Source organism: Paenibacillus piscarius (genome assembly GCF_022234545.1).
Lineage (GTDB): Bacteria > Bacillota > Bacilli > Paenibacillales > Paenibacillaceae > Paenibacillus_AQ > Paenibacillus_AQ piscarius.
The window spans coordinates 57672-168399 of sequence record NZ_JAIEUI010000003.1; the positions used below are offsets into that span (position 1 = coordinate 57672).

At 52.9% G+C, this 110728-nt stretch carries 86 protein-coding genes, 1 tRNA gene and 1 pseudogene (1 of these 88 running past the window's edge); 52 read left to right on the plus strand and 36 right to left on the minus strand.

What is annotated here, in order from left to right; all coding sequences use genetic code 11:
- A protein-coding gene (locus K1558_RS06310) for an AraC family transcriptional regulator (RefSeq protein WP_238650548.1) crosses the window boundary here: on the minus strand, positions 1-1502 show its 5' portion. 829 nt of this gene lie to the left of the window's left edge; only the first 1502 of its 2331 coding nucleotides appear in the window; the start codon lies at positions 1500-1502; the stop codon falls past the left edge of the window.
- A gap of 257 nt (positions 1503-1759) precedes the next feature.
- On the opposite strand from K1558_RS06310, the gene K1558_RS06315 reads away from it, so the two are divergent.
- The 9 genes from K1558_RS06315 to K1558_RS06355 all read left to right on the plus strand — a co-directional run bounded on the left by K1558_RS06315 (position 1760) and on the right by K1558_RS06355 (position 14092).
- Positions 1760-2698 carry an ABC transporter permease gene (locus tag K1558_RS06315; RefSeq protein ID WP_238650549.1) on the plus strand — a complete coding sequence of 313 codons (939 nt, stop codon included), beginning with the start codon at positions 1760-1762 and terminating at the stop codon, positions 2696-2698.
- Positions 2699-2708: 10 nt separating this feature from the next.
- Positions 2709-3593 carry a carbohydrate ABC transporter permease gene (locus tag K1558_RS06320; protein WP_238650550.1) on the plus strand — a complete coding sequence of 295 codons (885 nt, stop codon included), beginning with the start codon at positions 2709-2711 and terminating at the stop codon, positions 3591-3593.
- Positions 3594-3631: 38 nt separating this feature from the next.
- Positions 3632-5173 carry a DUF3502 domain-containing protein gene (locus K1558_RS06325; protein ID WP_238650551.1) on the plus strand — a complete coding sequence of 514 codons (1542 nt, stop codon included), beginning with the start codon at positions 3632-3634 and terminating at the stop codon, positions 5171-5173.
- A 32-nt stretch (positions 5174-5205) separates the two neighbouring features.
- Positions 5206-6252 carry a glycoside hydrolase family 130 protein gene (locus K1558_RS06330; protein ID WP_238650552.1) on the plus strand — a complete coding sequence of 349 codons (1047 nt, stop codon included), beginning with the start codon at positions 5206-5208 and terminating at the stop codon, positions 6250-6252.
- Positions 6253-6343: 91 nt separating this feature from the next.
- Positions 6344-10891 carry a polysaccharide lyase family 8 super-sandwich domain-containing protein gene (locus K1558_RS06335; protein WP_238650553.1) on the plus strand — a complete coding sequence of 1516 codons (4548 nt, stop codon included), beginning with the start codon at positions 6344-6346 and terminating at the stop codon, positions 10889-10891.
- 258 nt (positions 10892-11149) lie between these two features.
- Positions 11150-11644 carry an RNA polymerase sigma factor gene (locus tag K1558_RS06340; RefSeq protein ID WP_238650554.1) on the plus strand — a complete coding sequence of 165 codons (495 nt, stop codon included), beginning with the start codon at positions 11150-11152 and terminating at the stop codon, positions 11642-11644.
- The gene (locus K1558_RS06345; RefSeq protein WP_238650555.1) at positions 11641-12306 is read left to right on the plus strand and encodes a zf-HC2 domain-containing protein; all 666 of its coding nucleotides are present in this window, start codon (positions 11641-11643) and stop codon (positions 12304-12306) included. Before K1558_RS06340 ends, K1558_RS06345 begins: the two co-directional genes overlap by 4 nt.
- 96 nt (positions 12307-12402) lie before the next feature.
- Entirely contained in the window at positions 12403-13320 is a 918-nt protein-coding gene (locus tag K1558_RS06350; protein WP_238650556.1) for a VOC family protein, read from the plus strand.
- 385 nt (positions 13321-13705) lie between these two features.
- Complete coding sequence (locus tag K1558_RS06355) at positions 13706-14092, plus strand: retropepsin-like aspartic protease (RefSeq protein ID WP_238650557.1); 387 nt, start codon at positions 13706-13708, stop codon at positions 14090-14092.
- A gap of 143 nt (positions 14093-14235) precedes the next feature.
- On the opposite strand, the gene K1558_RS06360 is transcribed toward K1558_RS06355, so the two are convergent.
- Complete coding sequence (locus K1558_RS06360; protein WP_238650558.1) at positions 14236-15735, minus strand: hypothetical protein; 1500 nt, start codon at positions 15733-15735, stop codon at positions 14236-14238.
- Positions 15736-16016: 281 nt separating this feature from the next.
- Here K1558_RS06360 and K1558_RS06365 point away from each other — a divergent pair, with 281 nt between their 5' ends.
- Genes K1558_RS06365 through K1558_RS06380 form a run of 4 tightly spaced genes read left to right on the plus strand, consistent with a single transcriptional unit; the run spans position 16017 to position 17356 of the window.
- Complete coding sequence (locus K1558_RS06365) at positions 16017-16310, plus strand: AbrB/MazE/SpoVT family DNA-binding domain-containing protein (protein WP_238650559.1); 294 nt, start codon at positions 16017-16019, stop codon at positions 16308-16310.
- Position 16311: 1 nt separating this feature from the next.
- Positions 16312-16704, plus strand: a complete 393-nt coding sequence (locus tag K1558_RS06370; RefSeq protein WP_238650560.1) for a type II toxin-antitoxin system death-on-curing family toxin — start codon at positions 16312-16314, stop codon at positions 16702-16704.
- Between the two features lie 15 nt (positions 16705-16719).
- The gene (locus K1558_RS06375) at positions 16720-16977 is read left to right on the plus strand and encodes a hypothetical protein (protein WP_238650561.1); all 258 of its coding nucleotides are present in this window, start codon (positions 16720-16722) and stop codon (positions 16975-16977) included.
- Between the two features lie 28 nt (positions 16978-17005).
- The gene (locus tag K1558_RS06380; protein ID WP_238650562.1) at positions 17006-17356 is read left to right on the plus strand and encodes a nitrous oxide-stimulated promoter family protein; all 351 of its coding nucleotides are present in this window, start codon (positions 17006-17008) and stop codon (positions 17354-17356) included.
- Positions 17357-17395: 39 nt separating this feature from the next.
- Here K1558_RS06380 and K1558_RS06385 read toward each other — a convergent pair whose 3' ends face one another.
- Genes K1558_RS06385 through K1558_RS06395 form a run of 3 tightly spaced genes read right to left on the minus strand, consistent with a single transcriptional unit; the run spans position 17396 to position 19988 of the window.
- Positions 17396-17938, minus strand: a complete 543-nt coding sequence (locus tag K1558_RS06385) for a GNAT family N-acetyltransferase (protein ID WP_238650563.1) — start codon at positions 17936-17938, stop codon at positions 17396-17398.
- 12 nt (positions 17939-17950) lie between these two features.
- On the minus strand, positions 17951-19291 hold the full coding sequence (locus K1558_RS06390; RefSeq protein WP_238650564.1) for a HAMP domain-containing sensor histidine kinase: 1341 nt from the start codon (positions 19289-19291) through the stop codon (positions 17951-17953).
- Entirely contained in the window at positions 19284-19988 is a 705-nt protein-coding gene (locus K1558_RS06395; protein ID WP_274528442.1) for a response regulator transcription factor, read from the minus strand. Before K1558_RS06395 ends, K1558_RS06390 begins: the two co-directional genes overlap by 8 nt.
- Before the next feature lie 175 nt (positions 19989-20163).
- Between K1558_RS06395 and K1558_RS06400 the strand changes: the two genes are divergently transcribed.
- From K1558_RS06400 to K1558_RS06415, 4 genes are all read left to right on the plus strand, one after another.
- A complete protein-coding gene (locus K1558_RS06400; protein ID WP_238650565.1) occupies positions 20164-20862 on the plus strand; it encodes a TVP38/TMEM64 family protein in 699 nt (232 codons plus the stop codon).
- A gap of 71 nt (positions 20863-20933) precedes the next feature.
- Positions 20934-21323 (plus strand): DUF948 domain-containing protein, encoded by a 390-nt coding sequence (locus tag K1558_RS06405; RefSeq protein WP_238650566.1) that lies wholly within the window; start codon positions 20934-20936, stop codon positions 21321-21323.
- A 202-nt stretch (positions 21324-21525) separates the two neighbouring features.
- The gene (locus tag K1558_RS06410; RefSeq protein WP_238650567.1) at positions 21526-23649 is read left to right on the plus strand and encodes a pectate lyase family protein; all 2124 of its coding nucleotides are present in this window, start codon (positions 21526-21528) and stop codon (positions 23647-23649) included.
- 412 nt (positions 23650-24061) lie between these two features.
- Positions 24062-24841, plus strand: a complete 780-nt coding sequence (locus K1558_RS06415) for a hypothetical protein (RefSeq protein ID WP_238650568.1) — start codon at positions 24062-24064, stop codon at positions 24839-24841.
- Between the two features lie 665 nt (positions 24842-25506).
- Here K1558_RS06415 and K1558_RS06420 read toward each other — a convergent pair.
- Entirely contained in the window at positions 25507-25725 is a 219-nt protein-coding gene (locus K1558_RS06420) for a helix-turn-helix domain-containing protein (RefSeq protein WP_238650569.1), read from the minus strand.
- 126 nt (positions 25726-25851) lie between these two features.
- Here K1558_RS06420 and K1558_RS06425 point away from each other — a divergent pair, with 126 nt between their 5' ends.
- A complete protein-coding gene (locus K1558_RS06425; RefSeq protein ID WP_238650570.1) occupies positions 25852-26118 on the plus strand; it encodes a DUF6809 family protein in 267 nt (88 codons plus the stop codon).
- 9 nt (positions 26119-26127) lie between these two features.
- On the opposite strand, the gene K1558_RS06430 is transcribed toward K1558_RS06425, so the two are convergent.
- Both K1558_RS06430 and K1558_RS06435 read right to left on the minus strand, forming a co-directional pair.
- Positions 26128-26928, minus strand: coding sequence for a WYL domain-containing protein (locus K1558_RS06430; protein ID WP_238650571.1), 801 nt, complete (start codon positions 26926-26928; stop codon positions 26128-26130).
- Positions 26915-28228 carry a helix-turn-helix transcriptional regulator gene (locus K1558_RS06435; RefSeq protein WP_238650572.1) on the minus strand — a complete coding sequence of 438 codons (1314 nt, stop codon included), beginning with the start codon at positions 28226-28228 and terminating at the stop codon, positions 26915-26917. Before K1558_RS06435 ends, K1558_RS06430 begins: the two co-directional genes overlap by 14 nt.
- Positions 28229-28404: 176 nt before the next feature.
- On the opposite strand from K1558_RS06435, the gene K1558_RS06440 reads away from it, so the two are divergent.
- The 4 genes from K1558_RS06440 (at position 28405) to K1558_RS06455 (ending at position 34725) form a co-directional block, all read left to right on the plus strand.
- Positions 28405-29199: a nucleotidyltransferase domain-containing protein gene (locus K1558_RS06440; RefSeq protein WP_238650573.1), complete on the plus strand. Its 795-nt coding sequence runs from the start codon at positions 28405-28407 to the stop codon at positions 29197-29199.
- 15 nt (positions 29200-29214) lie between these two features.
- Positions 29215-30480, plus strand: coding sequence for a class I SAM-dependent methyltransferase (locus tag K1558_RS06445; RefSeq protein WP_238650574.1), 1266 nt, complete (start codon positions 29215-29217; stop codon positions 30478-30480).
- A gap of 3 nt (positions 30481-30483) precedes the next feature.
- Positions 30484-33093, plus strand: a complete 2610-nt coding sequence (locus K1558_RS06450; RefSeq protein ID WP_238650575.1) for a metallophosphoesterase — start codon at positions 30484-30486, stop codon at positions 33091-33093.
- A gap of 399 nt (positions 33094-33492) precedes the next feature.
- Positions 33493-34725: an IS110 family RNA-guided transposase gene (locus K1558_RS06455; RefSeq protein WP_238650576.1), complete on the plus strand. Its 1233-nt coding sequence runs from the start codon at positions 33493-33495 to the stop codon at positions 34723-34725.
- 611 nt (positions 34726-35336) lie between these two features.
- Here the strand turns inward: K1558_RS06455 and K1558_RS06460 are convergent.
- Positions 35337-36278: a hypothetical protein gene (locus K1558_RS06460; protein ID WP_238650577.1), complete on the minus strand. Its 942-nt coding sequence runs from the start codon at positions 36276-36278 to the stop codon at positions 35337-35339.
- A 181-nt stretch (positions 36279-36459) separates the two neighbouring features.
- Between K1558_RS06460 and K1558_RS06465 the strand changes: the two genes are divergently transcribed.
- Entirely contained in the window at positions 36460-36909 is a 450-nt protein-coding gene (locus K1558_RS06465) for a LytTR family DNA-binding domain-containing protein (RefSeq protein WP_238650578.1), read from the plus strand.
- The gene (locus tag K1558_RS06470) at positions 36902-37312 is read left to right on the plus strand and encodes a hypothetical protein (RefSeq protein WP_238650579.1); all 411 of its coding nucleotides are present in this window, start codon (positions 36902-36904) and stop codon (positions 37310-37312) included. The genes K1558_RS06465 and K1558_RS06470 overlap by 8 nt, the downstream gene beginning before the upstream one ends.
- 86 nt (positions 37313-37398) lie before the next feature.
- Here K1558_RS06470 and K1558_RS06475 read toward each other — a convergent pair whose 3' ends face one another.
- Complete coding sequence (locus K1558_RS06475; RefSeq protein WP_238650580.1) at positions 37399-39780, minus strand: glycoside hydrolase family 94 protein; 2382 nt, start codon at positions 39778-39780, stop codon at positions 37399-37401.
- Positions 39781-40268: 488 nt separating this feature from the next.
- On the opposite strand from K1558_RS06475, the gene K1558_RS06480 reads away from it, so the two are divergent.
- The 4 genes from K1558_RS06480 to K1558_RS06495 all read left to right on the plus strand — a co-directional run bounded on the left by K1558_RS06480 (position 40269) and on the right by K1558_RS06495 (position 49557).
- Complete coding sequence (locus K1558_RS06480; RefSeq protein WP_238650581.1) at positions 40269-44828, plus strand: S-layer homology domain-containing protein; 4560 nt, start codon at positions 40269-40271, stop codon at positions 44826-44828.
- A gap of 112 nt (positions 44829-44940) precedes the next feature.
- Complete coding sequence (locus K1558_RS06485) at positions 44941-46083, plus strand: response regulator (RefSeq protein WP_238650582.1); 1143 nt, start codon at positions 44941-44943, stop codon at positions 46081-46083.
- 93 nt (positions 46084-46176) lie between these two features.
- Positions 46177-46899, plus strand: a complete 723-nt coding sequence (locus tag K1558_RS06490) for a GntR family transcriptional regulator (protein ID WP_238650583.1) — start codon at positions 46177-46179, stop codon at positions 46897-46899.
- A 273-nt stretch (positions 46900-47172) separates the two neighbouring features.
- Positions 47173-49557, plus strand: a complete 2385-nt coding sequence (locus tag K1558_RS06495; protein WP_238650584.1) for a phosphoketolase family protein — start codon at positions 47173-47175, stop codon at positions 49555-49557.
- Between the two features lie 38 nt (positions 49558-49595).
- Here the strand turns inward: K1558_RS06495 and K1558_RS06500 are convergent, their stop codons facing one another.
- Both K1558_RS06500 and K1558_RS06505 read right to left on the minus strand, forming a co-directional pair.
- Positions 49596-50471, minus strand: coding sequence for a TIGR03915 family putative DNA repair protein (locus K1558_RS06500; protein ID WP_238650585.1), 876 nt, complete (start codon positions 50469-50471; stop codon positions 49596-49598).
- Entirely contained in the window at positions 50471-51781 is a 1311-nt protein-coding gene (locus K1558_RS06505) for a putative DNA modification/repair radical SAM protein (protein ID WP_238650586.1), read from the minus strand. Before K1558_RS06505 ends, K1558_RS06500 begins: the two co-directional genes overlap by 1 nt.
- A gap of 194 nt (positions 51782-51975) precedes the next feature.
- Between K1558_RS06505 and K1558_RS06510 the strand changes: the two genes are divergently transcribed.
- The 3 genes from K1558_RS06510 to K1558_RS06520 all read left to right on the plus strand — a co-directional run bounded on the left by K1558_RS06510 (position 51976) and on the right by K1558_RS06520 (position 56748).
- Positions 51976-52164, plus strand: coding sequence for a hypothetical protein (locus tag K1558_RS06510; protein ID WP_238650587.1), 189 nt, complete (start codon positions 51976-51978; stop codon positions 52162-52164).
- A gap of 298 nt (positions 52165-52462) precedes the next feature.
- Complete coding sequence (locus tag K1558_RS06515; RefSeq protein ID WP_238650588.1) at positions 52463-55249, plus strand: glycoside hydrolase family 3 C-terminal domain-containing protein; 2787 nt, start codon at positions 52463-52465, stop codon at positions 55247-55249.
- Positions 55250-55461: 212 nt separating this feature from the next.
- Positions 55462-56748: a LysM peptidoglycan-binding domain-containing protein gene (locus K1558_RS06520; RefSeq protein WP_238650589.1), complete on the plus strand. Its 1287-nt coding sequence runs from the start codon at positions 55462-55464 to the stop codon at positions 56746-56748.
- Positions 56749-56812: 64 nt separating this feature from the next.
- Here the strand turns inward: K1558_RS06520 and K1558_RS06525 are convergent, their stop codons facing one another.
- Positions 56813-57196 carry a hypothetical protein gene (locus tag K1558_RS06525; RefSeq protein ID WP_238650590.1) on the minus strand — a complete coding sequence of 128 codons (384 nt, stop codon included), beginning with the start codon at positions 57194-57196 and terminating at the stop codon, positions 56813-56815.
- A 183-nt stretch (positions 57197-57379) separates the two neighbouring features.
- On the opposite strand from K1558_RS06525, the gene K1558_RS32980 reads away from it, so the two are divergent.
- From K1558_RS32980 to K1558_RS06540, 3 genes are all read left to right on the plus strand, one after another.
- A complete protein-coding gene (locus K1558_RS32980) occupies positions 57380-58279 on the plus strand; it encodes a GNAT family N-acetyltransferase (RefSeq protein WP_238650591.1) in 900 nt (299 codons plus the stop codon).
- A 139-nt stretch (positions 58280-58418) separates the two neighbouring features.
- Entirely contained in the window at positions 58419-61475 is a 3057-nt protein-coding gene (locus K1558_RS06535; protein ID WP_238650592.1) for an S-layer homology domain-containing protein, read from the plus strand.
- Between the two features lie 136 nt (positions 61476-61611).
- Entirely contained in the window at positions 61612-62517 is a 906-nt protein-coding gene (locus K1558_RS06540; RefSeq protein WP_238650593.1) for an AraC family transcriptional regulator, read from the plus strand.
- Between the two features lie 84 nt (positions 62518-62601).
- Here the strand turns inward: K1558_RS06540 and K1558_RS06545 are convergent, their stop codons facing one another.
- Complete coding sequence (locus K1558_RS06545) at positions 62602-64392, minus strand: helix-turn-helix domain-containing protein (RefSeq protein ID WP_238650594.1); 1791 nt, start codon at positions 64390-64392, stop codon at positions 62602-62604.
- Between the two features lie 230 nt (positions 64393-64622).
- Between K1558_RS06545 and K1558_RS06550 the strand changes: the two genes are divergently transcribed.
- Positions 64623-64706 (plus strand) — tRNA-Leu (locus K1558_RS06550).
- A 317-nt stretch (positions 64707-65023) separates the two neighbouring features.
- On the opposite strand, the gene K1558_RS06555 is transcribed toward K1558_RS06550, so the two are convergent.
- Positions 65024-66310, minus strand: coding sequence for a Gfo/Idh/MocA family protein (locus K1558_RS06555; RefSeq protein WP_238650595.1), 1287 nt, complete (start codon positions 66308-66310; stop codon positions 65024-65026).
- A 127-nt stretch (positions 66311-66437) separates the two neighbouring features.
- Between K1558_RS06555 and K1558_RS06560 the strand changes: the two genes are divergently transcribed.
- Entirely contained in the window at positions 66438-67253 is an 816-nt protein-coding gene (locus K1558_RS06560) for an AraC family transcriptional regulator (protein ID WP_238650596.1), read from the plus strand.
- Positions 67254-67379: 126 nt separating this feature from the next.
- Positions 67380-68099: a bZIP transcription factor gene (locus K1558_RS06565; protein ID WP_238650597.1), complete on the plus strand. Its 720-nt coding sequence runs from the start codon at positions 67380-67382 to the stop codon at positions 68097-68099.
- A gap of 64 nt (positions 68100-68163) precedes the next feature.
- On the opposite strand, the gene K1558_RS06570 is transcribed toward K1558_RS06565, so the two are convergent.
- From K1558_RS06570 to udk, 7 genes are all read right to left on the minus strand, one after another.
- Positions 68164-69480 (minus strand): 6-phospho-beta-glucosidase, encoded by a 1317-nt coding sequence (locus K1558_RS06570; protein ID WP_238650598.1) that lies wholly within the window; start codon positions 69478-69480, stop codon positions 68164-68166.
- A 6-nt stretch (positions 69481-69486) separates the two neighbouring features.
- The gene (locus K1558_RS06575; protein ID WP_238650599.1) at positions 69487-70485 is read right to left on the minus strand and encodes an N-acetylglucosamine kinase; all 999 of its coding nucleotides are present in this window, start codon (positions 70483-70485) and stop codon (positions 69487-69489) included.
- Between the two features lie 13 nt (positions 70486-70498).
- On the minus strand, positions 70499-71491 hold the full coding sequence (locus K1558_RS06580; RefSeq protein WP_238650600.1) for a LacI family DNA-binding transcriptional regulator: 993 nt from the start codon (positions 71489-71491) through the stop codon (positions 70499-70501).
- A gap of 100 nt (positions 71492-71591) precedes the next feature.
- Positions 71592-72980, minus strand: a complete 1389-nt coding sequence (locus K1558_RS06585; protein WP_238650601.1) for an ABC transporter substrate-binding protein — start codon at positions 72978-72980, stop codon at positions 71592-71594.
- 52 nt (positions 72981-73032) lie between these two features.
- A complete protein-coding gene (locus K1558_RS06590) occupies positions 73033-73911 on the minus strand; it encodes a carbohydrate ABC transporter permease (protein WP_238650602.1) in 879 nt (292 codons plus the stop codon).
- Positions 73908-74801 (minus strand): carbohydrate ABC transporter permease, encoded by an 894-nt coding sequence (locus K1558_RS06595; protein ID WP_238650603.1) that lies wholly within the window; start codon positions 74799-74801, stop codon positions 73908-73910. The genes K1558_RS06590 and K1558_RS06595 overlap by 4 nt, the downstream gene beginning before the upstream one ends.
- Before the next feature lie 510 nt (positions 74802-75311).
- Positions 75312-75941, minus strand: coding sequence for a uridine kinase (gene udk / locus K1558_RS06600; protein WP_238650604.1), 630 nt, complete (start codon positions 75939-75941; stop codon positions 75312-75314).
- 195 nt (positions 75942-76136) lie between these two features.
- Here udk and K1558_RS06605 point away from each other — a divergent pair, with 195 nt between their 5' ends.
- The gene (locus K1558_RS06605) at positions 76137-77228 is read left to right on the plus strand and encodes a threonine aldolase family protein (protein WP_238650605.1); all 1092 of its coding nucleotides are present in this window, start codon (positions 76137-76139) and stop codon (positions 77226-77228) included.
- 55 nt (positions 77229-77283) lie between these two features.
- Here K1558_RS06605 and K1558_RS32985 read toward each other — a convergent pair whose 3' ends face one another.
- The 4 genes from K1558_RS32985 to K1558_RS06625 form a co-directional block, all read right to left on the minus strand.
- Complete coding sequence (locus K1558_RS32985) at positions 77284-78810, minus strand: oligosaccharide flippase family protein (protein WP_238650606.1); 1527 nt, start codon at positions 78808-78810, stop codon at positions 77284-77286.
- 42 nt (positions 78811-78852) lie between these two features.
- Entirely contained in the window at positions 78853-79962 is a 1110-nt protein-coding gene (locus K1558_RS06615) for a polysaccharide pyruvyl transferase family protein (protein WP_238650607.1), read from the minus strand.
- Complete coding sequence (locus K1558_RS06620; protein WP_238650608.1) at positions 79959-80948, minus strand: glycosyltransferase family 2 protein; 990 nt, start codon at positions 80946-80948, stop codon at positions 79959-79961. The genes K1558_RS06615 and K1558_RS06620 overlap by 4 nt, the downstream gene beginning before the upstream one ends.
- Before the next feature lie 249 nt (positions 80949-81197).
- On the minus strand, positions 81198-82073 hold the full coding sequence (locus K1558_RS06625; protein ID WP_238650609.1) for an aldose 1-epimerase family protein: 876 nt from the start codon (positions 82071-82073) through the stop codon (positions 81198-81200).
- 195 nt (positions 82074-82268) lie between these two features.
- Between K1558_RS06625 and K1558_RS06630 the strand changes: the two genes are divergently transcribed.
- The 7 genes from K1558_RS06630 to K1558_RS06660 all read left to right on the plus strand — a co-directional run bounded on the left by K1558_RS06630 (position 82269) and on the right by K1558_RS06660 (position 92229).
- Positions 82269-83498, plus strand: a complete 1230-nt coding sequence (locus K1558_RS06630; protein WP_238650610.1) for a Zn-dependent hydrolase — start codon at positions 82269-82271, stop codon at positions 83496-83498.
- An 871-nt stretch (positions 83499-84369) separates the two neighbouring features.
- A complete protein-coding gene (locus K1558_RS06635; protein ID WP_238650611.1) occupies positions 84370-85956 on the plus strand; it encodes an extracellular solute-binding protein in 1587 nt (528 codons plus the stop codon).
- A gap of 83 nt (positions 85957-86039) precedes the next feature.
- A complete protein-coding gene (locus tag K1558_RS06640; RefSeq protein ID WP_238650612.1) occupies positions 86040-86957 on the plus strand; it encodes an ABC transporter permease in 918 nt (305 codons plus the stop codon).
- A 13-nt stretch (positions 86958-86970) separates the two neighbouring features.
- Positions 86971-87855 carry a carbohydrate ABC transporter permease gene (locus K1558_RS06645; protein ID WP_238650613.1) on the plus strand — a complete coding sequence of 295 codons (885 nt, stop codon included), beginning with the start codon at positions 86971-86973 and terminating at the stop codon, positions 87853-87855.
- Positions 87856-87908: 53 nt separating this feature from the next.
- A complete protein-coding gene (locus K1558_RS06650; RefSeq protein WP_238650614.1) occupies positions 87909-90242 on the plus strand; it encodes a helix-turn-helix domain-containing protein in 2334 nt (777 codons plus the stop codon).
- An 18-nt stretch (positions 90243-90260) separates the two neighbouring features.
- Positions 90261-91397 carry a glycoside hydrolase family 88 protein gene (locus K1558_RS06655; protein ID WP_238650615.1) on the plus strand — a complete coding sequence of 379 codons (1137 nt, stop codon included), beginning with the start codon at positions 90261-90263 and terminating at the stop codon, positions 91395-91397.
- 100 nt (positions 91398-91497) lie between these two features.
- Positions 91498-92229, plus strand: coding sequence for a class I SAM-dependent methyltransferase (locus tag K1558_RS06660; protein ID WP_238650616.1), 732 nt, complete (start codon positions 91498-91500; stop codon positions 92227-92229).
- Positions 92230-92450: 221 nt separating this feature from the next.
- Here the strand turns inward: K1558_RS06660 and K1558_RS06665 are convergent, their stop codons facing one another.
- The 6 genes from K1558_RS06665 to K1558_RS06685 all read right to left on the minus strand — a co-directional run bounded on the left by K1558_RS06665 (position 92451) and on the right by K1558_RS06685 (position 99108).
- Positions 92451-93278 (minus strand): carbohydrate ABC transporter permease, encoded by an 828-nt coding sequence (locus K1558_RS06665; protein ID WP_238650617.1) that lies wholly within the window; start codon positions 93276-93278, stop codon positions 92451-92453.
- A gap of 12 nt (positions 93279-93290) precedes the next feature.
- Positions 93291-94172: a carbohydrate ABC transporter permease gene (locus tag K1558_RS06670; RefSeq protein WP_238650618.1), complete on the minus strand. Its 882-nt coding sequence runs from the start codon at positions 94170-94172 to the stop codon at positions 93291-93293.
- A 217-nt stretch (positions 94173-94389) separates the two neighbouring features.
- On the minus strand, positions 94390-95181 hold the full coding sequence (locus K1558_RS06675) for a response regulator (RefSeq protein ID WP_238650619.1): 792 nt from the start codon (positions 95179-95181) through the stop codon (positions 94390-94392).
- A gap of 27 nt (positions 95182-95208) precedes the next feature.
- Positions 95209-96981: a sensor histidine kinase gene (locus tag K1558_RS06680; RefSeq protein ID WP_238650620.1), complete on the minus strand. Its 1773-nt coding sequence runs from the start codon at positions 96979-96981 to the stop codon at positions 95209-95211.
- A 250-nt stretch (positions 96982-97231) separates the two neighbouring features.
- A complete protein-coding gene (locus tag K1558_RS32710; RefSeq protein ID WP_274528444.1) occupies positions 97232-97360 on the minus strand; it encodes a hypothetical protein in 129 nt (42 codons plus the stop codon).
- A gap of 428 nt (positions 97361-97788) precedes the next feature.
- On the minus strand, positions 97789-99108 hold the full coding sequence (locus K1558_RS06685) for an ABC transporter substrate-binding protein (RefSeq protein ID WP_238650621.1): 1320 nt from the start codon (positions 99106-99108) through the stop codon (positions 97789-97791).
- Positions 99109-99389: 281 nt separating this feature from the next.
- Between K1558_RS06685 and ald the strand changes: the two genes are divergently transcribed.
- The gene (ald, locus tag K1558_RS06690) at positions 99390-100523 is read left to right on the plus strand and encodes an alanine dehydrogenase (RefSeq protein ID WP_238650622.1); all 1134 of its coding nucleotides are present in this window, start codon (positions 99390-99392) and stop codon (positions 100521-100523) included.
- Positions 100524-100542: 19 nt separating this feature from the next.
- Here the strand turns inward: ald and K1558_RS06695 are convergent, their stop codons facing one another.
- On the minus strand, positions 100543-100890 hold the full coding sequence (locus K1558_RS06695; protein WP_238650623.1) for a hypothetical protein: 348 nt from the start codon (positions 100888-100890) through the stop codon (positions 100543-100545).
- A 156-nt stretch (positions 100891-101046) separates the two neighbouring features.
- On the opposite strand from K1558_RS06695, the gene K1558_RS06700 reads away from it, so the two are divergent.
- Complete coding sequence (locus tag K1558_RS06700) at positions 101047-102315, plus strand: PucR family transcriptional regulator (RefSeq protein WP_238650624.1); 1269 nt, start codon at positions 101047-101049, stop codon at positions 102313-102315.
- On the opposite strand, the gene K1558_RS06705 is transcribed toward K1558_RS06700, so the two are convergent.
- From K1558_RS06705 to K1558_RS06715, 3 genes are all read right to left on the minus strand, one after another.
- Positions 102316-102714 (minus strand): GNAT family N-acetyltransferase, encoded by a 399-nt coding sequence (locus K1558_RS06705; RefSeq protein ID WP_238650625.1) that lies wholly within the window; start codon positions 102712-102714, stop codon positions 102316-102318.
- A 311-nt stretch (positions 102715-103025) separates the two neighbouring features.
- Positions 103026-103520, minus strand: a complete 495-nt coding sequence (locus K1558_RS06710) for a hypothetical protein (RefSeq protein ID WP_238650626.1) — start codon at positions 103518-103520, stop codon at positions 103026-103028.
- Between the two features lie 14 nt (positions 103521-103534).
- A complete protein-coding gene (locus K1558_RS06715) occupies positions 103535-104071 on the minus strand; it encodes a hypothetical protein (protein ID WP_238650627.1) in 537 nt (178 codons plus the stop codon).
- A gap of 252 nt (positions 104072-104323) precedes the next feature.
- Between K1558_RS06715 and K1558_RS06720 the strand changes: the two genes are divergently transcribed.
- From K1558_RS06720 to K1558_RS06740, 5 genes and pseudogenes are all read left to right on the plus strand, one after another.
- A complete protein-coding gene (locus K1558_RS06720; RefSeq protein WP_238650628.1) occupies positions 104324-106426 on the plus strand; it encodes a sensor histidine kinase in 2103 nt (700 codons plus the stop codon).
- Positions 106423-107127 (plus strand): response regulator transcription factor, encoded by a 705-nt coding sequence (locus K1558_RS06725; protein ID WP_238650629.1) that lies wholly within the window; start codon positions 106423-106425, stop codon positions 107125-107127. Before K1558_RS06720 ends, K1558_RS06725 begins: the two co-directional genes overlap by 4 nt.
- A gap of 117 nt (positions 107128-107244) precedes the next feature.
- Positions 107245-108945, plus strand: coding sequence for a DUF4127 family protein (locus tag K1558_RS06730; RefSeq protein ID WP_238650630.1), 1701 nt, complete (start codon positions 107245-107247; stop codon positions 108943-108945).
- A gap of 133 nt (positions 108946-109078) precedes the next feature.
- On the plus strand, positions 109079-109807 hold the full coding sequence (locus K1558_RS06735; RefSeq protein ID WP_238650631.1) for a protein-glutamine gamma-glutamyltransferase: 729 nt from the start codon (positions 109079-109081) through the stop codon (positions 109805-109807).
- Positions 109808-110085: 278 nt separating this feature from the next.
- Positions 110086-110728 (plus strand): annotated as a pseudogene (locus K1558_RS06740) (YVTN family beta-propeller repeat-containing protein); the annotation flags it as partial.

Genomic DNA, 110728 nt, shown 5'->3' on the forward strand with positions numbered 1-110728 from the left:
GCCACAGACAAATACTGCTGGATGAGCTGTCCTGCCACCTGCAGCTCCTTCGCAAATTCCTCTGATAAGGCAGCTGATACGATGACGGCCACATGGTCGTCCCCCATATCTACCGTCTGCAGCTTGTGCCGGGATGATTGCAGCGACTCCTGAATGATATTGGACATCGCGAACCGGAGCAGACGCCGGTCCTTCTCCGGGTACCTGCCCGAGAACTCCGCGAAGTGGTCGATCCGGAAGATGGCTACAGATAACTGATCCTCCGGCAGATCAATCCCCCACTCCAGGAACTGCGAACGAATTTCCTCCGCTGAGTGATAGCTCTCCCCCAGGAAATCCCTTAAGAACCGCTCTCTGCCCAGGAATTTATTATGCCGCCATTGCTCGGTCAGCTCGTGAATCTGATTATGCTGGGAAGTGAATACACTCGACAGGTATTCCAGCTCATTGGCATTCGCGCCAAGACCCGGCTTCTCGGCCTGATGCTGCCGCATGACCCGGCTGATCAGCTCCTGTATCGGCGAGTACACCCGTTTGGAGATTAGAATAATCACCGCCAGGGAGGCCGTGAACAAGACGAGGAACAGGATCAGACTGGTATCGCGCAGGACCGTGATTTTACTCAGGATGGCGGACTTCGGGATCATCTCAATGAAGGTCCAGTCCTGAATGCCCTTGACGGAGGAGTCGGCATAGACCACCAGCTTCTCTCCCTGGTCCTGAGGCTGGAACAGCTTCCAGCCGCTGGTACCCTTCACCCCGTTGCTTCTAAGCTCCGCGATCTGTTCCTTCGTCATTGCCATACTGCTAAACACCGTCTCGTCCCGGTCATTCAGCACGGTGATCGACCGGCTCGCGAAGTTCGAATTGTTCTGCAGCAGAGTCATCAGATTCTGAGTATCTACATTCATGACGAATGCGGAGATGGAGCTGCCTTTTTCATAAAACCTGACAATGGTCATCACTTCTCTGGGTGTGTTCCCGGTCAGCGGGAGGGACAAGGTTCTCGGAATGAGTACACTATGATCTACGGTATCCGGGTCACGTAAGCGCTTAATAATATCCTGATCGTAAAAGTCTGCGGTATCATTCAATCCCAGCCGGGAGTCAATGACCGTATTCGTATAATCGTTAATGAGGTAGACGGAATCAATGGAGGGGTTGCCGTTCTTGATGTCCATCAGCTGGCTCCAGACCTCGTAGGTCTCGAAATCGCTGTAATGATCGGAGAGCGCATACACCTTAAGCGCACTGTCATTGCTGGAGGAGAAGCTGAAGTCGAGCGCCCATTCCATCAGCCGCGAGGTATTCCGGGCCCCGTTCACCAGAAGGGATTCTGAATGATCGCCAATCTCCTCCAGAAGTGTCTTGGAAGACTGCCCGTAGAGCAGGACGAAGGATACCCCCAGCACCAGCACGTTCGCACTGACAAAATAAAAAATAAGCTTCATGTAGGTCGGGTGCCGCCTCAGCGATGCGAAGAATGGATGTCTGAATTTCATGGCGCTAAGAACCTCCGTAATCATAACTGTCCGGCTCGTAATAAGTAGATTTATTATAGCACAACGGGTGTTTTCGTCTGCCGAATCGTATGTTTTGGGAAGAGTGTTGTTTTTGGGAAGCCGGTAAATCTGCATTTGCGGGAAGGATTGGCGTTTCTCGGAATTGCCCAGGGCGCAAGGGCTTGATAAGGTGACGGCATAGATTACGGAACGCTCTTGGGGCGGTTACCGGTCTTGAGGAAAGGGGGGATGTACAAATGAACTACCCGCTTAACGCAGGTAAACGTTCAAAATGGAGGCATATCACGCAGAATCCTTTTCTGTATGTGATGGCTGTACCGGGGCTGCTGTTTTTTCTCGTGTTCAGTTATTTTCCCATCTACGGGATTATGATTGCCTTCAAAGATTATGATTTTGCCAAAGGCATTACGGGGAGTGACTGGGTAGGCTTTCGAAATTTCAATTATTTCTTCACCTCAGATGACTTCTGGGTTATTCTGCGGAACACACTGCTGCTCAACGTGCTGTTTATTGTGTTCACGACAGTGGCAGCCGTACTGATTGCGCTCATGTTCAATGAGATCCGCAATAAGTATTTCAAACGGATATCGCAGTCGCTGATTTTCCTGCCTTATTTCATGTCCTGGATTGTCATCGGGATGATTGTGCAGTCCTTGTTCGGCGGGGAAGAGCCTATGCTTAATGTCTGGCTGCAAAATATCGGGTTGGAACCGGTCAACTGGATGTTTGAGTCGAGTCTGTGGCCTTACATTCTGACGGTGATCCGGGTGTGGCAAGGGGCCGGTTATCTCTCGATTATCTTCCTGGCCGCGATTACGGGCATTTCGGAGGATCTGTACGAGGCTGCCCGGATCGACGGGGCTTCTAAACTGCAGATTGTGACGCGCATTACACTGCCGCTGCTGGTGCCGACGATTATGATCATGACGCTGCTGGCCGTGGGCAAAATTTTCAACGGGGACTTTGCGATGATCTATGCCATTATTGGCGACAACTCGATGCTGTATCCGACGACCGACGTCATTGATACCTTCGTCTTCCGCTCGATGCGGCAGCTGCACGATTTCGGCATGTCTTCGGCCGTAGGCCTGTTCCAGTCCGTTATGGGTCTGATCTTCGTCATTGCCGCCAACTGGGTAACCCGGAGGGTATCCAAAGAATCTGCTTTATTCTAGGAGAGGTACTATGATACAGAAACAAAGCGCTGCGGACCGCACCTTTACGGGATTCGCCCATACATTCATTTTGCTGTTCACTTTATTTTGTCTGTTTCCTTTTCTGCTGATGATTGCCGGCTCCTTCACGGATGAGGAGGAACTGATAGCACACGGGTATACCTTATTCCCGCAAAAATTATCGCTGGCCGCCTATAAGGCGGTGCTGCAATCAGATGTGCTCTTCAACGGCTATGGAGTCACGATACTGATCACGGTGGTCGGGGCCTTAAGCGCCCTATGTATCTCCGCGATGCTCGGCTATTCACTGGCGAATAAACGGAATGTTCTGCAAACGCCTTTTCTGTTCTTTTGCTATTTGCCGATGCTCTTCTCTGGAGGGATCATTCCGTTCTATATTGTAGTCAGCCAGTGGCTGCATTTGCAGAATACGATCTGGGTGCTCATCCTGACGATGTTATGCCAGCCGTTCCTCGTCTTCCTGCTGGTCAGCTTCTTCCGTACCATTCCTGAGGAATTGGAGGAAGCCGCCAGAATCGACGGAGCGAATGAGATGAGGGTGTTCTTCCAGATTATGATTCCGATCTCGAAGCCGATTCTGGCTTCCGTCGGCCTCTTCTATGCATTAAGCTACTGGAATGACTGGTTCATGGGACTGATGTTCATCGATAATGAGAAGCTGTTCCCGCTGCAGTTAATCCTGCGCCGGATGGTCTCCAATATGGAAGCGGCCAGGAATCTGATTCCTTCCGGTGCTGCGATTGCAGTGACTCCGCCGACGTACGGGGTGCGGATGGCGACGACGGTACTGACCATCGGCCCGATTGTGCTGCTGTATCCGATGCTTCAGAAGTATTTTGTCAAAGGTCTTACGGTTGGAGCTGTGAAAGGGTAAGCCATTCAGATTGTCTATAGATACAGGAGGGTTATGAGATGACGTTAAAAAGATGGTTCGGTACGGCAACAACAGCAGTATTGGTATCTTCACTGGTGCTGGCGGGCTGCGGGGGAAATACAAAGAATGAAGGCAATGCGGCGAAATCCACCAATGCTCCGTCCAGCTCAGAAGGTGCAGCGCCTGCATCCAAGGAAATCGTAACGCTGAAGGCTTATTTCCCGGGAGATAAACCTGCTGGGTTCGACGATGTGCTGAAGGCGGTCAATGACAAGCTGAAAGCGGATAATATCGGAGCGGCTCTGAATGTCAACTTCATGCCGTGGTCCGATTACGGAAATGCGGTGTCCGTGAAGATGTCTGCCGGGGAAGAGTTCGATATGTATCTGGACGCCCCGTGGTTATCGATGAATCAGATGATCGAGAGTAAATCTCTATTGGAGCTGGATGCGGCAGTGGATGCACGGCCCGAGCTGAAAGCTTCAATTCCTGAGGAGATGTGGCAATATAACAAGTTCGGCGGCAAAATCATGGGGATTCCGCTCGGCACCACCCAAGGCCAGCTCTATGGCCTGCTGATCCGCAAGGACCTGCGCGAGAAATACGGGCTGCCTGAGCTGAAAACGCTGGATGACCTGGAGAAATTCCTGTATGCCGTCAAGGAAAATGAGCAATCCGTCAAGCCGTTTGTCATTAACGGAATCAAGGCGGATAAGCTGCCGTTCATCCTGAGTGACTCTGCAAATCTGGCGAAGGATGAAGTGCTGGAGATCGGGGTCAACATGTTCTCGTATTCGATCAAGGATAAGAAGGTCATCGGCCAATGGGTCAGCCCGACGATCGCCGATGCCTATGAACGTGTCACCAAATACTATAAGGATGGAATCATCTCCAAAAACATTGCTCAAGAGCAAAATGCCGAGACGCTGTTCAAGCAAGGGAAATATGCGGCGACCTACTATGCAGCCGATGGCGTCGAGGGCCTGAAATATTCAGAAATGCTGAAGGATGGCAGCGATAAGCTGGAGATTTTCATACCAAACGGGGACCAGGCTAAGCCTTATACGGCTTATCAGCAATGGAACTTCCTCTGCATCCCGACGACCTCCAAGCATTCTGAAGTCACGATGGATGTTATGAACTGGTTGTCGGTTAAGGAGAACCATGATCTGATGGAATACGGTATTCAAGGCAAGGACTGGGAGCCTGTCGGCGATTCGAGCTATAAGGTGCTGTCCGGCTATACCTTCCCTGGTTATGTGCTGACCTGGCGGCCGACGCTGAACCGTACACCGGACACTATGATGCCAGATGACAAGAAGTGGTTCGACTTCTCGACCCAGACGTCCAATTTCACGCTGAGTCCAATCGCCGGCTTCAACTTCAACGCTGAGAAGGTCAAGACGGAATATGCCAAAATCACTCCGCTGCACGATTCAATCTTCCTGCCGCTTAGCCAGGGCCTGATCCCTGCGGAGGAAGGAAGAAAAACGATGGAGGACAAAATGGCCAGTCTCGGCGGGCAAAAGGTCGTTGATGAAATCCAGGCTCAGATTGATGCCGTTACCGCTGGCAAATAACCGTACTTCAAACACAGAAAGAGGTCACTCCAATGAAAATAACACGCAGCGCGCACAATCCGCTAATTGAGGCGAGGGATGTTGCCCCTTCCCGTCCAGATTTTCAGGTGCTGGGTGCGTTCAATGCAGGCGTTGCGCAGTTACAGGATGAGACGATCCTCTTACTGCGCGTGGCTGAAGCGCCAATATCAGACCGGGCGGACGAGGTGCTCGTTCCCCGGCTGAATGAAGCAGGGACGGAGGTGCAGGTGCAGCGGTACGACAAAAACGATCCGGGCTATGATTTCGCTGACTCGCGCTTCGTCGCCAAGGACGGACAGACGGTGATGCTCACCTCCTTGTCCCACCTCCGGGTAGCGCGGAGCCAAGATGGCATTCATTTCGAGGTGGAGCCGCAGCCGGCTCTGTTCCCGGAGCATCCGCTGGAAGCCTGGGGAATCGAAGATCCGCGGGTGACCCAGATTGGGGACATCTATTACATTACTTACAGTGCGGCCTCCGCGCGCGGTGTAGGAGTAGGGCTGGCGGAGACCAGCGACTTCCGGACCTTCAAGCGGCGCGGGCTGATGCTGCCGCCCGAGAATAAGGATGTCATGATTTTCCCGGAGACAATTGGCGGCAAATACTACGCGCTGCATCGTCCGGTGCCGAAGTCCTTCGGCGCACCCGAGATGTGGATCGCAGAATCACCCGACCTGGACCACTGGGGGAACCACCGCTTCCTGATGGGACTCGGCGAACAGGGCTGGGATTCCGCCCGCATGGGCGGCGGGGCCGTTCCGATCCGCACACCGCAGGGCTGGCTGGCGCTGTACCATGGCGCGGACAGCAGCCACCGCTACTGTATGGGGGCTGTGCTCCTGGATCTGGAGGACCCGTCCCGGGTGATTGCGAGATCGCGTGTCCCTGTGCTGGAGCCGGAAGCTTCCTATGAGGTGAACGGATTCTTCGGCAAGGTCGTGTTCTCCTGCGGCGCACTGCTGCTGGATGAGACGGTCCGCATGTATTACGGCGCGGCGGACGAAGTGATGGCTGTGGCGGACATCCCGCTCCAGGATATTTTAGATACTCTTGTGTAAGAGGAAGGAGGCAGTGTGAGCTGCTTTCTCTAATTCCTAGAATAGAAAGCGCTAACAAAAACCTGATGCAGATAAGCAAAGGAGCGTGTATATGACTGGTAACATGCACAGCAGGATCAAGAGATGGATCTGTCTCGTTATGGTTGGTTTAATGATCTCGACTCTGGGGTTCCAATATCCGGTATCGGCGGCGGATAGCTCGTCGCAGGAGCTGGCGGAAATGAAGCTGATGAAGCAGCGGGCAGTCGATTTCTATATCTCCAAGGACATCATCAATGACGGAACCAACGGCCGGGTCGAATGGACTTTTAAATCACAGGCCGGAACCTATTTATCGAGTCAAAAAGCGGATGGAAGCTGGGCAGATGTGGATTATGCGAATACTACCTCCAGCGCGAACGGCAGAGCCTGGTCGCCTTACCTTGCGCTGGACCGGATGCAATCGATGGCTCAGGCATTCGCAGACCCGAAGGGGCCCTACTATCATGATGAAACCCTGTTAGCCGGTATTCAGAAAGCGCTGGATCACTGGTTCACGGTCAAGCCGACCTCCGTCAACTGGTGGGAGACCGGTATCGGCAAGCAACTGCGGCTTAGCAAAATCGCGTTGCTGTGTGAAGGCTATCTGACTGCGGAGCAGGCTGCAAGTATTGTCGATACATTAGACAGCAAACCGCATGTAATAGATGGGGCTAACTCCTCCTGGTACAACCAGAATTATATGATCCGCGGCTTATTGCTGGAGGATGCCCAGAACGTACGGAGCGCCGTAGAAGCGTTCAACGTGCTCTCGGCTGTGACGGTGACAGTAACGGGGATTCAGTCCGACATGTCCTTTTTCATGCATGGAAAGACGAATTACACCACGGGCTATGGAAGAAGCTTCGCCAGAGATATGTCCTTCTGGGCTTATGTGGTCTCGGGCACAAGCTTCGCTTACAGCCAGGCAGCTATTGACTCGTTGTCCTCTTATGTGCTGGATGGGACCAGGTATCTGGTGAGAGGCGATGTTGCCGATCTGGGCATGGGAATGAATGGGCCGGAGTGGCCGGATTATGAGAGCTCTGCGCTGACCTTCTATGAAGATCCGCTGGAGTGGATGCAGGCAGCCAACCCGAAGCGGGCGGATGAGTTCGCTGTTTTCCTGAATAATATCCGGGGGATTGGCACCGTCTCGGGCAATGGACTGGATGCGAACAATATGACGCAGTGGCAGACCCTCGTCTCCTCTCATATGCGGAAGGATTACGGAATCACCGTCAAGATGTCCTCCAGCACGGTCAAAGGCGGCGAATGGAGAACCATTAACCCCAGCGGATATAACCTGCTCTACTGGACTCCGCAAGGCGCCACGGCGATCCAGAGAACCGGGGATGAGTACAGAACCGTGTACCCGCTGATGGACTGGGCTCATGTTCCTGGAACTACAGCACCCTATGTACTCACGAAGGACGGGAACTTCAACAACCCGAAGACCTTTGTAGGCGGCGTGACCAATGAGCGGTACGGAGCCACGGCGTTTGATTTCAACAAGCTGAGTACCAGCGGGAAAAAGGGCTACTTTTTCTTCGATGACGAAATGGTCGCGCTGGGCGCAGGCATCACTTCAACGAATGCTGCTCCAGTCCATACCACGCTGAACCAGAGTCTGGCTGTAGGCGATGTGCTGGTAGACGGCAAAGCAGTGGCAGACGAAACGTTGCAGGTGAACGGCGGACGCTGGGCCTATAACGATCATACCGGGTACGTGTTCCCGGATAAGACGAATTTCCAGGTGAAGCAGGAGACAAAGACCGGGAAATGGAGTGATGTGGTTACCGGCAGCTCAACAGAGCCGATCACGAAGCCGGTGTTCTCGATGTGGCTGGATCATGGCGTGAAGCCGGTTAATGCCTCCTATCAATACATCGTATTGCCGGGTAAAACCGCCGGGGAGGTTAGCAGCTACGCGGAAGCAAGTCCTATTAGTATTCTGGCGAATACACCGTCCGTCCAGGCGGTCCGGCACCGTTCGCTGGGCATTGCGGAATTGCTGTTCTATCAGCCGGGTACAGTGACGCTAAGAGAAGGCCTCAGCGTAACCGTAGATAAACCGTCGATGGTGATCGCCGATGAATCGGCAGACCCTGTCCGCATCTCGGTGGCGAATCCCGAAACGCCGGGGATTACCGTCAATGTAACGCTGAACCGGAACGGGGAGCAGACCACGACCACATACAGACTCGGTAAAGATACGTTTACCGGCCGGAGTATGACGCTAAGCGAGGGAGCTTCTACCGACGATAGAGGGTATGATCTGGCTTACAGCAAGGGCACGGTTGCTTCGTCCAGCGTGGGCAAGGAATTTGCGTCGGGTGCCACGGATCTGTACAGAACCTCCAAGTGGAGTTCAGAAGCTTCAAACGATGAGTGGATTTATGTGGATCTGCAGGATCAATATATGATCAATAAGGTTAGACTACACTGGGAGAAGGCTTACGGTAAAAGCTACAAAATTCAAGTATCCGATGATGCGGCCATCTGGAAGGACGTGTATGCGACCTCCATGGGAGATGGCGGCATCGACGACATCTCCTTCGGTAAGACCAGCGCCAGGTTCGTCCGGATGCTGGGCGTCCAGCAGGGTACCGGAGACGGATACTCGCTTGCTGAATTTAATGTGTATGAAGCTGTAGCCCCCAACCTTGCAGAAGGCCAGACTGCGATTGCAAGCTCGTCCAAAGCCGCCGATGTGCCGGCGGGGAATGCGGTAGACGGTTCATTGACTTCCCGCTGGGGGTCCAACTATGCCGATCCGCAGTGGATTTATGTCGATCTGGGCTCCATTCAGGCGATTTCCAAGGTGATGCTGCATTGGGAGGACGCCTACGGAAAAGAATACCGGATCGATGTCTCCGATACGCAGGACGATTGGAAGACGGTATATAGTACGTCCAATGGAGACGGGGGTATCGACGAAATCTCTATCGACCCGGTGAATGCCAGATATGTCCGGATGTATGGAACGCAGAGAGGGAGCAAATACGGATACTCACTCTGGGAATTCAAAGTATTCGGACCAGAGACGCAGCAAAGCGTTCCATCCCGGGTACAGCTTGCGGCAACGCCATCTTCAGTGCTGCCTGGAGGCAAAGTATCCGTTACGGGTGCTGTCTATGCCGATGGCGATCTTCCGGTTCCCGGTGTAGAGGTTGAACTCACAGCCGCTGATGGAAGCCTTGAGCTTGCCAAAGTCACTACAGATGTGTACGGCAAGTTCAGTTCGGTCTTTACTGCACCATCTGTTCCTGGAGATGTCTCCATTACGGCCGTCCTGCCGGCAAGTCCAGCTGTGACAGGGGCGCTTACCGTATCCGTAGAGGAAGAGGCTGTGCCTGTAGCAGCCCGGATTGAATTGGAAGCCAACCCGTCCTCCGTATCCGCTGGAGATAAAGTGTCCGTTACGGGAACCGTCTATGACGGTGAGGATCTTCCGTTAGCGGGTGCTGCGGTCCAGGTCATGGCAGCCTCCTGCAGCTTTGAGCCTGCGCTTGCTGTAACGGATGAGCATGGCCGATTCAGCACAGTCTTTACGGCACCGTCTGCGGCCGGAGATGTGGTCATTACGGCTGTGCTGACCGACAACCCTTCTGTGACGAATACTGTAATAGTTTCTGTAAGCAAGGCGATACCGGTACCTGCTCTTATTGAACTCCAGGCATCACCGTCTGCCGTGAACACCGGAGATAGCGTATCCATTACAGGAATTGTTTCGGGTAGCGACAATCTTCCGGTTTCCGGCCTGGAGGTCGGACTCGCAGCTTCTTCAGGCAGCCTGGAGCCTGCTGTTGTCGTAACAGACGCGAACGGCCGGTTCAGTGTGGTCCTTACGGCACCTTCTACACCTGGAGAGGTGACGATTACGGCAGTGTTGAGCGCGTATCCGTCCATTACGGGGACAATCAATGTTTCGGTAAATGAGCGTTCAGGCGGCGGGAACGGCAGCGATCCTGGAGGCGAAGCGCCAGTGACTCCGCCAGTAACAGTACCGGTAACGCCGGTTATTATTGGGACGATTAATAAGCCGGGCGAGAGCCCGCAAACACCGTCTACTCCGGCGCCTGGTCCATCCCTCGCCGATATTGCCGGACATTGGGCCGAAGCCAGTATCCGGGAAGCTGTTCAACTGGGCATCATTACAGGCTATCCAGATGGCTCGTTCCAGCCTAACCGTAACGTGACCCGTGCTGAATTCACAGTGATGCTGGCAAAGGCGCTGAAGCTTCAGAACGCAGAAGCAGCATTGTCCTTCAAGGACAGTGACCGGATCGGATCATGGGCGAAGGCAGCCGTTGCGCAGGCGGTAGCGCTGGGAATCATCCAAGGGGATAACAACAGCAATTTCCGCCCGGATGCGCCTGTAACCAGAGCAGAAATGGCCGTCATGTTGGCGAGAGCACTTCAGCTGGCTCCCGTTGCCCGCTCTGCCGGATTCACGGATGACCGCGACATCCCGGCCTGGGCAGTTGGAGCGGCAGCCGAGATGAAGAAGGCAGGACTGATGCAAGGCAAGGGCAACAACAGCTTCTTCCCGAAAGCTGCCGCAACGCGGGCAGAGACGGTTACGGTTCTGCTGCGGATGCTGGAGGCTAAGAATTAGGCAGAAAGAACCGTCCCGCAAGTAAAATATTGAATCCTAACCCTTGCCAACGTATAATTGGAAACAGTAAAATACGGCAAAGCAGCGATTCCGGTATTAAGGGATCGCTGCTTTGTATTTTTGGTTATGTGCAGGTTGCGGACAAGTCTAAGAATGCGTCAAAGATAGCGTGATGTTTTTCTTTTTTATACAAAAAACTTAAAAGTATTGTAACGTTTTTAGGTTTAGCTAGTCGTATGGATATAAGGTGGTGAACTCTTGGATGGTTTAGATAAATTAGAAGGAGTCTATAATCAGCATTTCCGCGATGTGTACCTGTTTGTGCTGTCTTTGAGCAGAGACGAGCAGATTGCCGAGGAAATCACACAGGAGACCTTTTTTAAAGCGCTAAAGCAAATTGATCATTTTAGAGGGGAGTGCAAAATGAGTGTCTGGCTGTGCCAGATTGCGAAAAACACGTATTTCTCCCATCTGAATGCGCAGCGCAGGCTCGTACGCATGGCTGTTCAGGAAGAAGAAAATGGCGTTAATCTGGAGCAAAGTCTTATTGATCAGACTGAATCTTTGCGCATTCATAAAGTCCTGCACAGTTTAAGTGAGCCGTATAAGGAGGTTTTTATGCTCAGGTTATTTGGAGAATTGTCCTTTGACCACATTAGTCAAATTTTTGGCCGAACGGAAAGCTGGGCAAGAGTGACCTATCACCGGGCCCGGGCAAGGATACAGAATCTGTTGAAGGAGGATAATGGATGACCCGAATCCCATGTGATGTTATTCAAGATCTCCTCCCCTTGTATTATGATGAAATTTGCAGTGAAAGTACCAAGCAGCTGGTGGAAGAACACCTTGCTGTCTGTACAGACTGCCGTTCCGCTCTGGAGCAAATGCAATCCAGCCTGAACCTGACCCTTCAAGAGAGGGAGCTACATACACTGGAGGGAAAGGGGCTACAAAACATTAAAAAATGGTGGAGCCATACCCGGTGGATCGCTTTTATCAGAGGTATGATTGTGGCTGCATCCTTATGCGGAATACTAATTATTGGCTACTGGGTTCTGTTCCGCTGGAATATCCAACCGGTGCCGTCTGACCAAATTATGATATCTGATATAAGAACCAGATCAAATGGAGAGATTGCTTTTCAGATTCAAATCAGGGGTGGTTATACTCAAGTGAAGAACACTCTTAAGGATGATGGCAGTTACTATATAACCCCCGTTCAGCCTCTTATCGTATCCAAAAGGGGTAAGGCAAACACTTCAGTCAGTGGCGGGATGTTCATTAATCCGCTGAGTGTAAGGGCCTATTATAAGAATCAGGGTAAAGATGTGGAAATTACGTCCATCTACTACGGCTCACCGGATCAGCCGATTCTAATTTGGAAAAAAGGAAGGACGCTGCCGGCAGAGGACTGAAGATGATAAAGGTACTATTTTCATTGCTCATTGTTTTAAAGCTAGCAGATGGGATACACTCTTATTATAAATTTGCCAGCAATGGAGGAATGATTAGTGACAAGTGAGAACCAGATCATCGTTCCGCATATTTGGTATGACAAAGAGGCAATAGCTGCTGCCCATTTTTACGCGTCGGTGTTCCCGGAATCCCGGGTTACCAGTGTTACCACCCTTCGTGATACGCCATCAGGTGACTGCGACCAGGTTTCTTTTGAAATTTGGGGGCAGAAGTTTATGGGAATTAGTGCAGGCCCGTATTTTAAGCTGAATCCGTCCATCTCCTTCTTCGCCAATTTTGATCCGTCACGGGATAAGGATGCGGCACAGCAGCTGGATGAGATATGGGACAAGCTATCCGAGGGGGGAACCGCATTAATGCCTCTTGGAGAGTATCCCTTCAGTAAGCGGTATGGCTGGCTTCAAGATCGGTATGGTGTGTCCTGGCAGCTGATTCTTACGAACCCGGAAGGGGAGGAGCGGCCGTCTATCATACCGTCGTTGTTATTTGTCGGTGATCAGTGCGGCAAGGCAGAAGAGGCGATGACCTTCTATCAATCCGTCTTCCATAACACCAGGCAAGGACTTGTGACCCGTTATCCTGCTGGAATGGAGCCTGACCAGGAAGGAACGGTGATGTTCGCCGACTTCATGCTGGAGAATCTGTGGTTTACCGTAATGGATAGTGCACATAATCATCAATTCAGCTTCAATGAAGCGATCTCCTTCATGGTGAAATGCGATACGCAGGAGGAGATTGATCACTACTGGGATAAGCTGTCTGCGGTTCCGGAAGCGGAGCAATGCGGCTGGCTCAAAGACAAGTTCGGGATCTCCTGGCAGATCGTTCCCGCCGGGATGGACGAGATGATGAAGCAGGGTACGCCGGAGCAGCGTGCGCGCGTGACGAAGGCTTTTCTAGCGATGAAGAAGTTCAACCTTGCGGCATTGCGCCAGGCATATGAGGGTGAGTAGGGGCTAACTATAATAGGGGAAAAGCGATGAGAGAACCTCACCGCTTTTTTTGATGTGCGCTGAAGCGGGTGTTAGAAGCTGTCAACCGATATGCTATAATAATAGAAATTATTCAAGCGGAGGTGTCCAAGATGCGATGGGATGAAGTTCAGGAGCGTTTTCCGAATGAATGGGTCGTTCTCGAGGCGACTAAGGCTTACTCTAAGGAGGGCCAACGCTTTATTGAAGAGATGTCCGTTATTGATTCCTATGAGGATTCTACCAAAGCATTGAAACGGTATAGTGAACTCCACCAGCAAGCTCCTCACAGAGAGTATTGTTTTTTTCACACCTCCCGTCCCGAGGTTGTAGCCAGGGAACGCTATGTGGGAATTAGAGGACCAAGATGAAACTAACAGAAATTTATGGGCTTCCTTTCGTAAGCATGACTGTCGTGTTTAGAGGAAGAGAGTTAAAGCTGGAGAAAGTGCTACTTGATACAGGCTCTGCAAGTACACTTCTAAACGCAGACATTGTGCAGGAGATCGGTATGGTCCCTGAAGAAGATGATAACGTTGACATTATAAGGGGGGTAGGCGGTGTGGAGTATGTGTACACCAAGTACCTAGATTCAATTATTGTTGATGAAGCTATACTTAATAATTTTCAAGTGGAAATCGGGAGTATGGATTATGGCATGGAAATCGACGGGATCCTTGGTTTTAACTTTTTGAAACAAACAGGGGCCGTAATTGACACTGGAGAACTGCAATTGAAAACCAACGTTTTCTAACGACATTCATTTGAGTATAATACCCAGTCAAATTCTCTTCGTACACCCCCACGCTCGGATTGTTCTGAAATAAATTAAAAACACCCATTAAGGGTGTCTTTTTTTAATGACTTCGAGTTTCTTGAAACGTGTATTATTTAGTATTAATTGAGGTCAGAAATATTAAGTTTGACATTTTCCTGTTCGGTTAAACCATTATCAGTAAGCCATGATAAATCAATAAAGGCTAATTTTGTTATATCCTTTGAATCTATCCTATTAAAGATGTAAAACTCCGAAGTTGCTTCTGACTGCTCCAAAGTCATTTTGTTCATATTTTGAAATTTGTATGATAATCTTGTAGTAATATTTAAATTGTTTTTTTTAATAATACCGCTATACCATAATTCATTATCCCTATAATAAACATTTACATTAATAGTCCAATTCTCTGATTTACCTGTATACATCGTAAGTTCATTAGGCTTTGCTATTTGTATAGATGCATCTTTACTTACCTCTAGAAGAGTTCTGGAGCTCGTTGAGATATAGAGGTAATTACCATCCTCAGCAATTAACTTACCATCAAGTAAGGTGCCTTTAATACGAATATCCTCACTTTTAGTCAACCCAACAATATTTAAAGCAGAACCGAGGTAGTTCCCTGTTGAGAACATCATATAACATAGTAAGGGAACAAATACAACTATAAAAAGCGATAATACAAATAATATATAAAAACAGAATTCGACGAAAGAATAGGTATATTTAGGAGGCTTTCCTTTTTGTTGTTTGCTTTTCTGCTTTCCTGCTGTAAGCCACCCTTTTTGCTTTATCTTTATCGAAATGATACTTAATCCTATAACTATGACTAAATATAATAGTAACGACAAAATCAGTCCTAGCTGCTTACTTAAGAATAGGGGGAAAGGAGAAGATACAATTATCACAATGCCTATAATCTTATAATATTTTAATATAATATTTGCTATATAACGAGCGGATAGAATTAATATAGAAACAGCAAATGGAAAAAACCAAATAAAGGAAAATCTTCCTAATTCCGAAACTTCAAAAGAAGAATTGGCATTAAATAAAATAAAAAGCAAACTTATAGTTGAGGAACATACAAAATAAATAGAACTGAAAAACAAAAATGATTTTCCTAATCCCTTTAATTTGTATATAGATATAAAGAAGGCAACTATCCCTGAAAAGATGAAGCCAGCGATATAACAAGATGAACGATTAATTGGGATGCTCTTTATTACGATATCTAAAAGCGAATGATCAGTCGCACCAAAAAAATATCCATAAAGAATGAGATACCCCATGAAATAAAATAATGGAAATGACCCTAATAAACCTAAAATTACTTTCAGAGCATATACGAACAAGTTGCCAACCAGGAATTGCTGCCATTGTCGAATAGTAAGGTTTTCTATTATTAAATAGAGCTTTAGATGAGAAAGTACTTCTTTTTCCTTTAGGCCTAACAATAATGCGAGTTCTTTCGTATTATTGTTCAAATCTGTTAGTTTTGATTCTAAAAATTCTTTATAGCCTATTCCAAATATATTAACGAAATTCGATTCAAATTCTTCGTTAATTTCACCATGATAAATATCAAGAAATAGTATCTTATTGAACGTCGTATTCTCCACTTAAAACAACCTTTCAAAAAATAGATGAGTATGGACAAAATTACTTTACCATTTAAACCAAGTAATTGATGTAACAATGATTATATGACAAAGAAGGAAGTCTACTTTTTAGAAATAGAAAAGAACGTTTTACGTTTTATTAGAGACTTTTTTATTTTATTTCTTAGATGGTCTTTTTGATATCCTTTTGATAAAATGTACATACGTTATAACTTTTATTACTGTTATAAGTTATAACTTAAAGCGTAAAGATCATACTATAAGAGGCAGGGTGAAATAAAATGGATGGTGTGATCAAAGTGACGAAGGATCAATCGAAGGTGACCCGTTATTCCCGAAAGATTGGGCGAATGGGGAATAGCTTGGGCGTGAGCTTGCCAAAAGCTCTTGCGGATAAAATGAGTATCTCTCAGGGAGATGAAATCGAGTTTATTGAAAATGAAAGTGGAGAAGTGGTGTTGAGAAAAAGCCGGGCAGCTCTGTTGCCTGAACAGGTTCGTCCTGAGGTGTTGGAGGCGTTCTTCGATGTGTTTGAAGAGGATCTGGGCATTCTTGAAGATCTAAGGGATCGTTAATATGACTATCTTTCTTAGCAGGGAAGAGGTTATTACAGCACACCATTTCATGATGAAAAGAATGAATGACGCAGATCAAGCAGGAGTGAAGGATCACGGCCTGCTGGAGTCTGCGGTACATAGACCGCAACAAAGTATTTTTGGCGAGGATGCTTACCCCTCTGTATTCGATAAGGCAGCCGCATTGCTGGAATCGCTCGTCAAAAACCATTGCTTTCATAATGGCAATAAACGAACAGCCTATCTGGTCACGAAATCAATTTTGATGCTGAACGGGTACCATCTAAAGATGCAACGGGAGTTTGCAGTAGAATTTGTAGTAGACATTGCCAAAGGCGTACATTCATTAGAAATTATGGCTTATACCTTAAAAAAATATTCTGAGGAACAATAAAGGTAAGGTGTACAAATGGCTGATGAATATATCTGGGTTATTTTTGTTGCTGAGCAGACGGGCCGATTTCCTGAATTTTATCCTATTGGAGCGTTTACAGAGCGTGACAAGGCTGTTAAAGAAATAGACAAGCTGCCTAAGGATAAGAATTATCAGCTTCTAAGGCTGCATGTTAACCGGATGTTTCCGTATTATCATAAGAAGAGCGGGGAGTTGGTTGGAATGGATGCGATTCATCATGAGCATTTCCATTTCAAGGAGATGGACGAATAAGTTCAACTAAGTCAAGGAGGCTTCTTATATGAGAGCAGCAGAGCTGCCGCTGAACAATGGCCCTATAATCCGCAAAGAAAAAATAATTGCTTCAAAGATGATTCGTATCTATTGCAAGAGAAAACATCATGAGCAGGAGCTTTGTGAGGAATGTCAGCAATTAAATCAGTATGTTATGAAAAGACTCTCCTCTTGCAAATTCGGTGAAGAGAAAACGGCTTGTGCGAAGTGTCCGATTCATTGTTATACACCAGTCTACCGCCAAAAAATCAAAGGGGTTATGCGTTTCTCAGGACCATGGATGCTGCTGTATCATCCGTTAGAATCCATAAGGCATATCCCCTTACCAGAAAAGTTGAAAAGACCGCTGTCCCGATAGCGGGCACAGCCATCTCTCACGGCTGCCGGGCAAATGGGACTACACCATCCCCTGCTCAACCCACTCCCGCTTCAATATCGCGAACTGCTGGGTGTTCTCGTACTTCGGCGTTCCGTCTTCGTGCGTGGTGAAGGAGATGAATTCGAGGAAGCAGCCCTCCCGGCGCATCCCCAGCTTCTCGCAGAGCTTCTGCGATCTGGAGTTGTCGTCCTCGACATAGGCGTAGATGCGTCTGGCCTCCTGCTCCAGGAAAAGATAACGCAGCAGCGCGCGGGCGCTCTCGCTGGCATAGCCTTTGCCTTCGTAGGCCGGATTGAAATGCCAGCCCACGTTGTAGGTATCCGGCTCCTCCTTCATGCAGAACAGATCGCCAATGATTGCCCCGGTCTCCTTCAGCGTGACGGCCAGATGCGAGTCATCCTGACTCCGTTCCCTGGCGGCTGCGATGGCTTCGTCTAACGTAGAGAGACGGTCGCTAAGGAAGCAATTCACCCGCGGATTCGCTAAGTACTCCAGCATCCCCGGTGCATCTGACTCCCGGAAGTTTCTGATGATTAATCGCTCGGTACTGATCTCTTGCATGATGGTTCCTCCTTAAGATTGGGGTTGCGTGGTATTGACCGGCAAACGGATGTGGACGGAATACCTGCCGCCAGTAGATGTGAACGTGATTTGGCCCCTATGCTGGCTGATGATTTTCTGGCAGGTCTTGAGGCCGATCCCGGTGCTATGAACCTCATGAGCCTCCGTGTTGATAACATTCGTGATCTCCATCAACAGCCAGTGGCCTTCAATCCTATAAGCAATAGTGACGGGAGCAGACGTATCGGCGTACTTCGTAATGTTGGAGAAAAGGTTGTCGAATACCCGCCTGAAGGAGATCAGGTGAAGCTCCACGAGGAACGGAACAGGAGCAAAGGCAGACTCCCACTCCACCCGGAAGCCGCGACTCTCCAGCAGCATCGACTGCTCATCGAATAACTGATCCATGAGCTGAATCCCGTCGTAGGACTCGAACTCCAGGTCACTCTCCTCTGTATTGTACACGGTGAAATACTCGAATAGCTTATCGGACAGATGCTTGATCTGATAGGCTTTTTCCCTGCTGTTATGGATGTATTTCGCTAACGCTTCCTGATCCTGATACTTCTTGTATTCGATGATGTCCAGGTAGCCGACCAAAGCGGTGAGCGGTGTCCGCAGATCGTGGGACATGGCGGTGACCAGCTCGCTGTTGGCCAATCTGGCCTGCTCCTCGCTCTCCAGACGTTCGATGAACGACTTCCGCATCTCATTAATGCTCTGGGCCAGGGACGACAGCTCATCCTTCCCCTTCAGGGTAATCTCATAGTCCAGATTTCCGCCCTCCAGAATCTTAATCTCCTTCTCCAGCACGCCAATATAAGAGGTCTTCTTGTTGATGAAGAACAGGACCAGCACGATGAAGAATAGGAACGACAGAATTACACCCAGAAACGTAATGAGGTTGTAGTACTTGTACTCAAAAAAATACTCCATATACACCTGAGCAGCCGTATCCGCAAAGGTAACTGTGGAATACTGGGATTTGCTGAAAATGTCAGGGTCCGGCAGAAACCTTGTATTCTCAGTCTTGATCGTGTACCCGTCCGTAGAGTAGAGAAATTGGTTATCCTTATAGAGATAGAGGTTCACGTATTTGGCTTTTCGGACCCATTCCGCGATTCTTTCGTCATCCTTAAGCGCAAGATGCTGCCCGGAGATATATTCCTGGAGTGCCGGAAGAGCTTGCTCTTCTTGCTTGTGAATGAACGAGCTTCTGGTCCGGTAATGCTCCAGCAGATCTTCGCCTGCGGACTGCAGCAGCAGGAACAGCAGGGCAGAAGCCGTGAACGAACCGATCAGGCACAGGATCAATTTCAGCTTCAGCCTGCTCCAGCGCAGCTTGTTATTCAATGCGGTACCCCTTTCCCCAGACGGTTCTGATAAACTTCGGATTCTGCGGGTCCTTCTCCAGCTTCATGCGCAGATTGCGGATATGAACCATCACCGTATTATTGCAGCTATAGAAATAAGGCTCGCCCCATACGCTCTCATACAAATTCTGCGCCGAGAAAATCTTATTGCGGTTACTGGCCATCAGCGCCAGCAGCTTGTACTCAATTTCGGTCAGGGTCAGCTCCTTCTCATTCATCCTAACCTCGTTGACGGCAGTATTCACGCTTAGCCCGTTGAAGGTGATTACTTCTGAGGGGGCGGAGGTATCCTCCTTGCCTTTGTAGACATAATACCGCCTAAGCAAGGCCTTCACCCGGGACACGAGTTCGGTGTAGGAGAAGGGTTTGGACAGGTAGTCGTCACTTCCGGCCGAGAAGGCGAGGGTTTTGTCCGAATCCTGGGTCTTAGCTGTCAAAAAAAGAATAGGCGCACTGGTCATCTCACGAATCTCCACGCAAGCCTTGAAGCCCGATTTCCGGGGCATCATAATATCCAGAATAATCAGGTCGATGGTATCGTCTACTTTATTCACGGCATCTTCACCGTCAACAGCTTCAATGACATGGTATTGCTCACTCTCCAGCAGCACCCGGACAATCTCCCGGATCTCGTGGTTATCGTCGGCAATAAGTATGGTCTTCGCCGAATTCATCATTTTCCATCTCCTCCCTTCCCGGGCATTCGTCGTGCTTACATTATAGATTGTCCATAGCGCTTAAACCACCGGATGACAGGCGACTTAAGAATTCTTAAGGAGTTCCATGCCCGGATCTTAAGAATATTCACCTAAGCTGGAGATATCATAAGCCAGTGAAGAGAGGGATTCGTCCATGGATTGGTTATTACAGAACAAGCGGGTCAGCAAGGTTCTCCTCGCTTGCGTAGGCCTTGTGATCACTATTGTATTCATCAGATACCTGCCGGAGCTTCTGCGCCTGACGATGTCGCTGGATGCCTTCCGGGATTATATCCTTTCCACGGGGAAGCTAGGGCCGGTGATGCTGGTTCTCTTCCAGATTCTCCAGACGGTGATCGCTCCCATACCGGGAGAGGTCGTTCAGATTGCCGGGGGCTACATCTATGGGACAACGCTGGGTGCGGTCTACGTGACCGGGGGGATGATGCTGGGGGCGATGATTGCCTTCTATTTCACCAGATTCCTGGGCGGATCTTTCATTGAGAGACTGCTGCAGAAGGATAAGTTCAAGTGGATGCGGGGGATGATGGATAATAACAAATTCTCGATTTTCCTGTTTATTATCTTCATTATTCCCGGATTTCCCAAGGATATGTTCATCTATGCAGCCGGGTTGACGACGATGAAGCCCTTAAGATTCTTTATGATCCTGCTCATCGCCCGATTCCCGTGGCTGCTGGCCTCCGTAAGCGTTGGAGCTAATATCTACGATAAGAATTATGGACCCACCATCGTCATCTCCGTTATCTCCGTCATAGCCTTTATCTTGGGATTAATCTATAAGGACAAGCTGATTCATAAATTATCTTCTTTTAAAAGGGGAGAAGAGTGAGCTGTAGCCGCAACATGTAGGCATGATGTCTGTAACTTGGACATAGAGTGGAACTACAGGAGGCGGTGCATATGTTAATTCAGCTTAGTATTGCTTTGGCTGCGGTTGCTTTTGTCGGACTGGTGGTATTCGTGATTCTTACGCTGCGCAAAGGAATGACCACACTTGGAGAGACCAACAAGACGCTGGGCGAGGTGAGGAATGCCATTCACGGGTTAACGGGAGAGGCGACGCAGCTGATTCACACCGCAAATCAGGTCACCCGGGATGTGAAGGGGAAGATCAAGACCATCGATCCGATTTTTGAATCCGCGCACAATGTTGGAGAAGTCATTCAGACTGTGACCGAGACCTTCAAGAAGAATGCTACCGACATCGGCCAGAACCTGAGCCAAGAGCCTGAGAAGCCAGCGGTCAAAAGCAAAAGCGGACAGATCCGCGTCAATACGAAGTTTCAATGACCTCAGCATCACCAATAGTGAGCGATAGTTCAAGGCACCCCGGACGGGTGTCTTTTTGCATGTAAGTATCATTTCGCTGCAAAATAATCATTTTCTCATAATAGCGCATAATCGTCGGAGAACTGAGCAAATGATTGTTTAGTACTATAGGGGCGTCTGCTATGCTCGGGGTGTTCACATACTCTAGTTAGGAGGCAATGGAATGAAAAGAACACCGGCAAAAGGTATCAGTATCCTATTATTGCTGACTCTGGCATTGACGCTGACATTCAGCGGATGGGGGACTCCACTTGTCCACGCAGCAGGACTTACGGTAACCGGCAGCGGTGGCGGGCATGAAGCAGCGTATGTACAGTGGTCGCCCGTCAGTAACGCATCCGGCTACAAGGTCTATGTCAAAGCTGCAGGCGCAGCAGATTCCCAGTACCAGCAGCTTCACAATGAACTGATCCGCAAGTACGCTTCATATTGGAGAGCGGATGCGGTAGGGCTTGCGGCAGGAAGTTATGTCATGAAGGTTGAAGCTGATCTGTCCGGCGGAGGAACGGCGAGTGCAGTGACGGGGACGCTGGCTGTAGCGGGGTATGACCGGTCGGGGTTTGCTTTTTCCACAGCATCACCTTATGGTACAGGCTCCGGTGCTTATAATGACAATGGCACGCTGAAGAGCGGGGCACAGGTGCTGTATGTCACCTCTCAGAACGCGCAGACTGTAACGCTTCCCGTTGTGGTCAGCAGCTCGGGAACGGTACAAACGGGAGTTGGTCTTGGCAGCATTCTCGCTCTCCGGCAAAAAGGCTATGACACCACCCCGCTCGCCATCCGGCTAGTCGGGAAGGTTACTGCGGCGGACCTGAGCGGGCAGCTCAACAGCAGCGGATATCTGGAGGTTAAAGGGAAAAGCAGCTATACCCAAATGAACCTGACCATCGAGGGGATCGGCAATGACGCGTACGCCTATGGCTGGGGGCTGCTGCTCAGATACGCGGGAAATGTCGAGGTGAGAAATCTTGGCCTCATGCTGTTCCCGGATGACGGGATTTCCATGGATACAGGCAATGCGAATGTGTGGGTGCATAATAATGATATTTTCTATGGCTCGGCGGGCAGCGATGCGGACCAGGCCAAGGGCGACGGCTCCACCGACCTCAAGAAAGGCTCCACGTACATTACGATCTCGTACAACCACTACTTCGATTCCGGCAAAGCGGCTCTGGTCGGACTTAGCGAAACCGCAGAGTTCTTCGTCACCTTCCACCATAACTGGTTCGATCATTCCGACTCGCGTCACCCGCGGATCAGAGTGGCTTCGGTCCATGTGTATAACAACTTCTATGACGGGGTGTCAAAATACGGTGTGGGCGTAACGACCGGCGCATCAACCTTCGTGGAAAGTAATGTTTTCCGCAATGCCAAATACCCGATGCTAAGCTCCCTTCAGGGAACGGATGCGCTGGGTGAAGGCACCTTCTCCGGGGAGAATGGCGGGATGATTAAGGCCTATAATAACAGTGTGGTTGGGGCAGCAAGCTTGATCTACGCCAACTCCAATACCGGAACGGCTCCGGCAAATGCGGCCTCTCATGATGCTTACTTAGCTACATCAAGAAGCGAAGCCGTTCCCAGCACTTATAAAGCGCTTGTTGGCGGAACAGCTTATAACAACTTCGATACTCTGATCGATACAGGTGTCAGCGCAGCAGATGTCGATAGCGTAAGCGCAGTAGAACAGAAAGTTAGAGCGGGAGCAGGACGCCAGGGCGGCGGGGACTTTAGCTGGAGCTTCAATAATGCCGTGGACGATACCTCCTATGCGATCAATGCTCCGTTAATGGCGGCGATCCGCAGCTACACCTCGGGGCTGATATCTGTGGGCGGCGAGGCTAACCCGGGAGGACCATCACCGACTCCATCGGCAACACCAGTGCCAACGGCGACTCCGGTGCCGACAACAACTCCCGCGCCTACAGCAACACCTACGGCAACGCCTGCCCCTGGGGCGGCGGTGCACAATTTTACCGTATCCGGGACATCGAGCAGCTTCTTCACCATTCAAGGTAATCTCTCCACCAGCAAGGGGACGATTGTCTACGGCGGCCTGACCTTAACGCAATGTCTGAAGATCGAGAGCACCACCCGCATCCAGTTCACCGCAGCCAAGGCCTCAACGCTAACGCTGGTGTTTAATTCAGAGGGCTCGAAGATCAAGGTCGATGGGATCAGCTACCCGATCACGAACGGCATAGCCACCGTCTCCCTTGCGGCGGGTGCGCATACGATTACGAAGGATACAACGGCTAATTTGTATTATATGGTGGTGGAATAGAGGGATGACTGTGCCTCTCACTAGTGAGTATTGCTGTGAACATTATTTGCTGTAATGAAAGGTATACGGTAATACTCCATGGGAGGGAGCGTCGGAGAGGCTGAAGATACTCTCTGAAATCTCCTCAGGAAGAGAGCTGTCCATCATTCTGGATGGCTCTAAGAACCAAACGATATCCAGACTAACCAAAGAGAATTACTACATATAATCCGATCTTGCTGAATGCTCTGTCCAAACAAGAATTGTTCGGGGTCGGCTTGTGTTACAGAGATCCTAATGACGAATCTATTAAATTTTATTCCTTTATGGATATTTTGGAAATGAAGATAATTTTGATAAATAGGTTGCCATTTTTACCTAATATATGTATAGTTAAATTGTTCCAAAAACATAATATTAGGAGGATTTGTTAATGTTTAAGTTTTTTTATCGTATTTTGCCTATTGCTCTAGTCATTTTTCTCTTAGGTGTTAGTGTTCCAGTTTCAGCCGCAGATGTTCAGTCAAATGTTCAATCCGAGACAAAAACATTCACTTCTGATTACAGGGATCTGGATGGAAATATCGTGGGTGAACAAATTAAAACTATCACAATAGACGCTCCTGTTTATAACTCCGAAGGTACTAAGAGTGTTACGATTACAGAAAAAGTTACTTATAATTTTGATAATGACTTTGAATTTAAGGATAAAATTAAGGGTGAAACCTTAGTAAATGTATTTTCAGTAGATACAGAAGGGAATAGCTATGTTAACAACGAATTAATAGCACCAGAGCCTTATAAGGAACCGGTAATGTCTACAATGGATGTTGGAGGGCATTGGAAGTATACATATTATAATGCTGATAGTCCAACTCAAGCTTACCTATATACTGGATCGGGCGTTTCTTTTGATATGAGAGATGTCAAAAACGCATATAAACAGGTATACTTAACGAAGAATACTACTAACAATCCTAAGATTTCAGATTTCAAAATGTATGCCACACAAGTTGCAAATTCTTATGATAGTTATAATAATTACGGGGGAGCGTATGCCTTGGAAATTCTTGGGATAGTTGGAGCTATACCTTTTGCAAATGCAATCGCCGCAGTAGCTGCTGGGGGTGTTGTGGTATGGACTGCCTACCAAGGATATAGTGCTTGGAGTTCTATGAATCAAGCCATGGCAAATGCCTATTCCCTTCTTTAAATTTAGAAAAACTGCATTTTAATGCAGTTAGAGTGCCGAAAAGCCCTACGGACTTTTCGGCACTTCGATTTTTATGTAGGTCCCGTAAAACCAGGTTTTCTCGACAATCTGACTATTTCAATGTATTTTTTTCATGAATTTCAAATAATTAATGTAATCACGCGAGCGAGAGGTAAATGTATGAAAAAAACTAATAAATTATTTGTATATTTATGTTGGGTCGCTGCTCTAGGAATCAATATAAAACTTTTAATAAGATCACTTTCGAATAATGAGCCTATATTTATTAATGTAGTAGGTGTAATTTTATTAATTGTTGTTATTTCAACCTTACATCTTAGTATTAAGACTAAGAAAAAATAAGTCCCAATAACAATTAAACAAACATAAAAAAACTTGAAAACAAAAATCACTTTTATTAATAGACTTTTGAAGTATTTAGTTGAACATATTTGAGTAAATAATAAAAACCCACCAGACATAAGGAGGCCACTGAAAAACTAGCCAACTTTAGAAAAAGTAAAAAACGTATCAAAAAGACGACGCTATTCGGTTCCTCCGAATGGATGTCGTCTTTTCTCAACTCTTTCTTTAACATTTCTTACTCCATGAGTTTCAATATTTGTTTTAAATTAACAGTTAATATCGCCAGGGCTTCTTTCCTATTATTCACTGTCAACCAAATCGATAATCTCCCGTATGTCCTGAATATTTAGAGCTTCAGCTATTCTAACGATATGACTAAAATTAATGCTTTCTCTCTTTCCATTGGCTAACTCGCTTAATGCGGCGTGCCGGACCCTGGAAATTCGGGACAACTCCCGCATCGAAATCTTATGCTTAGCGGTCAATTCAGATATTTTCACTACAATATTTTTACCCACTGCAACTCACTCCTGAGCAAACATATTTTTAAGGGTGGTACACATGCGCGTACCACCCTTCCTCTGTAATTATGCTACGCTGATTTATATCATAAATTTGTAATGTAGCTTATGAAGGAGGTCACCATGCCCAACATTCTCGAATCGCTATATCATGGAACTTTATTCCCGAATGAAGATATAATCTCCAAGGACACCGATTACCGCCCGCTAAACAGGCAGATTACCGAATCTCTCGCAGTTTGGAAGCAGAAGTTGTCCGTGAGCGAGTTCGAGGAGCTGGAGTCCTTATTGGATCTGTATTCACAAGTGCAGGGAATGGATATGACGGCTGCATTTATTTCCGGGTTCAAGACCGGGGCCACGATGATGATCGAAGTGCTAGTGGAGTAAGAGACCTGCCTATTCCTCCCCATACCTTCCCACCGCCATCTCCGCCGACATCAGCATACGCTGCTTCAGCTGCTCGCCCTCGGTGATCTTCACGCGGAGGCCCAGGAAGCGGATGCGGGAGAGCAGGAATTCGCTGTCATCCCTCATGTAGTGGACGGTGATGTGGTAGAGGCCGGCGGCCTCATCGAAGGACACGGACTTGTCGAAGCAGGAGAAGGCGGCCAAGATCCGCGACAGCTCAGCATTGTAGACAGGAATGACCTGGATGCAGGCTGAAGCCTTCCGCCCATCCAGTAGGCGGGCGATCCGGGCCTTGAGGCTGTCAATCCGCTTGGCCAGGACCGGTGCGGACCGGACCGAGATGATGTTCGCCAGCTTCGTGGACATGAGTGAGCGCTGCCGGGTGCTGTACCACAGCAGGTACCACTCCCGTTTATACATATTGTACTCCAGCTTATGGGGGAAGCCGGACGGATCGGTCCGTTCCCCGCCATGCTTGATCGCATAGGTAATCTCAATCCCCTGATCCTGCATGATGATGCGGCGCAGCGGGCGGAGCAGCGGATGATAGACCTGGCGCTCCTTGCTGCGGGCCTTCTCGATAATGATCTCTCCCACCTCTATAGAGGCTTCGGCTTCCAGCAGAGAGTTCAGTTTAAGCAAGGTTTCCGGTGAAAAAGCCTCAGCTGCAGCCGGATGCCGCAGCATCGTCTTCAGCCAGGAACGCTCCTGCGAGGTCAGCGCCAGGGAGCCTGCTTCCTCCAGGCGGGAGATGATCTGGAAGTTGAATATTTTCTCAAAGGGATTCATAGTAGCTCTTCATCTCCTTCCATTCCTCAATGAACTGCTTGCGCAGCCAGCGGGGCTCCAGAATCTCACAGCTGGAGCCGAAGCTCCGCAGCCACGGCTTGATCTCAAAAATCTCGTTCACCGTAATCTCATACAAGAAGGTCGTATCAGATTCCTCCGTAATCACGCCCCACTGCCCCTGTGCCTCGACCCGCTCGCGGATAAAGTTGGCCCCGGTCCGTCTGGGGTTGTAGAACCGGACGGCGACCTTCACCGCACGGTTGGTATCGGTTACCCAGCTATGCTCCATCTGGAGCATCAGCTGCTGAAGCCGCAGCGCGAACTCCTCTTCCTCAACAGTCTCACCCTCTTCAATCTGGGTTAGGCCGTCCATCCGCAGCTTTTTGATTCCCGTCCGGCTATGATAGCCGATCAGATACCAGCGCCCATACTGATGATCGTAGACGACACGCAGCGGAAGCAGGCTGTCGCTGACACCCGCCGATTCCCGCGCGAACAGGGGGTTGGTGTTCTGGGAGGTGTAGTTCATGCCTTTTTTGGGCGACAGATAGAGGAACTTGATTCTCCGGCGCTGCTGGATTGCCCCAAAAATCGTATAGAGATGGGCCTCATCCAGAATCCGTGAATGGTAATGGTATTTGTAGCGGTGGGTCTCTGTAGCCTCAGGATTCATCCCCCGTATCCGCAGCGCCTTCTTCAGGTTGTCACGCAGCAGGTAACCCTGAACAGACGGAATCTGCGTATTGGCGATCACATCCACATAATCGAACAGGTCGAGCAACTCGTCATCCGTCAGCTGGTCCAGCAGATCATTGGCGGCCTTGTACCGGTAGGGGCGTTTGTCATTCACTCTTACAATTACGCCGACCTCCTCCAGGTATTTCAGGTCTCCCCGGATCGTCTTCTCGTCCGGCAGCGGCGAATCGGCGGGCATCTGGTCACAGCAGCCGTCATGCAGCTCCTTGGCCGTCAGCTCCTCGCTCTGAAGTGCGGTTAACAGCAGCGTCAGCCGGATGCTCTCCGTCTCCTTCAGCGATTTCGCCCGGAACAGGAACAGGAGCAGCGGATCGGCGGATTCATAGTAATTGTAGCGGAGCCACTCGGACAGCTCGGTGCCCTGCTCTGCGGGCAGGTCCTGCTGTAGAACGGTCACCATCTCTTTGAGGTTGCGCAGCGTTTTGTCATAGGTATGTACGGAAATGCCGAGCCGCTCGGCGAACTGCTGCCTGCTGTAAGCGCCCCCGGCTAACGACAATAAGCGAAGAAACTGTATTTCTTTATCGAAGCTTTCTCTGGCCATATGTATTCCCCCAGCCTGTTATGCAGTCAAGAATTGTATTAGTTAATACCTCTATTAAGCACCAGAGTTGCATGAAATGGAAGATTTTTGTCCGCCGCCATACTTCCACCCTGTTCCTCCTTGGCAAAATGAGGGAAGATAAAGCCAGCGAAACCGACCTGGAACGGAGGGACATCATGAATCCTATAAATACGCTCATCCATGAGCAATTGAAGCAGATTGAACAAGAGGAGCAAGTGACGATCCTCTATGCCTGTGAGTCCGGCAGCCGGGCGTGGGGGTTCCCCTCGCAGGATAGCGATTACGATGTGCGGTTCATCTACCTGCATAAGCCGGAGTGGTACTTATCCATCTGGGATGCACGGGATGTCATAGAGCGCCCGATCAACAATATGCTGGATTTAAGCGGCTGGGATCTGCGCAAAGCGCTGAGGCTGTTCCACAAATCCAACCCGCCGCTGCTGGAATGGCTGCAATCGCCGATCCAGTATGCTGAGAAGTTCAGTGTGGCGGAGCAGCTTAGGGGGATCTCGCCGTATACTTTTTCCCCGAAATCCTGTATGTATCACTACCTGAATATGGCCAGAGGGAACTACCGGGATTACCTGCAAGGGGAGCAGGTCAAGATCAAGAAGTATTTCTACGTGCTGCGTCCGGTGCTGGCCTGCGAGTGGATTCACCGGTACGGGGAGATGCCGCCGATGGAGTTCGAGGTGCTGATAGACCGGCTGATTCCGCAGGACGGACCGCTATGGCCGGTGGTGCAGCAACTGCTGGCCCGGAAGCGCTCAGGCGAGGAGCTGGACCTGGAGCCGCGGCTGAGTGCGATTAACGAGTATTTGGAGGAGAAGCTGCAAGTGCTGGAGCAGGTAGCAGCAGAGTCTCTAAGTACCAAGACGGATAATCGGGACCGGCAGCTTGATGCCCTGTTCCGGGATGCGTTGCAGGAAGTGTGGGGACTGAATTTGTAGAGGAGGAAGACAATCATGGCTATTGTACAACTGAGATCAACGAACCCGCAGCTGAGCTTCATCATCCGCAAGAATCCGCAGAGCGGGATGCAGCTGCGCCCGGTCCGCCAGGGTATCGCCTACGGCTGGTATTCGGATGAGGCCACCTATAATGTGTATTTTAAGGACGCTGACAATGAAATCTCCTATAAAAAGAACGAAGGCGAGAGCTTTGAATACCTCAATGTCTCCCGCTATAACACCCCGCTGTTCCCGCTGAATGCGGTGAATGAGTTCTTCTCGGCCCCGTTCAAGGCGCTGGATACTCGCGATGCGGAGGGGTATGAGCATTCTCTATATATCCAGATGATTCATATCGAGCGGCTGCATTATATAAGATTCTTCGAGCAGCATCTGAAGGACTACACGTTCAAGCTGGAGCATCAGGCGCATAAGAGCTATTCCCTAACCATCACTACGCGCAAAAGCCTCTACCACCTCCTGCATGTGGTCAGCGTGCTGTCGTTGTTCCTGTCGATCTTCGGGGACGAATATATCGATATCTCCGACCGGATTCTGGAGAAATATATCCCCAGCCTGAACGTCATGGATGCCCCCTTCTATATCCGCAGCCTGTTCGCCCGGAATCTCCTGAAGACCCGGGAGCAGTTCAGACGGTATAAGGCCGCCATTGAACATACGGAGCTGTACCCGATTGAGCTGGAGTATGGGGGCACAGCGATGCAGCGGCGCACATATATCTCAGGTCTGCTTCCGTTCGATAAGCCTATTCTGGATATCGGCTGCGGGGAAGGCTTCTACGCTATTCCGTATGCCGGCAAGATTGAGGGCACCTATTACGCGGTGGACATCAACGAGGAGCTGCTGGAGGCTGTGAACCGCAAGGCAAAGGCCAAGGACATCGACAACATCGTGACCTTCCGCTCGCTGGAGCATTTCCTGGAGTCGTACAACGGGGAGCAGGTGGATATTATTTTGACCGAGGTAGTGGAGCATATGAGCGAGGAAGAAGCGGCAGCGCTAATCCGCCAGATCATCCGGGAGGTGGACTTCAGGCAGCTGATTGTGACGACACCGAATGCGGATTTCAACCCTTATTATGAGCTGGAAGGCTTCCGGCATGAGGATCACAAGTGGGAAAAGGGTCAGGCGGCGTTCCAGGAGTGGCTATCGGCCACGCTGCAAGGGCTTGGCGCAGAAGCCGAATTCTCGCTCGTGGGCGACCGGGTAGGCGACATCCGCACCACACAGAGCGCCGTTGTGCGCAGACAGGAGGGATAAACCATGGACATTCAGACGAAGGTACACACGATATTCATGCTGGTGGGCGCGACGGAGTGCGGGAAGTCTACTTTTGCCAAGGAAGTACTGATTCCACAGCTTAAGCTTGCGGACAGCGCTACAGGTCTGCGCACGAATGTGCAGTACCTCTCTTCAGACCTGATCCGTCAGGAGATCCTGGGCTATGATTACGATAAATACGACCAGGTGATGCTGGAGGCCAGCTCGCATACGTTCGCGCTGTTGTTCGAGCGGCTGAAGCGGGTGACCTCCTGGCCGATTAATGCGGAGTTTGTCATTCTGGATACGATTGGTCTCGCCGAAGACTACCGCAGCAAGGTGCGGGCGATTGCCCAGGAGAATAACTACAACGTTGAAGTGATCCTGTTCGATTACCGTAAGCGGGAGGATTATTATGCCTCGGAGCGCTCGAAGAAGCTGATCTCCAGCCACCTGAACCGGCTGCGCCGGGAAGTGCTGCCGGTACTTTCCCGCGAAGGCTATCATAGCATTCATAAGGTGCGGGCCAAGGATTTTCTCCTGGAAGGTGTTGAAGGTACTGAAGGTTCCGGGGAAAAGCGGCCGAACCCGGATTACCGGGTGCATATTCAGGATTGGGAGGCGTATGCCGCTGCCGTGCTTCCGCAGGATCAGGAATACATTGTGGTCGGCGACGTACACGAATGTGTTCAAGAGCTGCAAGGCTTGCTGCGCAGCTACGGTTACAAGATCGAAGAAGGGAAGCTAAGCGCTACGGATAAGCTGAAGCAGACACGGATCATCCTGGCGGGCGACTGGATCGATAAGGGCAAGCAGACCCGGGAGATCATAGAGTTCCTGTATAACAATCAGGAGCATTTCCTGTTCGTCATGGGCAACCATGAGAATTTCGTCTACAAGTACCTGCGGGGAGAGATCAAGGGGACCGAGCCGGAGCTGCTGAGAAGTTATTTTGACTCCACTCAGGTGTTACAGGAAGATGAGGAGCTGTTCCGTCAGTTCTCTGTGCTGGTGGAGCGGGCGAAGCCGTTTTACCGTTATATCGGGATGCATGGTCCTTCCTTCTATGTAACTCATGCGCCTTGCCGCAACAAGTATATCGGGAAGCTGGATACGAATTCGCTGCGCCATCAGCGCAACTTCCGGCTGGAACGCGAATCCGCCTACGAACCGCAGCTTGAATTCCTCAAGGAGGAAGCGGAGGGTAACCATCCGTTCCACCTGTTCGGCCATATTGCCGCGAAGCAGACGTTCCGGATCAAGAACAAGCTTCATCTCGACACAGGGGCAGTGCAGGGGAACGGCCTGACCTCGGTCCGCATCTCCTTCAAGCCGTTCTACAAAAGCCATAAATCCCAGCAGCCTCTATTACAGGAGGATTTGCCGGTTCTGTTCCGCGAGGAGCACAAGGTCTCCCTGCAGGAGCTGGATGCGGAGTCCATGCGCAGACTGCACTATTCCTCGCTTAATAAGGTCAACTTCATCTCCGGGACGATGTCGCCTGCGGATAAGGATGAAGCAACGGGCGAGCTGGAGTCGCTGCGCAAGGGCTTGGATTACTTTGCCGGACGCGGGATATTTGAGGTAGTCCTTCAGCCTAAATACATGGGCTCGCGCTGCACGGTGTACCTGTACCGGGACGTAGAGCAATGCTATGCGGTCAGCCGCAACGGGTATAAGGTCAAAGCTGTCGATCTCACGCCAGTCTACGAAGGGCTGCTGGCCCGATTCGGTAAGTATATGGCGGAGCAAGGCATCCGTGTGCTGCTGCTGGACGGGGAGCTGCTGCCCTGGAAGGCGCTGGGGGAAGGGCTTATTGAACGCCAATTCCAGCCGATAGGGCAGGCGCTGGAGAACGAGCTTGCGTTCCTGCGGGAGCACGGGTTCGAGGAATCGCTCGGAGAGCTGATCCAGGCATATGAAGCCAGCGGGTTCGAGCAGGACCAGCATCATCTGACCAAAGAAGCGCTTAACAAGAGCTACGGCGCTCACGTGTACCAGACGTATAAGCATGTCCGCAGCATCCGGGACTCTTACGTGGGGCTTGACCAGCGGGACGAAGCATACCGGGTGTATAAGCAGCAGCTGGAGCTGTATGCAGGGGATGCAGAGCTGGACTATAAGCCGTTTGCCATCCTGAAGGAAGTGCTGGAGAGCGGGGAGGAACGGATGCCAGAGGGGGTCACCTCGGAGCAATACCGCTTCCTGAATGATGATGAGATTCTGGTGCTGGACCTGCAGGAGCCGGAGGCTTACAGCTTGGCCGAGGAATATTTCGCCGCTATTACGGTTGAGCAGAAGATGGAGGGCATCGTCATCAAGCCAGAGCAGGAGCAGCCGGGTGTGGTGCCTTACCTGAAGGTCCGTAATCCGGGGTACCTGTCCATCATCTACGGCTACGATTACCGGTTCCCGCACAAATATGCCAAGCTGCTGAAGCAGAAGAATATCGTGCCCAAGCTGCGGACGTCCCTGGCCGAGCACCGGCTGGGTAAGCAGCTGCTGGAGGTCAAGCTGGAGGAGATTTCAGCGGACAATGACACCTACAAGCAGATTGCCGCGAACCTGCTGTTCGAGGTGAAGAAGGAGAAGGAGATCGATCCGAGGCTATAAAAGGTTAAGGCAGGCTGCCGGGAAGCTCCGGTGGCCTGCTTTGTTTTGGTCAGAGAACAGTGTCCGTCTGTAGCAGACTTGTTGCCAATAAAGACGGGACGGAAAGCGCGCAGTCGGAATGTGGTCGAAAAACAGTCATGACAAGACAGAGGCCTTGTCACCCCCAGGAATGAAAATAAGTGGTTGGCATCCGTCGCATCCATTCTAAATGAGGCTGTAGTCGTCAACACTTACATATACAAATCAAAGGGCGGAAACGGTTACTGGGACCCACCCCGTTCGAAAAACCGTTCTATTGCGCTTTTCGAGCATCGCCTATTGTAGCCCCCAAAAGTACGTGTATTAAATTACACTCACTCGAGCGCATGATTTGTAAACTGACGATGGAGGATGGTAGGAATGGATGCTGTACGTATGTGTTGCGCCGGTCTGGACGTGCATCAGGAAACCGTTGTAGCCTGCGTGTTAAAAGGACCGATCGAACAGAAACCCCAATATCACCTGAAAACGTTTGGGACGACAACCAAAGAATTGCTAGGCCTGCAAGATTGGCTGAGTGAACACGGCTGCCGGGAAGTGGTGATGGAGAGCACCGGCGTGTTATGGAAACCGGTATGGAACATCTTAGAGGGCAGTTGTGACCTCGTCCTGGCCAACGCCCGGCGGGTCAAGAATACGTCGGGTCGAAAAACGGACATGCAAGACGCGCGCTGGTTAGCGCAATTGCACCGTTGCGGGCTCATTGAAGGCAGTATGGTGCCCGAACAGGACATCCGGGATTTGCGGGATTTGACCCGTTACCGGAGTAAGATGGTGCAGGCGGTGACGGCGGAGAAAAACCGCATTCACAAAATCCTGCAGGATGCCAACATCAAGCTGACCACCTTTATGTCTGATCTCTATGGGGTTACGGGACGGGGCCTGCTCCAGAAGATCATGGACGGTGAGGTCATTGACGAAATGACCATGAAAAGCCTGGTCAAAACCCGTTTAAAAAAGAAAGTGCCGCAGCTACTCGACGCGCTCAATGGCAAGTTGCGCCGTCATCATCGGGAGATGATTCGAGACCACTTGGACCACTTGGTCTATTTGGAGAAAAGAATCACGGAACTGGAAGCTCGAATCGAGGCGAAGGCAGAACCGTACCTGGAGGTGATTGAACAAATTGACTCCATTCCAGGAATAGAGCGGACGTCTGCTGTGACCATTTTTGCCGAAGTGGGGCCGCATGTCGCGGACATGTTCCCGAGTGATGCGCAGTTTGCTTCATGGGCGGGGGTGTGTCCCGGGAACAACGAAAGCGCGGGGAAGCGAAGAAAGTCCAAAACGATGCAAGGAAACAAGCATCTGAAAGGGGCGTTGTGTCAGGCGGCTTGGGCGAACGCTCGCTCCTCGAACCGGATCGGCCAATTCTTTCGACGAATCCGGAAGAGACGAGGAGATAAAAAAGCAAACGTCGCCACGGCGCATTTGCTGATTCGAATTCTCCATGCCCTAATGCGGGAGAAGAGGTCATACCAAGAAATAGACGTCTCACTAGGCGATGAGACGTCCAAGAAAACTCGGTTGGATCGGTATGTGCAATATATCCAGCAATTAGGATATAGCGTGCAACTAAATCCTACCCCATAGTCTTCCCTTTTTTAAAAAAAACGAAACGTTTTTTGGGGGCGGTGGGTCTTTTTTTGTCAAAATCCAGTCTGCGGCGCATTTTCCGGTACTTTTATTTTCGTATTAAACCGACCACATCGGGCCGGGAGAAGGCGCGCAGTCGGAATGTGGTCGAAAAACCGACCACATCGGGCCGGGAGAAGGTGCGCAGTCGGAATGTGGTCGAAAAACCGACCACATCGGGCCGGGAGAAGTAGCGCAGTCGGAATGTGGTCGAAAAACCGACCACATCGGGCCGGGAGAAGTCGCGCAGTCGGAATGTGGTCGAAAAACCGACCACATCGGGCCGGAAGAAAGCGCGCAGTCGGAATGTGGTCGAAAAACCGACCACATCGGGCCGGGAGAAGTCGCGCAGTCGGAATGTGGTCGAAAAACCGACCACAATGGGCTAGGCGGAGACGAGCAGGCCGAATGTAATCGGAAAACCGATCACAATGGGCCAGGCGGAGGCAAGCGGGCTAAATGTAATCGGAAAACCGGCCACAATGCGCCAAGTGGGAGCGTGCGGGTCAGGGTATCCGTGTCATGCCAGGTTAACGCCGCATGTTTTGTTGCACGCCAGTGGGTGTTGCTTAACGTTTACGTCTGAAGATATACACCGCATGATCCTTCGACGGTGGCAGGATCAGCCGGGATAACCGCTCATTCAGCTCCATGCTGAAATGGTTCGCCCGGGTATAGGTATCGAAGTCACCCGTAATCGCAGGGTCTCTGCTGCCAATCACGATGTACATATCGACTGAATTCGAGCTGAACACATGCTTCTCATAATTGTTCTTCGGCACTGGCCAGGAGCAGATGACCACCTTGGGCATATATTTGTTCAGCGCCGCCTTGGCATCGGCCTTCTCTACGTCCTCCGGGTAAGTGATATAGTGTGCCCAACTGTAATCATCCGTTGCAATACAATTTGTTCCGTTGTCCTTCAGGAACCGGGTTAAGGTGCCATCGCCCGCAGCGATCTCCACACACTTCTGATCCCCGATCAGAGCGGACAGCTCTTTGACTAGGCGGCTTGAATAGAAGCAGTAGATGCCTTGCTTGTTTACAAGCGGCATTAACACCTTTTTGCGGATAATCACGGGCCAGAACACCTTGAACAGCGGAAGCGAGACGGGCTTGCGTTCAAGCTTCCGCTTGAAGAGCAGCTTTTGCAGAATGAAGCCATCCCATAGATTGAACTTCACGCTCCCGGAGGAGGTCTCGGTGGATAACGCAAGCTGAAGCTGTTCGATCAGATAAATGGCAAAGCGGGCTTTAATAATATCCGGCAGAAAAGCATCCACCGTTGTCTGATTGAAGCCGCTCTTTAGAATTTTTGATTTGGCTATCTTCGCACTGCTCGTATACTTGCTCAACAGATTATGGATCAGGCCGGATTGCTTATTACTGGTCAGACGCTGTATTTCCCGGAGCACCTCCTCTTTGTATTCGGGGTACTCCCGCAGCAAGGTGCTCGTATCAATTTCGTTCATCAGAATTTGCTGGGCATTGATTTTATTGAATGGTTGCATGGTTCTCTCCCGGTCTAAGTTATAAGTTAACTATAGCAGGATTCTCAGAAAAAACATGTGCCATTGATACGTAATGCCCTGCAATAAGAAACAAAGTGACGGATTCCTGCAAGAAAACGCAGAATGATGGTCAAGACGCTTCCAGGATAATAATATGGGTGTTGAGAGGAGGCAGTGCCAGTTGGAAATCAGATTTGAAGCAGACAGCGGGATGGACCGGGGATGGGCCAAGGTCATTACGCATCCGGCAGAGCAGGAGCAATGGAAGCGCCTTGAAGCTGCCCTTCAGGGCGCAGAGAAGCGGATTACCGTCATCAATGCCAGCAATAACCGCCAGGTCACTCTGGAAGCGGGCAAGGTTGCAGTCATAGAGGCGGAGGGCCGGATGTGCAGTGTGCGGCTCATTACCGGAGAGATGTACCTGCTGAACACGAGGCTGAAGTTCGCGCTGGATGCGCTGGATGCGCCCGGGTTCATCAAAATCAACAACCAGACCATTATCAATACCCGCTACATTGCAGAATTCTCGGCGACCGCTAATGCACAGGTGGAAGTTCTGCTGACGGATAATACCTCTTATACTGTCAGCCGTTACTATATCAATGATTTCAGGAGGAGTTATCATGGCTAATCAGATTAAGCAAGGATTCTTTCAGGTATTCACCCTCACGTCACTCTGGGTCACATTGCTATTAACCGTATTCTTCAGAGATCAGCCGGTAGAAATGCTGTATCTGTGGCGTCTGGCGGGTATCGCGGCTATCGCTGCCGCAGTATTCGGGGTGATGTATAATGTGCTGTGGAATCACTTCACGTTGAAGCCGCTGTGGAATATTCTGATCGGTTCGCTTCTCAGCATTGCCGGCGGGATGGGGATGGTCTGGCTGTTCTCTGTCGAAATGTTCAGGCTTATCTTCGCCTGGTGGCCAGGAATGCTGCTGTTATCCGTGATCCTGCATACGGTTGCGTTCTACTTCTATGCCAGAGCGAACAGCCGGAAGTCGGCGGAGGAATTGAATAAGATTTTGAAGTAGTATGATGTGAAAAAGAAGGAGAGCGCCCGGCGGGGCTGCTCTCCTTCTTCTTATCTCTCTGTGCCGTTCCATTAGAACGGCGAATGTTAACCCATCACCACCAGCACATCGTTCTCTGCCGTCATCCGGGACACCGGAATCAGGTTGCCCCCGATCTCCTCACCGTTGATGACGATGCGGGTAACGCCTTTCTGCACGCCGTTCTTGTTCTCGACCTGGATGTTCAGCTTCTTCCCGCGGAATTCGCGGACCATGGAGAAGTCGGTCCAGTCTGAAGGGATGCACGGGTCCAGACGGAGGCCGTCCTTCTGCGGCTGCACCCCCATGATCCCCTCAGCCAGCGAGACCATCACGGTGGAGGCTGTGCCGGTCAGCCAGTGAACATGAGCCCGCCCCTGATATGGGCTGTCCTTGGATTCCACGAACTGGCCGTGAACATAAGGCTCCAGCTTACGGACCTCCGCATGGTCGTTCATGGTGGCCGGGCTGCAGTTCAGGAAGTACTCAAACGCGCGTTCACCGTTGCCGATCATCGTCTCTGCCAGAATGAGCCACCCCTGCGGCTGGCTGAAGATGCCCGCATTCTCCTTCGTAGAGGCATTGAACAGGGCCATCAGTGCTACCGGCAAGCCATATTTGCGGAATGGCGGATAGAACAGCATCGTGCCGTAATCGGTCCGCAGGTTGTCATAGACCTTGTCCATAGCAAGCTTGGCCTGTTCCGGGCGGGCCGCGCCGCTTAGCACCGACCAGCTCTGCGGGTTCAGCCAGATCCGGCCCTCATCGTTCTCCCAGGAGCCGATGGTATAGTTGTCCTCGGTGAAGCCGCGGACGAACTGGTCGTTCTCCCAGGCATACTTCTGGATATTGCCGTCCAGCTCCTCCAGCAATCCTTGCGCCCATGCCGCATCCTCCGGCTTGTTCTTGTTCTCCGCAATGCCCATGAATACCTTGAAGCCCATGTACAGCTGGAAGGCCACAAACAGCGATTCGCCCTTGGCCCCAAGCCGCAGACAGTCATTCCAGTCGGCATGGAGTCCGACCGGCATCCCGTGTGCGCCCATCCGGTCGAGGCTGAATTGAAGCGCCTGCCGCAGATGCTCATACACTGTGGCTTCGCCGTGATCTGAATAAGGAATGATCTCATCGGTGAAGTCCCAGTTACCGCTTTCATTTAAGTATTTGATTACTGTCGGGAACAGCCACAAGGCATCGTCAGCCCGGTAGTGGGGATGTCCGGTCTCCCGCACATATTCAGGGTCGTCCGGTGTTCCTTCATGGCCCGGGTTATGGTCGAACTTCACCAGCGGCAGTCCGCCGCCGTTAGACACCTGGGCAGAGATCATCAGCCGCAGGCGTTCGAGGGCCATCTCATGGTCCAGATGGATAATGCCCTGGATATCCTGCACCGTATCCCGGTAGCCGAGCCCGTTGCGGAGGCCAGAGTACTGGAAGGAGGCGGCGCGCGACCAGATGAAGGTGATGAAGCACTGGTAAGCGTTCCAGGTGTTGATCATATGATTCAGGTTGCTGCTTGGCGTCTGGACCTGGAAGCGGTTAAGCTTGCTGTGCCAGAAGGTCTTCAGCTCTTCCAGCTCCTGCTCCACGACGGACAGATCCCGGTAGTGGCTGAGGATCTCAGCTGCTCCCTGTTCGTCATACTGGCCCAGCAGGAAGGCGACCTCCTTCTCTTCGCCCGGCTGCAGCTCTACATTCACCTGCAATGCGCCGCAGGCATTGGCATTATAGTTCAGCGAATTGGAGCATTGCCCGTTCTCTACGGAGAGCGGGTTCCCGTAGCTGCGGTAATCGCCAAGGAACGTATCGCGGTCCCCGTCATAACCGGCCACCTCTGCTCCGGCCGCGCCGAAGAATCTCCAGGTCTGCTCTCCTGCGATGTTTTCATTGATGACTTGCAGAATTTTGTCGTGCTTGAAGTAGGTTCGGGAAATAAACAGCGTGTATTGCAGGTTAACGGTATCCTGCTCGTAGTTGTTGTCGTTGGTGAACTCGGCGAAGCCGAAAAGGGCCAGCTTACGCGCCGCAGTGCCGTCATTGCGGATCTTCATACGCCAGACTTCATAGGTCTTGTTCAGCGGTACATAGTATAAGGACTCGGTATGAATGCTGTCATAATCTGAGACGATGTTCGTGTATCCGGTTCCATGATGGCACACGGACTTGTACTGACCCAGATCCTTGCCGACCGGCTGCCAGGAGCCGGACCAGTAATCCCCGTTCTCCAGGTCCTTCACATAGATATAACGCCCCGGCTCGTCCTTGGAGTTGAAGTGGTAGCGGATATGCCGCCCGTTGGCCCCAGATTTCACGAAGCTGTAGCCTCCGGCATTGCCTGAGATAATCGCGCCGTATTCCGGCGAACCGAGATAGTTGGCCCAGGGAGCAGGCGTATTCGGCTTCGTAATCAGATACTCTTTGTTCTTGTCGTCAAAATGACCGTATTGCATAACCATTCCTCCTCATGGTAGATGACAGGCAGGGCTATGAACGCGCGTTCATAGACGGCTGAAAGAGTCCCGCCTGCTTCCATTATAAGACAGCCCGGGGCTGACAATATAGCCTATATTTGAGAAAAAAATAAATAGCAGAATTTTTTCAGTAAGCAGGAGAGACAGCGGCTGATATTGCAGAGTGTCAAGGAAGTTAAAGGATTCGCTTTTGAGAATGTCTATGATTTTTGTCATTAAAAAAGTTGAGTTTTGAAAGAATTTATGTCGAAAAAAGGAGAATTGTAGAGTTACTGTAGAGGCGTGTCGGATACTATTAGAAACTAAGAGATTATTATGCACAATCTGTCTGTAGGTGTTTCGCACGATTTGGTGAACGCCTGCATAGGAGAGGGGGAAAATACAGGTTAAAGGCAAGTGGTCTATGAACCATAGGAAGTGTCGGTTGACCCCATAAAAGTCCCTTTAGATGAGGAGAACACAAAAAGATGACAATATCAAAGAAATGGAAAAAAAGATGGTCCCGCACTCTGGCTGCTTCTTTGTCAGCTGCGCTGGTCGCCGTCAATTTTGCGCTGCCCGGGCCAGTGGCTCATGCAGCTGTAGCGGAGAATGATGGTTCGGAAGAAATTTTCACTTCGAAAGAGTACCGGAACTTCACTAAGGATGGCAATGCAGCTGTAAGCTTAACCTTCCCGGAGCTCTTTATCACCGCAGAAGCGGGTGAAATGATGGCAGGGGCTACGGTTGTTATCAACGGATATAAAACCGGGGACCAGATGACCTTCGCCACATCCGGTACCGGAGTTACAGTTGCCTCCAGCGGGGGTAGCGGAGCTTACATCCTGACAGGCAATGCGTCAGTTGAAGTCTACCAGCAGATATTGGAGACTGCCAAATTTACGATGACCACTCCGGGTGAACGCAGCCTGACCTTCGGTCTCGGACCTGTACTCGCTTTTAATAAGAATGGCCATTTCTATGAATATGTGACGGATGCAAGTGTTAAGTGGCCGGATGCCCGGGCGAAGGCCGAGCTGCGGACCTACTATGGACGCCAAGGATATCTGGCGACGATTACCGACCCGGATGAGAACGCTTTTATTGCGGAGAAGGCTCAAGGAATTGGTTGGATTGGCGGTAAGGACGTAGCTCGTTCCGAGACGAACGGAAGGGCCAATACACGTGTTTTCACCTTGCAGAACAACAAATATAACGGTTACGGCGATTGGCGCTGGGTGACCGGACCGGAAGGCATGCTGCAGTACGAGGGCAAATCCGGCCTTCCTTTCTACAAAGGTTACAATGCTAGCGGAGGCAGAAATGATTCCGCCACGGTGACGGATACCACGTATGGCCTCGGTAGCGGCCATATTATGCACAATAACTGGGATGCAGGAGAACCGAATGACTCTACCTATGAGCACGTAGTGCATATTTTTGCGAGCGGGAAATGGAACGATTACCCGATTGATAACAAAGTAGATGCCTACCTCGTAGAATACGGCGGCATGCCTGACGATGCCGACACCAGCATCAGTACAACCATTACTCTAGTGGACAAAACCCCGCTGAAGCAGGACAACAATACAGCAGAGGGCTATCTTAATCTTGAGCCGCAGGAATATACGAAGGCTTCTCTGGCGGTTCTCAAGGATGCATCAGATGCAGCTAAGGCTGTCCTTGAAGATGACCATGCTTCCCCTGAAGAGATTGAAGCCGCCCGCAAGGGTCTGGCGGATGCCATTGCCGGACTGGTGAAGCAGCCGCCTGTGGCTGACAGCGCCAGCTACACCGAGGGAAGCAACCATCAGGTGTCCATCAAGTTCGACAAGCCTGTCCAGTTCAAAGAGGGCGAAACTGACCCTACGGATGATTTCCGGGTGACGCTGGACGGCAGACTGGTTGATGTTACGAACGCTGTAGTATCAGCCCAGGATCCAAGTGTCATTATTCTAACCTTGGACAGTCCATTGTCCAATGACCCTGTAGTTCGAATCGAATACGATGCCGCGCAATCGGTAATCGAAGCTCAGACGCCGGGAAAAGAGCCGGTTGCGGACTTTACGCTGATCGCGAACGGACCATTCGGGGATTCCTTGCAGATTGAAACACCTGCCAAGGATACTGAGGTATACGGGGCAGACTTCCCGCTCCCGGTAACCGGACAAGCTGCGCTGGACTCAGTAGTTACGGCTGCCGTCTATAAAGTGGACGTTCATCCCAATGCCTATCTGTTCGATCTTGAAGTAGGCATTACGGTAACTGATGATGTCTATAAGTGGGACACCAAGCTGCCGGGACCACTGGCACCGGGCTCCTACCATGTGGCGGTGACTTCTACCAAGACATTCGGCGATGAAGTAAGAAAAGAAACGAAGCTGGTGCCGTTCACTGTGCCGCAGCTGGAATTGACCCATGTGGCGGTAAACGAAGGCCAGCCGGATCACGCGGTGTTGACATTCAACCAGCCTGTTGGCTCTGCGTTGACCGATGCTGATTTCACCGGACTGACCGTCGATGGACGGAAAGTAATTGCTGTGAAGTCGGTGCAGGGCGATAAAGTAGAGGTCGTTCTGGAGGAAGCGCTTGGTCCAGATGATGCATTGGTTGTAGGGTATGACCCTGCTGCCGGTAATGTTACGGCTGAAGGCAATGTCCTGAACGAATTGAAGCCGATTCAGGCAGGCGACCAGTCAGGCATTACGAAGAATAACAATGTGATTCCGCTTCAGCTCGTTGCTGCTTATCCCGAAGAAGGGCAGCTCAAGCTGGTGTTCAATAAGCCAATTAACGACTTGACTGATCTGTCCGGGTTCACTTATGGCGGCGTGCCGCTTAAGGAGCCTTTTGAAATCAACGGTAATGAATTGATTGTTCCCATTCCTTCAGATCATAAGGGCGGTCTGCTAACCTATGATCCGAAGCTGGGAAGTGTGACCGAGAATGGCAATAAGCATAACCCGCTTACGGGATTGCAGCCGGGGATTGATCTCGGCGGAGACGGCAAATATATCGCAGACGGCGGCAAGCTGCCGGAGAACGGTCTGGGATTGAGTGCCGGGGATAAGCCGGTATCCTTAAGTCCAGGCTTCCAGCCGGATGTACCAAGCGGCTATCTGGCAACCGTACCTAATGAGACGGATTCCATCGCCCTGAATCTTGCTCCGGCAGGAGATAACGATACATTGCGCAAGGTAAGCCTGAATGGGGTAGAGGTACCTGACGGTGACTGGAGTAAGCTGCCGCTTCAGGAAGGGCTGAATACGATCCAGGTGGATATTGTAGATGCGAAGAACCCGGGCATTAAGCTGGGACAATACCAGATTCAGGTTATCCGCGCCAGCGGGAAGCTGGTTTCGCTTACGCCTTCCAGCGGCACCCTACAGCCGGAGTTCAAGCCTGAAACAGACAAGTATGAAGCAACTGTAAGCAACAGTGTGTATGAGATTTCCCTTAAGCCGTTTACGCTGGACCCGGGGGCTGAAGTAACGCTCAGCATTGCAGGTGAAGCTCCGGTACAGGTGAAGAGCGGCGACTGGAGCACAGCGCTCCCGCTGAAGGTAGGGAAGAATGAGGTTGTAGTGACCGTCAAGGATTCCGCAGGCGGAACGAACACCTACACCGTGACTATTACCAGACAAGAGCCTGCTCCATCAGGCGGCGGAGGCGGAGGTTCCGCACCGGCTCCAGCAGCTCCTGATACCTCCAAAACTGAAGTGATTCAGGTGGATGTCGCCATCGGCGGAGCGAATGCGGCCGGCATCACCAAAGTGCCGGTACAGCGCACAACGCAAAGCAATGGCACAATCACCGATCTGGTCCGCTTCACCAAGGATAAGGCCGAAGAAGCGGTGAAGAAGGCGAAGGAGACCGGACAGAGCGTCGCCCGTGTGGTGATCCCGGATGCGGCCGACAACGTCAGTGAGGTCAACGTCCAGGTTCCGGCAGAAACCGCCAAATTGCTGAAAGAAAACGGAATTGTGCTGGAGATTTATACGGAGAATGCGATTGTACGTATTCCGAATGAATCTCTGGAGGGAATCACGCAGGACTTCTATTTCCGGCTGGTGCCGGTGAGAAATGCAGTGGAGCGCAGCGAAATCGAGAAGAGAGCTACGCTTGAGGCCGTTGTCCGTGAAGTGGCGAAGGACAACAAGATTGAGGTGGTCGCCAGACCGATGACCATCGAGACGAATCTGTCCAGCCGGGCGGTAACACTGATCCTGCCGCTTAAGGATGTGAAGCTGCCTGCGGGTGAAGCAGAGCGCAACAGATTCCTGGCCCAGCTTGGTATTTTCATTGAGCATACCGATGGCCAGAAAGAAGTGGTCAAAGGCAAGGCAGTTACCTACAAAGAGGGACTGCTCGGACTGGAATTCTCGGTAAGCAAATTCAGTACTTTTACCATTATCAACTTCAATAATCAGGCTGCTGCGCATGAAGCTTATATCATCGGCTTCCCGGATGGTGAATTCAAGCCGGACGAACGGGTAACGCGCTCGCAGATGGCACTCATGATTGCCCGGAATCTGGGCTATGATGCAAGTGCGGCTGTAAGCAATCCTCCCTTCCCGGATGTGGCTGTCCGTCATTATGCAGCGGGAGCTATTGCCTTCGTGAGTGCACAAGGCGTAATGAAGGGGGATCCGGCCGGACAATTCCGCGGCTCTGCGCCGATTACTAGAGCAGAGATGGCGGCTGCTGCTGCCAATTATCTGAAGCTTGCAGTGCCGGCAGACGGTCAATCCAGCTTCAATGATACAACCGGACATTGGGCACAGGGTGTTATTGAAGCGAATGTGAAGGCGGGCCTGCTGAAGGGCTACCCGGATGGCAGCTTCAAGCCGAATGCTTATCTGACCCGTGCGGAAGCGGTAGTAATCGTCAATCAGATGTTTGACCGCGGTCCGCTCTATGGAGCCGATGCGGTGAAGTTCCCGGATGTCTCCAAGAATCATTGGGCTTACCTGGACATCCAGGAGGCTGTGATTGATCATCACTACCAGATAGATGCTGACCAGAGAGAACAGAAAGTTTCAGAATAAAAAAATGGGGGCTGCCGGAGAGAATTCTTCTCCTTCAGCCCCCGAAATCATTAAATTTGAAGTATAATTAACCTGACATTGCATTGATCTGCCCGTAATGAAGGAGATCCGAATGAGAGCAATCCTGATTGACGATGAAGCGCTGGCGCTGACCTATTTGGAGCATCAGCTGCGTAAGCTTGGTGTTTTTGAGATTATTGGCAAATATACAGACCCGCTGCAGGGACTGCAAAAGGTAGAGGAGGCCGATGCGGATATCGTGTTTCTTGATATCCACATTCCTGAGCTGAGCGGGATTGAGCTGGCTGGGATTCTGCTGGAGCGGAAGCCCTATTTGCAGGTGGTGTTTGTAACGGCTTATGATCAATATGCCATTAAGGCGTTCGAGCTGAACGCTCTGGATTATGTGCTCAAGCCGGTTCAATTAGACCGTCTTAGACTTACGGCCCGCCGGCTGGAGACCCGTCTTAGACCGGAACTGCCAGCCACCAGAGCGGCGCAGCCCGAAAGCTGGAGCATTCTGATGTTCGATGCCTTCCGGATCTATGCAGGCGCGCAGGAGCTTGCACCGCTTCAGTGGAGAACGTCCAAGGCGCAGGAGATTTTCTTGTATCTGCTGCATCACCGCGGCAAGGTAGTCAGCAAAGCAACCCTGATAGAACTGCTGTGGCCGGAATTCGATCTGAGCCGGGCCTACCCGCAGCTGTATACTGCTGTCTATCATATCCGCAAAATACTGGAGCCGTTCAGCCGGGAACGGATGCTGCTGCAGAATACCGCCGACGGTTATCTGCTGAGACTGGAAGGGATCTATCTGGATGCCGATGAGTTCGATTATTTCATCCAGGCGGGAATCGAGCTGACGGAAGAGACGCTGCCTGAGTATGAACGAATTCTGAAGCTGTTCAAGAGCGAATACCTGGAGGGGTACGATTACGTATGGGCTGAGCTGGAGCGGCAGAGATTTCAGCTGCACTGGATCCGGCTGAAACTGAATCTGGTCCATTGGTATATGGAGAACGGAGAGGTGGAGCAGGCCTTCAAGCATGTCGAGCAGGTCTGCACCCGTTATCCGCTGGAGGAGCAGGCGCAATTACTGTACATGCAAATATCGGATAGAATGGGCTTTCATTTTCTCGTGCAAAGACAATATCTTATGCTGGAAACGGCCATGGAAGCAGAGGTTGCGGAGAAGCCAAGCCGGGAAATAGTCAAATGGTATAAGGATTGGGATAACAAGCGTCAAAAAGGGTGAGTCCTTGGGATTCATCCTTTTTGCCCTATCTAAATTATGATATATTTAATCTTGAATATTTCGTTCTGCAAAGTTCCGGCGAAGGAGAACCCCATGACCCAATTTGTCTACAAGCAAATTATTGCTGACCTCAAAACGAAGATCTTTGCCGGGCAGTACGCCGATATGAAGCTGCCGGATGAGCGCAGTCTCAGCGAGGCGTATCAGGTCAGCCGCAGTACGATCAAGCGCGCGCTGATGAAGATGGAGAGCTCAGGCATCATTTTCAAGAAACGCGGCTCCGGCACCTTCATCAATCCGTTATACATAAAGAATGACTCGATCTTCAATTACGAGGGCTCCAATCTGGGGGTATCGGACAACTTCCAGATGCACGGCCAGAAGCCGGAGATCAAGGTGCTCAGCTTCGAGGTCATCCGGCCAACGGAGGAGATCAAGCGCGATTTGTTCCTGCAGCCTCATGATTTCGTGTATAAGATCGTGCGTCTCCGTCTGTTCGACAGCGCGCCTTTTATGATTGAGACCGGATACATTCCGATCAAAATCGTACAAAATCTCGACCAGACGATTATCGAGGGGTCAATTTTTCATTATCTGGAGGAGTCGCGCAATCAGGCGGTCACCAAGTCATTTCTGTCTATTTTTGCCGAGCCTTCACTGCCTGAAGATCAGGAGCTGCTCCATCTCAAGGAGAATGAACCCGTGGGAATTATGGAGGGGATCTTCTTCCTGGATAACGGGACCCCGTTCGAATTCTCGCATATGCGGTTCCACTACCAATATCTGAAGTTCAACACGTTCGTATCTGTGCATTAACGGGGACGGTGTAAACAGCATAACTGACGTATAGCAGGCCGGGAGGAGTTCCGGTCTTTTTTATTTTTTAGGAATAACAAATAAATCCATAATTATAAAAATAAACATCTTTTTGTGCGTGATTTGCAGAGAATTTCATACTATGTTCAAAATTTCACAATATTGGACCGTATTAATTTCTAAAAAGATTGAATTTCTGAAATGCCGATGTATGATGTAACTGTAGAAGTGATACATTCAATTTACAAAGAAAAAATTAGGGAGTGGAAACACATGGGATTAACAATCGAACGGGTGGATTATTCCTCCAAAACGTATCTGGCAAAGCTTGACGCTTACTGGCGTGCAACCAACTACATCTCCGTAGGCCAGCTTTATTTGAAGGATAATCCGTTGTTAAGAGAACCGCTGAAGGATGCAGACATCAAAGTGAAGCCGATCGGACACTGGGGCACCATCCCTGGGCAGAACTTTATCTATGCGCACCTGAACCGTGTAATCACTAAATATGATCTCAACATGTTCTATATCGAAGGTCCGGGACATGGCGGTCAGGTGATGGTGTCGAACTCTTATCTGGACGGAAGCTACACGGAAATCTATCCGCAGATCACCCAAGACATCCCTGGTCTGAAAAAGCTGTTCAAGCAGTTCTCTTTCCCTGGCGGTGTTGCCTCCCATGCTGCTCCTGAAACTCCCGGATCGATTCACGAAGGCGGCGAGCTGGGATACTCCCTGTCGCACAGCGTAGGATCGATTCTGGATAACCCGGACCTGATCTCTGCAGTCGTTGTAGGTGACGGCGAAGCGGAGACCGGCCCGCTGGCTGCTTCCTGGCTGTCCAACCGGTTCATCAACCCGATTACAGATGGTGCTGTATTGCCGATTCTGCACTTGAACGGCTTCAAGATCAGCAACCCGACCATCCTCTCCCGGATGAGCAGAGAAGAACTGACCGCCTATTTTGCCGGCAACGGCTGGGAAGCTTTCTTCGTTGAAGGCGAGAACCCCGAGCTGATGCACCCGGAAATGGCGAAGGTGCTGGATACAATCGTAGAGCGGATTGCCGCCATCCAGAAGAATGCCCGTGAGAATAACGATGCTACCCGTCCGGTATGGCCGATGCTGGTCTTCCGCTCCCCGAAGGGCTGGACGGGTCCGAAATCCTGGGATGGCGTACCGAACGAAGGCTCCTTCCGTGCCCACCAGGTGCCGATTCCGGTAGACCAGAAGAATATGAAGCATGCTCCGGCGCTGCTCGAATGGATGAACAGCTACAGACCGGAGGAGCTATTTGATGAGAACGGCCGCCTGAACGCGGATCTGGCTGAAATTCTGCCAACCGGCGACAGACGTATGGGGATGAACCCGGTCACCAATGCCGGCAAGCTGATCAAAGACCTGCACAAGCCGAATTTCCGTAACTATACACTCGATAATTCCGCTCCAGGCCAAGTAATTGCGCAGGATATGGCGGTGCTGGGCAAATATCTGAAGGAAGTGGTTACGCTCAACGAAGAGAACCGCAATTTCAGAATCTTCGGACCGGATGAGACCATGTCTAACCGTCTGGGACCAGTGTTTGAAGTAACGAAGCGCCAATGGATGGATGCCATTCAGGAACCGCAGGATGAATTCCTGGCTCCATACGGCCGTGTCATTGACTCGCAGTTGTCGGAGCATCAGGCGGAAGGCATTCTGGAAGGGTATGTATTGACTGGCCGCCACGGATTCTTCGCCAGCTATGAAGCATTCCTGCGCGTGGTCGATTCTATGATCACTCAGCACTTCAAATGGCTGCGCAAGGCGACAGACCAGAACTGGAGAGAGGACATTCCTTCCCTGAACGTGATCGCTACCTCGACCGTATTCCAGCAGGACCATAACGGCTATACCCACCAGGATCCGGGTCTGCTCGGCCATCTGGCTGACAAGAAGCCTGAATTCATTCGTGAGTATCTGCCGTCCGATGCGAACAGCCTGCTGGCTGTGTTCGACAAGATCCTGAATGACCGCCAGAAGATCAACCTGATCGTATCCTCCAAGCATCCGCGTCCGCAGTGGTTCTCGGCAGACGAAGCGCAGGAGCTGGTGGACAAAGGCCTCAAGATCATTGACTGGGCCAGCACCGATAAGGGCGGAGAGCCGGATCTCGTCATCGCTTCCTCCGGTACTGAACCTACCATGGAAGCCCTGGCTGCCATCTCGATTCTGCATGAGAAGCTGCCTGAGCTGAAGATCCGTTATATTAACGTGGTAGATCTGCTGAAGCTGAGAAGCCAGAAGCTCGATCCGCGCGGCTTGTCTGACGAAGAGTTTGATCAATTTTTCACAAAAGACAAACCGGTCATCTTCGCCTTCCACGGCTATGAAGGCCTGATCAAAGACCTGTTCTTCGACCGCCACAACCACAACCTGCATGTGCACGGCTACCGCGAGAATGGCGATATCACTACACCGTTCGATATGCGTGTACTGAACCAGATGGACCGCTTCGATCTCACGAAGGAAGCAGTGCTGAGCCTGCCGGAAGCAAGCAAATATCAGGCTATCGCTGACGAGATGGATGCTATGGTGCAGAAGCACCACGCGTACATCCGCGAAGAAGGCATCGACCTTCCAGAGGTTGAGAGCTGGGTATGGAAGGCTCTGAACTAAGCTTCATATATAGTGTTATCTCAATAATATAGCAGGCTTCAATCAGGGAGCGCTCCGGGGTCAGGCAATGGCTGCGGGGCGCTCTCTTTGTGTAGTTGTTGCTTGGATGGTGCGGTACTTAGCGGCGGCTTCCGCTGCACGGCAGTGAGGGAGGGGACACCACCCCTGCCGTTCATCTCCACCATGTGCTTCCAGTAGCGCTTCGGCATCTTCGAGGAACGCAGCCGGTCGTTATTGCGCTCCTTGATGCCGATAGCATGGTAGAAGCCGGTCCATAAGCGGCGGTATGCTTCCTCTGCCTCATCCGGCTCTGGCGGCGTCCACCCGCTCAACGGCACGATGGCCTCCCGTCCGGGCTCATGAATCAGCGCTGCCCCGTGGGTCTGGTCGTAGATCATGAAGCTCTCCCCCTGGAACCGGTCGCAGAAATGCTCTTGAATCACAGGAAGCACATAACCCTGCGGCTCAATTACGGCGGCCATGACCGGACCATATACGGAGAAGCGGACGAAGCCCGTATACAGATGCGCTTCATGCCGGAGTTGCTGGACAGCCTTCATCAGTGTGTTAACGGTGTCATCCGCCAGCATATTCATCACCTTGCGGCCATGCTTGAAGCCGAGATACAGGAAGTTCAGCATCAGCATTTCCTTCTCGGGGGCGCAGCTCCAGAAGCCCATCCGCACCAGCTCCTCAGCTTCGCGGCTGATCCGCAGCGGCAGGGATTTCAGTACCCGTGCTGCCTTGTCCTTGTCGGTCTCAATCCATTTGGCCTCCAGCAGCAGCCCCTGCTCTGCATCTGCAGAATGAATCGTTAACGGCGTCTCCTTCCAGGCGTAGCTCTCGAACACACAGCACAGCAGACCCTCGAAGGTTCCGTCATAGGTATATGCAAGGGCGGACGGCTTGAACATCAGGCCTTCGCCCCCTTCTTGACGCCATCCCAGTCTCCGGCTGCGGGCAAGGCCGAGAGGTTGAAGTCATCGAACAGTGTGAGCTGCTCCACCTTCGGCTGCTGGAGCGCGAGCTGCTCGCCGGACATGAGTGAGCGGAGCAGGGTATGCTCGCTGACCTTCAGCCCCTCCAGCGGCTTATCCTTGCAGGTGATGAAGAACTGGGCACGCTTCAGCACAACGCCGAGCTTCTTCAGCGCGTGGAAGTCGAGCGCTCCGGCCCGTCTGGCCTTAACGATCCGCTGTGCGCTTCTGACACCGATCCCGGGCACGCGCAGCAGCATCTCATAAGGGGCGCGGTTGATCTCTACAGGGAACTGTTCGCGGTGGTTGACGGCCCAGCTGCATTTCGGATCCAGCAGCGGGTTGAAGTTCGGTACGGCCTCATCCAGCAGCTCATTCGCTTTGAAGCCGTAGAAGCGCAGCAGCCAATCGGCCTGGTAGAGCCGGTGCTCCCGCAGCAGCGGAGGCTTCGTATCAAGAGAGGGCAGCAGGGAATCCTCCACCACCGGGGTATAGGCCGAGAAGAAGACGCGCTTAAGTGAGTATTTGCGGTACAGGCCTTCGGTCAGATTGAGAATCTGGTAGTCCGTATCGGGTGAGGCGCCTACGATCATCTGGGTGCTCTGGCCGGCAGGCGCGAAGCGGGGGGCGTGATTATACTTGACGATATCGGAGCGGTTCTCCTTGATCCGGTTGGTGATCAGTCCCATCGGCTTCAGGATGGACACCTTGCTCTTGTCCGGGGCGAGCCGTCCGAGACTCTCCTGCGAGGGCAGCTCGATGTTGACGCTCATCCGGTCAGCGAGCAGGCCCAGACGTGACAGGAGGGCGTCGTCTGCGCCGGGGATGGCTTTGACATGAATATAACCGTTGAACCGGTACACATTCCGCAGCAGCTCCAGCGCGGTGATCAGCTGCTCGGTGGTATAATCCGGGTTCCGCATAATACCAGAGCTAAGGAATAATCCTTCTATATAATTGCGGCGGTAGAACTGCATGGTGATATCCGCGATCTCCTCAGGGGTGAAGGCAGCCCGCCGGACGGGGTTGGATTTGCGGTTAATACAATAGGCACAATCGTAGATGCAGCCATTGGTCATCAGCACCTTAAGCAGTGAAATGCAGCGTCCGTCCGCGGCGAAGCTGTGGCAGATTCCCATGGCGGTGGTGTTGCCGAGCGCCCCGCTCTGGCCTGGGCGGCTGGAACCGCTTGAGGTGCAGGCTACATCGTATTTGGCCGAGGCGGTTAGAATCTCTAATTTCTCCATGACATCCACGGGCTCCATCTCCCTTCTATATGAGCATTATAACCAGAACAAGTGTTCCTGTCAAAAGCAATATCGGGTGCCCCGTCCCGCGAAAATGTATGCGCATTCCTTCTTGTGCTATAATAGGACGTGATGGTTCTTAGCATTCAAGGAATCATACCGTTACTGAAAATCGGGTTAGGAGTGTTGCTGAAGTGAGAGGATATAATATCTGGCGGCCCATTATGCTGATTGCGGTTGCGCTGCTGACAAGAACGCTGGTTAACAGTGTCTGCCTGATGTTCGGCATGTCGCCGGATACCGCAGGCAGTGTAGCTGTGCTGGGCATGGTCGTTGCCGCTCTGATTATGTATAACCGCATGATGAAGGGCCGCCGCAGATAGCGCATAGAGAGGATCCGGCCGGATCAACCGGCGAAGCGGATTGCATAGGAACAGGCTTGAAAGACGCCCGCACAGGTGTCTTTTTATTATATACAAGCGGTTCCTGATCATACAGGCGGACTTCCGCCGGCATTCCGGCACGCGGTGCTTGAATATTAAGGCCGGAGCTTTTATTCTTAGAAGGATGTGCTGTATAGATACAGGCTCTAAGTTCAAGATAATGTGTATCCCGCAGGGGAACCGCAATCGATAGAATAAGCAGCACTCAGCCCGGAATTTACAAATAGGAGGAAACCACTTGAGTACACAGAAGATTGGAGTGCCCTTAGAGGGTTTTGCAGAATTCAGCCGGAAGGTAGCCGCAGAAGGTGCGGTGCTGCTGAAGAATGAGGGACAGGTGCTTCCGCTGGGGAATGGCGACAGCATAGCTGTTTTTGGCAGAATACAGGTGAATTACTACCGCAGCGGCACCGGATCAGGCGGGAGCGTCCATGTGGCTTATACGACGAACCTGCTGGATGGCCTGCGCAGCAAAAAGAACATCAGCGTTAACGAAACGCTGGCCGCCGCCTATGAGGAGTGGATTGTCCATAACCCGTTCGACGATGGCGGGAAGGTATGGGCCGGTGAGCCGTGGAACCAGAAGGAAATGCCGCTTACGGATGAACTGGTGAAGCAGGCCAGAAGCCAGTCGGACAAGGCTGTCGTGGTCATTGGACGGACGGCCGGCGAAGACCAGGATAATGCCGATACACCGGGAAGCTACCGGCTTACTGAAGATGAGAAAGCGATGCTGAAGCAGGTTACGGCTCATTTTGAACAGACGGTTGTTGTGCTGAATGTGTCTAATATTATTGATATGAGCTGGGTGGATGACGCTGCTTATGTGCACCCGATCTCTGCGGTCATCTATTCGTGGCATGGCGGGATGGAGGGCGGTAACGCGATTGCCGATGTCCTGGCCGGAGAAGTGACGCCAAGCGGCAAACTGACCGATACGATTGCTTATTCCATTGAGGATTACCCTTCTACGAAGAACTACGGCAATGAGTTCAAGAACCTGTACGAGGAAGACATCTATGTCGGCTACCGTTATTTCGAGACGTTCTGTCCGGAGAAGGTTCAATATGAATTCGGCTATGGCATCTCCTACACTACCTTCAAGCTGGAGACCGAAGAAGCGAAGCTGGTGGAGCAGGAAGGCGTGAAGCAGATTGAGATCGGCGTAACGGTAACTAATACAGGGACAACCTATGCCGGTAAAGAAGTTGTGCAGGTGTATGTTGAAGCTCCGCAAGGACAGCTGGGCCAACCGGCCAAGGCACTGGCCGGCTTCGCGAAGACCGGGCTGCTTCAGCCCGGCGAGTCCCAGCGGCTGACGGTCAGCTTCCCGCTGCACGCCATAGCTTCCTATGATGATGCCGGCGTGACCGGTCATCCATCGGCCTATGTGCTGGAAGCTGGAACCTACCATTTCTATGCCGGTACCAGTGTGAAGTCTGTATCGCCAGTCCGGGTGGATGGACAAGAGGGTTATGTGCTCGAGGAGCTTCAGGTAGTAGAACAGCTGCAGGAGGCCATGGCGCCTACCGAGAGCTTCATGCGGATGAAGCCGGGTGCCCGTAAGGAAGACGGCTCCTACGAGCTGACCTCTTCTGAGGTGCCAACCCGCAAGGTCGATCTGGCCGCACGGATTGAGAACAACCTGCCGCCGGTGATCGAGCAGACCGGCAACCAGGGATATATCCTGAGGGATGTACATGAGGGTAAGGTCAGCATGGAGGCCTTCATTGCCCAGCTCAGCGACGAGGATCTGGCGGCGATTGTACGCGGCGAAGGAATGAGCAGCCCGCTGGTCACTCCAGGCACAGCTTCAGCGTTCGGCGGAGTGAGCGACAGCCTGTTCAACTACGGCATTCCGGTGGCGGCAACCGCAGACGGCCCGTCCGGTATCCGTATGGACAGCGGAGAGAAGGCGACTCAGGTATCCATCGGTACGCTGCTGGCTGCGACCTGGAACGAAGAGCTGGTAGAAGAGCTGTATGTGCTGGAAGGCCAGGAATTGCTGCGTAATCAGGTAGATGCGCTGCTCGGGCCGGGTCTCAACATCCGCCGCAGCCCGCTGAACGGACGGAACTTTGAATACTTCTCGGAGGACCCGCTGATCTCGGGGATCTTCGCGGCTGCTTGTACACGCGGAATTATGAAGGGCGGCTCGAATGCCACCCTGAAGCATTACGCCTGCAACAACCAGGAGAAGCACCGCAGCAAGGTTGATGCTGTCGTATCTGAGCGTGCGCTGCGTGAGATCTACCTGAAGGGCTTCGAGATCGCCGTGAAGCAGGGCGGTGCGAACTGTGTCATGACCTCTTACAATCCGGTGAACGGCCACTGGGCTGCTTCCAATTATGATCTGAACACCACGCTGCTTCGCGGCGAATGGGGCTTCCAAGGGATTGTAATGACCGACTGGTGGGCGCTGATGAATGATGTGGTGAACGGCGGTCCGGCCGACCGGAAGTTCACGAACTGGATGGTCCGGGCGCAGAATGACCTGTACATGGTGGTCAGCAACTATGGTGCAGAGATCAACGCCTACGAAGACAATACCATCGCTTCTCTGGAGAACGGAACCCTCACCCGGGGCGAGCTTCAGCGTTCGGCTATTAATATCTGCGAATTCATTATGAAGGCGCCGGTATTCTCCAGAAAGCACGAGAGTCTGGAGAAGGTAGAAATCTTCAAGGCAGATCCGGGCCTTGCGGCTGAGCAGGTCCAGGTGCTGAGCGAGAACGCGCAGGTGATCCCTGTGGTGTCCGGTCCGACCTATATCGAGGTGAGCGAAGCCGGCCCGTACCGCATGATTGTCAGCATGATGTCCACCGAGCCGGAGCTGGCCCAGAGCGCCTGCAACATGACGCTGAACGGACAAGCCGTGACGACTATTCAGACGCATGGGACGAACGGCAAATGGATCAGACAACGGCTCGTGAAGATTGAGCTGGAAGCCGGACGGTATGAGATGAAGCTGGACTTCGTCAAGCCGGGACTGCAGATTGAATGGATTGAATTCAAGCGGGTGTAAAAGCCTCAGCGGAAGAATGATTCATAGCAACAGCAAACAGGCAGATTGAATCGATTGAGCAGATTAGGCACCCTCAGGGTGCCTTTTTGCCTTGGCTAAGCGCACCACGTGCTGCATGAGCATACTACACGGTTTCCGCCCTAATCCGCATACCCCGAATACCGCCGAATAAAATAAGGTATAACGGCTACGATGAAGGAGTGTGTACAAGGATGCAGATACATGTAGTGCAGCCGGGGCAGACGCTGTATGGAATTGCGCAGGCCTATGGCGTGAGCACGGATGCGATAGAGGAGGCGAATAAGCTGTCTGCGCCGGAGCGGCTGGTCTCCGGGCAGGCGCTGGTCATCCCGATTGCCGGGCATTATTACTGGGTCCAGCCGGGCGACAGCTTGTATAGTATTGCCAAAAGGTTCAGTCTGAAGGCCAGCACCCTAGCGGATGTGAACGGTCTGGTCCTGACCCAGCCGCTGCAGACGGGACTCCGCCTGTATATCCCCCCTGCCCCAAGGCGGGAGGCTGAGGTGAACGCTTATGTGGAGCCCAGAGGTGAGACGTTCTCCCAGCCGCTGCAGAAGGCTGCGGCAGACGCTGCTCCGGATCTTACGTACCTCGCCCCGTTCAGCTTCCGCATCCAGCGGGACGGCTCGCTGCAGGCCCCGCCGCTGGATGATCTCGCCTCCATTGCCGCGCAGCATCAGGTGACGCTGATGATGGTCGTAACGAACCTGGAGAATGCCCAGTTCAGCTCGGAGCTGGGGCGTATTATTCTGAATGACCAGGAGGTCCAGGACCGGCTGCTGAAGAATATCATCTCGGAGGCGAAGCGGCTGAACTTCCGGGACATTCACTTCGACATGGAGTTCCTGCGGCCGGAGGACCGGGAAGCTTACAACGCTTTTCTGCGCAAAGCGGCAGAGATTATTCACAAGGAAGGCTTCCTGCTGTCTACCGCCCTCGCCCCGAAGACCAGCGCATCGCAGACAGGGGCCTGGTATACGGCACATGACTATAAGGTCCATGGTCAGGTAGCGGACTTCGTGATTATTATGACCTATGAATGGGGCTACAGCGGCGGGCCGCCGATGCCCGTCTCACCCATTGGACCGGTACGCCAGGTGCTGACGTATGCAGCAAGCGAGATGCCTTCACGCAAGATTATGATGGGGCAGAATTTGTACGGGTACGACTGGACGCTGCCTTTTGTCGCGGGCGGCCAGTATGCCAAAGCGCTTAGTCCGCAGGCGGCCATCGACCTGGCGAGGAACCGTAACGCAGCGATTCTGTATGACTATAGAGCCCAGGCACCGCATTTCAATTACACCGATGACGCGGGCAAGCAGCACAAGGTGTGGTTTGAGGACGCCCGCTCCATCCAGGCCAAGTTCGACCTCATCAAGGAGCTGGACCTGCGCGGAATCAGCTACTGGAAGCTGGGCCTGCCTTTTCCGCAGAATTGGCTGCTGCTTCAGGATAACTTCAAGGTGGTCAAAAAATGATAAAAAAAGGCTGCGCCTCCTAAACGGGAAGCACAGCCTTTTCTATATTACGCGGAGGGCTCGGTTAGCCCATTAAGCCCTTAAGGCCGCCCAGGAAGGGCCGGATCGACTTAATCATATTGTAGCCCATCTTCATGACCGGCATCGCCTTCTGTACCATGCCGAACATCCCCATCAGCCGTCCCAGTCCGCCAGCTCCCCCTGCTCCGCCCATGAGCGAACCTAATAAGGGCATGAAGCTGGAGACATTGGCCTTGTGTGCAGCCTTGGAGGGTCTTCTTCCTTTAGACTTAGGGCCCGGACGCGTGCTTGGTCTGGACAGGATCACGGCCTCCTGATTCAGGTCTGTGATCCACCCTACATAAGAACGCCCGTTATGCAGCGTGATGCAGACCGGCTGACCTTTCAGCCGCTGTGCCTGCTTGCGGAGCTTTGCTTGCTGTGCCATTTTACCTTCACCTCACCATTTTTACTATATATCTTACTCAGAACCCGGCAGACGGCTTGTGCAGGTATGGAGTTTTAGGGGAATTTGTTGGATGGAGCGGGCTGTTTTTTATATATGATTGACGTAATATTAAGGGGAGAGTGAGATAATATTCCATTATTATAGAAGAGGAGGGGGATTATAGTGCAAAAAATTGAGAAGCTGGCGCGATTTATCGCGGCCTGCAATGCAGGAAGCCAGCACTGCGGGTATGCGGGCAGTACGCTGGAGGATATTATGCATGACCTCAGTGACGGACTGGCGGAGACCAGCCATGTGTTATATGAAGGAGAAGAAATCACCGGCGCGATGATCCTGGATATCTATGATGTTGGTGGAGGCCAGCAGGATATTGAAGTCTGGGGACCCTATTATTCCGCCCATCCTGAGGAGAAGCTCCGGCGGCTGTTCCATGACCTGGAAGAGGCCGTCCAAGCCTCAAGCATCCGGTATGTTCACTTCTTCATCAGCAGCGCTAACCAGCCGCTATATGAATATGTCAGCCGGTATCTTATTGAGAAGGTGAGGGCGCATCACCATTATTCATTGGATATAGCAGTAATAGCGGAGACCAGCTGTCCCGGGGGACCGCCCATTCTTCAGGCAACAGAGCCTGAATCAAGGTGGACCAGGCAGATCATGGAGCTGCATGACCGCCAGTTTCCGGGTGCCATCCTTACCAGTGAGGAGATCAGGGAGGAAATAGAGAACAGCGGGGACAGTGACTATGATGTCTGTGCCGTGCTTGATGATGACTCATTCATAGGTTACCTGATTGTCCGCAGAAATGAACGGACCCATGTCCTTCATCTGGAATACATATGCATCCGCCCAGAAGCGAGAGACCGGGGGACGGGGAAGCACCTGATCCGGCAACTCGCGGCCATATACGGAGCGCAGGGTTATACACGGATTGAACTGGACGTCAGTGAGGAGAACGAAGCGGCCATCCGCTTTTACGGCAAGAACGGGTTCAGCAGGGGGCGTATCATGAAGCATATTGTGATTGGCGGGGGAATGGATCGGGTGTCTCAGGCACAGTAATGGAATGTCGTGAAAATTTTTACAGAGAAAAAAAGGTAAATTGGCAACTGTGTAGAATAATCCTAAAGTGCTGGATTAATGTGTGTAAAAGCATGACTTAAGTCCTGGTGCTAAATCTATTGGGGAGTGACCTAATCTCTTGGCTATCCATCGTTTTTTAAGAAATGCCTGCTTCATAGTAATTTTAATTGTTCTAGTACCATTTGCCCGCAGTTACGCAAGTGCAGAGCCGGTGTCAGACATCAAAGGGCATTGGGCGGAATCCGACATTCAGGAATGGCTGGATCAGGGAATCGTTACCGGTTATCCCGATCATACCTTCCGGCCGGGGGCTGAAGTAACCAGAGGTGAGTTCGTCGCACTCGTGAACCGGGCCTTTAAGTACTCGGATATCAAGGCTGTCAGCTTCAAGGATCTGAAACCTGAGAATTACGCGTACATAGAAGTACAGAAAGCGATCGCTCAAGGATACATCAGCGGATTCAGCGATCATACCTTCCGTCCCGACAAGCAAATTACGAGACAGGAGACGGCTGTAATCATCTCCAGAATATTAGGCTTTGACAGTACAGAGGCAACTGCTGCAGTCTCTGCGCAGGACTCGAATCTTATCCCGGCCTGGAGCAAGCCTGCCGTAGGGTATATCTTGGACCAGGGGATTATGAGCAAGAATTCCGGTGGAGCCTTCCAGCCCCAGCGTAATATGACCCGTGCTGAAGCTGTGGTGGTTATCAAGAAGGCGCTGGGTCTGAGTACAGTGGTTTATGATCAGGCGGGTGCTTTTGGCAAGGATGCAGTTAGTACTGTACACCATAATGTCAGAATTACAGCTTCCGATGTCACGCTCCGCAATATGCATATCCGGGGTGATCTGGTCATTGCTAAAGAGGTGGGCGATGGGGATGCCTTCCTTGAACAGGTTCAAGTGGACGGTGTAACCCGCATCCAGGGCGGGGGCAGTAACAGTGTCCATATCCGGAACAGCAAACTAAACACGGTATCTGTGAATCGGCTGAATCGCACGGTGCGGGTTGTTGCCGAGGGTACAAGCGTTGTGAAGGACATTCAAATTCTATCCAGTGCGATTGTGGAGGAGAAGGATCTTTCCGGCGATGGTTTTGTGAATGTGAACGTGCTTCCTGGAGCATCGTCAGAGCGGACGGTGGTGCTTGCCGGAGACTTCAAGGATGTAACTGTTGGAAGCAGCCTTAAAGAGCTTAGTGTCCGCTCAGGCAGCATAGCTAACCTGCTGATCCAAGAGAATCTGGTCATTCCTACCCTGAATTTCAACAAGAATGTCGTGATTGAACAACTGGATATGAAGAGTAAGCTGACAATCTCCGGCGAGGGCCAAGTCAAAGGTATTATACTGTCGGAAGGCGTACCGGACCCTAAGCTGCCAAAAGAACAAACACCTGCTACACCTTCATCCGGAGGCGGGGGAGGTTCGTCTAACCCTAGCCCTGGCGGCGGTAGTGGCGGCGGCTCTCCTGATCCGGGTACAGGCGGCGGGAACGGGTCGACTCCTGTACCGGCGCTATCTGTAACCGGAATTACTGCGGCCAATGGCGTGGTTGAAGTTCAATTCAACCGAAATCTGGACACCATACCGGATGCTGCTGATTTCACAATTCTTGAACAGGTCAATCATGGTGAGTTTCATAAGGTTGAGGCGACTTTGGTTACGCTGCTTGACAATAAAGCAACAGTTCAACTTACAATTCCTTCGATAGCGAATAGTGAGGCTGAGCAGCTGGCAGTATACTCCGTGTCTTATAAGGGTGGAAGCCCTGTGTTATCTGAAGCGATTGCTGTGCCTAAGGCTAATGTAAGTGTAACGGGGCGTTTGTTTATTCAGCCTTATACGGAGAATAAGCTGGCTCCTGCTTATAATTTACCTGTCTTCTTAACGGGAACGAAGACGATATGGGGGAATTATACGGCTATCGTTGGAAAAAGCGGAGAATTTTCTTTTGAGAATGTGGTGCCTGGTACTTATGTTTTAAACACGAGCTTCAACGGATATAGATATTATACAGAATATACAGTTGAAGCAGGCAAGGATCTGGTTCTGCCCGATATCAAGATTATAGAGAAGCCTCCTGAAATTCAAATTGAACAAGTTACTTATACGGATAACCCTTATATCAGCGGAAGGATTATGAATGTTTATGATTCCTTCAGTGTTAAAATTGAGCTTGAGAACGGGGAGCAGTTGAACAGTCCTGCCGAAAAATACAGAACGTATTTTGATATTAATCTATTTGAATTGAACCCAGGCCTACACCTGAAGGCTAATGATAAATTATTTGTGACCGTGTACACGGATCGCGGCTGGTCCAGCCAGCGGTTTGAGGTGAAGGTAGTCGAACGACCGCAGACTAAGGCGCCGGTAGTGACTAGCGTGGTGTATGACGATACCAATAGGATCAGTGGCACCACAGAAGAATCTTCTGCTGATATAACATTAACCAGGGAAGATGGGACAATAATTGGGATAGCTACTAGCTATAATAGCAGGTTTGATATCTACCTTGGTAATTCTAATTCCCCGCTTTTCCATGCTGGTGAGAAGCTGAAGGTCTATGCTCAGGCGAGAGATAAAAGAAAGAGCGAGCCTGCTTACATTACTGTTCTGGCACCTACGGCTGTAACAGCGCAACCGGTCGTTACGAAAGTTGTTTATGAATATGATAGGGAAATCTATGGCACATCTGATGGAGACTCGGACATCATTGTCAGACGTGCAGACGGAACTATTTTGGGGCTGTCAAAGAATTTTGGTCCATCCTCTAAAAATTTTTGGATGTATCTTAATTCGCAACTTATTGCCGGAGAAACTCTATATGTAACCGCTAAGGGATACGAGAAACTCCCTAGCAAGCCTTTTGAGGTCGTAGTAGCCAGCAAACCAGTTACTCCGACACCTACAGTCGTTGGTGTGGTTTATGGTGATAATACGAAGATAGAAGTATATGTCCCTGGTCTATCAGGGGAATCGCTTGTTTATCTTAAGACTAAAGATGGTGAGGTAATCAGAGTGTTTTATATGGCCGGTGAGCGGGCTTCCTATGAAGTTATCGAAGTTAAACTTACTCCTAATATGCAATATCAAGTGACGGTTGTTGGCACACTAAAGAAAGAGAGTGAACCTTTCTTCTTCACAGTGATAGACCGAACCAAAGAGACCGAATAGTGAAGCGAGCATAGTAAAAGCTTAAAAAGGACACCTGCGGGTGTCCTTTTTAATAGACCGTTAACACACTGCAACTCAAATCATATCTGCACTCTAGGCCTCTGCTACAATCAGCAATGAGAGGAGGAGAACAACAATGTACGAATGGAATGAGATGGTTCAGCGCATGATTGACTGGGTGGAGGAGGATCTGGCGGCTTCGCCTACGCTGCTGGAGATGTCGGAGCAGCTGGGGTATTCGCCGTATTACTGTACCCGGCAATTTCATGCGCTGACCGGGATGACGCTGCGGGATTATGTCTGGCAGCGCAGGATCGGACGGGCGGCTCTGGAGCTTAGGGACACGGATACGCGTATTCTGGATATTGCTGTGAAGTTCGGCTTTTCCTCACAGGAGGCGTTCATGCGGGCCTTTCTTAGAGCCTTTAAGCTCACTCCCCATGCTTACCGCAAGGCTCCACAGCCCATTCCGCTGGTCATTCGTGCCGAGGTGTTCTCTCCTTATCATTATCTGATTAGGGAGCGGGATAGAATGAGACAGGTACATTTGCAGGAAGCAGAAATCAAGCTTGAATTCATACCGGCGCATAAGTTTATCGGTATCCGTGACATCGATTCCAGTAACTACGGCGGGTTCTGGGAGAATGGGCATGACTGTGATGAGGTCTCCGGAACCCTGGAGAGCATGTCGCATCATACGTTGCCCGGCCAGCTGGGCCAGACGGCAGGCTGGTTTTATCAGGACGGGCGCAAAGGCTACTTGTATGGTATCCTTGTCGCGGCTGATTACGACGGGGCGGTTCCGGAGGGCATGGAATGCTGGGATATCCCGGAGTCGGAATATCTGGTCTTTTTTCACCCGCCCTTTGATTACTTGCATGACAACGGACAGGTGATGCGGATCGTGGAGGAAGTTGCCTGGAGTTATGATCCTGCGGTTATGGGCTATGTGTGGGACGAGGAGGAGAAGCAGGATTATCAGCGGCATTTCCCGGAGGGTTACGGCTATGCGGTGCTGCGGCCGGTCCGTAAAATAAGCTGACCTGAGCTGAGCAGCAGGCCGGTTCAAGGAGAAGCGCCGGGCGCTTCTCCTTAAGCCGTTATGCCATTGTACCTCAATACTCCGTTAGGCGGGGCCCAGCACCACTTCTGCCAGAGTATCCGCCCTGTGCTCCATCGAAGCAATCATCGCCAGCAGCTCAGCCTGTTGTTCCCGTTGCCGGTTTGTCCAGTTGTCTCTGAAGGAGGCACCGCTTGAGCTTAGGATCGCAGGGTCAGGCAGATGCTGATAGGTATTGTCCAGCAGAACCGCCATTTCCTCATAGATCCCAGTCATCTCTTCCAAGGCTGCCTGTTCACGCTGGGTAGTTACCAGCGTCAGGGATTCACTCAGGTAGGCAGCGGCACTCCGGCGGGCATCGGCCAGGGCCATCATGCAGAAGTGATTGACGGATAACCTGCGGCTGAAGCTTTCCCCGTCTGCTGCAGCATACCAAGCATGGTCCAGTAATCCCTCACTCCACAGCTCTAGTGCCTTGTAGCCTGATGCATAAGAACTGTTGGCAGGAGCTTCAGTCTGCATCGATTCCAGCTTCAAGCGGAGTGAAGCATACAGATTCTCCAAGGCGGAAGGGGCCGTCGTCTGTTCGCCCAGCCGAATGATCCGGTAAGGCCAATGATCGACATGAAGATACCCGTGAGACGCCTCCATATGTGCCTGGAAAGCAGGATCGTCTTCCAGCTCTGCGAAGGTCTCATCATCGAAGTAACTGCGGCATAGCAGAACTGCGCCATCCTCCAGGTAGCCGGTAATTACTCCCCACTCCGGTGCTACTCTGAGGTTAATCGCAATGGGCAGTCTGCCCTGCCGGATATCCTCCAGAATCGCGGGCTTCTCAGAGGCACGCTGCTGCGGATCCAGCCGGCTTAGCCGGGTGGCCTGTATTCCATAAGCCTTGCAAGCGGGGACAGAATAATCGTAGACCACAAGCGCGTCTGCAGAGCTGTAATCCCACACCGGTTCAAAAGCCACTCTCCAGCAAGCCCCCGAATACCCCATAACCTGATCATAGGTGGTCTCTATGTCTCTGGCGGCAAGGGAGACCGTCATTGCCCCTGCCCAGGAGCAATCCATGCTCCGGCCGAAGCCCAGCCGCTGGATGCCTTCCACGATATGCTGCTTCCGAGGTGAATCGGCCTGATATAGGAGGCTGCGGTCCGCGCTGTAGCAGATCCGTTCACCTTCCGCGCAGCTTACCGCATGAATTCCTCCGGCATTCATGTAGACCAGGAGCAGATAATCGTTGCCGTCATTATCAATCTGGCTTGGGAACAGCTCATGAGTCGCGGTGAACTGATTCCAGCGGAAATGCTCGTAATGCTTGATTTTGGCCAGAACATTGCGGTTCATCCGATCGTTACCATAATACGCAGCAATGATTTGCAGTTCCCCGTTACTGACGGAATAGCCGGAAGATCCAGCATCGATGGTGAGCAACTGGTCCTTCAGCACATAAGTTGAATAAACACCGGCAGGTGTCTCATAGGTAACCAGCAGCAGCTTCAGCCGGTCATTAGTCCAAGCGGCGGGGAAGAGATGGTTCCCTGCCATCAGGCTCAGGCGGTCCGAGTTGACATACGAATTCACCAGGCGGGTAATCTCCAGCTCTTGCTGGCCGTCCGTGCAGATGGCGGAGAGGACCGCAAGCTCCTGGGGTAGTAGAATACTGTCAATCGGGTGGCCCAATGCTGCGGACAACAGGGGAAGAGTAGCCGTCTCCGGCAGAGACTTCCCGGTTTCCCATTTCGATATTGCTTGGGCGCTGACCTGAAGCTGTTCGGCTAATTGTTCCTGAGACAAACCCTTCATTTTGCGTAGAGTGGCAATGCGTTTGCCTACTTTATCTTGATTGATCATGCTTGGTACAACTCCCGTAATTGGATTCCGACGTCGTAAGTCTATTATAATCTCAGCCGCTGGAATAACCCATATCTTGGAGTATAGTGCGGACATTCCGGGAACCAACTGCAGGTTGAACTATGCTGCGCTGCATGGTTTAATTGCTGGCTATTAATTAATTTAGGGAAATAGCTTGCGCTTCTTCTGCATTCATGATATATTATTTCTTGCGTTGCATTACATCTTTTGCGGTCGTGGCGGAATTGGCAGACGCGCACGGTTCAGGTCCGTGTGGTAGCAATACCGTGGAGGTTCGAGTCCTCTCGACCGCATACTAGCTTTAGAGCAATGTACGAAAGGCCCTTCTTGATGAAGGGTCTTTTTTGTTGTGACGCGCTGAATGTATGCGAAAAACCGACCACATTCGGCGCTGAGTGGGCGCGCGGGCTGAATGTAATCGAAAAACCGACCACATTCGGCGCTGAGTGGGCACGCGGTCCAAATGTAATCGAAAAACCGGCCACAACACAAGCAGCCCCCTCTCCCCACATCCAGGTGGAGACAGGGGGCTGCTGCATATCGCGCACAACTCAGTACCACCGCGACAACGTGTGTATATCTGCTCTGCCTATGTTTCCTACGCTGCTACTTATCCCTGCCAGATGTCCGCAATCCGTACCGGCTGGCCGGTGCGCATGGAACGGTTGGCGGCGATGCCGGTCATGATCGACATGGCACCGTCCTGGTGGGAGGCGGCGCGATTGAAGCGGTCCGCCTGCTTTTCGCCAAAAATATCGCGCAGCAGCACCGGGTCGCCGCCGCCGTGTCCGCCGCTGCCGCTCTCGAACTCTACGCGATACGGCGCCTTGAAGTGCGGGTAGATCATGAGGCTGATGCCGTTCAGTGCGCCTTCATCCGCTTTGTCGCCGCCGGAATTGACATAGGATTGCTCGGTGATCCGTACCTCCATCCGCCCCTCTGTGCCGTTGAACACGATAATGAAGCCCTCCCACGGCATATAAGCGTTAAGTGAATAGTTCATGACTGTCTTATTCTTGTATTTCACCATGACACTCATCGTGTCCTCGATGCTGATATTGTCGCCGAACACACTCTGGTCACGCTGATACCCGTCTTCATGCTCGGCGTCCAGATACAGGCGCTTCAGGTGTTCATTCTGGTCCAGATGCAGCGCGAAGGGATCGTTCTCGGCCGCCTTGCTGCCGTACGCCCGCTGGTAGAACTCGGTGATGCCCCGTTTCTCGGCATTCTCCCGGCCATAGAAGCGCAGGTCGCCCATGGCGAAAACCGTATCGGGCTGCGACCCCAGCCAGAAGTTCATCAGGTCGAAGTGATGCGTCGATTTGTGCACCAGCAGGCCGCCGCTGTTCCGTTTGTCGCGGTGCCATCTGCGGAAATAATCCGCCCCGTGCTGGGTGTTCAGCAACCACTCGAAATTCACCGACAGAATCTCGCCCAGTACACCATCCATAATTACCTCACGGATCTTCGTGTTATGCGGCGCATAGCGGTAGTTGAAGGTAACCCGCAGATTTCGTCCGGTCCGTTCGATTGCATCGAAGATGTCCCGGCATTTCTCCTCATCGATGGTCATCGGCTTCTCGGAGATGACATCACAGCCCAGTTCCATCGCGCGGATAATGTACTTATGATGCGTCCGGTCAATCGAAGTCACCAGCACGAAGTCCGGCCGGGTCTCGGCGATCATGCGGTCGAAGTCCTGGGCTTTGTAGGTGGGAACCGCCGGGTATTGGTATTTATCATGAAGCAGATGATTCGCATAATCCATCCGCGTCTGATTGACATCACAGAAGGCAACCAGCTCGGAGGTGTCATTGTAAGCGGTAACAAGTGCGCCGTAGAAAAATTCAGCCCGCCCGCCGGTGCCGACGAGTGCGTATTTCTTTTTGGACAAGGGGATCACTCCATTTACTTAGGTTTGCTTCTATTCTATAGTATAGAAAATGCAGAAAGTGATCGGTATTTAGTCTCTTTCTCTCCAAAGTGTGCATATTTTATCCTGTCAGGAGGCTTGGACTAGAATGGAGCCTATCTTTCACATCGAGCAGTTGAAGCGCATCGGGCAGTTCAATATGGACACCGACCATTTCCATGATTTCTATGAAATCTACTATCTGCTGTCCGGCCAGCGGCATTACTATATCCGTAACCGCATGTACGCGCTGGAGGCCGGAGACCTTGTGTTTATTAACAAAAACCATCTGCACCGCACCACGGGCGGAAGTCATCTGCCGCATGAGCGTGTGCTGGTCAACTTCAGTGATGCCGACCTGGCGCCGGTGGCTCCCGGTCCGGACTGGATGAACGTATTCGGCGGGGAGAGCTTCCTGCTGCGGCCCACCGCGCATGAGCAGGGAAGGATTGCCGATCTGCTTCATGCCATGCTGGAGGAACAGAGGGAAGAGCAGCTCTGGAGCGCTGAATATACAAGGACGCTGCTGCTGCAACTGCTGATTCTGCTGGAACGCATACGCAAGGCGAAGCCGGCCCTGGTCTCGCCTGAGCAGAGCGAGGGGCAGCGCCGGGTCTACAGTATTATCGAATATCTGGACAACCATTACAGCGAGCGGCTGAGCCTCGGGGGGATTGCCGAGCAATTTTTCATCAGCTCTACGTATCTGTGCCGGATTTTTAAGCAGACGACTGGCTTCACGATCGTGGAATACCTGAACTACATCCGCATCCGCGAGGCGAAGACGCTGCTCACACAGACGAAGTGGCCAATAACCCGGGTGGCAGCGGAGACGGGATTTGAGAGCATTGCCCATTTCGGGCGGGTGTTCAAGGCGATTACAGGGCGCTCCCCGCTCCAGTACCGCAAGCAGCACCGGGAATGAGGGTAAAGAAGCACCTTCCTGATTTCGTTTCGGCAATTGCTGCGGGAATGTTACATATTTTTCAATCTTTGGCGCAGGGTTTGCCTTATAATGGGGAAGGTTGGAATACAAATATTGGGGTGTATTATGCAAATAAAATCAGGGGGTCTCTGGCTGGCTGCCGCCATGCTCGCAGTAACGGTTACCGGCTGTTCTTCGGACAAAGCAGGCGCGGGCAGAGAGAGCATGGAGAAGCTGAAGACAGAGATTGGTGAGCTGCAGAAGGAGAACAAGTTCCTGAAGGAAGAGAATGACAGGCTGAAAGAGAGCCTGGTGAAGCCTGTGACAGCGGAGGAGGAGCAGGGGGCGGTGAAGCTTCTTAATAACGGGAGCAGCGCCTCAGCAGCTGATTCCGGGGAGGTTTACAAGCTGATCGTAAAAGGCACGCCACTGGTGATCGATGAGACGGGTGAATACACAATTACTAAGACCTCTTTCAGCAAGACGGTAACTCCGTCTAATCCGGGGTCATTCTACACTTACTATGAAGCCAAGGAACCGGGTACAACCTATCTGGCAATCACCTTGAAGGTGAAAAATCTGGCAGGCCAGGCCATTCCTGCGGACAAAGTAGCGGGTGTGGAGGTTACATATGACAACAAATATGTGTATAGCACCTTCGCGACGATGGAGAAGAACGGCGGTGAAGATTTCACCTATACCAATATCTCGGCGATTGGACCGCTGAAGAACGGTACGCTGGTCTTCCTGGCCGAGGTTCCTGATGAAGTGAAATCCAGCGGCAAGCCGCTATATGCCGACTTCGGGATTGAGGGCGAAACCTACCGCTATACCATTGTTAAGTAAAATAAGAGCCTGTGCGCCGCAGAATGATCTGCGGTCTGCATGGGCTCTTGTTAATGATAAGGGATTAGTCCTCCTGAGCGAAAAAAGCCGGCAAATACTCTCTGTTCGCCTCCAGCATCTCATCCAGCATGGCGATCGCTACTTCCACAGAAGGCACGAGCGGGTGATGGGCCAGCGCCTGGATCGCCAGGCTGCGGTCGCCGGTGACGGCGGCGTCGATGGCGAGCTGCTCATAGGTCTTCACGGCATGGATCAACCCTTTGGCCATCGGCGGAATCTTGGTCAGCGGCAGCGGGAGGGGACCGGTCTTCGTGACGACACAGTTCACCTCGATGCTGGCATCGTCCGGCAGGAAGTCCAGAATGCCCCGGTTCGCCACATTGAGCGTCTGAATATCATTGGTGCCGCTATAGAGCGAGCGCATCAGATTCACGGCCGCTTCCGAATAAAAGGCGCCGCCGCGCTGCTCCAGCTGCTTCGGCTTCTCCTTCAGCTCCGGGTCGCTGTAGATGGCGAACAGCTCCTCCTCCACACGCTTGACGACTTCGGCGCGGTTCCCGCCTTGTGCGGCGGCTTCCTGCTGCTCCGCGAGCATCGCGTCGGTCATATAGAAATACTTCAAATAATAAGAAGGCAGGGCGTGCAGTGATTGCAGGAACTCCGGGTTCCACTCGCGTGCAGGAACATTCTTTGCACTGTAGCCTGCGGTATCCTCCAGCATCTCCTGCAGCTTGTCTTCTCCCTTGACATCAATCCGGGTAATCCAGTGCAGGTGGTTCAGGCCGACGAACTCGGCATAGATCCGGTCCGGGGCGGCGTCATACTTGGCCGATACCTGCTTAATCAGGCCGATGGGGGCATTACACAGACCGATGCTCTTCACCTTGGAGTAGCGCAGCACGGCTTCGGTAACCATACCCGCCGGATTGGTGAAGTTCAGCAGCCAGGCGTCCGGTGCCAGCTCCTCCATATCCCGGCAGATGCCGAGGATGACCGGGATGGTGCGCAGCGCCTTCAGCATGCCGCCGGGGCCGGTCGTCTCCTGGCCGATCACGCCATACTTCAGCGGAATTGCCTCATCGCGGGCCCGGGCATCCAGCATCCCGACACGGATCTGGGTGCTGACGAAGTCCGCACCGGCAATGGCTTTACGGCGGTCAGTGGTGAGATGGACCTCAATCGGCAGGCCGGACTTCTCCACCATGCGCTTCGCCAGAGCGCCTACGATGTTCAGCTTATGCAGGCCTGCTTCGATATCTACAAGCCATAGCTCCCGGACGGGGAGCTCCTTATAATGCAGGATGAAGCCTTCTACCAGCTCCGGGGTATAGGAAGAACCCCCGCCGATGACGGCGATTTTCAGACCTTGGTTTGCTGTCACAATGAATCACTCCTGTCTGGTGATGATGGTTGGAATCCGCTCAAATTCCTGGTAAGCACGCATCGTCTCATACATATCCCGGCTGATGGTAATCCCGTCCCGCTCCAGCGCCGACCAGACGGCGCCGACCACAGGCTCGGTGGACAGGGTGACCACCGCCGCCCCCGGTGCCGCTTCGCGCACAGCCTGCTCAATGGGACCGCGAATCCAGCCGCGGTCGCCCCGGGTCAGCAGGCTTCCGGCCAGGACCACATCGAATGTATCCTTCTCCATGCCCAGCCGGTGAATAACAGCAGCCGCGGCCTTTCCCAGCTCTACGCCCTGGCGGTTCAGGATCGCCAGCGCGGCGGCATCGCCCGCCGCCGCCGCCGGGAACAGCAGGCGGGCCGCATCCAGCGGCACCTGCTTCCCGTGATCGAGGAAGTCATTGTACATGTCTTCCACCTGCCCATAGCCGAGGAGCCTAAGAAGCGGCTCCGTCAGCAGCGTAGGGGCCTCGCGGCCGTCCCAGGCCCGGATGACCGTGCGGAACACCTCGATGTTCAGCGCGCCGCCGCCGCCGAAATCGCCGTACATATAATCGAAGCCGCCGCACTGGAAGTGGCGGCCCTCAGGATTCAGGCCCGCCGCATTGGTGCCGGTGCCGCAGATCAGGGCCACCCCGTAGGGGCGGTCTGTCCCCGCCCGCAGGCCGATCATCGGGTCGCCGCTGATCGTGTAGTCCGTGAATCCGATCCGGCGGATCAGCGGATGCAGGATGTTATAATCGGTCTGGCGGTCCGCCCCGGCCAGCCCGAGGAAGGCATGGCGGAGCTGGTCCAGCCGCAGTCCGGCTTCCGCCAGCGCTATGGCAGCCGCTTCGCGGATGTTATTCTCCGCCTGCGTTACGCTGGTCTGGTGATTGCCGTTGCCGCTCCTGCCCTTGCCGAGAATGCGGCCTTGTTCATCGCATATGAGGGCGTAGGTCTTGCTGCCGCCCCCGTCGATTCCCATATAATAAGCCAATGGTTTGTCACTCCTAAAATTTTGTCTTCGTCGATTCCCGCACAATCAGCTCCGGATCGATCCGGATGCTGGAGCCGCGCTTCATCTCCCCGCTGATCCGGCGCAGCAGCATGTCGGCGGCGGCCACGCCGATTTTGTCCGCCGGCTGGCGCACCGTAGTTAGATGCGGGCGAAGCTGGGAGGCGATATCATGGTCGTCGTAGCCGACGACGGCAACCTCCCCGGGCACACTTACGCCAGCCTCCATCAGCGCATTGATCACCCCAAGGGCGATATTGTCATCTCCGGCGAATACCGCCCCCGGCAGCCTGCCCTCTGAGAGCCAGCGCTGCGCGGTGTCATAGCCCATGGCAATCTCGAATTCCCCGTGAACCATCCCGAACGGCGCAAGGCCCTGCTCCTGCAGTGCCTGCAGGAAGCCCGCGCGCCGCTCGCGCGTGCTGCGGAACATCTCCTGCCCGCAGAGATGGGCGATGGAGGTATGCCCCAGCTCCAGCAGGTGGCGTGCTGCGGCGTACCCGCCTTTGAAGTTGTCGATGGTGATCGAGTAGCTGTCATTCTCCGGCAGCTGGTTGTCGATCAGCACATAGGGAATGCCCCGGCGCTTCAGCTCGACAATATAATGGTCCTCATTAATCGGGGAGAGCAGGATGAGTCCGTCCACCCGGTCCTCCTGAATCAGGTAGTGGCTCTCCCCGGAGCCGATGCCATCCGACACGGAGATGGCCAGATAATACCCGTGCAGGGCCAGCGTCTCATTCAGCTCCTTGACCACGGCATCGAAGAAGGAATCCTGCAGTGTCGTTACAATCAGGCCGATGATGCCGGTCTTGCCGCTGGCCAGACTGCGGGCCGCTGCATTGGGGCGGTAATCCAGCTCCTTGATCGCGTCGAGCACCTTCTGGCGGTTCTTCTCCCGCACAGTCCCGGCCCCGTTCAATACCCGCGATACGGTGACCACGGACAGCCCTGATTTTTTGGCTACATCAAAAATACTCACTTTCATCCCAAGCGCTCCTTGCGGCGGATTATCCGTTACTCTTGTTCTATCTCCAGTATACAGTTCACACCGGGGTTCCGCTAAACATATAACAATGGCCGGTCCGCTATCTCTTGATGATCTCCGTGACCTTCTTCTGAATCACCGGCATGACCTCTTCCAGCGTCTTGTGTCCGGTCTCGACCGGCTGCAGCTCATTGATGAACATATCGTTAATCTGCGAGTAGTTAGTGATTAGATGGTTGTAGGATTCATAGCCGTATTTGACCGCACCCTCGTACACCTTCTTCACGTCCTGCGGATCAATGCCGTCGAAATGCTTGTAATACACCTCAGCCGCTTCCGTATTCACAGGCGGATTGCCGCCGCTCAGCTCGATCGACTTCTCTTGGACTTCGGTGGTCATCAGGTACTTGATCCATTCAAAAGCCTCCTTCGGATGCTTCGAATCCTTCAGAATCAGCAGCGGATCGACGAACAGCGTGCTGCGCACCTTGTCGTTGCCTCCCCAGGGCACAGCGGCTACGCCCACCTTGAAGGGGAAATCGTTGGACCCGGCGAGGTTCCAGGAGCCGCCGACCGACATGCCGATCTTGCCGGCGACGAACGGGTCACCGTTCTGTCCGGCTACGCTTTTACTCCACTCGGAAGTCGGGGACACCTTCTCCTTGAATACCAGGTCGAACAGCTTCTGATACGCGGCAATGACCTTGGGGGAGTCGAAATGGGTCTCGGAAGGAACGCCGCCGTTGGTCCAGGTATCCTCAGAGTAAGGCTCTGCCCCGAAGTACAGCGGCCGCATATCCCGCTCCGCCCAGGTGAAGTCTACACCGTATTGTGTTTTGGCAATATCGTCTGAGACGAGTGTCATCTTCTTGGCATCCTCCACCATACGGTCAAACGTCCAGCTCTTATCTTCATAATCACTTGGCGGGTAGGAGACGCCCGCAGCATCGAACATATCCTTGTTGTAGAGCATCAGGGTGACGTACATATTGACCGGTATGCCGTAAGTATGACCGTTTACAGTGTAGATTTTCATCAGATTCTCTGGAATATGGTAATCCTCAGCCTTGAAGCCGTCTTCCTTAATGAGGTCCGTCAGATCCAGCAGCATATCCTTGTTGTAATATTCGGCAAAACCGCCGTATCCGTAGTGGCTCGTCACATCCGGGGAATTACCGCCGGCAATCAGCGTCTGCAGCTTGCTGTCGAACTGCTCATACGGGGCCTTCTCCACCTTGACCTTGATGTTCGGATGCTCCTTCTCAAATTCGGGGATCAGCTTCTCGATAAACGTCCGGTCCTCGGAATCAATGGTGTAGTGGGATATCGTCACTTGCTCCCCCGAACCGCCGGTATTCCCGGCTCCGCTGTTGCCGGTTGCCACATTACCTGCCGATTTGCCTCCGCCGCAGCCCGCCAGGACTACTGATGCTGTAAGGGCTGTTGCCAACAGCAATGCATACCTCTTGCTTTTCGTGATATTGTTCATTGTCCAATCCCTCCTGATTTCAAGTGTTGTAGCCCGGAATTGCTTAGATGCCTTACTTGATACCGGTCAGCACGATGCCTTCGACGAACTGCTTCTGGGCAATGGCGAACAGGGTGACGATCGGAACCATCGCCAGGACGGAGGCGACCATCAGCAGATGCCACGGCGGAATGCGGAAGCGCGATGAGGTGAGGGAGGCCATCCCCACAGGAAGCGTGAATTTGTCCGACGAGCTTAGATAGAGCACAGGGGTCAAGAGGTCATTCCAGCTGTAGATAAAAGCAAAGATCGCCACCGTCGCCAGCGCCGGCGCAGACAGCGGCAGTGCGATCGTCCGCCACATCCTCAGCTCGCCGCAGCCGTCAATGCGTCCGGCATCGAACAGCTCCTCAGGCAGCGTGGAGAAAAACTGCCGCAGCAGGAAGATGTTATACGCCGAGCCGAAGAAGGCAGGGACAATCAGCGGGAGGAAGGTATCGATCCACTGCATTTTGGAGAACAGCACGAACTGCGGGATCATAATGGCCGGATAAGGCAGCATCATGGTGCTCAGCAGCAGGAGGAACCAGAAGCTGTTGCCGCGTCCCCGGTATCTGGCGAACCCGTAAGCGACCAGCGCCGAAGAGAGCAGGGTACCCAGTACGGAGAGACCGGCGATGATCAGGCTGTTCTTGTACATTGTGCCGAACTGCAGCGTCTCGAAAATATCGGCATAATTGCTCCAGGACCAGCTCTCCGGCAGAAAGGTCGGCGGGAACTTCAGCATCTCCCGTTTCGATTTCAGCGAGGTGGAGACCATGAAGAACAGCGGCAGCAGCATAAGGAACGTTGTAACAAGCAGCGCGGTGAAGCTGGCAATCTTAACGGGCTTGATTCTCCGGCGCGGCCGGGAAGGCGGACCAAGCGGGCGGGTGGCCTTAACGGTACTCATCGGCGGCTGCCTCCTTCATAATGGACATAACGGCGCGACAGCCTCATAATGACCGCCGTGAACAGCATGACGACAATCAGCAGCACCCAGGCAAGCGCGGAGGAGTATCCGGCGCGGTATTCCTTGAAGGCACTGGTATACAGATTGTAGACGTAGAACCAGGTAGAGTAATTGGGTCCGCCCTGCGTCATGACGAAGGCTTGCGTGAAGACCTGGAAGGAATCGATCAGCCCCATAATCAGCTGGAACAGCAGGACAGGCGAGATCATCGGGAGCGTAATATTCAGGAAAATGCGGAAGCGTCCTGCCCCATCCAGATTGGCGGCTTCGATCAGGCTGGCCGGGACCCCCTGCAGACCGGCGAGGAAGAGAATCATGCCTGAGCCTGCGGTCCAGAAGGACATGATGATCAGGGCATACAGCGCTGTATCGGGATTCATCAGCCAGGCCGGACCGTCAATGCCGAACCAGGAGAGCATATAATTGAAGAGGCCGATCTGCGGATTGAAGATCCAGTACCAGAGGAGCGACATGGCCACACCCGACACCATGCTTGGAAAATACATAGCTGTCCGGAAAAAGCCGCGCCAGGGAAGGGTCTGATGCAACAGCAGGGCGAATCCCAGACCCAGCAGCAGCTGCACCGGCACGCTGATGAAGGTGTACCTCAGGGTGACTTTTACGGAGCGCCAGAACAGCTCATTGTGGAACATCTCTGTGTAGTTGGCGAGGCCGATGAATTTGGGCGGATGAATGATGTCATAGTCGGTGAAGCTGTAGAACAGCGAAGACAGGATCGGGTACAGGGCGAAGATCAGGAAGCCGATCAGCCACGGGGAGATGAACAGATACATGTAGAACGTCTGCCGCCGGCTCTCACTCTTAATCACGAACACACCAGCCTTTCTTCTTAAAAGTATAAGCGCTTTAACTTTTCGGATAAATAAAAGTTTCAATTTGCTAAAATGATTATAACGGGCAACTATAATAATTATAGCCAACCATAAGATGAACAAATTAAAGTTAAATCGCTTTAACTTTATAGCCGGCCGTTGAACTAATCATAGAGGATGATCCGGAAATAATCAACCCTTTATTTCGCAAATAAAGCGCTATCAGTCAGAAAATATAACATATAAATTGACTATTTTGCTGAAAATGATGAAAATCCTAATGTGTACAGATGTTATGTGTGAGGTAATGTGACTTTGAGCGCGATTATAGGAACATCTCACCTGCGGGCGACTGGTTGCTTATTGGATTTTTGCCTACACTGGAATTGCGGACATCGCAGTGCCCAATGTAATCGGTTTTCCGATTACAATATACTCCCCGAAACAGCAAAAAAACCGCCCGGCCTAGCCGGACGGCTCCTGCACCAACATTAGCGGGTGCGATGATTAATTCCACTGGTGATCGCCGGACAGATACTTCTCAGTCAGCACGGACAGCAGCTCGATCCCGACCTGATTCTGCCCGCCTTCCGGGATGATCAGGTCCGCGTACTTTTTGGAGGGCTCAATGAAGGCTTCGTGCATCGGCTTCACCGTGGTCAGATACTGTGTATGGATCGAACGGATCGTCCGTCCGCGTTCCTCGATGTCCCGCAGCACCCGGCGCAGGATGCGCACATCGGGATCGGTGTCTACGAACACCTTGATGTTGAGCTGCTCGCGCAGCTTCTCGTCGGACAACACATGCAGCCCTTCCAGAATCACGATGTTGTTCGGAGCAAGTCTCACTGTCTTCTCGGTGGAACGGGCATGGATGGTGAAATCGTACACGGGAGCGAAGGCCGCTTGTCCGGTCTTAAGGCAATTCAAATGCTCAATCAGCAGGTCGTTGTCGAAGGCCAGCGGGTGGTCATAGTTAATCGCACCGCGTTCGGCCATGCTGAGGTAAGAATGGTCTTTATAGTAGTTATCCTGGGATATGAATGTGACTTTGTCAGAACCAAGACGGTCAATGACGGAGCGCGCGACCGTGGTCTTGCCGGAGCCGGTCCCGCCGGCGATACCAATAATGAGCATGGTGTATTTGTAAACCTCCCTAAGCAATTGCCTTTGCAATTCCAATATTGTAGCACAGCAGTCAACTTATTTCATCCTGATGGAGAGGAATATCATGTGAACATTCGGATAAATCGGTTATTTTGAAGAGAAATGATATGATTTGAAGGAAGTATGCAGATGAAGGCCTAATGAGAAGGAGGCAGAGTGAAGATAATGGATATGCAAAAGGCTCTAATGGAGGCATTCGGCAAGACGCAGGTACAACTGGCAGGCCACGGGGCGCGGGACATCGCCGTGTTGAAGCGGGCACTGGCGGAAATGGAGGATACGCTCGCTGCAGACATGTACGGGAGCGGCGCTGTAATTGAGGAGTTCCAGGCGGAGATGGCGGAGGTGCTCGGCAAAGAGAGCAGCGTCTTCTTCCCCAGCGGCACGATGGCCCAGCAGATCGCCTTGCGGATCTGGAGCGACCGCGCAGGCAGCCGCAGCGTGGCGTATCACCCGCTATGCCATCTGGAAATTCATGAGCAGGACGGCCTGAAGGAGCTGCACCATCTGGAGCCGATACTACTGGGAAGTGCAGACCGCCTGATCACCCTGGAGGATGTGCAGAGCATGGGGCCGGGGGTGGCCTGTCTGCTGCTGGAGCTGCCGCAGCGCGAGATCGGCGGGCAGCTTCCGGCATATGTCGAGCTGGAGGCCATATCAGCTTATTGCCGGGAGCAGGGAATTAAGCTCCATCTGGACGGGGCGCGGCTGTTCGAGGTGCTGCCTTACTATGGCAAGACGGCGGCTGAGGTCTGCGCGCTGTTTGACAGCGTATATGTCTCCTTCTATAAGGGCATTGGAGGGATTGCCGGAGCGATCTTAGCGGGGAGCCGGGACTTCACGGAGACCTCGAAGATCTGGAAACGCCGCCACGGGGGCGACCTGATCAGCCTCTATCCCTATATTGTCCCTGCCCGGTATTACTACCGGCAGAGAATCGGCAACATGGCCAGGTATTATGAGCAGACCAAGGAGCTGGCCGCCCTGTTCAATAGCTGTCATAAGGTATCCACGCTGCCAGAGGTTCCGGTCTCGAATATGTTCCATGTGCATTTCGCGATAGCCAAGGAACGTCTTACGCCGGTGCTAATTGAACTGTACAAGGAGACCGGCATCGGCCTGACGCCGCGGCTGAAGGAGACCGGTGAGGCTTCCTGCTATTATGAGATGAATATCGGCGATCTGTACGGTGAAGCGGACCAGACCGCCCTTAGAGAGATGTTCCGGCTGCTGGATGAGCGGCTGAAGACGCTCTAGCCTACACAGGGGCAGCCCCAAGCCATAAGCTGGCCTGGGGCTGCCCCTAATAACATTACCGGGAACCCTGCGCCTGACCGCGCAGTGCTATTTTGCGTACCGGTCCGGCCACCATCTGCTTCTCTGCCGCATTGAGGCCGAACAGCCACATGGTCAGCGCATAGATGAGAGAGTACAGGACCACATACAGGCCGAGATACAGGTAGGACGTAATACTGACGAAGCTCAGCAGCAAGATGCCCAGCACAGTCAGCACGACCACCGGAGTGAATACCCGGAGGATCTGCAGCCAGAAGTGAAGGATATCGAACTTCAATTTGTACTTATAGTAGATATTATTCAGACACACATTGATAATCATCCCGATGGCCGTGGCAACCGCACAGCCCGTAATGCCCCAGATTCGGATGAACCAGAAGGTCAAGGCGACCTTAAGCACGGCCACCGAGAAATAGATGAACGCCTTCACCCGGTGCATATTCATCGCTTCCAGCATCGTGGCGAACAGCGACTGCACAATTGAGGTGATCTGGGGGATGATGATGATCAGGGCGATCGTATAGGCGTGTCTATAGCCCTCGCCGAGCCAGATCAGGATGAAGCTCTGTCCGAAGATCACGAACCCGGAGACGATATAGCCTACGATCAGTGCCTGGATCCGCCCGATTTTGACCAGCTCCAGCATCAGGGCCGCCTGATCCGCTCCCTTGACGATCATCTTGGTGAGCTTCGGCAGGTAAAAGCTGGCCAGGACATTCGAGAAATTAAGAATATACGTATTGAGCTGGGCAGCGATAGCGAAGACCGCGATGGGCATCGCTCCCAGGAACATCCCGATGATCAGCGGGTCGGCATTCGTATAGATCTGGAAGGCGATGGACGACAGCAGAATATACGATGAATAGCTGAAGATCTCCTTGAACAGCTTGGTATCGAAGCCGTGGAAGCGGACCTTCAGGTTCAGCTTGGTCCGGCAGAATACCACGTTCAGCACACCGATCGCCAGATTCAGCACCAGCGCGACCGTCACCATTCCTGTGGATCTGAAGCCGAACACCAGCACCAGCACCATCATGGCCGGAGACAGGACGACCCGGATCAGGTTGATGATTTTGAGATAGACGAACCGCTCATAAGCCGTAATAATCGAGCTGAAAATGTTCAGCGGGAACGACACCGCCACATTCACCGCCGCAATGATGAAGATCTGCTTCAGAATGCTTAATTCCTTCTCATGGAGACTGCCGAAGATCGAGCCGAAATTAAGCACCAGAATCAGACTGGCCAGAAAAGAGACCAGACCGATCGCGGAGAACAGCAGCAGGAACATCCCGTTGATATTGCGCTGGCCGGTGGCGTCATTCTCAGAGATATATTTGGCATTGAAACGGATGACCGCACTCCCGAAGCCCAGGTCCAGCAGGACAATATAGGCGATGATCGAGTTCACCAGGGAGAACAATCCGTATTCGGATTTTCCCAGGGTAGATACGATGAAGGGAGTCGAGCCCAGGGAGATAATCACGCCCAGGAATACGGAAGCATAGGTGATGATGGCGGCAAGTTTAATATTGGTTTTCACACAGATCGCTTCCTCGCTACGGAGAATGTCAGCTGCTACAGCTTAAGCGGTCACGATGGATGAAGCCGCCGCTGCCTCAGCAGGGCTGCCCGACATGGCCTGAATGATCTGGCTGTAATGCGCAGTGGAGAATTCATTATTGTATCGCGGGTATTCAAGCTGTTTTAGCTCTTCCAGAAGCCCAGGGATGTCATCCAGCTTGTTCGTGAACTTCACGAACCCCAGATGCTTGATCCACTCATAGCTGCCTACAACCTTATAGTTGTAATTGCCAAGGGCAATGCAAGGTGTAGACGTAATCGCGGCAAAAATCATCCCGTGCAGCCGGTCCGTAATCACAACCTCCGCCCCCTTGAACTGATCCCACAACGTGTTCAGCTCCATATCGCGGTCTTGTACAGAGACAGGGCGCTCAATACAGGTGTCCGTGAACGTGATGCTGCTGTAATGCTTCGCGGTATACGACTCAATGGTACGCTTGTCCTGATCACCGAAGATGCTCTCCTTGTCGGCCCGGATGCACAGAAGCGCACCGTGGCGCTGTTTCTGCGGTTCCGTGATGTCCAGCGACATGACAATATCCGGTGTTAACAGCACTGCGTTGTTTCTGAAACCGGCTTTCATAATTTCGTACGACGTTGCCTCTCTGGCGACCAGAGTAAGGTCCTTATGGGAACCGTAGAGGTCCTGTGTCTTCTTGAATTCCGCGCGGCCCAGCTCGGTATCGCCGAAGTAGATGGTTTGCGGGAAGACGATGATTTTGTTATTGGGGAATTCGGAGATGATCTTGCGGCGTACCTCTTCCTCCCGGAAATATTCAATTCCGAAGTTGCCCCCGCCCTGAAGCACGAAGATATCCTCGGGGGTGCAGAACTCCTCCAGGCACTTCATGTTATGCATCAGCCGGTTGGCGACAATCTCAATCAGGGTATAGTCAGGAAAAGCTTTGCGCAAAAAGTTCATCTGTGCATACGTAATCGCATGATCGCCGAGATTGTCATGCTCCGGTGAGCCGACAACGTAGATAGCTTTCGTCTTGCCTTTATATGCATTCCGGTAGCTCAGATAGCCCTTATAGTATTGATAGACGGGTATGTTGCTTACATAATTGCGGAAGGACAACGGCAGGATCTTCTCAAGGGCTTGGCTCATATCATATTACTTCCCTTCAGGCGGAGTTTGGAATAATACAGCATTTTGTAGATGGTAGAGCTGGTGATGATCAGCACGGAGGCGGTCTTCATCTCCCGGCGGAGCTTCCGGTTGCGGAGAATCTTCGAGATATGCTTGTTCAGGAACCCGCCCAGCTCAACCAGATATTCCTTGTTCATGGCTTTCTCGCCGGTAATTATCTGATAATTGCACAGCTCGATCCCTTCAGTAACGGTGCGGCACAGTGCGATCTCTTCGGCAACCGGATAATTCTGCTCCCGGATGGTCTCGTAGATCTCCAGTGCGGCGCAGAAGCGGTCATAATATTTCCGGGTGTTCATCGCGCCGGTGATGCTGTCGCTTCTTTTCAGATACATGTATTTGGGGGAGTCGAGCGAGACCGTGGTACGGGCCTGGAGGAATAGCTTGTAGGTGGTAAAAATGTCCTCGAAGTACTTGCCGACCGGATATCTCACGTGGGTGAACAGCTCTGCCTTGTACAGCTTATCCCAGGCCAGATTCTGAATCTCGGTATCCTCCAGTAGCTTATCAAGGGCTTGCTCGTTATTATAGACGTGGACTTCATGGGTGAAGCTCTTCGGAAGCGGCACATCGTCCATAACCTCAACATGGCCGCACACGGCAATATCCGCATCATGGGCGGTAATCAGGGAATATAGGGATTCATACATATCGTGCCCGATCCAGTCATCGCTGTCCACGAACCCGATATACCTGCCTTTTGCCACCTCAATTCCATAGTTCCGGGCATCGGACAGCCCCCCGTTCTGCTTATGGATCACGACTACCCGGGGGTCCAGCGCCTTATAGGCCTCGCAGATGTCACCGCACCCGTCAGGCGATCCGTCATTGACCAGAATCAGCTCGAAATCCTTGAAGGTCTGGGCTAATATCGAATCCACACATTTCTTAAGGTACAATTCCACCTTGTAGATCGGCACAATAATACTGATCTCTGGCTTCACTTGAGCAGTCACTTCCTTTCCAGGGAGAATGCAATCGCAGCTTATTGCTGTATTGTGCAAGGGTCTTCGCGTCACTTGAGTTGTGAATATCTTACTATCCGGGTCAAAAGGTTGTATATACTACTTTAGTGTACTTATCATCCGCAGAAGGGCGTAAGCTGCCTGGGAAAAGGCCGCGATTCAGCACCCGCTCCGCAGCAAAAAGACCGCAGCACCCTGGAGGTGACTGCGGCCTTCGCCTGTTGAAGTTTAGTTAAATGTAATCGCCAGCGCGCTGGTAAACTCGCCGCCCGGCGGCAGGGTGATGACGTTCTGCTTCTCCCGGATATCACCGGTGAAGCCTTCCATATCCGCCACGCCATGCCAAGGCTCGATGCACACGAACGGTGCATTCTTCGGCTGCCAGATGCCGAGATCAGGGAAGTTCGTGAAGGCGACCGTTACGCTCTTAGCAGACTGCTTGCTTCTCAGGGTAACCGATTTGGACTGGACATTGCGGAAGACTAAGGCGTCATGCGCGAACATCTCATGATTCAGCGGCATTTGGTTGTCCCCGTCTAGCATGGCCTCGCTCTTGCCTGGAGTGATCAGGCCATTCTCGTTCAGGAACAGCCGCTCCAGGCGTTCCGGCTGCTCAAATTCCAAATAATAGTCGGTGAAGCTGCCCTCTCCTCCGATCGGGCAGTTGAAGGCCGGATGGGTGCCGAGCTGGAAGAACATCTCCCCATCACCGGGATTCTCCACCCGGTAGCCGATGTGGAGCGTGCTGCCGCTTAGGGTATAGGTGAGATACAGACGGAACGGATACGGATAGCTGGCCAGTGTCTCCCCGCTGTGGGAGAGGCGGAAGACCGCCTGTGTCTCACTGGACTCTACCAGCGTGAATTCGCTGCGTCTGGCGAAGCCGTGGCGGGCCAGCGGATACGCCTGTCCGTTCACCCGGATGGCTTCGCCTGCGGCTGCTCCGATCATCGGGAACAGCACCGGGGAGCGGCCTGTCCAATAGGCGGCGTCTCCGCTCCACATATATTCAGTATCTGTATCGGTTCTTCTGAAGCTGACCAGCTCAGCGCCGAGTGAACGGATCTCGGCCACGGCCGCTCCGCTGCGTAAAATAGTGTTCATACTTCTACCCCTTTCATTTCGCGATATGTAATCCTGACGTCTCATATTCTATCAGACTTCCCCGCAGGTGCCAGCACATAACGGAAATTAACCGGTCTATAATTTTGACAATCTGTCAAATGACAAACATGGGGAATTCGTTAACATATAAGGATAGCAATCATTCCATATCAGCGGAAACGGGGGAATAAGCCGATGCAGGTGAAGCAACTATTGGTGAACGGTGAGCGGCTGAAGAATACGATTGAGGCTTTTGCGGAATTCGGGCGAACGGACAAGGGCGGAGTCACCCGGCTGTCCTTGTCGGAGCAGGATGTGCAGGTGCGCCGCTATTTCACTTCCTGCTGTGAGGAATTGGGCATGAGCGTGAAGGTGGATGATCTGGGTAACATGTATGCCACCCTTGCCGGAAGTACCGAAGGCCCCCCAATCGTGATCGGCTCGCATCTGGATACGGTGAAGAAGGGCGGCAGATTCGATGGCGTGCTTGGCGTAATTGCCGGTCTTGAGGTAGCAAGAACCCTGGTGGATCATGGCATTCAGCCCCGGCTGCCCGTCACGGTGATGAACTTCACCAATGAGGAGGGGGCGCGGTTTGAGCCGTCGATGATGGCCTCGGGCGTCTTATCCGGCAAGTTCGATAAGGCGGACATGCTGGGGAAAAAGGACGCGGAGGGCGTCAGCTTCGGCGAGGCGCTGGTTGCCAGCGGCTATGCGGGGGAGGCAGAGAACCGGGTCAGGGAAGCGGCGGCTTATCTGGAGCTGCATATCGAGCAAGGCCCTGTGCTGGAGAAGGAGAAGCTCAAGATTGGTCTGGTTGATTGTGTGGTCGGGATGGTGTGTTATGAGATTGAAGTAACCGGGGAATCGGATCATGCTGGGACGACGCCAATGGATATGCGGAAGGATGCGCTGTTTGCTGCCACGGATATTATTGCGGAACTGCGCCGCAAGCTGTCCGTGCTTGATCCTGAGTTAGTCTACACGATGGGGCGGATGAACGTGCTGCCGAACATCCATACCGTGATTCCGAACAAGGTGATCTTCACCGTGGAAGCGAGACATAAGGATATGGACGTGGTCCGGGAGGTCGAGGCGGTCATTCACGGCCTGCCGGGGGAGCTGCTGGATTGCAGCGTGTCGAAGACGAAGCTGTGGGGCCGCGATACGGTATGGTTCGATCCGGACATTTGCGGACTGGTGGCTGACGCCACGCAGAAGCTGGGCTACAGCAGCCGGAAGCTGGCCAGCGGCGCGGGGCATGACGCCCAGTTCGTGGCCTCATTTCTGCCGGCGGCGATGATTTTCGTCCCCAGCGTGAACGGCAAAAGCCACTGCGAGGAAGAGCTCACCTCCTACGAGGATTGTGAAATGGGCGTGAATGTGGTGCTGGAGACGGTGCTGTCGCTGCTGTCCCGCGCCTGAGCGGCGGGGAATTAAGTTATGCAAGGCTAAGCGAAATCCATAGATTGGTGATGAAGACACCTGACCGGTGTCTTTTTTCGTGTTGGTGAAGGCGCGCGGGCCGAATGTATGCGAAAAACAGTCATGACAAGACAACATTTGGCTTCACGAGGGCAAGCGAGCCGATAGTATGCGAAAAACCGAACACATTTGGTATCGCGAGGGTAGCCGGGCCGAATGTAATCGAAAAACCGATTACAATGGGACCGGGAGCGGCGTGCAGGCCAAATGTAATCGAAAAACCGATTACAATGTACTGGCGCGATGGTGCGCGGGCCTGATACAGCCCAAAGGGAGCGAATGTGGAGCACAACTATACAAGAATCTGCCGGATGCGAGCGGTACATGGTTCTCCCCTGGGCAGGGCTGGCCGGCTGGGTTAAGTTAATTAGCTATAAAGTTAAGGGAAAAGTGGCGGAGGGGAATTTTGGAACTGTAGGAGCGGTAGCGTCCGCCTTTGTATTTGGATTTCTACCGCGAGAATCGGTTTCAATCAAGAAATTCAAATACAACAGCGGCCGGAAGTCCAAAACTTCTCTGGAGCCACGGCTCATCCCAAAACGCAAAAATTCCTTAGCTCAATCTCTTTACACAGAATCAATCCCAATTTCTCAACATCCGTATACAATTCCTGTGCTGGACAGGCTGTAAGCAATATATCGATATCGCGGCAAGAATGGGAGATAGTCAAGGCGGGGGCGGACACGTTAAGTTAGATGAGCGGGAGGGCCGAACGCGGCAGAATCGCAAACGCAGCAGAATCGCAAACGCTGCGTTCATGCACCTCCGGCAGCTGCACATCGATTACGAACAGATGGGGGAGATGACAAGGATGAAAAAAGCTTGGAGAAGGCGGATGCTGTTGGGTGCCAGCCTGTTGCTGGCGATAGGCGGATTGGCAGGCTGCTCGGGCGGCGCGGATGGCAACAAGAATACAGAGGGAGCAGCGGCAGATGAGCCGACACCCATCTCGATCTGGGCGTCGCTGAACACGAATGTCTCAATTACGCTGAAGAATATGAGTGAGATTACGGCGATCAAGGAGTGGGAAAAGAAGACCAACATTAAAACAGAATTCCAGCATCCGGCCGTCGGGGCAGAGACGGAGCAATTCAACGTCATGCTGGCGTCCAATAAGCTGCCGGATGTGATGTTCGTCTATGGCGATTATTCCAAGCTGTACACGGACGGCAGCATCATTAAGCTGAACGACCTGATCGACCAGTACGCACCTAACCTGAAAAAGATTCTGGACGAGAATCCCGAGGTGGCGAAGCAGTTGAAAGCGGATAACGGCGACATCTACGCCATCCCGCATCTGCGGCTGGGCAAATACAAGACCTTCGGCGGCATGTTCATCCGCCAGGATTGGCTGGATGAGCTGAAGCTGGAGCAGCCGGAGACGATTGCAGAATGGGAGACGGTGCTGAAGGCCTTCAAGGAAAAGAAGGGCGTCACCGCCCCTCTCCTGTACGGCGCTCCGCCCAAGCTGACGACGATGGGCCCGGCCGCCGCCAATTTCCTGGAGGCCTACGGCATCACGAATACGATCTTCCTCAAGGACGGCAAGGTGGCGTTCGGACCGGTTGAGCCGGAATTCAAGGAGTTCCTGACCACCTTTCACCGCTGGTATCAGGAGGGGCTGATCGATCCGGACTTCGCCACTAATGATCAGAAGACCTTCGATGCCAAGATTCTAAGCGGCCAGGCCGGGGCCTTCTTCACCTACATCGGCGGCGGCATCGGGCGTTATCTGCCTGCCTTGCAGGAGAAGGAGCCTGAGGCTAACCTTACGGCTGTCCAGTTCCCCGTAGTGCACAAGGGCGATGAGCCGATGTTCACCGGCCGGTCCTGGGAGTGGAGCGGTGCCGGAGCGACGATCACCAAGAGTAACAAGCACCCGGAGGAGACCGTGAAGGCGCTGGATTATTTCTTCAGTGAAGAAGGCCACATGCTGAAGAACTTCGGCGTAGAAGGCGTGACGTACACGATGAAGGACGGGTATCCGACCTACACGGATGAGATTCTGAAGAACCCGGACGGACTGTCGGTGGTTCAGGCGATGGCGAAGCATTTCATTGCCAACTATCCGTTTGTCGGGGAGGATGACGACCGGTACAACCAGCAGTATTACCAGTATCAGCAACAGAAGGATGCGGTAACGCTCTTTTCCAAATATAGTGAGAATACGCTTAAGGTCGGTCTTCCGCCCGTCAGCCTGACTACAGAGGAATCCAGTGAGTACAGCAAAATCATGAGCGACATCACCACCTACCGCGATGAAATGTTCATCAAGTTCGTTATCGGCGCTGAGCCGCTGGAGAACTTCGACAAGTTCACAGCCCAGATCGGCAAGTTCAATGTGAAGCGGGCGATTGAAATTCAGCAGGCGGCGGTTGACCGCTACAACGCAAGATAAATCAGGAGGAAGGCCACCTGCGGAGCGGCAGATTGAGCTTTTTGCCCCGCAGGCTGGTCCTGCAGAAGAAAGGAGGGAGACTTGTGACCTCGAAGTTGTCCCTGGTATGGCTGAATTACAAGCAGAATAAAGTGATCTACTGGATGGCACTCCCCGTGGTTCTGTATTTTCTGGTCTTCAAGTATCTGCCGATGTATGGCGCGGTCATTGTTTTCAAGGAGTATACCGTCGGCAAAGGCATCTGGGGCAGTGAGTGGGTGGGGCTGCAGCATTTCCGTGATTTTTTTCAGAGCTATTATTTCTGGCGGGTGCTCAAAAACACACTGATCCTCAGCTTCTACCAGCTGCTGTTCGGCTTCCCGGCCCCGATCCTGCTGGCGCTGCTGCTCAATGAGCTGAGGCATGAGATATTCAAGCGTACGGTGCAGACGGTCTCTTATATCCCCCACTTTATCTCCCTGGTGGTCATTTGCGGAATGGTGGTCGATTTCTCCGCCCGTGACGGGCTGTTCAATTCGATCATTACGTTCTTCGGCGGGGAGAGCAGCGCGCTGCTGAGTGATCCGGGGAATTTCCGCACGATCTATACGGCCTCCTCCATCTGGCAGGAGCTTGGATTCTCGACCATTATCTATCTGGCGGCGCTCAGCGGAATTAATCCCGAGCTCTACGATGCGTCGATGGTGGACGGGGCCAGCCGGCTGCGCCGGGTGTGGCATATTACCCTGCCGGGGATTATCCCGATGATTGTGATTCTGCTGATTCTCCGCATAGGAGGGCTGATGGAGATCGGCTTCGAGAAGGTGATCCTGCTCTATAACCCGAACGTCTACGATACAGCGGATGTTATCTCCACCTTCGTCTACCGCAAAGGGATCAGCGAGAGTGCAGAGTTCAGCTATACGACGGCCGTCGGCCTGTTCCAGTCGCTGGTCAATTTCATTCTGCTCATCGGCGCCAACCGTCTCTCCAAGGCGGTATCCGACAATAAGCTGTTCTAAGTGGAGGATTCTCATGACGATTAAACGAACAATAGGGGAAAAGCTGTTTGACAGCCTCAACGTGCTGCTCATGGTCCTGCTGATTATCATCACCTTGTATCCGCTGTGGCATGTGCTGAATGCCTCGTTAAGCGACTCTAACCGGCTGATGGCCCACAGCGGGCTGCTGCTGCTCCCGGACGGGTTCAATCTGGACAGCTACAAGCTGGTGCTCAGTAATCCGAGCATTCTCTCCGGCTACCGGAATACGCTGGTGATCGTGGTGCTGGGCACGGCGCTCAATCTGCTTTTTACCATCCTGGGGGCCTATACTCTCTCCCGCAAAAGCTTCATGCTGCGCAATCCGATCATGCTGGCCATTGTGTTCACCATGTTCTTCAACGGCGGCATTATTCCGACTTACCTGCTGATTAACAATACCCTGCATCTCGGGGATAACCTGCTCGCGCTGATTGTGCCGGGGCTGGTCAGCAGTTATAATCTGATCATTATGCGTACAGCCTTTCAGGGAATCTCCGAGAGTCTGCTGGAATCGGCCAGAATTGACGGGGCGGGGGAGCTGCGCATCCTGTGGCGGATTGTGGTGCCTTTATCCATGCCGGTCATTGCGGTTATGATTCTGTTCTACGGGGTGGGCCACTGGAATTCCTGGTTCAGCGCCATCCTGTATATCCGCGACCGTGATTTGTATCCGCTTCAGCTGGTGCTGCGGGAGATTCTGATCCAGAACAGCACGGATTCGATGACCACCTCGGCCGCCATGGGCGATAAGGAAGCGATCGGTGAAAGTGTGAAGTACGCAACGGTGATGGTGGCGACGCTGCCGATTCTGTTTATTTATCCGTTTTTGCAGAAATATTTCGTGAAGGGCGTCATGATCGGCGCAATTAAGGAATAGACCGGAGCCGCACCAGCACTGGACCCACATCATGAACAAGGAGGAGGAGCGCCATGAAAAAGAAAAGCATCCTGCTGTCCTGGAGCCTCTCTTATCTGGTCATCCTGCTCATCCCTATTGCGATCGGGGCTGCTGTATTTGCGGAATCCCGCAATCTGCTGAAGGAAGAGGTGAACCGCTCTAACATGGTGCTGCTGTCCCAGGTGCAGGAGACGATCGACAGCCAGATTCAGGATATCAGCAGCATCAGCAGCCAGCTTATGGCCGACTCCCAGCTCAGCAGCTTCATTAACCATGCGTCCGAGCAGGATGCCAGATGGCGGCTGATGGGGCTGGACCTGATCAAGAACCTCAAATCGATCCGCATCGGGAACGGGCTCATCCGCGAGCTGTATATCTATGTGAAGTCTGCGGATGTGGCGCTGTCCTCCTCCTCGCTGGTGTCCAAGAAGCTGCTGTATGAGATTTATTATGAGGGGACCGGGGTAAGCGGGCCGGAGTGGACCAGGCTGATGGAGGAGTCAGACCAGAGCGCCTTCCGCAAAATGAAAGTCCTCAGCGAGGACCTCCGCATCGAGGAGACATTGGTCTACCTTCAGCCTTATCCGGTTCAGGTGTCGCCGGACAGCCCGGCTACCTTTGTGGTCATGCTCGACCCGGAACGGTTCCAGCAGGCGATTAACAATGTGCGGCTGGAGCCGGAGAGTATTGTATTCATTCTGGACCGTGACGGGCGTACGCTTTTTTCCACAGGCACTGTTGAAACCCCTTACACCATTCAGCAATATTTGCAGCAGAACAAGGACAGCGGAAGACGGACCGGCACAGCCGACTGGAACGGAGAATCCGTGACGGTCTCGCAGATCTCCTCCAAGGTGGAGGACTGGCAGTATGTCTCCGTCGTGCCGACCCGGATCTATGCCAAGAAGCTGATGGTCATCCGCAGCATCACCTTCGCCGGTGTGGCCGCGGTCCTGCTGCTGGGCGGTGTCGCCGCCTGGTGGTTCACCCGGCGGAATTACCGGCCGCTGGGCCGGATTATGAATATTATCTCCGACAAGGTCAAGGGGAAGCTGGAGCAGCCGGATGATGAGTTCGGCATCCTGCAGACGGTGCTGACCCGGGCCTGGGAGGAGCAGGACCAGTTCGCCACGCGGCTCAAGGAGCAGCAGACGATGGTGCGCAGCAGCTTCCTGGCGAGGCTGCTGAAGGGACGGGTACAGCCGGGAGAGGGGCTTGCCGGGGAGATGGAGCGTCTGGGCCTTTCTTTGGAGAGCGATGCCTTTGCGGTCCTGCTGGTACACATAGAGAATTATGAGGGTCTGTTCCGCACACGGGCCCCGGAGGACAAGGAGGAGAAACGCCAGTTCGTCCATCTGATCCTGACCAATGTGCTGGAGGAGCTGCTGGGGCCGGCCGGTCCGGTCTATTCCGCCGAAATGGATGGACGGATCGCGCTGCTGGTCAATCTCCGGGGGGATACGGCGGTGGCCATTCCGCACCTGATCCGGGCGACCGGAGAGGCGCAGCATTTCATCCAGTCCCGCTTCCTGATCTATTTCTCGGTGGGCATCAGCAGTGTCCATACGTCCCTGGCGGATATCGCCGCCTGCTTCCGGGAGTCGGAGGAGGCGCTGGAATACCGGCTGATTCTCGGCATCGGCCAGATCATTGACCAGGACCGCATCCGCCAGCCCAAGGAGGAGCTGTACTATCCGCTCGATCTGGAGCGTCAGCTGGTCAATTATATTGCCACAGGCAACTATGCCCGCGCTACCGAGGTCATGAATGAGATTCTGATGACTAATTTTGCCGGGGAGCCGTTGTCCGTAGAGCTGGCCCGCTGCCTGATGTTCGAGCTGATCGGGACCATGCTGAAGGCTACGGAGCAGATCAAGACCGATGACCAGAAGGAGCTGACCCGGCGCAATGAGCTGATCCGGCGGCTGTTCGCCTGTGAGACCTTCGAGGAGATGGAGACCGAGCTGCTGCAGATTCTGGAGACGGTCTGCCAGATGGTGCATGAACGCAAGCGTTCCCACAACACCGAGCTGAAGGAGCAGCTGCTGGAATTCATTCATGAGAACTACAATGATGTGAATCTGGGGCTAACCCACATCTCGGAACGCTTCCGGTTCCATCCTACGTATGTCTCGAAGTATTTCAAGGAACAGACCGGCACCAATGTCATTGATTATATCAACCAGTACCGGATTGAAGAGGCGAAGCGGATATTACAGGCGGATGATTTGACGGTTCAGGAGGTCTCGGAGCGGGTAGGCTTCCTGAACAGCAATTCCTTCATCCGGGTGTTCAAGAAATATGAGGGGATCACTCCGGGCCAGTATAAACAGGCCAGCCGGCTGATCCAGCAAGATCAAGTATAACAAGGAGGCTATGCTGACATGTGGCAACAAGCGATTGAGGATGCACTTCGCGTAACGAAACGCAATATTACAAGATTCGGGGACCGTTTCCCCCATGTGAGTGCGGGGGATGAGCACTATACGCTGAATGATAATACGGAGTGGACGGCGGGCTTCTGGTCCGGCATCCTCTGGCTGTGCTCCGAGTACAGTGAAGATCCGCTCTACCGCGAGCAGGCGTTAAGCACCGTCCGGAGCTTCCGCCGCCGGATGGACCACAAGATTATTTTCGATCATCATGATATCGGCTTCATGTACTCTTTGTCTTCCAAGGCCCGGTGGATCATCGAACGGGATGAAGGGGCCAGACAGCTTACGCTGGAGGCAGCGGACATGCTGATGAAGCGCTGGCGCGAAGGGCCCGGCCTGATCCAGGCCTGGGGACGGGAGGGCGATGCGGTCAACGGCGGGCGGATCATTATCGACTGTCTGCTCAATCTGCCGCTGCTGCTCTGGGCGCATGAGCAGACCGGCAATGACGCCTACCGGCGGGTGGCCGAGCTTCATGCCCTGAAGTCCCGCCGCTTCCTGGTACGCGGGGATGATTCCAGCTACCACACGTTCTTCTTCGATCCGGTGACCGGAGACGCTATCCGGGGCGGCACCCATCAGGGCTACAGGGACGGGTCGACCTGGACGCGCGGTCAGGCCTGGGGCATCTATGGCTTCGCCCTGATCAGCCGGTATCTGAAGAGCGCGGAGATGCTGGAGACGGCGAAGCGGCTGGGCCGTTACTTCGTGGCCCATCTGCCGGAGGATGGGGTCGCCTATTGGGATTTTGACGTTCCTGTTGAACCGGGAACGAAGCGTGACAGCTCGGCCTCGGCCATTGCCGCCTGCGGGCTGCTGGAGATTGCGGCGCAGCTGGATGCCGGTGACCCGGAGCGCCGCTTCTTCGAGGAGGCGGGGGAGGCGGCGGTGAGAGCGCTGGCGGAGCGTTATTCGACTCATGGCAGCGCTCAGGCTGAGGGTCTGCTGGAGCACGGCGCGTATTCGGCCAGAGCCGGGGATTCGCCGGATGATTACACCATCTGGGGGGATTATTATTATCTGGAGGCGCTGATGCGGCTGGAACGGGGGATACCGGGGTATTGGTATGAGCGGCCAGTGCTATAGATCCCAGCTATGTGGGATGGCGGTTTCCGCGTCCGGACTTGATAATCGGTACATGACCTGTTGGGGTTATGTACCGATTATTGCTTTCGGAGGGGATGGAATGAGAGACAACATAAGCGGGGCAGACAGCCCATGGGAGCAGGCCGACGGAGATCAGTATATACAGAATATCAGCCGCAAAATTCCTGGATACACGCTGCAATATGACTTGATGGATACGCTGCTGACTGCGCGGCTGGACGAGCGGGAGAAGCCGGAGCTGCTGGTCGTGGGAGCAGGCGGGGGACAGGAGATCCTGAAGCTGGGCCTGAGCCACCCGGCCTGGAGCTTCACCGGCCTGGACACCTCAGATAGTATGCTTCAAGCTGCTAAGCAGCGGCTGGAGGCTTCAGGTCTGCTGGGTCTGCCGGGTCTGCCCGACAGAGTGCGGTTGCACCTTACGGAGCTTTCCGCGTGGAGCAGTAATGCGCTGTATGATGCAGCAACCTGTATGCTGGTGCTGCATTTCGTGCAGGGGCGGGAGAACAAGCTGGCGCTGCTCCGCAGCATTGCCGCACGGCTTCAGCCGGGCGCGCCGCTGTGTATGTCCGCCATCTGCGGAGTGCCCGGCTCTCCGGCATGGGAGCTGCAGATGGCAGGCTGGCGGCTGCATATGCTTGGTAATGGGATCGCGGAGGAGGAGTGGCAGACCTTCGAGCAATCGTTCGGGGTCACCTCCCATCCGCTCCCTGCTGCAGAGATAGAGAAGCTGCTGGAGGAGGCCGGGTTCACGGCCATATCCCGGTTCTTCAGCGCTTATCTGATCGACGGCTGGGTGGCGGTGAAGGCGTAGGAACGATAGCAAATGCACATTGTACAACAGAATGCTGTCTAAAAGGCTTCGAAATAGGATCTATTGTATTCCGTACAATTGAATGTTGAAAAAAGACCGCGTTTCAGTCAAATCACAACATTCCAATGTATGAAATACAATAGAATCTCATTTTACGGTCGGCAATGCGTGTTCTATTGCAGGAAATACAATCAGTTACTTGAATTGAAGAGTTCGCCCCGTCACCCCTTCACCGCCGAGCTGGCCACTCCCTCGATAATGTACTTCTGGCCGAGCAGGAAGACGAGGATCATCGGGATGATCCCGGCGGTTGCGGCGGCCATCATGCCGTTGTAATCGACATTGTTCTCCAGGATGAAATTCTGTAGCCCTAGCGGAACGGTGAACAGGTCCTGGTCGATCAGGAAGACGAGCGCGTTCTCATAATCGTTCCAGTGCCAGGAGAAGTCGATAATCGCCAGTGTCGCCAGCGAGGGCTTGGCCATCGGCAGGATAATCCGCGAGAAGATGCGGAAATGGCCGGCACCGTCGATGAAGGCGGCCTCCGAGATTTCATGGGGAACGGAGAGGAAGAACTGCCGCATCATGAACACGCCGAAGATAGTGAACATGCCGGGCAGAATCAGCGCCCAGTGGGTGTTATAGATGCCGGCCCAGTCGAACATGATGAATTTGGGCACGAACAGCACCTGCGGAGGAACCATCATCATCGACAGATAGACCAGGAACATTGTGTTCCGTCCCTTGAACTCAATTCGGGCAAACCCGTAGGCCGCCAAGGCGGACAGGGCGACCGCCCCGATGGTGCTAAGCACAGCGACCTTAAGGGAATTCAGATAGTAAGGCACGAAGCTGCCTTGGCCGGACCACACCTTAATATGATGACTCCAGTTGAAGTGGTCGGGAATCCACTGGATCGGATAGCGGAATACCTCGGATGGGGTTTTGAAGGAGGTGCTGATCATCCAGAGGAAGGGCACAATCATGACGATGCTGAAGAACAGCATGATTAGGGTAGCGATGATTTTGGTAACGGCGGCTTTATTCATATTCTCAGCTCCTTAGTAGTGAACCCAGCGTTTCTGGCCCAGCCATTGAATCACGGTGAAGATCAGAATGATCAGGAACAGGGCCCAGGAGACCGCGGATGCATAGCCCATCTCGTAATAGCGGAAGGCATTCTGATAGATGAACAGAGATAATACGGTGGTGCTGTTGCCGGGACCGCCCTGCGTGATCGCCTGGATGATGCCAAACTGCTTGATCGACATGATCAGCCCGGTAATCAGCAGCAGAAAAGTAGTAGGACTCACCAGCGGCCACAGAATGCTGCGGACCGTCTGCCAGGTGCGGGCACCGTCGATGGTGGCTGCCTCCAGCAGCTCGCCGGATACTTCCTGTAAGGCGGCGAGGTAGATAATCATGTTATAGCCGAGCATGAACCAGATCCAGATGATATCAATCGCATACATGGACGTATCCATCGTGGACAGCCAGCCGGGAGGATTGTCGATGCCCATAGAGCGGAGAATGCCGTTAACCGGCCCGTTATTCGGGTGAAACAGCAGCATCCAGACGAAGGCTACGGCTACGCCGCTGGTAATGTAGGGCATGAAGTACAGGGCGCGGAGCAGCTTTTTGAGATAGACGGAACGATTCAGGATGACTGCCACCAGGAACGCCAGCCCAATCGATATGGGCACAGAGACCAGGAACAGCAGCGTGTTCTTGATGGCAATATAGAAGACCTCATCCCCCAGCATCCGCCGGATATTCGCCAGCCCGATGAACTTGGTATTGGGATTCATAAACTTGTAATCTGTAAACATGAGATAGAACGAATACATAGCCGGTATGATAAAAAACAGCATCACGCCAATCATATTGGGCCCGATAAACAGATAGCCCAGCAGCTGCTGGCGCCGCATCCAGGTTGCCTTCACAGTAGCCCACTCCTTCAGGTCTTAATAAGTACATTACAAGCATAGCAAGCGTCCTTCAGGGCGATAAGGAACAAAACCCCCCACTTCATGGCACAGAAATATACAATTACACAAGCGGCGGCAGGCGCTCCGGTCTTAGTTATGTTCTATCCGTGTGCAGACCAAAAAGCGGCATTCCCGTAAGGAATGCCGCTAGAATAGCTGTATGGACAGCAGACTATAGGCTCAGGCGATCCGGCTTCTCCCGCTGCTGATGTCGGTATTGGCTGGGCGTCTGCGCGGTCAGGCGCTTGAAGATCTTGATGAAGTAGTTATCGCTCACGAAGCCGACCCGGTTGCCGATCTCATAGACCGGCAGATCGGAGCCGGTCAGGAGCCGGATCGCTTGATCTACCCTTACACGGTGCAGATAGTGGATCAGGGTGTGGCCGGTTTTCTTTTTGAACAGGGTACTGACATAATTCTCGGCCATCATGACATACTGGGACATCGACTTCACGGTAATATCCTCAGCGTAGTGTTCATGCAGATAGTGGAGGATCTTCTGGATCTCCGGGTGGCTCGTAATCTCTTCATGGGCCGGCGGTGGCGGGGTGGATTCCTGAGGGCTGTCCGGTTCAACCTTGCGGTTCTTCTCCAGCTCGCCGCTGATCTTGCGCAGCGTGTCCCGGAGTGAATTCACGCTCATCGACAGCTTTAGAATATAATTGGACGCCCCGTATTCCATGGCCTGCCGCACATTCTCGAAGTCATTCATACAGGTCAGCATGACGAAGCGGGAATCAATCCCCTCCTCACGGGTTCTGCGCAGCAGCTCGACGCCATCCATCTCCGGCATGACGATATCCGAAATCACCAGATCGGGCGCATCCTCGCGGATCATCTCCAGCGCCTCTGCCCCGTTGCCCGCTTCTCCGCTGACCGTGAAGCCAAGCTCTTCCCAGGCGATAATCTCGCGGACACTTTCCCGTACGAATACCTCATCTTCCACGAGCAGTACCTTCCACATGTGTAATCCCTCCCGTAGTTATGCGTCTCAAGCCGGATGTTCGTTGCCGTAAGGTGTGGACAGGAGCAGCGGCAGCATCAAGCGGACCGTAACGCCTTCGCTGGTAGAGAGCACCTCAAGCTGCCCCTCTTCCCGGAACAACAGCCGCAGCCGCTCCTGAATATTACTCAGCCCGATGCCCGGACGCTTACGCGGAGCCTTGGTGCCTCCGGTCTGCTCCATGCCTACGCCGTTGTCCCTGATCTCCACAATCAGCCGGTGCTCTTCGCGGCGGACGTTCAGCTCAATCAGGCCGTGGCCGGGCAGCCTGCTGATTCCGTGAATAATGGCGTTCTCCACGAGCGGCTGTAGACTGAGCTTCGGCACCAGCGCATACAGAATGTCCTCGTCATATGTGAAGGTACAGTCGAATTTGTGGGCGTAACGGACCTGCTGAATATGGACATAGGCTTCGACAAGCCCGATTTCATCTTTGAGATGGATCAGATCCTTATCGGTATTTAGACTGGCCTCCAGCAGCTTGCCGAGCGACAGGGTCATGTTCGTAATATCCTCATTCTGCTCGCGGATGGCGATCCATTTGATCGTATTCAGCGTGTTCAGCAGGAAGTGGGGATTCGTCTGGGCCAGCAGCATCTGAAAATGCACCGCCTCCTTCTGCCGCTCCTCCGCCTTCAGCTTCTGAATCAGCAGATTGGTGTCGTCCAGCATCGTATTGAAGGTCCGGGTCAGCTCTAGAATCTCCCCGCTGAACTTGTGCTCCGGCAGGCGGATCTTCAGGTTCTTTTGCACCGCCGCCTTCATCTTGTTCTGCAGATGGGACAAGGGCCGCGTAATGGTCGTAGCAATCACGAAGGTCATCATCAGGAAGATGCTCGTCAGCACCAGGAACGTAAGGAAGTACTGCTGCTTCAGCCCCTCAATCTCCACGAACAGCACCGACAGCGGAATCCGGTTGACGATATACCAGTCCAGCGACTCCACATAGATATAATTAATCAGGGCGTTCGAGTCCTTGTCGATAAAATACTGCTGTCCCGGCTGCCCGGCGAAGCCTGCCTTCACCTTGTCAGATAGCTGGCTGCCCGGAACCGACTGGGAGATATCCTCTCCAGAGCGGGTAATCAGGAAATACTGCTGCTCCAGGTCGGACTGCTTGTGGATGGAGCGCAGCCAGTACGTATAATCAATGCTGATCCGGGCCATGCCGTACGGCTGGTTCCGGGCATCCTCCAGATAGGCGTATAAGGACAGCAGGTAGGCACTGGTAGAGACATCGCGCAGTACGTAGTTCGTATCATTAGGCACCCAGTGATAGGAGTTGTTATCCATCTGCTTCCGGTCGAATCCTGGATTGGCCCGCAGTTTGGAGTAGACCAGTGAATCTTTAGGCGGGTATGAGGTGTATGCGCTTTCAGTCAAGTCCAGAATCATGAAGTAGACCGAAGGATTATACAGGAAGAAGCTGTTGTTCAGGTTCTTGAAAATATTCTCCATCAGCCGCTTATTCTCCAGCTCATTCCGCTGCTCAGGATGGAGAAGTACGGACTTCACCGTGTCATCCTGCTTCAGGAACAGCAGTGTCTTGAAGGCGATGCTGATCTGGTCCTCCAGCGTGCGGTACATCTGCTCCAGCTGATAGTGGCTCTGCTGGCTGATTTTCTTCTGGACCAGCGTCTCAATACGCTGATAGTTATAGACATTCAGTGCGCCGAACGGCAGCAGAATCAGGCACACAAACGCAGCGAACAGCCGGTATTTCAACTTCTGGGGGATCAGCATACGCAGCAGCTGTGACACAGGGAAGCACCTCCAAGCCTGACTGAACCTGCCCGGTCCGGGCCAGTTGATATGCTAGATTATAGCATAATCCCTCCGCCGGATTGGCGATATTTCAAATTGCATGGTTTTGTTCCAGCGGGCACGGGAGGATGGCGAAAATGCATAGTTTTGTTCTATTCGGGGGGCTTGACAGCGCAAGAAGGCGAAGCGGATGGTTATCCGCTCCGCCTGGTAAGGGACCTCATGGAGTATGCAGGGGCATAAGACGTCAGTTCAAACGAATGATGTTGTACTTCAGCGCAAGCAGAAGAAACACGCCAGCCAGGAGCATGACTCCCGCCGATACTAATCCGCCTATAATGATGGTCCTGTCAAAGGATCTGAAGCTTCTGAGCATTTTCATTCCTCCTCTGTAAAGAAGTCCCTCCTCCCTGATTATAAGCGATCTGCCAGTATGAGCGGTAATGAGGGTCCCTGGATGCTTGTGCCGGCTATGTTTGTGGATTGACGGACTGATGGTTCGGCGGACTGATGGACTGGCGAATCGACAGACCGACAGACTGGCGGACTCACAGGCTCTTATTTGCCGAAAAAGTCAGCTTTATGCCGGTGTGCGGACTCAGAGGCCGTTATATCCCTCCAGGTAACCGGAAATGAGGGGGAAAATGGTAGTTAAGCGCATCTGAGTCCGCGTAGCCTCCAAAATAGCGCGTTTTGCCCAAATAAGCGCATCCCAGTCCGCAAGCACACTCAAGAAACTCAAGCAAACTGCATTTCTCTATTTCTTCGCCTTCTCCGTTATCTTCGCTATCTCCCTCCGAGCCGCTACTTCTTCTGCTTCAGATACTCGTTATGCCGCGCTGCCATGGCCTGCAGAGTCTGGTCGAGCGACTGCGAGCCGAGGAAGTATTTCTCGTACTCCTGTGAGCGCAGGTCCATTACTTCTTGCGGCAGGCTGCGGACATAGGTCGGCGTCTTGTTGTCGAACATGACGTACATCAGGGAATCCAGATCATAGGTGTCGCCTTTATCGCCGATGAGGCTCTTGAGCGCATCCTCCTGATTGGCATCCTTGGACGCCGGGAGTCTTCCGCCCTCTGCCATCGGGGCCATGCCGCCATCGGAATACCACTTGAGGAATTCCCAGGCCGCTTCCTGCTTCTTGGACTTGGCGTTGATGGAGATGTAATCGCCGAGGCCCCCGCGGGTTACGTAGTCACCGGCAGCTTCTGCGAGCCGGGGTACCGGTGCGAAGGCGATTTTGAAATCACGCGGGAAGTCGGTGAAGTTATTCGAGCTGCGCAGCAGCCACGCCCCGATATTGAGCATCGGCACCTCTCCGCTGAGGAATACCTGCTCTACCGGCATTTTGGAGGTCAACTGTTCGCCGAGCGGCGGTGTAGTCTTATCCTCCTGCATCATCCCGTTCAGCGTCTCCAGCCATTGTCTGACCAGCGGATGATCCAGATTGGAGGTGCCATCCGGCTTCGTGTAGCCGTCCTGTGACAGTACGGAGTCTAGAGGGTCCACGAAGGGCTCCATATTCTGAATAAAACCATACGAATCGCCGTTCTTCAGCTTCTTCGCATACTCGCGCAGCTCATCCCAGGTCCATTCCTTCGGAACCGGCAGGCCGGCCTTGTCCAGGGCGTCTTTGTTCAGGGCGACGAAATAGGAGCTTTTGGTCGTCGGAACGCCGTAGAACTTGCCGTCAATCTTCCAGCTCGCAGTGTCCGCACCCATCTTCTCTTCAATGTTGTAATCGGTGAAGGTGCTGAGGTCCAACGCCAGTCCCGACTCCACCCGCTTGGCGGTATGGGAGAGCGTATAGTTCACGAACAAATCCACATCCTGGCCGGTAATCATCGCCGTGTCCAGCTTCAGATTGCCGTCATCATCATTAACATAGCGTACATATTCCACCTGAATATCGGGGTGTTCTTTATTCCAGTTGTCCACGACCTGCTGCGGACCGGATTCCGGCGGGACGCCGCCCCACATTTTGAGCGTTACCGGCGCATTCTTGCCTGTGGCAGAGTTTCCGTTGCCCGCTGAAGATGTATTGCTGCTGTTCCCGCAGCCTGCGGCCAATCCCATGATCAGCACGAGTGAAGTGATTCCGGCGATAACACGGCTCTTATTCAAAAGCGACAACCTCCCTGTGTGTATACTGTATAAGCTTGCAACTCAAGAATAACAGATGGCCGGAAGCGTCAGAAGGAACAAAAAACAGGAGAATATGGAACATAACTTTACAATTCACTCCCCGGATTAGGGTAAGAACGGCGATAGTGCAGGGAATCGTTCTATTGTGTAAAAACACAATCATGTCAGTTCATGTTTTTCTTTTTACCCAAAATACAGCGGAAGCCTGTATGTTATGATTCTTCACATAAGAGAACCATACCAGACAGGAGCGATGAGAGATGATTATTGGCATACCGAAGGAGATCAAAAACAATGAAAACCGGGTAGCAATTACTCCGGCAGGTGTAGTGAGTCTGACAGCCGAAGGCCACAAGGTACTTGTTGAAGCGGGAGCCGGTGTAGGCAGCGGATTTCCGGATCAAGAGTATGCCGCAGCCGGGGCGGAATTGGTTGCAGAAGCTGCCGCCGTGTGGACAGCCGCTGAAATGGTAATGAAGGTGAAGGAGCCGCTGTCCAGCGAATATGGCTACTTCCGTCCGGGTCTGATTCTCTTCACGTATCTGCATCTGGCTCCAGAGCCGGCCCTTGCTGCCGCCCTCAAAGACAAAGGCGTGTTCGCCATTGGCTACGAGACAGTAGTGGATGGACGCACCCTGCCGCTGCTCACCCCGATGAGCGAGGTAGCCGGACGTATGGCTGTACAGCTTGGTGCCCAATTCCTGCAAAAAAACTACGGCGGACAGGGCATCCTGCTCTCCGGTGTTCCCGGAGTAAGCCGCGGCAAGGTCAGCATTATCGGCGGCGGCGTGGTCGGCACCAACGCGGCGAAGATGGCCATCGGCCTCGGCGCTGAGGTGACCATTATCGACCTGAGCGCCGACCGGCTCCGCCAGCTCGACGATATTTTCGGTGCGCAGATCAGCACCCTGATCTCCAATCCGTACAACATCGCCAAAGCGGTTGCCGAAGCGGACCTGCTGGTTGGAGCTGTTCTGATCCCAGGTGCCAAGGCGCCCAAGCTGGTGACCGAAGCCATGGTGCAGACGATGAAGCCGGGCTCCGTCATTGTCGATGTGGCGATTGACCAGGGCGGGATTGTGGAGACGATTGACCGGGTGACCACGCACGATAACCCTGTTTTCGAGAAGCATGGGGTACTGCACTACTCGGTAGCTAATATGCCGGGCGCAGTGGCCAAGACCTCGACCATCGCCCTAACCAACGTCACCGTTCCATATGCCCTGCAAATTGCCAACAAAGGCGTGTTCCAGGCGATCGAAGACGATGCCGGCCTGAAGAGCGGCGTCAACGTAGCCAACGGCAAAATCACCTGCCAGGCCGTAGCCGAAGCGCTTGGGGAAGAATACTTCACGGTTGAAGCTGCTGTAGAGCAGGAGTTTACGCTGATCTAACTATAGACAGAAAAGTCGGCTAGAGCAGACGGGCAACAAAAAAGACAGAGATGGAGTCCGGTGAGCGATCACCGGGCTTTTTTATGGTGAGCGGGCCGAATGTAATCGGAAAACCGATCACAATGGACACTTCGAGGGTGAGTGGGCCGAATGTAATCGGAAAACCGATCACAATGAGCACTTCAAGGGTGAGCGGGCCGAATGTAATCGGAAAACCGATCACAATGGACACTTCGAGGGTGAGCGGGCCGAATGTAATCGGAAAACCGATCACAATGGGCACTTCAAGGGTGCGCGGGCCGAATATAATCGGAAAACCGATCACAATGGGCACGTCGAGGGTGAGCGGGCCGGCCACACGATCCATGTAAGCTATCGCTCCACACCCGTTTGCTTTTGACGCAAATTCTTCATGGGATGTCAGGTTTCCTCCACAAATCTGGTGTGTTCCTATAGGCAACCGGCAGGCGGCGTACTATAATGTAATCACTTATTCTGCTATTTATAGGCTGAGGTGGGAGCATTGGCACAAACAGAGCCATCATTTGACCGTTTTTTTGACAGTATGGAATCCCTGGCGGATACGATAAGTGAATCGCTCCAGTCCCAGGTGACGATTGAGGACAGCAACCATCATGTGATCGGGTACAGCTCCCATCAGACGGAGAGCGATCCGGCGCGGATCTCGACCATCATTGGCAAAAAGGTGCCGAACACCGTTATCATCGGACTGCGCAAAAAGGGAGTTATGCATGAGCTGGAGAGCAGCAGCCATCCGATCCGCATCCCTGCGGTGATGGAGGTTGGGCTGGGCCCGCGGCTGGCCATGTGCATCAAGCACCAGCAGGAGATTCTGGGCTATATCTGGGTGGTGGACCGGGGCAATCTTACCGCAGGGCAGGCGGAGGAGATTGTGGAGAAGGCTGCCGGTATTGCCGGGCGGTATCTGCTGAAGCAGCGCGGCTGGAAGACGAAGCAGGAGAAGGCTCTGGAGGACTTCTTCTGGAAGCTGCTGACCTCGCATTATGACAGCGAAGTCCGAATCCGCCAGGAGGCGGAGGCCGGATCGGTCCTGCTGCCGCAGAGCTATTACATCGGGGTGCTGGAGAGCAGCGGGCCGGTGGATGAGCATTTCCTGCAGAGCTTCCGCCGGGTGATGGACACCTATAGCGGGCAGCGGCTGCTGTTCCAGACGGCCGAGCAGAACCGGCTGATTATCCTGTTCTCCTCCGTATTTCCGGTGGAAGGAACGGAGCGTCTGGCCTCATTCCTGCACGGGCTGCTCCGGGATCTGGGCCAGAGAGAAACGGGCACACTTACCGCAGGCTGTAGTTCTGAATACCAGGAATATACCTCAGCGGCGGCTGCGTACCGGGAAGGGCTACAGATTCTCGATATGAAGCGACTCCTCCCTTATCATACACGTGAGCTGCTGCTCTATGAGGAGATCGGGTTCTGGGCTTATCTTCCGGCTATTCTGGAGCAGAAGCGGAGCCGGACCCGCAGCAGCAGTCTGCTCTATCCGCTGAAGGAGCACGACCGTGAGCATAAAAGCGATTTGCTGAGGACCCTCGCCGTATACCTGTCGCTGGACGGTAATCTGAAGGAATCGGCCGCTTTTCTCCATATTCATACCAACACCCTGATGTACCGCCTGAACCGGATTGCCGAGATTACAGGCAGGAGCCTCAAGGAGACCGGTTACCGCACCTCCGTCTATCTGGATCTTCTGACCGAGGAGACCGCACAGGTGAACCTATGGTTTCAGGAGGTTGTCGGGTTCAAAGTGTAGCTAATGTTTCCGGGCGATCCGAAACGCATTGTTTGCCTGTTCAAAGCCGATTTGAGGATAAAAGGACAAGGCCTCTTCGGAAGACAAGAGTACGATAGATACTTGGTCTCCTAAGGTCTTCTGAAGGAGCTGCACCAGATCCTTACCGATATTTCTCTTCTGGTACTCTTTGACAACGGCCAAGTCTGAGAGATAACAGCAGTAGCAATAATCGGTGATGGCCCGTGCTACTCCTACGACCCGGTCCCCATCCCAGCAGCTAATTAGGACATCGGCTTGATCGATCATCTTCCCCATGCGCTCTAAATCGTTATAAGGACGCTTCAGCCCCGATAATCTAAATACCTCAGCCAGTTGTTCAGGCAGCAGCGGTTCGTTGACTTTGAATTCCAATGCCATAATAACACTCCTTTAACAATCATTTTACCTATTCTAAACTATAAATGAGTACAATTGGATAAAGAAATTTCTGCATAAAACAATGCCGATCACCCGGACTTTTCCGGATGATCGGCATTGTTTTTCTTGCTGTGCAGTACGTTCTACCCCTCCCGGGGGAACAATTATTTGGATGCTGCAGTCATTACTCTTGCTTGTTCATTGTTTTTCAGAACGTCTACGATTCTGCCGAAGCCGCTTCCTTTTTTAACCTCTTTGAAATTGCCTACTGGGATCATACGGGATCACCTCCTTTCAAATGTCATTCGTGCTTACCATTGCAGCTTTAAATACTTAGATAAACGGGCCATGTCTGCGGTATACAGATTCTCCTTCCGCCCATTCCGTTCCCTGACCTCTGCGAACTCGGCAAACTTTTGATACAGCCTGTTGGTGTACCGGTTAGTGGCTAAAGCGTAGAAATACAAGGATTGCCCTTCAGGGTAGTCCTCCCGGACAGATGTGACCATATCCCGCAGACCTGTGTAAAAGAACCGGCTGCTGCGGAGCTCCTTGGCCAGAATAGCCGAGTCAATGAATGCGGACTCGAATTCCGGGTCCCAGTGATATTGGAGTAATCCAATCAGCCGTCCCTCCGAATCCAGGTAGAGAAGAAACTGTGAATCGGATATTGTGCTGATCAGGTACAGCAGCCCGTCCTGCAGTATATAATCGTCGTCGAAGTCGCGGCAGTTCTTCAGATAGAACCGCGACAGTTCTGCATAGTCCCGGTCCCCGGAGCAGCGCCTCACCTCATAGCTGATCATACTCGCGTCTCCTTTTACTCAAACTGACATACCACATGGGCCCTCTTATTGAGATAGTCCTGCAGCTGTTTCATATAGACCCGGTAACCGTCCAGCGGACCTTCTGGCTGTTGAGCGGCAGCTACCGGTTCTGCGAACTTACAGAACAGCCTCCGGGTGCGTGCATTTCCTGATGCCCAGAAGCGGATTTCCTGAATATTCTCTTCCTGGCCGGCCAGGCGGTTTGTCAGGAAGCGAAGCCCCTCGTAGAACCGGCGGGTTGACCGGGAGGAATCGGCAAGATAGGCCACCTGGATTTGAATAATGTCCCGGTCCTCATAATTGTGTTCACCCGTACCGTGAATATAGCTGAGTGCCCCGCAGACCTCATCGTTCCCGTCATAACACAGAATGGCGGTACCGCCCATGAGGAGCGGACTAGCCAGGTAACTCAGGGAGACAGCGAAGGAATAGGGTAAGTTCAGTTCATCATAGCGGGCAAGCAGAAAGTCTATGTACCGGTGCTCCTGGAGCATGGTGCGGCAGACTGAGAAATGACCGCTCTTCGGCATGACGATCTTCCTTTCAGATTACAGTACTATTTTCCTGTTTTTTCGCTGTTGTGCTCCATTTTACATAGACATGTTTAAGCTTCGTTTAAGTTTTAGCGAAATTTTGAATGTTTTTGTCGGCAGCTGTCAGGGACAGTTGCTATAATAGTGGTAAATTACCTACATAGTAACCGGGGGTTGGCATAGAACATGCCTGTTCAGGCTGACAGCAGGAAAAAGCGGCGATTCATATGGTTGGCGGGGGCTGCACTTTTGGCTGCTGCTATTCTTCTTATGGCGCTGGCCAAGATGTTGACCGGGGAGGATCAGTTGAAGCATTCCGTTCCCGCAGCAGCTGTTCTTAAGAACGGCACCGCAGATCTATCCCATTGGGATACCGCACAGAACTCTATCATTCTACTGGACGGGGAGTGGGAATTGTACTGGAAGGAGCTGCTTGCGCCGGAGGACTTGGTGGCACAGGGCGTAGCGGCCCCTGCCTGGGTGCAGGTTCCCAAGCCGTGGACGGAGTATACGCTGCATGGAGAATCCTTACCTAATGAGGGATATGCAACCTACCGTCTGCGCCTGTTATTACCGGAAGCCTGGTCCCGTACCCATGAGACTCTCGGAATCTATCCTAAAAGTATCGCGTCGGCTTATCGGATCTGGATTAACGGCTCCCCTAAAGGGGGGAACGGGACGGTTGGGACCGGAATAGACAGCACGACTCCCAAAAGCTATCCCCAAACGATCTATTTCGAATCGGTCGCAGGATGGAATGAGATTATCATTCAGGTTGCCAACTTTCATCAGCGGAACAACGGGATCTGGCAGGGGGTGGAGCTTGGGACTGCCGAGGCAGTTTCAAGGCTGCGTACCTCGCGCGTAGCGGCACAAATTTTTGTGATTGGTATTTTTTTTATGATGTCATTGTATTATTTCCTTGTTTATTTCAATCGCAAAAAGGAAGTTTCTGCGCTTCTGTTTGGCGGGCTTTGTATGTTTGTGGGCATTCGGACGGTCGTGCTGGGGGAATCCACTGCGCTGTATTTCTTGCCGGGCCTGCCTTGGGAGTGGGCTGTTAAGGCCGAGTACCTTTCGATCTCAATGGTAGCACTGACTCTTATTTTCTTTGTGAACCGTGAATATCCCGCAGAGTCTATATCCTGGATGCCCGCAGCGGCGGGTGTAGTGCTCTCTTCGTTTATGCTGTTATTTGTGACGACATCCGCAAGGATTTATACATATTATTTATCCCTCTTTATCTGGGGAGTACTGTTTCCGGTTCTCATGTATACCCTGTATGTCTATATCTGTTCTGTGGTCAGGCGGAGAAAGGGTTCTGTAATCACAGCGGTCGGTTTTTTGTTCTTCACTATGTTTGCACTGAATGACATGCTGTTCTACAGCGGCATTCTGCCAACCGAGGATTTGTTGTCCATTGGACTGCTGGCTTTCCTCATGACTCAGGCCTTGAATTTGTCAGCACGCTTTTCCAGGGCGATCGAAGAGCGGGAACAGCTGTCAGAACAGCTGATGATGACAAACCGCTCCCTGGAACACACGGTGGCAGAACGGACACGTTCACTGCAAAAGAGCAATGCCAGTCTACAGGAGGCCAATCAGCGGATGGCAGATCTTGAAGCCTTCCGCGTCCGTCTGCTCTCCAATATTTCTCATGAGCTGAGCACGCCTATCACATCCATCAAGGGCTTTGCCAAGGGGCTGCGTGACGGAATCATTACGGACGAAGCTCCCAAGTATGCGAACCGGATCTACGAGCGCTCCATCCTGCTGGAGCGGATGATCCATGATCTGGTCGAGTTGACCAAGCTGGAGACCAATCAGGTAAGGTTTCAAATGCAGGACCTTCCGGCGATTTCATTTTTCCGTGAGCTGTTTCTCAAGTATGAGTGGGAGATTCAGAGCAAGGGGGTCGAGTGTCATATTGTTCTTCCGGAAGAGTCCGGCTGTCACCTCTGCGTTGTTTCCGGCGATCCGGTTCGCCTGGAGCAGGTGCTCTCCAATCTGATATCGAATGCTCTAAGATTTACAGAGGCAGGCGGGAGCATTACCCTGCGTCTGAGCCTGAAGAGTATGCTGCAGGATGACCGGCAGCCCCGGGCTGTGATTGGTGTTGAGGACACGGGTACCGGGATTGAGTATGAGCTCCATGAACAGATTTTTGAGCGGTTCACCCAGGTGAAGCAGCCAGCGTCGAAGCATCAAGGCTCCGGCCTGGGGCTTGCAATCTGCAGAGAAATTATTCATTACCATCACGGAGCAATTCATGTCAGAAGCGAGCCGGGAGCAGGCGCTGAATTCTATTTTGAGCTTCCGGTTAATGTTAAGGAGAGGGGCCCGGAGCATTGATACCAGAGGCATATAAAGATATTTTAATTGTTGAGGATGATGGAGATATCTCAGATCTGGTCTCGATTTATCTGCGTAATCAGCATTTCCGCACCAGGACGGCGGGCACCGTACAGGAGGCATCCAGGCTTCTTGCGGCGAAACGTCCAGACCTCGTTATTTGTGACATTATGCTGCCTGACGGAGATGGAAGAGATTGGGTGGGGAACTGGAAAGGCAGCTCGGACATTCCGGTCATCTTTCTGAGCAGCCGAAAGGAAGCCGAGGATATCATTTCGGGGCTGGAGCTAAGTGAGGATTACATCACCAAGCCCTTTGATCCGGATGTGATGGTAGCCAGAGTGAAGGCAAGCTTAAGGAGGCCGGTTGTTCCAGCCGCTGGGGCTGAAGACCGGGAGAGGGTATGGAGTGACGGACGGCTGCAGCTATTTTTCGACAGGTGGCAGGTCCGGTTGAATGGGGAGCCCCTGAATCTGCCTGCGAAGGAGCTTCAGCTTCTGCTTCATCTGGCTGCTCATCCGGGCCGGGTGTTCGGTGTGGAGCAGCTGTTTGAGAAGATCTGGGGACTGGACAGCCGCAGCGACGCCCGGACCGTTATGGTGCACATCCATCAACTGCGGCGCAAGATTGAGGATGATTCCGGAAAAGCACGGTATATTGAGACCGTACGGGGAATCGGGTACCGGTTTTTGTCACAGTGAGCCCGGGAGCATGACCAGAGTACGGGGTATGGCTGCTCAATCTATAATATTTTTTTACTTTCAGGTTGTAATATGTCCTCTGTAATTCACTTTATATAGTGAAGGAGTGTGATAACCATGAAGAATGTGCTATATGTACCGCTCGATGACCGGCCTGTCAATCTGGATGATGTGATCGTACAGGGGAGAGCGGCAGGGATTCATGTGATTACCCCGGAGGCAGCCTGCATCAAGAACCGTCTCGACTCGCAAAAGACTTCGTCCGGCACGGTCCTGCTGACCACCTCCTCACCGGTCTATGGGGATACTGCAGCAATCCGGCAATTTGTTCTGGACCATGCAGCATCGGCTGACGGCTTTATTCTCTCGGCGGACATGCTGGCCTACGGAGGATTGATCGGGAGCCGCCGTCTCCGTGAGGATGCGGGAGGCACTTACCCGGCCTATGACGCTGAAACTACAGATCTGCTGGACGTGATCCGCGAGGTGAAAGAGGCCTACCCGGACAAGCCGGTGTATGTAATGGACACGGTGATGAGGCTGGCAACTACATCGTTTGCCGAAGGGCTGGACTTGGCAGCGTACACGGAATCGCGGAATTTCATGCTGCAGCCGCGGAGAAGCTTCACGGAGTTTGCGGATATTCTCGCAGGATATAATCTTTCGCCCACGGGTGACTACGGCAATCCGGCCACTTTTGACAAAGAACAGTATTACAATGCCAGACGGCATAAATTTAAAACGAACCGTTATCTTCTGGAGCAGCTGGCGCAGGCGGGATGTATTGATTTCCTCGCTATAGGTGTCGATGATGCCAGTACCCAGGGCGTGCAAATTAACGAGATTTACTATGTGGAAGCGCGTATTAATGAATGGCTTGGCGGCATTGACGGGCAGAGTCCTGACAAAGCTATCATTCTCCCGGATGCAGACGGACTGGGACAGTCCTTGCTGGCGCGGATGGCGAACCAGCTCTACCGGAATGGGGCATCGACCAGGTATACTGTTGAATATTTCGGACCGCATGGCTCGACCCTGACGAGTCCGTATGAATATATGAATGTGCATCAGAACATCCTGCGCCATCTGGATATTGTGGGGGGAGAGGCGGTGGGTGACGCACGACAGGTGGAGATTATCGCCATTACCGCTGCGGACCAGGCGCTGGCTGCGGTTAACCGCATAGAGGATAACAATTCCCGCTGTGTACCGACGCTAGTGATCGACTGTGTCGGCGCAGGCGCAGCGGATGCGAACGTCACTGAGGCCTTGCTGGACAGCCGGCTGACCGGAAGTCTGCTGGGATACAGCGGCTGGAACACGCCGGGCAACAAAATCGGACTCGCTCTGGGCATGGCCCAGGCCCGGTATGCCTTTGTGGTTACGGAGACCGCTCCGGCGGCGCTGGATGCTGCGGTTAATGCCCACGGGTCGCTGCTCTTCAAACGCTTCCTTAAGGACTACTTCTACAAAAGGCTGGCCATCGGTGAAATCCGGACCTACTCCAGAGCCCATTCGTTATATGAGAATACCGCCGCCTTTGCAGATCAGAATATGCTGCTGTTTAACAGTCCCGAGGATTATTCGTATCTCCAAGACCTGCTGAGAGAGCGGATGCAGGCACACACAGACACCCTTTTCTGCAAAAATGCCTTCTTGAGCAGCGGCGCTGCATCAGCTTCAGCTATCCGCCAGATTGGCGGGGGCGGCTGGTCACTCTCGCAATATACCAGTGCAGCACTGCCGTACGATGATCCGGATTATCTGTGGGGGCGTGCGTTTGAAATTACTTTGAAGCCTAATGTAACCTTACAATAATAGACGGCTCCCCGCGGATGACTTGGCGGGGGGCCTTATTTGCATGCTGTACCCATCTCCTGCGCACCAATATGGGGCCCGACACGTACAATAACCTATATTTCATGACAAGAGGATGAAAGGGGACGGTAGAATGGGATATGGATATATGGCTCCTGCAGATCCGGCATTTGAGAGCAGAATGCGCGGGGAGATCATCGCGGCAGCCCGGGCAATGAATGTGGGAGGGACGGATTTCTCAACGTTCGAGAACTCCCGCTGCAATCCAATGTATTGGAACCGTACGGCTAATGGAGGGTTTGAGCTTAAAGCTAATGTCACGCCTTCGGCAGCGATCAACGATATTTTTGTAAATGGGCAGCTGTATGCCTTTGAATGTGCGATGGCGATGGTCATGATTCTATACCGTGCTACGATCAGCATGATCGGGGAGGCTGCGTTCAACCGCTATTTCACGGATCTGTTCTTATGGGACTGGAACTATGACAGCAATCTGAAGCTGATTACCACCTTCAACCAGTCCGAGCTGCGGCCGGGCGATGTGGTCTATTTCAAGAACCCCGACCATGATCCCTCTAAGCCGGAGTGGCAGGGGGAGAACGCGATTATGCTGTCGAATGACAGCTTTTACGGGCACGGGCTGGGGATTAAGAGCGCTGCGCAGATGATTACTTCACTCAACAGGGAGCGGGTGCCGGGCAGCCGGACTTCGGCTTATCTCACGGATGAGGGGCTTCACCCCGACTTCGCCTATATCGCTTCCCTCGGGAACTCGCGCTTAGGTCCTCCGGCAGCCGCCAAAAACAATCCCAAATCCGCCATCTACACCCGGATTGGAGTCAGATCCTATATTACCCGCTAGAGGAGGGACTGCCTTTCTGTTCATCTCTAGCCAGGCCCCTTGCGGCAAGCCGGACACCTGCACCCGGCTGCTGCGGAGGGGTCTTTATGTGTTGTCTCCTATTTTTACAGGATATGTGCCGGATTGGAGCTGTAATGCACACACCGGGAGCAAATGGAAGAATATTACTATATAAACCAATCTATCTGCTGCCAGCTTCCATTCAGTCACCAGATAGATTCAGTAGAGAAGGGGTGGATTGGTAGATAGTCAAAATCTGCGATAAGGGAGACAGAGCAATGAGCTTATTAACAACAGGACCACTGGAGAACAATCCGGTTGGAGGGGTAAGACCCACCACGCAGGTGACGGTAAGAGTTGATAACCGCAGTGCGACCACGGCTTCTACATTACTGATACAAGGCTTCTATATGGCAGGCGGCGTAAGAAATCTGTATGTTGACCAGTCGCTGAATGTAGCTGCTAACCAATCGGTCACCAACACGTATTTTGCAGATTTGGATGCATTTGAGTTTATGTTTATGACCCCGGCTGTGACAAATGATCCGATTCAGATCTCGGTATGGGGCAAGAGCAGCACCGGACAGCTCGTAACCGCTCACCGGCTGGTATCCGCTGAGCTGATGGGTGATACCGGTGGTACAGGGGCAACGGGCGCAACGGGTGCGACCGGGGCGACCGGGGCTGGAGTGACGGGAGCGACCGGGGCGACCGGGGCAACGGGAGCTGGAGTGACGGGTGCGACCGGTGTGACCGGGGCAACGGGAGCTGGAGTGACGGGTGCGACCGGGCCGACTGGGGCAACGGGAGCAGGAGTGACGGGTGCGACCGGGGCGACCGGGGCAACGGGAGCCGGAGTGACGGGTGCGACCGGGCCGACAGGAGCGACCGGGGCTGGAGTGACGGGAGCGACCGGTGTGA

What these genes read in the sequence shown, in the direction of transcription:
- K1558_RS06315 (WP_238650549.1), top strand. Translation starts at nt 1,760, where the DNA reads ATGAACTACCCGCTTAACGCAGGTAAACGTTCAAAATGGAGGCATATC.
- K1558_RS06320 (WP_238650550.1), top strand. Translation starts at nt 2,709, where the DNA reads ATGATACAGAAACAAAGCGCTGCGGACCGCACCTTTACGGGATTCGCC.
- K1558_RS06325 (WP_238650551.1), top strand. Translation starts at nt 3,632, where the DNA reads ATGACGTTAAAAAGATGGTTCGGTACGGCAACAACAGCAGTATTGGTA.
- K1558_RS06330 (WP_238650552.1), top strand. Translation starts at nt 5,206, where the DNA reads ATGAAAATAACACGCAGCGCGCACAATCCGCTAATTGAGGCGAGGGAT.
- K1558_RS06335 (WP_238650553.1), top strand. Translation starts at nt 6,344, where the DNA reads ATGACTGGTAACATGCACAGCAGGATCAAGAGATGGATCTGTCTCGTT.
- K1558_RS06345 (WP_238650555.1), top strand. Translation starts at nt 11,641, where the DNA reads ATGACCCGAATCCCATGTGATGTTATTCAAGATCTCCTCCCCTTGTAT.
- K1558_RS06355 (WP_238650557.1), top strand. Translation starts at nt 13,706, where the DNA reads ATGAAACTAACAGAAATTTATGGGCTTCCTTTCGTAAGCATGACTGTC.
- K1558_RS06365 (WP_238650559.1), top strand. Translation starts at nt 16,017, where the DNA reads ATGGATGGTGTGATCAAAGTGACGAAGGATCAATCGAAGGTGACCCGT.
- K1558_RS06370 (WP_238650560.1), top strand. Translation starts at nt 16,312, where the DNA reads ATGACTATCTTTCTTAGCAGGGAAGAGGTTATTACAGCACACCATTTC.
- K1558_RS06375 (WP_238650561.1), top strand. Translation starts at nt 16,720, where the DNA reads ATGGCTGATGAATATATCTGGGTTATTTTTGTTGCTGAGCAGACGGGC.
- K1558_RS06380 (WP_238650562.1), top strand. Translation starts at nt 17,006, where the DNA reads ATGAGAGCAGCAGAGCTGCCGCTGAACAATGGCCCTATAATCCGCAAA.
- K1558_RS06385 (WP_238650563.1), bottom strand. Translation starts at nt 17,938, where the DNA reads ATGCAAGAGATCAGTACCGAGCGATTAATCATCAGAAACTTCCGGGAG.
- K1558_RS06395 (WP_274528442.1), bottom strand. Translation starts at nt 19,988, where the DNA reads ATGATGAATTCGGCGAAGACCATACTTATTGCCGACGATAACCACGAG.
- K1558_RS06400 (WP_238650565.1), top strand. Translation starts at nt 20,164, where the DNA reads ATGGATTGGTTATTACAGAACAAGCGGGTCAGCAAGGTTCTCCTCGCT.
- K1558_RS06405 (WP_238650566.1), top strand. Translation starts at nt 20,934, where the DNA reads ATGTTAATTCAGCTTAGTATTGCTTTGGCTGCGGTTGCTTTTGTCGGA.
- K1558_RS06410 (WP_238650567.1), top strand. Translation starts at nt 21,526, where the DNA reads ATGAAAAGAACACCGGCAAAAGGTATCAGTATCCTATTATTGCTGACT.
- K1558_RS06415 (WP_238650568.1), top strand. Translation starts at nt 24,062, where the DNA reads ATGTTTAAGTTTTTTTATCGTATTTTGCCTATTGCTCTAGTCATTTTT.
- K1558_RS06425 (WP_238650570.1), top strand. Translation starts at nt 25,852, where the DNA reads ATGCCCAACATTCTCGAATCGCTATATCATGGAACTTTATTCCCGAAT.
- K1558_RS06430 (WP_238650571.1), bottom strand. Translation starts at nt 26,928, where the DNA reads ATGAATCCCTTTGAGAAAATATTCAACTTCCAGATCATCTCCCGCCTG.
- K1558_RS06435 (WP_238650572.1), bottom strand. Translation starts at nt 28,228, where the DNA reads ATGGCCAGAGAAAGCTTCGATAAAGAAATACAGTTTCTTCGCTTATTG.
- K1558_RS06440 (WP_238650573.1), top strand. Translation starts at nt 28,405, where the DNA reads ATGAATCCTATAAATACGCTCATCCATGAGCAATTGAAGCAGATTGAA.
- K1558_RS06445 (WP_238650574.1), top strand. Translation starts at nt 29,215, where the DNA reads ATGGCTATTGTACAACTGAGATCAACGAACCCGCAGCTGAGCTTCATC.
- K1558_RS06450 (WP_238650575.1), top strand. Translation starts at nt 30,484, where the DNA reads ATGGACATTCAGACGAAGGTACACACGATATTCATGCTGGTGGGCGCG.
- K1558_RS06455 (WP_238650576.1), top strand. Translation starts at nt 33,493, where the DNA reads ATGGATGCTGTACGTATGTGTTGCGCCGGTCTGGACGTGCATCAGGAA.
- K1558_RS06460 (WP_238650577.1), bottom strand. Translation starts at nt 36,278, where the DNA reads ATGCAACCATTCAATAAAATCAATGCCCAGCAAATTCTGATGAACGAA.
- K1558_RS06470 (WP_238650579.1), top strand. Translation starts at nt 36,902, where the DNA reads ATGGCTAATCAGATTAAGCAAGGATTCTTTCAGGTATTCACCCTCACG.
- K1558_RS06475 (WP_238650580.1), bottom strand. Translation starts at nt 39,780, where the DNA reads ATGCAATACGGTCATTTTGACGACAAGAACAAAGAGTATCTGATTACG.
- K1558_RS06480 (WP_238650581.1), top strand. Translation starts at nt 40,269, where the DNA reads ATGACAATATCAAAGAAATGGAAAAAAAGATGGTCCCGCACTCTGGCT.
- K1558_RS06485 (WP_238650582.1), top strand. Translation starts at nt 44,941, where the DNA reads ATGAGAGCAATCCTGATTGACGATGAAGCGCTGGCGCTGACCTATTTG.
- K1558_RS06490 (WP_238650583.1), top strand. Translation starts at nt 46,177, where the DNA reads ATGACCCAATTTGTCTACAAGCAAATTATTGCTGACCTCAAAACGAAG.
- K1558_RS06495 (WP_238650584.1), top strand. Translation starts at nt 47,173, where the DNA reads ATGGGATTAACAATCGAACGGGTGGATTATTCCTCCAAAACGTATCTG.
- K1558_RS06500 (WP_238650585.1), bottom strand. Translation starts at nt 50,471, where the DNA reads ATGTTCAAGCCGTCCGCCCTTGCATATACCTATGACGGAACCTTCGAG.
- K1558_RS06505 (WP_238650586.1), bottom strand. Translation starts at nt 51,781, where the DNA reads ATGGAGAAATTAGAGATTCTAACCGCCTCGGCCAAATACGATGTAGCC.
- K1558_RS06520 (WP_238650589.1), top strand. Translation starts at nt 55,462, where the DNA reads ATGCAGATACATGTAGTGCAGCCGGGGCAGACGCTGTATGGAATTGCG.
- K1558_RS06525 (WP_238650590.1), bottom strand. Translation starts at nt 57,196, where the DNA reads ATGGCACAGCAAGCAAAGCTCCGCAAGCAGGCACAGCGGCTGAAAGGT.
- K1558_RS06540 (WP_238650593.1), top strand. Translation starts at nt 61,612, where the DNA reads ATGTACGAATGGAATGAGATGGTTCAGCGCATGATTGACTGGGTGGAG.
- K1558_RS06545 (WP_238650594.1), bottom strand. Translation starts at nt 64,392, where the DNA reads ATGATCAATCAAGATAAAGTAGGCAAACGCATTGCCACTCTACGCAAA.
- K1558_RS06560 (WP_238650596.1), top strand. Translation starts at nt 66,438, where the DNA reads ATGGAGCCTATCTTTCACATCGAGCAGTTGAAGCGCATCGGGCAGTTC.
- K1558_RS06565 (WP_238650597.1), top strand. Translation starts at nt 67,380, where the DNA reads ATGCAAATAAAATCAGGGGGTCTCTGGCTGGCTGCCGCCATGCTCGCA.
- K1558_RS06580 (WP_238650600.1), bottom strand. Translation starts at nt 71,491, where the DNA reads ATGAAAGTGAGTATTTTTGATGTAGCCAAAAAATCAGGGCTGTCCGTG.
- K1558_RS06585 (WP_238650601.1), bottom strand. Translation starts at nt 72,980, where the DNA reads ATGAACAATATCACGAAAAGCAAGAGGTATGCATTGCTGTTGGCAACA.
- K1558_RS06590 (WP_238650602.1), bottom strand. Translation starts at nt 73,911, where the DNA reads ATGAGTACCGTTAAGGCCACCCGCCCGCTTGGTCCGCCTTCCCGGCCG.
- udk (WP_238650604.1), bottom strand. Translation starts at nt 75,941, where the DNA reads ATGCTCATTATTGGTATCGCCGGCGGGACCGGCTCCGGCAAGACCACG.
- K1558_RS06605 (WP_238650605.1), top strand. Translation starts at nt 76,137, where the DNA reads ATGGATATGCAAAAGGCTCTAATGGAGGCATTCGGCAAGACGCAGGTA.
- K1558_RS06615 (WP_238650607.1), bottom strand. Translation starts at nt 79,962, where the DNA reads ATGAGCCAAGCCCTTGAGAAGATCCTGCCGTTGTCCTTCCGCAATTAT.
- K1558_RS06625 (WP_238650609.1), bottom strand. Translation starts at nt 82,073, where the DNA reads ATGAACACTATTTTACGCAGCGGAGCGGCCGTGGCCGAGATCCGTTCA.
- K1558_RS06630 (WP_238650610.1), top strand. Translation starts at nt 82,269, where the DNA reads ATGCAGGTGAAGCAACTATTGGTGAACGGTGAGCGGCTGAAGAATACG.
- K1558_RS06635 (WP_238650611.1), top strand. Translation starts at nt 84,370, where the DNA reads ATGAAAAAAGCTTGGAGAAGGCGGATGCTGTTGGGTGCCAGCCTGTTG.
- K1558_RS06645 (WP_238650613.1), top strand. Translation starts at nt 86,971, where the DNA reads ATGACGATTAAACGAACAATAGGGGAAAAGCTGTTTGACAGCCTCAAC.
- K1558_RS06650 (WP_238650614.1), top strand. Translation starts at nt 87,909, where the DNA reads ATGAAAAAGAAAAGCATCCTGCTGTCCTGGAGCCTCTCTTATCTGGTC.
- K1558_RS06655 (WP_238650615.1), top strand. Translation starts at nt 90,261, where the DNA reads ATGTGGCAACAAGCGATTGAGGATGCACTTCGCGTAACGAAACGCAAT.
- K1558_RS06660 (WP_238650616.1), top strand. Translation starts at nt 91,498, where the DNA reads ATGAGAGACAACATAAGCGGGGCAGACAGCCCATGGGAGCAGGCCGAC.
- K1558_RS06665 (WP_238650617.1), bottom strand. Translation starts at nt 93,278, where the DNA reads ATGAATAAAGCCGCCGTTACCAAAATCATCGCTACCCTAATCATGCTG.
- K1558_RS06675 (WP_238650619.1), bottom strand. Translation starts at nt 95,181, where the DNA reads ATGTGGAAGGTACTGCTCGTGGAAGATGAGGTATTCGTACGGGAAAGT.
- K1558_RS32710 (WP_274528444.1), bottom strand. Translation starts at nt 97,360, where the DNA reads ATGCTCAGAAGCTTCAGATCCTTTGACAGGACCATCATTATAGGCGGA.
- ald (WP_238650622.1), top strand. Translation starts at nt 99,390, where the DNA reads ATGATTATTGGCATACCGAAGGAGATCAAAAACAATGAAAACCGGGTA.
- K1558_RS06695 (WP_238650623.1), bottom strand. Translation starts at nt 100,890, where the DNA reads ATGGATCGTGTGGCCGGCCCGCTCACCCTCGACGTGCCCATTGTGATC.
- K1558_RS06705 (WP_238650625.1), bottom strand. Translation starts at nt 102,714, where the DNA reads ATGGCATTGGAATTCAAAGTCAACGAACCGCTGCTGCCTGAACAACTG.
- K1558_RS06710 (WP_238650626.1), bottom strand. Translation starts at nt 103,520, where the DNA reads ATGATCAGCTATGAGGTGAGGCGCTGCTCCGGGGACCGGGACTATGCA.
- K1558_RS06715 (WP_238650627.1), bottom strand. Translation starts at nt 104,071, where the DNA reads ATGCCGAAGAGCGGTCATTTCTCAGTCTGCCGCACCATGCTCCAGGAG.
- K1558_RS06730 (WP_238650630.1), top strand. Translation starts at nt 107,245, where the DNA reads ATGAAGAATGTGCTATATGTACCGCTCGATGACCGGCCTGTCAATCTG.
- K1558_RS06735 (WP_238650631.1), top strand. Translation starts at nt 109,079, where the DNA reads ATGGGATATGGATATATGGCTCCTGCAGATCCGGCATTTGAGAGCAGA.